The organism is Ruegeria sp. N4 (genome assembly GCF_056531425.1).
This window is the reverse complement of the sequence record NZ_JBQFLT010000008.1, coordinates 114298-197384: the sequence shown is the minus strand read 5'-3', so window position 1 is coordinate 197384 and position 83087 is coordinate 114298. Positions and strand designations below refer to the sequence as shown.

Genomic DNA, 83087 nt, shown 5'->3' with positions numbered 1-83087 from the left:
AAGGGCAGCGCAATGTCTGCCTGATCCCGACCTCGGCCCATGGCACCAACCCGGCCTCGGCCCAGATGGTGGGCTGGCAGGTTGTGCCGGTTCAGGCGGATGAGAACGGCAATATCGACCTGAATGACTTCCGCGCCAAGGCGGAAAAGCATTCCGATCATCTGGCCGCCTGCATGATCACCTATCCGTCCACCCATGGTGTGTTCGAGACCACCGTGCAGGAGGTCTGCCAGATCACCCATGACCATGGCGGTCAGGTCTATATCGACGGGGCCAACATGAACGCCATGGTCGGTCTGTCGCGTCCGGGAGACATTGGCGGTGACGTCAGCCACCTGAACCTGCACAAGACCTTCTGCATCCCCCATGGCGGCGGCGGCCCCGGCATGGGCCCGATCGGCGTCAAGGCGCATCTGACCGAACACCTGCCCGGCCACCCGGAATACGGCACCGCCGTGGGTCCGGTCTCGGCGGCCCCCTTTGGCTCGCCGTCCATTCTGCCGGTCTCATGGGCCTATGTGCTGCTGATGGGCGGCGCCGGTCTGACGCAGGCGACCAAAGTGGCGATCCTGAACGCCAACTACATCGCGGCGCGTCTGAAGGAGGCCTATCCGATCCTCTACACCTCGGAAACAGGCCGGGTGGCGCATGAATGCATCCTGGACACCCGTCCCCTGGACGAGGCGGCGCATGTCAGCGTCGACGACATCGCCAAACGTCTGGTCGATTCAGGCTTCCACGCCCCCACCATGAGCTGGCCGGTGGCCGGAACCCTGATGGTGGAACCGACGGAATCGGAACCCATGGCCGAGCTCGACCGCTTCTGCGACGCCATGCTCTCGATCCGAGCGGAAGCGCAGGACATCATCGACGGCAAGATCGACGCCGACAACAACCCGCTGAAAAACGCCCCCCACACGGTGCGCGATCTGGTCGGAGACTGGGACCGGCCCTACAGCCGCGAACAGGCCTGCTTCCCCCCGGGCTCCATGGGCGTCGACAAATACTGGTCCCCCGTCAACCGCGTCGACAACGCATACGGAGACAGAAACCTCGTCTGCACATGCCCCCCAATGGACGCATACAAAGACGCAGCTGAATAACAACACAAACACCCCCCGCCACAAAAAGGCGGGGGGTTTTCTTTAGGGTTCGAACCCTTTCGGAACGCCGAAAGGCGGCGCGTCCACACTCGTCCCGGTCAGTGCATTCAGAAATGCGACGAGGGCGTCGATTTCTGCATCGGTTAACGCGACCGAGGCGATATCGATTGTGTTGCGCACACGTTGCATTTCGAAACGATCCTGCCAGACAACGAAGTCTGCCTTCTGTAACCAGGGAACCTGAGGCAAAGCCGCCATGTCGGGTGTCCAGTTCGCCAGGCTGGTCTTTGGGTCCAAATGGTGGCGGATCATGCTTTCAAGGTCCGGGAAGGCGCCGTTATGGCCGTAAGGCGCGGTCAGGGCGACGTTTCGCAGCATTGGGGTGCGGAAGCGATAGGCGTCCTCGATCCGGTTGCTTTCGCCCATACGGCCGACGTCGCGGGCGTAAGGGTCCCATTGGCGGGTGCGGCCGGGGCCAAACGGGGGCAAACCCAAAGCGTGGAATTGCTGATCGGTCATCAGCGGTCCGGAATGGCAGGTCGAACAGTTTGCCTTGCCGTAAAACAACGTCATGCCGTCTTTCTGAACTTTGGTAAGGGCATTGGGGTCGCCAGCCAGATATTGGTCGAACGGGCTGTCGGTGCTGCGCCATTCGATGGCCATGAAAGCAGCCAGAGCGTTGGCAATCTGGGTGATCGTGATGTCTTGGGTGCTTTGGACCTCGTCGAATGCCTTTATCATCGCGGGACCGTATCGCGGATCGGTACGGACGCGTTTGGCCAGAATGGGCCAGCCCAGATCGATCCGGTCAGCGACGGCCCCGGTCACCTGATTTTCGCCGACATTCCCCGCCATTTCGAATTGCGATGTCAGGGGAAACAGCGCCTGCGCGGCGAGCAGAGAGTTCAGCCCCTCGGGCAGCCATTCCTGCGCGGGTGAGTTGAAGCCGTTGCCGTAGACATCAGAAATGCTCAGCCGACCATCGTGGAAGACAGTATCAAGCTCGCGCGCGCCAAGGTTCCACAGCCCCGGCGAATTGCGTGGGATGCGTTTGCGGATCTTGTCTGCTCCGATGCCGGGTGTGCGGTCCGGCCCCAGGCCCTGACCACCCTCGCCAATACCCAGCGACAACCCGTCTGATGTGCCGAAATCCGGGTGGTGGCAGTGGGCGCAGGATATGTTCCGGTTGCCCGACAGGATCGGATCATAAAACAATTGATGACCGATGGCGGCCTGTTCCATATCAAAGGGGATGAAGTCATCATCGGTCAGCGGGCGCGGTAAATCCTGTGCCGCAGCAGTCCCGGCCAAAAGGAACACAACCCCATGCGCCAGCTTGTATTTGCCCTTTGCCTGCTTGCGAACCCTGCGATAGCCGAATTGGAACAGGCGCGCGATCTGATGGAGGCGGGGGAGTTTGAGGCCGCGCGCGAGGAACTGCTGCCCGCCGCCCGGTCGGGCAATGCCGAGGCCGAGGAACTGATCGGTGTGATGTACGGGCTGGGTCTTGGGGTCGAGCAGGACTATGAACGCGCGTTTGAATGGTATCTTCGCGCGTCGATGAAGGGGCATCCGGGGGCGCAGTCGGGGGTCGGATGGTACTATGAGCTGGGATTGGGCATGCCCGCGCCCGATCTGGTGCGGGCTTACATGTGGTATACGCTCAGCGCGATTGGAGGCGATCCCGACGCGGCGATCAGCCTTGAGGAAGTGGTCAAGAAAATGTCGCAGGAGCAGATCGAAAGGGCGCATGTCCTGGTCAATGACTACAAAGGGTGGATGTACCCTTTCAGATGATGGATCAAACCCGCAACGGTTTCGCAAACCGTTTTGGGGCGCGGGTTTCAGGGTCGATGATCGGGCCTGAGGAGTATTGGCACACAAAAGCCCGTCGCGGGTTGGCTGTCGTATTCGCACCCGAACTGTGAAGCGTGAGGCTGGAAAAGGCCACGATGGTGCCTGCCTTGCAGGTCATCGGAGTGCCTGTGTCCTCGCCGAAATACCCGTTAAGCTCGTTGCTTTCATCCTGCCATTCATGTCGGTCCAAACCGGGCTCGGCGTCAAGGTCACGCGGCAGGATATAAACGCACCCGTTCTCTTCGGTTGCATCATCCACTGCGATCCAGACGGTCAGATAGGGCGTGTGATCAAAGCCGACATAGGCACCGTCTTGGTGCCAGGCGAAACTCGCGCCTTTGCCTGCGCCTTTGACCACAAACTGCTCGTTGAACAGCATCGGGTCTTCGATTCCGCAGGCGCTGATGATTTCGGCGATCTTGGGGCCGAGCAAGAAGTCCTCTAGCAACGGGAACTCGGCATGGCGATGGCGCAGAAAGCGGCGCGCATTGCCTAGCCCGATTTTGTGCACATTGCCGCCGCCATCATGGGCAGGCTCCTCCAGAAGCGTGTCGCAGGTGCCGCGCAGCATCTGCAGGTCTTCCGGGCTGAGCGCATTTTCGAAGACGAGGTAACCTTGGCGGCGAAATGCATCGGTTTGGTCGAGCATCAGAGTTTCTCCGGCGAGGGGCAGGTTTGCGCGCGACGGGGCCGCGCGCAAGGTTCTCTTGTCAGACCGCTTTACTGCGTTTCGGCTGCGCGGGTCGCTGCAATCTCGGCTTCAGCTTCGGCAACAGCAGCAGTCAAAGCGTCAAAGGCTGTTTCTCCGCCATCGACATTAGCCTTGAACCAATCATAGACAGGTGCAGCGGCTTCCTTGAATGCGGCCTTCTCTTCCGGTGTCGGCACATAAAGATCGCCACCTTCGGCCACGAATTCCTCATAAGCCTGGATTGACTTGCGCTTGGGCGAGGCGAATGTGGCCTGCTGCAGCTGATAGAACCCATCGACGATCACATTGCGCAGCTCAGGCGGCATCGACATGAACTTTTCGTTGTTCATGAACCACAACGCACCCATGTATGCGTGCCCGTCCAGCGTGATGTATTTCAGACCGGCATCGGGGAACTTCATGCTCATGATGTCGGTGATGCCGTTCTTGGACCCTTCAACTACGCCGGTCTGGAACGAGGTGAACAGTTCCGGCCACGGGATCGGCGTCGGGGCTGCGCCAAGTGCTTTGACCAGCTCCTGCGGCAAGTCAGCGACAACTGTCCGAATTTTCAACCCTTCCATATCGCCAGGGTTCTGGACGCGGCGTTGAGTATTGGCAAAGTTACGCCAGCCGCCGGTATTGCCGATGGTCATCAGGCGCAATGCGCCGCCCGAGTTTTCGGCGACCATCTCTTGCATTTTTGTCACGAAGGAAGAGCCGTTGGCCAGCGCCGCTTCGGCCACGCGGTCATCCGACATCAGATAGGGCAAGTCCAGCACCTGAACGAAGGGGAAGATACCTGACGTGCCACTCGAGGTCTGGATGACGATGTCGATCTGACCTTCGGCCACACCTTGTAAGCACTCGGCCCCGTTCGAACACAGCTGGGTGCCGATGAACAGCTCGACCTCGATTGCTCCATTCGAGGCGGCCTCGACATAGTTCTTGAAGACGATCAGGCCGTCATAATCCTCGTCATTTTCGTTCGAATTGGCAGTGGCGCGCAGCGTGTAGTCGGCGGCCGTGGCTGCCATGGCGGACGCGGCCACAAGCGATGTGGCCACCGCTGCGGTTTTGATGAAGTCTCTGAGCATGCGTTTCCTCCCTGTGATACTCAGTTGGCAAATCCCGTTATCCTCGGGATCGTCATGGATAGTGCGGGGATATAGGTGATCAGAAAGATCACGATGATTTCGACCGCCAGAAACGGCAGGATCGCCTTGGCGATGGTTTCGACCCGTTCGCGCGATACGGCGGCGGCCACGAACAGGACCAAGCCCATCGGCGGGGTGGCGAGGCCGACGGTCAGGTTGACGCTCATGATGATGGCGAAATGGATCGGGTCGACGCCGAGGCTGGTGAAGATGGGGCCAAGGATCGGGCCAAGGATGATGATTGCGGGGCCTGCGTCCAGAAACATGCCGACGATGAACAGCAGCAGGTTGATCAGGAACAGCAGGATCAGCGGGTTTTCCGACAGGCTGAGGATCAGCGAGGCCAGTTGTTCCGGCGCATGGCTGAGGCTGACCACGGTTTTGAACGCCATCGCCGCGCCGACCAGCAGCAGAACGACGGCTGAGGTCATGCCTGCGTTGCTGAGCACCTCAGGCACCTCTTTCCACGTCAGCGTGCGCAGGACAAAGAAACCGATGATAAAGGCGTATCCCACGGCGACGGCCGCAGCCTCGGTCGGGGTGAAGATGCCACCCAGAATGCCGCCCAGAATGATCACAGGGGTCATCAGCGGAAAGAAGGCTTTCAGGCTGGCCTGACGCCGTTCGGGCCAGGTGTATTTGCGGCTGGCGACTGGGAAATCATAGCGGTCGGCCATGAGTTTGATCATCAGCATCAGACCAACACCAACCATCACGCCGGGCACGATACCTGCAAGGAACAGGGCGGCCACGCTTTCGCCCATCACGTAGGCATAGATAATCATGATGCCTGAGGGCGGGATGATTGGCCCGATCACCGAACTCGCCGCTGTGATCGCGGCGGCGAATTTGCGGGTATAGCCCTGTTTCTCCATCGCCGGGATCAGCATTGACCCCAACGCCGACGTGTCGGCCACCGCCGAGCCCGAGAGGCCCGCGAAGAGGATAGAACTCAGCACGTTCACATGAGCCAACCCACCGCGCAGGTGGCCCATCAGGGCCTGCGAAAACTCGACAAGGCGGATGGTGATGCCGCCGCGGTTCATCAACTCTCCGGCCAGCATGAAGAAGGGGATCGCCATCAGTGGGAAGCTGTCCATGCCATTGTAGACATTGCGATAGAGCAGCGTGATGTCGTTGGTCTGACCGTTCAGCCATAGAAGGATGCCCGGCGCGGCCAGCAACGCGAAAAAGACCGGCAGGCCGATCAGCAGGAAAATCAGGAAGGTGGGCAGGAACCAGATCAGCATTTATTCGGCCCCCACTGCCGCGTCAGGAATTTCGGGCAACAGGTGACCTCCGCCCAGCAGAGTGATGAAGGATCGCAGGATCAGCTCGATATTCACCGAGATCAGCAGGATGACCCCAACAAGCAGCGAGGCCATCATCCAGCTGCGCGGGATGCGGTACCATTCGTCGAACCCGAATGAGGTAGGCAGATACAGCGCGGCGGTGGCGAATTTGCCGCCAAAGCCGGTGACTTCGGACCAGCCAATATTGACCGCGACCAGCAAGACCGCCAGCGAGATCAACAGCAGGAACAGGTTGAGCGATTGGCCGATGACGCGCGGCAGGAACCTTTGCAGCATATCGATGGCCACAAAACCGCCGCGCCGAAAGGCGGTGGGGGCCATCAGGCCGGTCATCCACAACATGCAAAACCGCGCGGCCTCATCCGGCCAGGGCAGCGCGTTGCCCAGAACGTATCGGAAGAACACCTGTATCAGGATCGCAATCACCATGAGTGCAATCGCAACGACACCAACCGCGCGGCCCAGACGCAGCGCGGTTTCGTTCACGAATGCAATCGGCGCTAACGCCGATGCCAGTCCGCCCATGCGGATCCTCCCTTGTTCAGCCGCGGGTTTGTCCCACGGTCGTCAGATCGCGTTTAGGTTTTCGCGAATTGGCCGAGTTTCCCGGCGTAAAAGGTCAGCGCGTCTCCATCCGCCATGCTGACCTTAAGAACTTTTCCCACGACAATAACGTGATCGCCCGCATCGTGATACGCATGTTGTTCGCATTCGAACCGCGCCAGGCAATCCGACAGCAGCGGCGTTCCGTTCGTGCAGCGCTCATGATCGATATCGCGCAGCGCAAAGGCGTCTTTCGAGCAGCCAAAGCACAGTTCGGCCTGTTCCGCCGACAGCACATGCACGCTGAAATGGCGGGCCTTGTGAAAATAGGGGAAGCGGCGCGAGTTACGGTCGCCAGCCCACATGATCAGCGGCGGGTCCAGTGACAGGGACGAAAAGCTGTTGGCGGTGATGCAGACCGGGCCATCCGCGCTGTCGCAGGTCACGATGGTGACGCCCGTGGCAAAGCGGCCAAAGGCGTCGCGCAGGGTGCGGGTGTCGTCCTTGTGGGGAACGAATGTGCGGGTCATGTCCTTTGAAATGGCGTTCATCATGGTACCTCATGCCCCAGTGCCGCCTCATAGAGGCGATACCAGCTTTCACGATCCAGATTGACTTTCAGAGCGTCCGAGATGGTTTTGATGCGGCTCAGGTTATTGGTGCCCAGAACCGGCAGGATATTTGCCGGATGGACCAACAGGAACGCCACGGCCACGGCAGCGCGATCCACGCCGAACGCGGCTGCGATCTCATCAGCGACGACGCCCACGGGCGGGTTTCCGGCCATCAGAAGACCGCCGCCCAGAGGCGACCATGCCATGATCGGTTGCCCATGCAGCTGGTGAAAGGCCAGATCGCCGTTGGTGAAGGGGCTGATTTCGCCCAGAGAGATCTCGATCTGGTTGGTGACCAGCTGCGTTTTCATCGCCGATTGCAGCAGCGACCAGTCCCAGGGGCGGAAGTTCGACACGCCAACCGCGCCGACCTTGCCGCTGGCCACAACCTCATCCAGTGCGGCACCGGTTTCGTGGTGGTCCATGAACGGGTCGGGACGGTGGATCAGCAGCAGGTCGATATGGTCAATCGCCATTTCCGACAGAGAGGTATCGACGGACTTCAGGATATGGTCGCGCGAGGTGTCGTAATACTTGACCTTGGCATCCGCATACCGGCCCATCGGCGCGATGATGTCACATTTGGTGACGATCTCCATCCGCTGGCGCAGGCTGGGGTTGGCGCGCAACGCGTTGCCCAGAACCGCCTCGGCCGCGTAACCACCATAGATATCGGCCTGATCGAATGTGGTAATGCCCTGATCCAGACAAGCCTGTATTTTGGCCTCGACATGGCCCACGGACGTGTCGCTGTCATCGCCCAGCCGCCACATGCCATAGACCAGACGGCTCATTTCCAGCGTGTCGGATAGTTTCACACGTTGCATCAGCGACGAACTCCGTTGCCCAGCGGGGTCGCCGGGGGTGTTGCAGGCACGCGCCCATAGGCTTCGGGCAGCGAGCAGGTTTTCAGGTTGGGCATCACGCGGGCACCAAAGTGCCTGGCTTCGTCCATGTGCGGATAGCCCGAGAAGATGAAGGCGCGGATGCCCATCTTCTGATATTCCTCAATCTTCGACATGATCTGATCAGTCGACCCGACCAGCGCAGCACCACAGCCCGACCGTGCGCGCCCGACACCGGTCCACAGGCCGGGTTCGACATAGCCAAACTCATCTGCCAGATCGCGGTTCTTGGATTGATGCGCCACACCCAGCGAGGTCGCGTCCAGCGCCCGTTCCCGGATCGCGCGGCCATAGTCGTCATCCAGTTTCGAGACGATGTAGTCGGCGTATTCCTGCGCCTCGGCCTCGGTATCGCGAACGATCATGTGCACGCGCAGGCCGTAATCCAGCGTGCGGTTGTAATTCTCGGCAACTGCGTGAACGGCCTTCATCCGTTCGGCCAATTGCTCCTTGGTTTCAGGCCACATCAGGTAGACGTCGCAATGTTCGCCACACAGGTCCAAGGCAGACGGCGAGTAGCCGCCGAAATACAGCAGCGGGCCGCCGGTCTGATAGGGCTTGGCGGGGTCGGTGGTCAGGCCCGAGAAATCATAGACCTGACCCGCGTGATTGATCTCATCCCGCGTCCAGGCCTGTTTCAGAATCTCGACCACCTCGCGCGAGCGTTGGTAGCGGTACGCGCTATCGGCTTTCTCGCCCGGGAAGTCTGATGAGATGATGTTGACCGTCAGCCGCCCCTTCAGCATGTGATCGAGCGTCGCGATGGTGCGGGCCAGCATGATCGGCTGCATCTCACCACAGCGTACGGCGGCCAGCAGGTTGATCCGGTCGGTGATCGGCGCGCAACCTGCGACAAAGCTCAGCGTGTCCTGACCGACCTGATAGGACGAGGGGCACAGGATATTGCGGAACCCCTGCGCCTCGGCCTCTTTCACGATGCCGGAACAGTGGTCCCAGCTAGAGCGTAGATCGCCATCGGGCACGCCCAGAAACTGGTAATCGTCCGAGCACAGCGCTGCAAACCACGAGACTTCGGCCGCATCCAGATCGGGGGATGTGATGGGGACGATGCTCATTTGATTCACGCTCCGTACATCTTTGACTTTCCTCTTGCGTAGCAAGCACATTGATGTAGATCAATAGTGTATCAATTTTTCCTGCGACTGAAAGAAGCGCCCGAACGTGCCCCCGAACAGCCGAAACCCCAACGCATTGCCGATCTATGTTCAGATCGCCGAACTTCTGATCCGCGAAATTGCCGCCGGACGGTTGATCGATGGGGAACGCCTGCCGCCGGAACGGGACATGGCGGCCGAGCTTCAGGTCTCGGTCGGGACGCTGCGAAAATCGCTCGCCGAGCTTGAGAAAAAAGGGATGCTGGAGCGGATACAGGGCTCGGGCAACTATGTGCGAGAAACCGGAACGCAAAACAGCGTCTATGCGATGTTCCGGCTGGAACTGCCCGAAGGCGGGGGCTTGCCGCGCGCGGATATTCTGTCGGTCGATCAGGTAGAAAAGCCCGCCGATCTTCCCCAATTCGGGGCATCAAGCCGAGGCTCGCGCGTGCGGCGGATGCGCTATCTGAATGACACAATCATCGCGGTCGAGGAGATCTGGCTGGACGAATCAGCCGGTCGGATCGATCGCAGCCTGCTGTCGGACTCGCTCTACCGTTATTATCAGCACCAGCTTGGGTTCTGGATCACGAGAGCCGAAGACAGGGTTTCGGTCGGGTCGCTGCCCGACTGGACGCCCGAGAGTTTCACTAAACCCGCCGGTGAAACGGTGGGGTATATCGAGCGGTTCAGCTGGTCGGAAAAGGCCGAACCCGTCGAGTTTTCAAAAACATGGTTCGATCCGGATCGGGCCACCTATGTCCAACGTCTGAAGTAAAAGGAAATGCGCATGACCCGGACCATCCATTACGGGCTGATCGGATGCGGCATGATGGGGCAGGAGCATCTGCACAATATCGCTTTGTTAGAAGGCACGCGGGTCGCGGCGATCTACGAACCTGATCCGGACATGGCCAAAGCGGCGCAAACCATCGCGCCGGATGCGGTCATGGTGACGTCTGTGCAAGAGTTGCTGGCAGTCGAGGATCTGGATTGCCTCGTCATCGCCAGCCCGAACCACCTGCATGTGGATCAGATTTGCGAAATCGCAGCCACGCGTCCCTTGCCGCTGTTGGTGGAAAAGCCGCTGTTCACCGATCCGCAGGATGCCGCCCGGCTTGAGCAGGTTCAGCGCGACTACCCCCATCCGATCTGGGTGGCGATGGAGTACCGCTATATGCCCCCCATCGCGGCGCTGATTGATCAGACGGATGTGACTGGCGGCGTTCAGATGCTGTCGATCCGCGAACATCGGTTTCCGTTTCTGGGCAAGGTCGGCAACTGGAACCGGTTCAATCGCAATACCGGCGGCACCTTTGTCGAAAAATGCTGTCACTTCTTCGACCTGATGCGCCTGATCCTGCGCGCGGATCCGGTGCGGATCACTGCAAGCGGCGGGCAGGCGGTGAACCATCTGAAAGAAAGATATGATGGTGAGACGCCGGATATTCTGGACCACGGCTATGTGCTGGTCGATTTCGCCAACGGGGCGCGGGCGATGCTGGAACTGTGCATGTTCGCCGAAGGCTCACGCTATCAGGAAGAGGTCTCGGCCATTGGCCCCAAGGCCAAGATCGAGGCGCTGGTTCCCGGACCGGGCCGGTTCTGGCCTGATCATCTGGGCGAACCGCCGATGCCGCAGGTGATCGTCAGCCCGCGCGATCCGAAGGGGCCGATTTCGACCGACATTCCGGTCGATCCGAAATTGCTGGCCGCAGGGGATCACAACGGATCGACCTTCTATCAGCATCAGGGGTTTCTGGAACTGTTGCGTGGCCAACGCGCCCAGCCGGATGTCTCACTTCAGGACGGGTTGTGGGCCGTGCGCATGGGGCTGGCGGCGCAGCAGGCGCTGAACACGGGCGAGGCCGTTCGCTTTGGCCCGTGATGCCGATAGGAAACCTGTGTTCCCGATATACGCGATTCCCGATGTCGTTTTTGGCATCGGAGAGGTCTTTTCCGCTTGCTGAGCGGTTGAGCAGGCAATAGCTCTGCCCGTGGGACACCCCTCCCCAACGAGGGGCGTGTATCTGGAAGGGTAATACAGATGACGAATGAACAACCGGTCACGCGGCCGGCGAATCCGCGTTTTTCCTCGGGCCCCTGCGCCAAACCCCCCACATTTGATCTGACCAAACTGGCCGATGCCGCGCTGGGACGCTCGCACCGGGCTGCTGTTGGCAAGGACAAGCTGAAGGCGGCCATCGAAGGCACGCGTGAGGTCCTGGGCATTCCGGCGGATTACAAGATTGGCATCGTTCCCGCCTCGGACACCGGCGCGGTCGAGATGGCGCTGTGGTCGCTGCTGGGTGAACGCAAGGTCGAGATGCTGGCGTGGGAAAGCTTTGGCTCGGGCTGGGTCACGGATGTGGTCAAGCAGCTGAAGATCGATGCCGAAGTGAAAACGGCTGACTACGGGCAGATCGTTGATCTGGCCACGGTCGATTTTGCCAATGACGTGGTATTCACGTGGAACGGCACGACCTCGGGCGTGCGGGTTCCCAATGGCGACTGGATTGCCGATGACCGTCAGGGTCTGACGATCTGCGATGCGACCTCGGCGGCCTTTGCGATGGACCTGCCGTGGGACAAGCTGGATGTGACCACTTTCAGCTGGCAGAAAGTGCTGGGCGGTGAGGCGGCCCATGGGATGCTGATCCTGTCGCCCCGCGCGGTGGAACGGCTGGAAAGCTATACGCCTGCATGGCCACTGCCCAAGATTTTCCGCCTGACCAAGGGCGGCAAGCTGATCGAGGGTATCTTCACTGGTGCGACGATCAACACGCCGTCGATGCTGGCGGTCGAGGATTACCTGTTTGCGCTGGACTGGGCGCGCTCGGTTGGTGGGTTGCAGGGGTTGATCGCCCGTGCGGATGCCAATGCCGGTGCGGTCCATGCGTTCTGCGCGCAGAATGACTGGATCGCCAATCTGGCTGAGGATGCGGCGACGCAGTCGAATACGTCTGTGTGTCTGAAATTCACCGATGCCCGTATTCAGGACGGGGCCACATTCGCCAAAGCAGTCGCCAAACGGCTGGAGGCCGAGAACATCGCGCTGGACATCGGTGCCTATCGCGACGCGCCTGCGGGTCTGCGCATCTGGTGCGGCGGCACGGTCGAGACCTCGGATGTCGAGGCGATGCTGCCGTGGCTGGCCTGGGCCTTTGAGGCCGAGATTGCGGCGCAGACAGCGGCTGCCTGACGTCCCCTTGCCGGGCTGAAGCCCGGCCTACGCAGAACTGAAATGTAGGGCGGGCTTCAGCCCGCCATCCCAAGACTTCTTCAAAGGACCAGAGATATGGCCCCCAAAGTACTCGTATCCGACAAGCTCAGCGAAACCGCCGTGCAGATTTTCCGCGACCGTGGCATCGATGTGGATTTCATGCCCGATCTGGGCAAGGACAAAGACAAGCTGGCCGAGGTGATCGGTCAGTATGACGGCCTCGCCATCCGCTCGGCGACTAAGGTCACGCCGACCATTCTGGAAAAGGCCGACAAGCTGAAAGTCATTGGCCGCGCCGGGATCGGCACCGACAATATCGACAAGGATGCCGCGTCCAAAAAGGGCGTGATCGTGATGAACACGCCCTTTGGCAACATGATCACCACCGCCGAACATGCGATTGCGATGATGTTCGCCGTGGCGCGGCAGATCCCCGAGGCCAGCACCTCGACCCATGCGGGCAAGTGGGAAAAGTCCAAGTTCATGGGGATCGAGCTGACCAACAAGACCCTTGGCGTCATCGGCGCGGGGAACATCGGCGGGATCGTCTGCGAACGCGCGCTGGGCTTGAAGATGAAGGTCGTCGCCTATGACCCCTATCTGGGTGAAGAGAAAGCCGCCAAGATGGGTGTCGAAAAGGTCGAGCTAGACGAGCTGCTGGCCCGCGCCGATTTCATCACCCTGCACGTGCCGCTGACCGATCAGACCCGCAACATCCTGAGCCGTGAGAACCTGGCCAAAACCAAGAAGGGCGTGCGCATCATCAACTGTGCCCGTGGTGGATTGGTTGACGAAGAGGCGCTGGCCGAGGCGCTGCAATCCGGTCAGGTCGCAGGCGCGGCCTTTGACGTGTTCAGCGAGGAACCGGCCAAGGAAAACGCCCTGTTCAACCTGCCCAATGTGGTCTGCACCCCGCATCTGGGCGCGGCCACGACCGAAGCGCAGGAAAACGTGGCGCTGCAGGTGGCCGAGCAGATCTCGAACTATTTGCTGACCGGTGCCGTGGAAAACGCCCTGAACATGCCTAGCGTGACGGCGGAAGAAGCCAAGGTGATGGGCCCGTGGATCAAGCTGGCAGGTCATCTGGGCAGCTTTATCGGCCAGATGACCGATGAGCCGATCAAGGCGATCAACATCCTGTATGACGGTGTCGCCGCCGGGATGAACCTTGCCGCACTGAACTGCTCGGTGGTCGCGGGGATCATGAAGAAGCTCAACCCCGAGGTGAACATGGTCTCGGCCCCGGTTGTGGCCCGTGAACGTGGTATTCAGATTTCGACCACCAATCAGGACAAATCGGGCGCGTTCGAAGGTTATATCAAGGTAACCGTCGTGACCGAAAAGCGCGAGCGTTCCATCGGGGGCACCGTGTTCAGCGATGGCAAGCCGCGTTTCATCCAGATCAAGGGCATCAATATCGATGCCGAAGTGGGCGCGCATATGCTGTATACCACCAACGAAGATGTTCCGGGCATCATCGGTGCGCTGGGTCAGACCATGGGTGAGAACGATGTCAACATCGCGAACTTTACCCTTGGCCGGTCCGAGGCGGGCGGCGAGGCCATTGCGCTGCTTTACGTCGACGAACCTGTGCCGGCTGAGGCCCGCGCCAAGCTGGCAGAGACGGGTCTGTTCACACAGATCAAGCCGCTGAAGTTCGATGTCGCCTAACCAGTGTTGAATTTCTGAGACAATTCCTGCCCGCGCCCCCCCCCAAGGCGCGGGTATTTTCTTTTCCCGCCCTAAGATTTGCGCAACAAGCCAGATATTCAATCTGTGCGAGGGCACCTGATGCCATCCCCTGTTTACGTAATTGGCGATATTCACGGCCAGCTTGAGATGCTGCAACAGGCGCTTGACCTGATCGAGCGTGATGGCGGGCCGGATGCCCGTGTGGTGTTTCTGGGTGATTATGTGGATCGCGGTCCGGATAGTTGCGCGGTTCTGGACCTTCTGGCCGCAGAACACCGCGCCGGGCGCAACTGGGTGTTTCTGCTGGGCAATCATGACCGGATGTTTGCCCGTTTCTTGCAGGATGGCTCCACAGCCGAGGCCAAGCTGCGCGTCGGGGAACATTGGCTGCATCACCGCCTGGGCGGGGCCGAGACTTTGGCGTCCTACGGTGTGGAGTTCACGGAAGAAGACCGCATTTACCGGCTGCTTGAGCGGGTGCACGATGTTGTACCGCAGGCTCATATCGACTTTCTGAACGGCCTTGTGACACATCATCAGGATGGCGAGGTGTTCTTTGCCCATGCAGGCATTCGGCCCGGCGTCGCCTTGGAGGATCAAACCGAAGAGGATCTGGTCTGGATACGGGGCGAGTTTCTGGACGATCCGCGCCCGCATCCCTGTCTGATCGTGCACGGGCACACACCCGCCCAGCGGGCCGAGCATCGTGGCAACCGGATCAATCTGGACGGCGGAGCCGGGATGGGCCGACCGCTGGTTCCAGCGGTTTTCGAGGGCCGCGACTGCTGGTTGCTGACCGAAAACGGCCGTGTCCCGCTGACCCCTAACCCTTGATGAACCGATCCCTGAATTGCTCGCGCAGCGTGTTTTTCTGCACCTTGCCCATCGTATTGCGCGGCAGGGCGTCCATCAGGATCAGCTCGCGCGGGTGTTTGAAGCGGGCGAGGTCGTTCTGAACCGAGGCCATGATTGCGGTCAGGTCCGGTGACTGGCCGGGCAAGGGCACGATGATGCCCAGAACCGTTTCTCCGAAATCGGGATGCGGCACGCCGATCACGGCGCTTTCCAACACGCCGGGCTGGTCGTCCAGCAGCAACTCGATTTCCTTGGGGTAGATGTTGAACCCGCCCGAGATGATCAGGTCTTTGCCGCGCCCGACGATATGGACATAGCCATCCTCATCCACGCGGCCCAGATCGCCGGTGATGAAGAACCCATCCTCGCGCAGTTCGGCGGCGGTTTTTTCGGGCATCTGCCAGTAACCGCTGAACACGTTCGGGCCGCGCACCTCGATCATGCCGATCTCGCCTTGTGGCAGGGTCTCGCCGCTGTCCGGATCGGTCACTTTCAACTCAACATCCGGCAGGGGAAACCCGACCGTCCCCGCCCGGCGTTCGCCGTCATAGGGGTTCGAGGTGCTCATGTTGGTCTCGGTCATGCCATAGCGTTCAAGGATGCGGTGGCCTGTGCGGGCCTCGAAGCTTTCATGAGTTTCGGCCAGCAGGGGGGCAGAGCCCGAGATGAACAGCCGCATATGTCGGGTCAGATCACCGGTAAATCGCGGGTCGCCCAGCAGGCGAGTATAGAAGGTGGGTACGCCCATCATCGATGTCGCCTGCGGCATCAGGCGCAGCATGTCGTCCAGATCAAACTTCGGCAGAAAGATCATCGACCCGCCCGAGGCGAGGATCACATTCGTTGCCACGAACAGCCCGTGGGTGTGAAAGATCGGCAGCGCGTGCAAGAGCACATCTTCGCGCGTGAACCGCCACTCCCGCACCAGCGTATCGGCGTTTGATATCAGGTTCGCCTGTGTCAGCATCGCCCCCTTTGAGCGTCCGGTGGTGCCGGATGTATACAAGAATGCGGCCAGATCATCCTCGGTCCGGTGAACCGGTTCGAAGGCCGGCAACATGCCCAAAGCCCGCCGCATCAGACTGCCCGAACCATCGGCGTTCAGCGTTTCCAGCCGGGCGTTCTGAGCCTGTGCAATTGGGATCAGTTCCGCCTCACTGGCCGCGTCGCAGACGACCAGAGCGGCCCCGCTGTTTTCGATGAAATAGGTCAGCTCGGCTGTTTTGTAGGCGGTGTTCAAAGGCAAAAAGATCAGCCCCGCCTGCGCGCAGGCCGCGTAAAGCGCCAGCATCTCGGGCGATTTTTCGACCTGAACGGCGACGCGATCGCCGGGCTCCAGCCCATACCCCGTCAGCGCATTGGCGATCCGCGCGGCCATATCCAGAAACGCGGCATGGGTGATCGTGCGCCCGTCGGGCAAATGCAGAAACGCCGTGTCTTTCCCCGCGTGAATGCCAAACAAGCGATCATAAAGCGGGTTGCCCATCCCGTATTCCTTTTCCAACTGCCTGCGCTGAATCTGTCGTGGAAATGTGGGGTGGTAAAGCCCCGTTTGCGATATATTTTACGGGCGTTTTCCAATCCCGCTCTGGTGCATATGCTGCACCTGCGATATGCGCATGGCAGCTTGCCGGAGATACGATATGTTTGTTGCCACATTGCTCACCAACCCAGCCGCACCGTCGCTGGACTCGGCCCTGCTCGAGTCGCTGCGAAACGCCTGGGGTGGGGAAGAGATCGTCTGGCTGAACCCCGACGAGGCGGCAGAATTTGCCGTGTCGAATATGCCGGACAATCGCTGGGATGTTTGGGCGGACTTGCAGCAGATGGGTGTCGATCTGGTTGTGCATCCGTCCGAGGGGCGACGCAAAAAGATGCTGCTGGCCGATATGGACAGCACCATGATCCAGCAGGAGTGCATCGACGAACTGGCCGATGAGGCTGGCATGGGCGAACGCGTCAAGGGCATCACCGCGCGCGCCATGAATGGCGAGTTGGATTTCGAAGGGGCCCTGATCGAACGGGTCGGTCTGCTGACAGGGCTGGACGAGGCGGTCATCGATCGGGTGCTCAACACCCGGATCACCCTGATGCCCGGCGGGCGCGAACTTGTTTCCACCATGCGGGCAAATGGCGGTTATGCGGCATTGGTGTCAGGCGGGTTCACCGCCTTCACCGCGCGTGTGGCCGAGTTGTTGGGGTTTGACGAAAACCGCGCCAACACGCTGCTGGCCGAAGACGGGCGTCTGACTGGTGACGTGCAGCGCCCGATCTTGGGGCGGCAAGCCAAGGTCGAGTCGCTGGAACGGATCACCAACAAACTCGGTCTAGCCGAGGCGGATGTGATCGCGGTGGGGGACGGGGCCAATGATCTGGGCATGTTGCACCGCGCCGGAACCGGAGTTGCGCTGCACGCGAAACCCTCGGTCGCGGCGGAATGTGACGTGCGGATCAACCACGGTGATCTGACCGCGCTGCTGTATCTGCAGGGCTACAGGAAGGCCGAGTTTCAGGGCTGATCACCCCTAGAACAGATCGAACCGAACCGGGTTTTTGGCCCAATACACTCTGGCCGCCAGCAGCAAGCGCGCTTTGGGGTCATTTGTCGACGCGTAAGACACGGGAACCCCGAACCGTGCGCTGGCGCTTTCCAGCGCGGCCAGCGTGGCGGGGCCGACCTGACCGTCAACGGCGACATTTTCTCCGACCTCGTTCAGGGCCATTTGCAGGGCCCGGTCCAGATCAGCCTTGGATATCCCGTCCAACTGACCCATCGCCTGCGCGGCGGGTTCTTCATTGGCCAGCAACGCGGCCTTGGCCGCCCGCAGCGCCGCATCGGCAGGGCCACGTCCCGGCACCTGACCATCCAGAATGATGAAGGCCCCGTTGGCCCCACCCCACGCATCACCGCGTTCCAGTGATGTATCGTACCACTGCAACGCCTCGGCGCGGGTTCGTCCCTGCAACTGATCGCGCAGGATCATGCGGGCGATGCTAGCCGGAGCGGTCGGATGCCCGCCGTCAGAGGCGGCACGAAAATAGGCCTCGGCCTTTGCGAAATCGACAGGGTTTCCACCAAGCCCTTCCAGCGAGACATAGGCAAGGTTATCGTAGCCGTAGATATCCTTGCGCAGTTCCGAGGCGCGCAGATAGCGCAACCCGCGTTCGGGGATATAGTGGTCCGAGTTCTGCCGCAGATAATAGATGCCCAGCTCGTTCATCGAGAAGGTATGGCCCAACTCGACAGAACGTTCCAACAACTCAAACCCGCGCTTTTTCTCTTCCTGTGTTGTCCCGTTGCGCAGTAGATCCTGACCTAGGCTGTGCATGGAATACGGGTCGCGCTGAGCTGCACCCTGTTCCAAAAGTTCGCGGGCACGTTCGGGGTCATAGGGGGTTTTGGTGACGGCGCGGTCAATCCGCTGGGTTTTCAACAAACTGGCCAACGCATATTTGGCGCGGATGTGCCCCCCGGCTTCGGCTGCCGAGATGCTTTCAAAAGCGGCGGGCACGTCACCCGATGCCTGTTGGATGCGCCCAAGCTGATACAGGAAGCGCGGATTGTCGGGATCGTCCTGAACGGCCTGTGTGCAGGCTGCCAGCCCCTTTGCGATGTCCAATTCGTTCGGCAGGCGGAACACGCCGACACCATTGATGTCCAGCGCATCTCCGGCCTCTAGGTCGCAGGCGTTCATTTCCAGATCCAGAGACACGTCGACTGTCTGCTGTTTTTGGTCTTGTGTCAGCACCTGAACCGAAAAGGTATCTTTGAAGTCAGCGTTGCCGACTTCGACAGCGCGCGCGTCAGAAATCTCGGGGGCGTATTGCACGTCACTGGCCGTGGATTGATCGCTGAAACTGACAGCGCCCCGGGTCGGGTTTTCAATCACCTGCAGATCGACAATTTCGGTTCCCAATGCCTGTTCCAGGCTTCGCAGCAATGGGATCGACTTGTCGAACTGATAGCTGAGAGCCACCGATTGTGGTGCGGCTTCTTCTGTCTCAGCCGGTGGGGATGCGGATTCAGTGGATTGTTGTGCCAGATAGAATGGGCGTACCAGCGTCGAGCTTTCCCAAGGAATCTGCTGACCCGCCGTTTTGGCGTGAACCTGTTCGCGAATGACAGGGAAAAGCTGCTGAATGTTCTCAAACGGCGAAGATGCAGCCGTAGCCAGAACGGCAGCAGTATAGGGGCTGTTCTGACCCTGCGCGCCATCACTCGCCACAGCACCGGGTGACGTGGAGTACGCTACCAGTGAGTTCAGGGGCGTCTTGAACACATCAAACCCTTCGCGGGTTTCGAACAGGTTTGCATCCAGATCCGCGGCCAGCCGGAGATCCTGAAATGGATTGTCGCGACACGAATCCAATATGGCGACATGGGCCGCGCTGCGCGCCGACAGGGTATCGATCACGCGGTCCAGCGTCATGGTCGCCAGCGGGACGTCGTAAATGGTTTCGAACTTGGCATCGACCGGCAGCAGGTAGTTTCTGCGGCCGATCTGAATGCCATGACCTGCGTAATAGAACAGCACATCGGCCGAAGGTGGGATGTTCAGCACCGCCGTTCGGATCAGCGCTTCAAATTCCTGCTTGCTCAGGTCATAGCCGTCGTACACCCGAAAGTCGAAATCCCGCAGCATGGCCGCAATATCTTCGGCATCCTTGCGGGCATTGGTCAGGTCGCCAACGCTTTCGTAATCCTGATTGCCAATCACAATTGCGATGCGATTGGCCGTTGACGATGCTTGGCCGGTCTGCGCGCTCAGAGCATGTGTGTTCAGTAACAGGAAAGCCGATGCAGCCAGCAAGCGACCAAGTCGTTGCTTCAACGCTTGCTGTGACATTGTTAAGACCCTTTCAGATCATGAGTTGCCCCAGCCACCGCCGCTGCCGCCGCCGGCACCCGAACTGCCACCTGACGAACCGCCGGAACCGCCACCCGATGAACCTCCCGAACTGCCGCCTGACGAACCGCCCGAGCCGCCACCGGAACCTCCGCCTGATCCTCCGCCGCTCGAACCGCCTTCGCCGCCGCGTTCTTCACCGGCCAGGGATGTTGAAGACGTGCCAGAGCTTCCCGACGACGTCGCCGAAGCCGGCGTTGCTGCGACGGCTGACTGCGTCGCCTCGCCTGAGGTATCAACCGGCTCTTCCTGAGACCAAACTGTCCCACATCCGGAAAGGGCGACTGTCAAAACAGCAAATGCTGAAACGGTCGTACGGCGCATTTCAAAACTCCTTAACAACTTACATAAAACACGAAACTCGCATATTTGATTATAGTTCGTAGACATTATGTCTGTCTATCAGTGAATTATGGCTGTTTTTGAAACACTTAAGGTGTCGAACGTGACCGAGTTCACACAGCCGCTTTGAGCTTTCCTTAATTTAACTTTTGTGTTAAATAGTGATCATGAACACGCTCCTCACCACCTTCGCCGCCCTGTCCGATGCGACCCGTTTCGCGATTGTTGAGCAATTGATGGAGGCCGGAGAGATGCCCGCAGGCGAGTTGACCAAGGGCAAGGGCATGTCCGGTGCCGCGATCTCGCGCCATTTGAAAGTGCTGCGCGCGGCAGGGCTGGTACAGCAGCGGGTGCAGGGCACACAGCGCATGTATTCGATCCGCCCCGAGGGGCTGCGCGCCATTGCCGACTGGACGATCTCGAAGCGCCAGTTCTGGGAAAGCAGTCTGGATCGCTTGGGCGACATACTGGAAAGGGAAAACTCATGGCCGACCTGAAGCTCGAGCGGGAGTTTCCCGTTGATCCTGAAACGCTGTTTGCATGGGTCACCAACGGCGCGAAGCTGTTGCAATGGTGGGGCCCCGAGGGGATGCATGTGCCCCGGCACAATCTGGATTTCTCGCGCACGGGTCCGTGGTTTTCAGTGATGGAGAACAGCGAGGGCCAGCAATACAAGGTCTCGGGCCATGTCACCCATGTCGACCCGCCCAAATCTGTTGGGTTCACCTGGGCCTGGCATGACGATCAGGATCAGCGCGGCGCGGAAAGTCATGTGACCTTTGCCGTCACGGCAACCGAAACCGGTTCGCGCCTTGTGGTGGATCACCGGGAACTGGTCGATGCGGAAGCTGCCGAGAACCACAACATGGGCTGGACATCTTCACTGCGCAAACTCGAAGCGCTGTGCACATAGGTTTTCATCAGGGAGGAGCGTTATGCCCCAATATTTGTTTGTCTATCACGGGGGCCACACCCCCACCGACCCCGCCGAGATCGAGGCGACCATGGCCGCCTGGGGCGCGTGGTTTCAGAACATGGGTGAGGCGTTGGAGATCCCCGGAAACCCGGTTGGCCAATCCTACACCGTCAGCAGCAGCGGGGTTGTCGACAATGGCGGCGCGAACCCGGCCTCGGGCTTTACGGTGATCAAAGCCGACAGCATGGACGCCGCGACCGAGATGGCCAAGGGCTGCCCGATGGTTGTCAACGGTTCCGGCTCGGTCGAAGTGGCCGAGGTGCACGAGATTGAGATGTAGCGGGCCTAGCCGGGAAAACCCGGTGCGGGTCGGATCACGCCGCATTCCAGCCCACGGCGGCTGTATTGCGTGGCATTCATGAATTTTCTGGTGGCCGGGTGGTCGGCCTCCAGCACGCCAAGGCTGACCAGAATGGCGGCAATGGCGCATTCGCTGGCGCGGGTTGTGCCGTCGGCGATTTTCAGCGCCACACCCATGCGTTTTTCCGGCAGGATGGCCACGAACACAGCCTCGGCCCCGGTTTTGATCGCCGCACGCCCCTCCATGGCGCGCATCAGTTCCGTGCAGGCGCGGGTTTCGCCCGCGACCAGTTCGGGATGTTTGATCATCGCCGCGGTCAACTGCTGCGCCGCGTCGCTGGATCGGTCGGATCGGTCAGCGGCCGACGCGAACCACGCCATTGACCGCGCCAGCCCCACCAATGAGGTCGCGAAGTTCGGGGCCGAGCATCCGTCGATCCCATAACCGGGGCTGGTTTCGCCGGTTGTCTCTTCGATGGCCGACAGGCAGGCTTGCTGCACCGGGTGGTCGATCTCAAGATATTCCGGCCCGGCCCCCATATGCTGACCAAGGGTCAGAAAGCCGCAATGCTTGCCTGAACAATTGTTGTGAATCTGGCAGGGCGTATCGTCGGCCAAAATCAGCCGGTCGCGCGCGGCCTTATCCGCCGGTTCTTGCGGGCCGCAGCGTAGATCGGGTTCTGCCAGACCCAGATGATCCAGCCACTCCGTCACACGTTCGGTGTGGATCGCAGCGCCATTATGCGAAGCACAAGCCAGCGCCAGATGCTCTGAGTTCAATCCGTATTTTGCTGCAGCGCCCGACGTAATCAAGGGAAGTGCCTGAATCATTTTGGCCGAGGATCGCGGATAGATCACCGCATTTGGATCACCCCAGCTTTGCACGATCTGCCCGGTATCGTCACAGACCACCGCATGACCCAGATGCAGGCTTTCCAGCAGGGGACCACGCCACAGTTCTGTCATCGGTATGGGCTGAGTCATCTTGACCTCCGGATTTATGCGCAAAATTCTGCCAATCGCCCTTTCGCCTGTGGCGAAACCTGCGTTAGTGTGTGTATGTCGGCAATCATCGGGATGCGCAACTTTTCCAAGACGAACCGGCAGGGTTCGCGACGCATTCTGATGGGTATGAGGTAGAAGGTCGAGCTAGGAGGCTGGACAAATGGGATCAATGCTCGTCCGCGTGATCGCGGGCCTGTGCGTGGCGGGGATGGCCACGACTGCAATCGCTCAACAGGCGACAAGCACAAATCGCGTAGCGGCAAAAACGGATTGGAGCGTTTTTGTCGAGGATGATCCCACCGAATGTTGGAGCGTGTCCGCCCCCAAAGAAACGGTGAATACCCGTGGCGGGCGTGTGGTTTCGGTCCGTCGCAGCGACATCCTGCTGTTCGTGTTCTATCGCCCCAATGCCGAGGTCAAAGGTCAGGTGACCTTTACCGGCGGCTATCCGTTTGCGGCAGGGTCGACCGTGAACCTGAACGTGGATGGCAGCGAGTTCGAATTGTTCACCGAAGGCGAATGGGCCTGGCCGGCAACGGCAGCGGATGATGCCAAGATCGTCACCGCCATGAAGCGCGGAACCGAGGCGGTTTTGACCGCACGGTCGGAGCGGGGAACGCAGACCAAGGACACATTTTCATTGCTGGGCTTTACCGCAGCGATCGAGGACGCCGAGACGCGCTGCACCAACTGACCCATTCTAAATTCAGATATAGGTAACCCCGTCTTTCGGCGGGGTTTCTTTTTAGCTCAAAATACGCCCGCTTTACGTAACGTACATATTCGAATTTGATCCGTATCAAAGCAGGTTACTCCGTTTTCTGAACTAATCGGTTCAGAGGAAGAAAAGGAGCTTTCGAATGCTGAACAAGTCCATTGTCGCCCTTATGATCGCCGCCGCTGCGGTGCTGAGCGCATGTGAGAAATCAAGCGACACCTATCCGGTGTCCGGCGAGCAATGTGGACCGGAAGATCCGGTAAAAACCCTGGATGCAGCGGATTGTAACATCTTGCCTGCAAGCTTCTGACCGGCTCATCCGGTATCGGAAAACGAAATCGGCCGCATCGCTCATCCCGGTGCGGTCCAACTGTGTCTGGGCGCGTCGAAAAAAGCAGGACGCCGGGATTGACGATTCCTTTTGATCTTTGTGCGCGATCCTATATAGAGGCGCATCCCAAGCCAGAATCCGTTGAGACAGCCACATGTCGCCCAAAGCGCCGATCACTCAAGACGTCACGACCATCCCCCGCAAACTGCCCGAGGGGAAGGTGAACCTTGTCGGTCTGACCCGCGACCAGCTGCGCGAGGTGCTGATCGAACATGGTACGCCCGAAAAGCAGGCCAAGATGCGCACCGGGCAGATCTGGCAGTGGATCTATCAATGGGGCGTGCGCGATTTTGGTGAAATGACCAATCTGGCCAAAGCCTATCGCGCGCAATTGGCCGAGCATTTCGTGATAGAAATCCCCGAGGTCGTGACCCGTCAGGTGTCCGAGGACGGCACCCGCAAATATCTGTGCCGCATCGCGGGCGGGCATGAGGTCGAGGTGGTCTATATCCCCGAGGACGATCGCGGCACGCTGTGCATCTCGTCTCAGGTCGGGTGCACGCTGACCTGTTCCTTTTGCCATACCGGCACGCAGAAACTGGTGCGCAACCTGACGGCGGCGGAAATCGTCGGTCAGGTGATGATGGCCCGCGACGATCTTGACGAATGGCCCACCCCCGGCGCGCCCAAGGACGAAACGCGCCTGCTGTCGAACATCGTTCTGATGGGTATGGGCGAGCCGCTGTATAACTTTGAAAACGTCCGCGACGCGATGAAGATCGCCATGGACCCCGAAGGCATTTCCCTGTCGCGCCGTCGCATTACCCTGTCGACAAGCGGAGTGGTGCCTGAAATCGCACGCACGGCCGAGGAAATCGGTTGCCTTCTGGCGATCTCGTTCCATGCGACTACGGACGAAACCCGCGATGTTCTGGTTCCGATCAACAAGCGCTGGAACATCGAGGAACTGCTGCAGGCGCTGGCCAGCTATCCGAATGCCTCAAACTCGGAACGGATTACGTTCGAATACGTGATGCTGGATGGCGTGAATGACAGTGACGAGGATGCACACCGTCTGATCGACCATATCAAGCGGCACAAGATTCCGGCCAAGATCAACCTGATCCCGTTCAACGAATGGCCCGGCGCGCCCTACAAGCGCAGCTCGAACAACCGTATCCGGGCCTTTGCAAATATCATCTATCAGGCCGGATATGCCTCACCGATCCGCAAGACTCGGGGTGAGGATATCATGGCGGCCTGCGGTCAGTTGAAATCGGCCACCGAACGCGTCCGCAAGTCGCGCAAACAGATCGAGGCCGAGGCTGGGTTGAACAGCTAAAGCATCTGCTCAGCCGGCAGTTGAAGATGAAATCTTAACATTTCGGCTTCTGTTTTTTGCATGCAAAATTTGTTATGTTTGTCCTGCCCGGGTTTCGGATTTGGGGCTCACCTTTGTGCACGAAACGGTGAGGTGGACGGACCGGTTCTGGCAGGATGATTGATGTTCGCTATGTGGATTAATGTAAGTCCCGATGCGCAAGCGAACTGTTTTTCAGGTAGGCCAACTTATGAATACAGTTTTCAGCAATAGATTTCAGACCGTTCTTATTATTTCGGCTTCGCTTCTGATATTTGTGGGCCAGACGCAGGCCGACGAACAGGATGCCCATATCGCAATCGAAAACCCCGCCGAGTTGAGCAAGGACGAGGCCAACGCTGTCTACAAGTCCTTGGCGAAGCGGATGGCGCGTGGCTATGCGGCGGCACAGCTGGATCTGCTGCGCAATTACCAAAGCTGGCCGCTGTTCAATGATGCGCCCTATATCTCGGCCACCCACGGACAGCGGTTCGTGAACAGCTATGCCAACAGGATGGCGCATAATTACGGGACCTTGCAGGAAGGCGAGGTTCTGCCGGTGGGGTCGGTGCTGGCCAAGGACAGCATGACCGTCACGGATGAGGGGAAAATCTTTCCCGGTGCGATGTTCGTGATGGAAAAACTGGCCCCTGGCACAGATCCCGACATGGCGGATTGGCGCTATATCATGGTTCTGCCGGATGGCTCTTTGTTTGGCGACACGATGGGATTCCGCGCCAATGCAGTGGCCTATTGCCATGACTGTCACGAGCAGGTCGCCGAGCGCGATTACACCTTTTATGTGCCCGAAGAGTATCAGACCGGCGAATAGCAATCGCATCGCCTGTTGACGGTGCGACGGCGGGTCCGCCCGTTAGCCGCGTCGGAACCGAGCCGTTCCGATAACCTCGATCAATTGCTGGCGGACGGGTTCGGGCTGCGTTTCGACCGCGTTCAGCACCTCGCGCAATTCCGCGCGCAAACCGTGCATCTGGTCGATCAGAGAGATCATCATCGACAGCGCGTCCGCTTCCATGTCGTATTGCTCGTGCAACTCGCAGGCCAGTTCCAGCCGGGCGACGTCGATGCTGTGATAGACCAGCCCCTGATCCGATTGCTCGGGGATCACGATTTCCGCCGCCAGATACTCGGTCAGACGATCCGACGTCAGGCGCGAGATGGTCTCGATCAGTTCCTTTTCGGTCAGGCTCATGACGGCATTCCTTTCCGCGGATCATAGCGGTGCGTGTCGCGCCAGGTCTCCATGAAGGTCTTCAATTCTTCATCAATCGTACCGGGCATTGCGATGGTCAGTTCAATCAACTGATCCCCGCGCTGGGACGAGCCGCGTTTCTTCACCCCTTTGCCGCGCAGCCGCAGGGTTTTTCCGCTACTGGTGCCAGCCGGAACAGTGACATTCACACCGCCGTCGATGGTGGGGGCCGGGACCTTGCCGCCCAGAATGGCCTCATCAATGGTGATGGGCAGCGTGATATGGATGTCGTCGCCCTGCCGGTCGAACACTGCATGTTTAGCGACCGAGACTGTCACCAAAGCATCCCCCGGAGGCCCTTCACCATAGCCCGGAGCGCCTTTGCCCCGCAGGCGGATCGTTTGGCCGTCGGTGATACCGGCAGGGATCTTGACCTCGATCCGGTCCCCATCCGGCAAGGTCAGCTTTTGGCTGGCACCAAAGACGGCATCCAGAAAGCTGATTTCGAGCGTGTAGTTCAGATTGTGGCCCGGCGCATGAAACTGCTGCGTGCGTTGACCGCCGAAACCGCCGCGTCCCCGCATGAATTCGGCGAAAATGTCGGACATGTCGTCCGGGTCCGCCTGACGCCCTCGATAGGGGTTGCCTGCCGCTTCGGCATAGTCCCGGTAATACTGCTGCTGCGGTCGTTCCTGACCCGAAGCGTCAATTTCGCCATTGTCATAGCGTGCGCGCGTTTCGGGGTCTTTCAGCAGGTCATAGGCTGCGGCGGCGGCTTTGAATTTGGCCTCGGCCTCGGCGTCGCCGGGTTTCAGGTCCGGGTGGCATTCCTTGGCGATACGCCGATAGGCTTTCTTGATCTCGGCGGCAGTTGCGTCCTTTGCTACACCAAGGACGGAATAGGGATCGTCGCTCATCTCACCTCTCTCACAGTTCGGTCAGAACAGGGTGGTTGCGTTTTATCATGCGATTTCAAGGGCCCAAAAGGAAGAGACGATTGAATTGCTTCTTCATTTCCTGCAAACCTGTTAACATCTGCATGTTTTAAATGTCGCTTGACGGAGGCCACCCCATGTCGCGCAGAATCAAATCCGCTCTGGCCCTGCTGGCCGGGAATGCTCTTGGGTTGTTGTTGGCTGTGCTGCTGCTGTCCGGGTTTTCGATCAAGCCGCTGTCGTTCATCGTTGTGGTGATCGTCTTCACCCTGGTTCAGGTGGTGGCCGAGCCGCTGATCCTGAAACTTGGGGAAAAGAAAGCGCCCGCGCTGAAAGGCGGGATCGCGCTGATCGTGACCTTCGTGGGCCTGCTGGTGACCGATTGGATCACGGCTGGGTTGACCATTGGCGGTATCTCGAACCTGCTGGCGGCGACGCTGCTGGTCTGGCTGGGCGCGCTGATCGGCAGTATCGTGCTGCCGATCTATGTGTTCAAAGAACTGCGCGAACCTAAAAAGTAATCACAGCGCGTTCAGGCTGGCCTCGATGGCTTGCCACAGCTCCTCGACTGGCTCGCAGCCAACAGAGAGGCGGATGAACGCTGGATCGACGTCATCGCCCCAGCGGGCGCGGCGCTCGGCCGAGCTGTGAACGCCTCCGAATGAGGTTGCGGGGCGCAGCAAGGGGCAGGTGTTGATGAAGGCTTCGGCCTGCGCTTCGCTGCCCAACGTCAGGGACAACAGGAACCCGAATCGCGCCGTTTGAGCCTGCGCCAAGGCGTGCGCGGGGTCGTCTGGCAGGCCCGGGTAGCGAACTTGTTTCACCTTCGGATGCCCCGCCAACCGCTCCGCCAGCAGCTGCGCCGAGTTGCACATCCGGTCAAAGCGCACATCCAGAGTTTCCAACCCGCGATGCAGCAGCCAAGCCTCATGCGGGCCGGGGATTGATCCGGAAACCTTCCGCCATTCCTCGACCCGTTCCATGATCTGAGTGTTGCGGCTGGCCACATGGCCCATCAGCATATCGGAATGCCCGCCCATCGCCTTGGTGTCGGATGACACAACCACGTCGATGCCCAGATCCAACGGGCGCTGGCCTAGCGGTGTCAGGGTTGTGTTGTCGGCGATGGTCACCCCACCGGCGGCGCGCACCTGTTCGGCAACCGCTTTCAGGTCGATCATGTCCAGACCGGGGTTCGAGGGGCTTTCGACAAACACCACATCGAACCCGGCAAAACCACCTTCGGCAAAAGCCGTCGTCGCGCGTTCTTCGACCTCAACACCGAGGCGTGAGAGGAACCGATCCGACAGCAGACGCGTGACGTAATAGCCGTCCGAAGGGATCAACAGCCGCGATCCGGCCTGAACGGTCGCAAACAGCGCCGCTGAGATCGCCGCCATGCCCGACGGAAAGCAGAGGCACGGCGCGTCTTCCAGATGCGACAGCATATGTTCCAATTGGACCCAAGTGGGGTTGTCGACGCGGCCATAGGTGGCCAGACCATCTGTCGGCCCCGGCAGGTGATACATGCTGCTTTGGGTCAGCGGCAGCGCCACCGGCTCGCCAGCGTTCAGGGCGTTGCCGCGCAGGTGCAGCATTTCTGAGATCTTCGGTGCCATGACTCAGCGCCCCGGAATTGCGTCGCGGGGTGGGGCGGGTTCCCAGTTCTCGATGATCTCGACCGCCTCTTGCGCGGTATCGACAAAGCGGAACAGATCCAGATCTTCGTCCGAGATGGTACCCGCATCCGCAAGCGCTTCCCAGTTGATCACCGTTTCCCAGAATTCGCGCCCGAATAGCAGGAAAGGCACGCGGTCCATCCGGCCGGTCTGGATCAGGGTCAGGGATTCGAACAACTCATCCATGGTGCCAAAGCCGCCGGGGAAGATGGTGATGGCGCGGGCGCGCATCAGGAAATGCATCTTGCGGATCGCGAAATAGTGGAAATTGAAGCTGAGCTCGGGCGTCACATACAGGTTCGGGGCCTGTTCATGCGGCAACACGATGTTCAGCCCGATGGAACAGCCGCCCGCATCCTGAGCGCCCCGGTTTCCGGCCTCCATCACGCCGGGGCCACCGCCGGTGACGATCACGTTCTCACGGCAGCCGGTCTCGTTCGATTTTTCGGTCATCAGTCGGGCAAATTCGCGCGCCTCGTCGTAATATTCGGACAGCCCGGCCAGCGTTTCCGTCCGTGCCGTGTGCTTCTGCGACGGTTCCGGAATACGCGCGCCGCCGAACATGACGATGGTCGAGGTGATCTGACGCTCGCTCATGATCATCTCGGGTTTCAGCAGCTCCAGCTGCAGGCGCACCGGGCGCAGTTCGTCCCGGCACAGGAATTCTTCGTCGGCGAAGGCAAGGCGATAGGCGGGTGAGCGCGTCTGCGGCGTATCCGGCACCTCGCTCGCGGTCGAGCGGTCGGTCTGCGCATCGCGGAACGGGCTGTGGCGGTCTTCTCTCATCGTTGATCGATCCCTGCTTGCGTGTTTGACAAACAGCTATAGGGTTCGCGGGCAGAGTGCCAGTCACGGAAAGACAAACATGGATTGGAAGAGCAAAATTCAGGCAGCAGCCGGTCGGATAGACGGGCACGCACAGGTGACCCCGGTGATACAGAGCCACATTCCCGGCTACCCGATTGAGATGAAGCTGGAGCATATGCAGCACACCGGCAGCTTCAAGGCGCGCGGGGCGTTCAACACGCTGCTCAGCACGGATGTGCCGCAGGCGGGCGTTGTGGCGGCTTCGGGCGGCAATCACGGGGCGGCGGCGGCGTATGCCGCGAGGGCGCTGGGCCATCCGGCCAAGATTTTCGTGCCGGAACTGGCCGGACCGTCCAAGATCGCCCTGATCGAACAGATCGGCGCGGATCTGAGCGTGGTGCCCGGTGAATACGCCAATGCCCTGACCATGGCGCAGGAGCATGAGGAACAGACCGGCGCGATGCAGATCCATGCCTATGACGCGCCGGCCACCGTGGCGGGGCAGGGGACGTGCTTTGCGGAATGGGACGCGCAAGGTTTGCAGGCTGATACCGTCCTGATCGCTGTTGGCGGCGGCGGCCTGATTGCCGGGGCGTTGGCGTGGTTTCAGGGTGCGCGCAAGGTCGTGGCGGTTGAGCCGGAAACCTCCTGCGCGTTGCATGTGGCGTTGAAAGCGGGTGAGCCGGTGGATGTTTCGGTTTCTGGGGTTGCAGCCAACGCGCTGGGTGCGCGGCGGATTGGATCGATCTGTTTTGATCTGGCGCAGGGGATGCCCTCGGTTCTGGTCTCGGATCAGGCGATTTCCGACGCACAACGCGCCTTGTGGCAGGCACATCGTATCCTTGTTGAACCCGCAGGGGCAGCGGCCTTGGCAGCCCTGATGTCGGGTGCGTATCAGCCGGAACCGGGGGAACGCGTGGCGGTTCTGGTTTGCGGTGGAAATATCGCCCCCGATCCGTTTGCGGCGTGAATTATCGGCTTGTGGGCAGGCGTTGACGATTTTATCGATAATCTATGAACGCCACGATTGCCGACACGATCTACGAAAACCTGCGCCAGCAGATCATCACCGGGGCCTTAAGCGCCGGTGAGAAATTGCGTCAGGACCATATCGCCAAATCCTTTGACACCAGCCACGTGCCGGTGCGCGAAGCGCTGCTGCGGCTTCAGGCGCACGGGCTGGCCCACAGCGAGCCCAGACGGGGGATGCGTGTCTCGGTTCTGGATCCCGCCGAGATACGCGAAGTGATCGAGATGCGCGTGGCGCTGGAACCGCTTGCCCTGCAGCAGGCGGCGCAGAACATGTCGCCCACGGATCTGGACCGGATTGAGGCGGCTCGTATTGCCTGCGACGACGCTGAAACCATGCCGGAATGGGAGGCGCGCAATCGCGCCTTTCACCGTGCAATCCTGACGCCCTGCGGTTTGCCGCGCCTGTTGCACACCATCGATGACCTGCACATCGCCAGCGCCCGGCACCTATTTGCCCATTGGCGCCCCAAATGGACGCGGCGTGTGGACAAGGACCACCTGTCCATCGTGCAGGCCCTGAAGCGCAAGGATACGGGCGCGGCAACGGCCATTCTGATCCGGCATATTCGCCGCGCAAGCTGAGGATAGCGCGGATTGGACGCAAAAAGACCCGCGTTCGTCGCATTGCGCCGTGGGTCCGGCTTGCGTATAGGCCACACCGACACGAACAGATTCTCTAGGGAGACGCCCAATGTCCAATGCGCAACTGGAAGCCGCCATCGAAGCCGCATGGGAGGCCCGCGATACCATCTCGCCCGCAACCACCGGCGAACAGCGCGAAGCCATCGAGGATACGCTGAACGCACTGGACAGCGGATCGCTGCGTGTGGCCGAAAAGCTGGAGAGCGGCGATTGGCATGTGAACCAATGGGCCAAGAAGGCGGTTCTGCTGGGCTTCCGCATCAAGGACATGGAAATCCAGTCGGGCGGCCCGCAGGCCGGTGGCTGGTGGGACAAGGTGGACAGCAAGTTCGCCGGTTGGGGTGAGGACCAGTGGAAGGCCGCTGGCTTCCGCGCCGTGCCGAACTGCGTGGTCCGCAAATCGGCCTATGTCGCGCCGGGCGTGGTGCTGATGCCGTCCTTCGTGAACCTGGGCGCTTACGTTGACGAGGGTACCATGGTTGACACCTGGGCCACCGTCGGGTCCTGCGCGCAGATCGGCAAGAACGTGCACCTGTCGGGCGGCGTTGGTATTGGCGGCGTGCTGGAACCGATGCAGGCCGGTCCGACCATCATCGAAGACAACTGCTTTATCGGCGCGCGGTCCGAGGTGGTCGAGGGCTGTATCGTCCGCGAAGGCTCGGTTCTGGGGATGGGTGTGTTCATCGGCAAATCCACCAAGATCGTGGACCGCGAAACCGGCGAGGTGACCTATGGCGAAGTGCCGCCCTACTCGGTTGTTGTGGCGGGTTCGATGCCGTCGAAGAACAACATCAGCCTGTATTGCGCAGTGATCGTGAAGCGGGTGGACGAAAAGACCCGCTCGAAAACCGGTATCAACGAGTTGCTGCGGGACTAAGGCATCTGCGGAAACGAACAAAGGGCTGTGGCGCGTGCCGCGGCCCTTTTTTGTTGCCTGCCTATCCCTTGATCGGATAGCGATCCGGTTCTTCAAACACATCAATGGCCCGCGTACCGGCCTTGATCTTGCCGCCATGTTCGACGCCCGAAGGGATCGAATAGCTGTCGCCGGGGCCGTATGTTCTGGTTTCGCCGCCGATGGTCAATTCAACCTCGCCCTCGATAATCGTGCCCCACTGCGCTTTGTGCGAATGTGCGGGCAGTTCAAAATCCTTAAGGAACGTGAAGAACGCCACCAGACCCGCATCAGACCGGATGACGGCGGTTTGCACCACGTCCTCGGGGAAGGGAATGTCGAGGCTTGGGAAGGCTGTAATAAAATCGGGATAGGGCATCAAAAGTCCTCTGCAATTGGCAACGGGCTGTGTTTTGGCACTATGGACGCTTGAAAGCCTGCACGCAATTCCCGGCTGCTTGACCGTAGGCGGGCGCGCGGCTATGGCCCGTTGCATGGAAAAGCAAAAGAAACCTTCGCGTCAGCAAGTCTATACCCTGTTGGTCCAAATCGGTCGCAAGGACGGCGACGGCTTGCCCGACGGGGCGACCGGGGCGGCCCTGATGTGCTTTGCCAGCGGCGTGGATGAAGCCGAGGCGGTGCGCGAAACCGTGGCGATCCTGAAACAGGCAGATACCGCGCCTCTGGATGTCACGGGCTATGGCACGCTGGCCGAGCGCGAGGCGCAGGGCCACGACATTGATCCGGACGAACGTGCCCTGATGCAGCGGGCGCTGGATGAGAATGCGGTGATCGTCGCGCAGATGACGCCGTTTTTCGAAGGTGACGCGCAGCCGTAAAGCGGACTTGCCCTAGTTCTGCATCCCGAACCAGTTGCGGTAAATCTCGTCATAGGTCCCGTCTTCGCGCAGGGCCAACAGCGCCTGGTTGACCTCTTCGACAAGGGGCGAACCGGTCGGGAAGGCAATGCCATAGTTCTCCCGCAGGAAGATGCCTCCGGTCATGCTGGCGATCCGACGACCTTCATGGGCGGCGAAGTAGGACAGGATGGGCGCGTCGAACACCACCGCGTCCAGATCTTCGGCCTTGAATGCTTCGAGCATTTGATCCAGCCCGGTGTAACCGGTGAATTCAATCTCGCGCCGGGTCAGGAAACTGGCGGCGGTCGAGCCCGTGATGGTGCCGACATTCTTGCCGTAGAGGTCATTGACCGAATTTACATTGCCGGTGATCGCGTCCACCGTCATGACGCTGGTGATCCGGGCGGTAAAGACCGACACGATGAACAGGGACGAGACGACCAGTACAACGCCCAGAATGCGGCCGAAGGGCGTGCGCGGCATCCGTTCCTCAAACCCGCCATTCACGACCAGATTCAGCGCCCACCAGAAGGATGGAAACCACGCCTCGTTCAGCTTTCGGTCGAAATAGGGCTGCGCGCGCCGCTCGAACCCCCACATCAGCATGCCGCCGCCCAGAAGGATGGCAAAGGCCAGGCCAATAGCAATGAACAGCTCGGTCGACAGCAGGGCCTGCAGCAGCGATGGCCTGCGCACCGCGTCCGAGGGCACCATGATCTGCAATCCGGCCTCAAAGATCGGCTGGCTGAAATCCATCTGGGTTTCGCGCATCGCGGTGATCGAGATATTGGCAATCGCCAGATCCGCAGACCCGTCCCGAACCGCGCCCAGCATGTCCGAAAAACCTTCGACCCGGGATACCGTGTAGTCCCAGTCCAGCGCCTCGGCCAGCGCCGCAAGCAGGTCCATCGAGAATCCGGTCTCGGCCTCGTCCTCCACATAGGAAAACGGCGGTCGGGTCACGGTTGTGACATTCAGCGTTTGTGCCAGGCTTTGCTGTGCGAGAACGGCGAAAGTCAGGCAGATCAGGGCGTAGAATGCGCGCTTCATGGTCAATTCACCTGTTTCGCGGCCCTGTAACGCGAATGTGTGCATGGCGGCAAGCACGTCCCGGGGTAAAGCACCATGATTTATTGGCGTCTCAGGTCGATACGTTGCGTGTTCGTCACTGTGAAAATTGCGGATTGGGGTTGGCAATCCGGCCAATTCGTTGAATCTGTGCACGAACCTGAGCGCACCACCACCAAAGAGGCCCTTAAATGACCGATCCAGTTCAATTGACGGCGGACCTGATCCGTTGCCCATCGGTCACACCTGCCGAAGGCGGTGCATTGGTCCTGTTACAGGGTCTTTTGTCGGATGCAGGGTTCGAATGCACCCGAGTGGATCGCGGTGGGATCAGCAACCTGTTCGCCCGTTGGGGGGCCAAAGGACATGCACGAACATTTGGATTCAACGGCCATACCGATGTGGTTCCCGTTGGCGACGACTCCGCCTGGACCAAACCACCTTTCGGGGCCGAGGTTCAGGGCGGGGTGATGTATGGGCGCGGCGCAACGGACATGAAATCTGGCGTTGCCGCCTTTGCTGCTGCCGCCGTGGATTTCGTACGCGACACGCCGCCGGATGGCGCGATCATCCTGACCATAACCGGCGATGAAGAGGCCGATGCGCTGGATGGCACCACCGCCCTGCTTGATCATATGGATCAGGTCGGCGAACGGATGAGCGTTTGTCTGGTCGGCGAACCCACCTGTCCGAACACAATGGGCGAGATGATGAAGATCGGGCGGCGCGGGTCGATGACCGCGTGGTTCACCGTGACGGGCGTACAGGGCCATTCCGCCTATCCGCACCGGGCGAAGAACCCTCTGCCCGCGATGGCGCGGCTGATGGACCGTCTGGCCAGTCATGAACTGGACCAAGGCAGTGACCATTTCGATGCCTCGACGCTGGCCGTGGTCACAATCGACACCGGCAACCCCGCAACAAATGTCATCCCGGCGCAATGCCGTGGCACCGTCAATATCCGCTTCAACGACCTGCATTCCGGCACGGGCCTGAGTGACTGGCTGAAAGCTGAGGCCGCGCGTGCGGCCGAAGAATATGGCGTTGAGGTTGAGACCAGAATCAAAATCTCGGGCGAAAGCTTTCTGACCCCGCCCGGTCCTTTGTCCGATCTGGTGGCGCAGGCGGTTGAGGCGGAGACGGGTGTGCAGCCTGAGATGTCGACGACCGGCGGCACCTCGGACGCGCGGTTCGTCAAGAACCACTGCCCGGTGGTCGAGTTCGGGCTGGTGGGCCGCACCATGCATCAGGTGGACGAATGCGTCGAGGTGGCCCAGATCGAACAGCTCAAGGCGATCTATACGCGCATTCTGACGGATTATTTTGCCTAAGCCATGCAGCGCACTCTGGTCATCATGGTCAAGGAGCCCCATCCGGGGCGCGTCAAGACGCGGCTGGGGCGCGATATCGGCATGGTCGGCGCGGCGTGGTGGTTCCGGCATCAGACACGGGCGCTGATCCGGCGGCTGCGGGACCCGCGCTGGCAGATCGTTCTGGCGGTGTCTCCGGATCGCGAGGGGCTGACCAGCCGCATCTGGCCCGCTGACCTGCCGCGTGCGGCGCAGGGGCGGGGTGATCTGGGTGACCGCATGGGGCGGATGCTGCGCGGGATGCCCAAAGGGCCGGTATGTCTGATAGGCGCGGATATTCCCGGTATCTCGCGTGGGCATATTGCGCGGGCGTTCGGGGCGCTGGGGCGCGCGCAGATGGTATTCGGTCCGGCCCCTGATGGCGGCTATTGGCTGGTCGGCGCGCAACGCTATGGGGCGCTGCCGCCGGGGCTGTTTCGCGACGTGCGCTGGTCCAGCGAGCACACATTGGCGGACACGCTGGCCTCGGTCCCCGGTTGCCGGGTGGCGCTGCTGGACCAGTTGCATGATGTGGATACGGTGGCCGATCTCGATCGCTGATGTTTTTGGTCATGACGCGGTCGCGTCCCCGTGCTAGGCCGGGATCATGACTCGCATCCCCACCAAGCAGGAGGTCCTGGACTGGATCTCGGCGAACCCCACCCTGACCTCGAAACGCGATATCGCAAAGGCCTTTGGCATCAAGGGCGCGGATCGGATCGACCTGAAACGCATCCTCAAGGAACTTGAGGCCGAGGGGCATCTGGAAAAGCGCAAGCGCAGCTATCGCGACCCGGATCGCCTGCCACCGGTCAGCGTGTTGCAGGTGAAGGCCCCCAATGCCGATGGCGACCTGTTTGCGCGCCCGCTGGAGTGGCATGGCGAGGGGGTCGAGCCCATCGTGCTACTGATCACCCGCGCCAGCGATCCGGCGCTGGGCGAAGGCGACCGCATTCTGGCCCGCCTGACCGTGGTGCATGAGGAAGACCACAATTACGAGGCCCGCCTGATCCGCCGCATCGGCACCAACCCGCGCAAGATCGTCGGCATCTTTCGGAAAGGGGCCGAGGGCGGGCGGATCGTGCCCATCGACAAGGCCGGTTCGACCGAATGGCTGGTGCCCGAAGGCGCGGTGCATGGGGCCAAGGATGGCGAATTGGTCGAGGCCGAACAGGCCGGACCCAAGAACCGCATGGGCCTGCCCCGTGCGCGGATCGTCGAGCGTCTGGGCGATCCTACCGCCCCCAAGGCAGTCTCGCTGATTGCGATCCATCAGCATGGTATCCCCGACGATTTCCCCGACAAGGTGATTGATGAGGCCGACAAGGCCAAACCCGCTGGCCTGAAGGGCCGCGAGGATCTGCGGGACATGCCGCTGCTGACCATCGACCCCTCGGACGCGCGGGATCATGACGACGCCTGCTATGCCCATGCCGATGACGACCCCAAGAACCCCGGCGGCCATGTGATCTGGGTCGCCATCGCGGATGTCGCCGCCTATGTGCAGCCCGGCACCGCGCTGGACCGCGAGGCGCGCAAGCGCGGCAATTCCAGCTATTTCCCCGACCGTGTGGTGCCGATGCTGCCGGATCGTCTGTCGGGCGATCTGTGTTCCTTGCACGAAGGCGTCCCGCGTGCCTGTATCGCCGTGCGGATGCAAATCGATGGCGAAGGCAACAAGATCGGCCACAGGTTCGTGCGCGGTCTGATGCGGTCGGCTGCGTCGCTGCATTACGCCGAGGTGCAGGAGGCCATTGACGGCACACCCAACGACCGCACCGGGCCGTTGCTGGAGACGGTACTGAAACCGCTCTATGCCGCCTATGCCGCGCTGAAAAAGGCGCGGGCGGTACGACAGCCGTTGGAGCTGGACCTGCCCGAACGCAAGATTGTCCTCTCCGACACCGGCGAGGTCACCAGCGTGGCGTTCCGCGACCGGCTGGATGCGCATAAGCTGATCGAGGAATTCATGATCCTCGCCAATGTCGCCGCCGCCGAAACCCTGATCGCCAAACGCCGCCCGCTGCTGTTCCGAGTGCATGAGGAACCTGCGCCCGAGAAGCTTGAAAGCCTGCGGGAAACGGCGCAGGCAGCCGGGTTGAATCTGGCGAAGGGTCAGGTGCTGCAAACCCGCCATCTGAACACGCTGCTGAATGCGGCTGCCGGGACCGAGGATGCGGAACTGATCAACCTCACCACCCTGCGATCCATGGCGCAGGCCTATTACAACCCCGAGAATTTCGGCCATTTCGGGCTGGCGCTGCGGAACTACGCGCATTTCACCTCACCCATTCGCCGCTATGCCGACCTGATCGTGCATCGCGCGCTGATCTCAGCCCATGGCTGGGGCACAGACGGGCTGACCGAGGATGAGATCGCTAGGCTCGACGAAACCGCCACCCATATCTCGGACACCGAGCGCCGCTCGATGATGGCGGAACGTGACACGACCGACCGTTATCTGGCCGCGTATCTCAGCGAACGTGTTGGCAATGAGTTCTCGGGCCGGATCAGCGGCATCGCCCGGTTCGGAGCCTTTGTGAAGATGGACGAAACCGGCGCGGATGGGCTGGTGCCCGTGCGTTCTCTGGGGCGTGAATTCTTCCATTTCGACCGCGAGGCCGGAACGCTGATGGGTTCAGACACAGGCTTGATCATCGCCATCGGCCAGCGTGTCACTGTGCGACTGACCGAGGCAACACCGGTGACCGGCGGGCTGGAACTGGAACTGCTGTCCATTGACGATCAGGCTCTGCCGCGCGGACGCGGGGCCAAGGGACGGCCCACGCGGCGCAAGGCGGTCAGCACCAAGCGCAAGAAGGACAAGATCAAGCGCAAGGTGGAACGCAAACGGCGTCAGAGGTGATAGGTTAAGGCCCGCGCGATCAGCCAGCCATGGCGGGTGGGATCGATCTGGCCCATATCGTCGAACAGCACGGCCCGGTTTCCGTCGATCCGATCTTCACCCGGAAAGGCGCTGGTGAAATTACCCATCAACCGGCTTTGGCAATGCACGAACAGGGCAAAGCACGCGGACTTATGCCCGCCCAGCCGAATGGTCGAGCCCTTGGGCGCCAGATACGCAGGCTGACCCCAGCGCAGCGCCTCTTGCAGCGGTTGCGCGCTGGGCAGGTCGCTGGCCGTCTCAAGGATCAGATTGCGCAAGGCAAACGCACCGGCGCGGGTCTCTGGTGGCAAGGCCGCGAAGGCTGCGGCGACGGCGGGGTCCTCGAACTGTGTCATGCCAGCGGTACTGCCTGTTCCATCCGATCCACATAGCTGTTGAGCAGGTTATCCTGTTTGATCCGACGGGTCAGGGGGGTATCGGCAGGGGTGGCACGCATCGCGGCCAGCATGGGCCCAACGCTCATGTCCGCCGCCGTCGGGTGTTCGCCCAACAGAAACGGCGATTGCCACAGATAGGCCGAGATCGCCTCAAGATCGCGCTCAACCCGGTCCAGACGTTCATTCTGGGAAAAGCGGCCGATGCCCTGGGTCCTGATCCCCTTCAGAACGGATTTGCGGATCGCGTTCGAGGCCGGTTTGCGGATCAGTGCCGGGATTCCGTCAAAGAACATCTCGCGCAGGATAGACCAGACCTGATCATTACCCCAGCGATCCAGAACGATGTGGAAATAAAGGTGCTCCTCAACCATTCGGATCAGCGCGCGGGACTGTGCCTTTTCCACATCCGTCAGGCCCTGATCGAAATCGGCGCCCTGATGTTCCAGCCATTCGCGGATCAGGTCGCTGTCGGGCACCAGCCGTTCAGGCGTGCGAAGGACGGGCAGTTTCTGGTGCGGCATCTTGCGGGGATCCAGCATGTCGGATCGCTGCCAGCTTTGGCCGGAGTGCTGCAGCATCAGCGCGGTTTTCACGCAGAACGGGCTGGCGCTGAACACGCCAAAGGCCGAGGGGAAGGTCAGTAGGGTCAGCATCAGGGGCTCCATCAGTGGGGATGATCGGACCCTAGTCTGTACTGATGACAGTTTCTGGCATTAGCGGTAGGGTAAGATACATCATGTCCCGTACCGCCCGCCTGTTCCAATTGATGCAAGCCCTGCGTTCTGGCCCGTCCCCGAAAACCTCGGTGCAATTGGCCGAAGATCTGGGCGTGTCGCCGCGCACAATCCACCGGGATATCGATGCGTTACGCGGCCTTGGGGCCGTGATCGACGGCGAGGCCGGGTTCGGATTCACCCTGATTGAAGACGCAACTCTACCGCCGCTTGGCTTCACCGATGACGAGCTTGAGGCCCTGGTTCTGGGCCTGCGCGAAGTGCAGGTGATCGGCGATCCGGCCTTGTCGGAGGCCGCCAGCGCCGCATTGCGCAAGTTGCAGGGCCGGTTGCCGCCCCGCCAGTCTCACAGGCTTAGCCACGCGGTGCTGGCTGCAACGCGCTTTGCCCGCCCGCCCGCGCCGACGATCGAGGTCGCCGAGCTGCGGCGTGCGACATGGGATGAGTGGACGATCGAGTTTGCCTATACCGATGCCAAGGGCGATGAAACCCGCAGGCGGGTCGATCCGCTGAGCATTGTCTATATGGACCGCTCGAATGTGTTGCTCAGCTGGTGCCACCTAAGGCAAGATTTCCGGGTCTTCCGGCTGGACCGTATCCGTGACATGTCCGTGACGGATCAAAGCTTTCGCCCCAATCGCGTGCCGATGCTGCGCGATGTGCTTGCGCACATCCGTGCCGAACGCCAAGCACAAGCGCGCGAGGACGAGCGCTGAGCGCTTTGAGAATACCTGATTTTGCGCTATCCTCGGGGTTGAGCAGTAATCAGGAAAAAACGGAATGCGTAAATGCGTAGGTGGCGTCATGACCGCCGCATTATGGGCATCCATCGTGCAGGCGTCAGCGACAGAACAGTCTCCAAGGCCCGAGTCTCGGCCATTGGAGGGCGAAATCCAATTGGCTTCGGCGGAGGTGACAACGTCAATTCGCCCGGTGCCCCGACCCTCGGCTGAGGTGGTGCGGGTGTCGGCGGCAGGGAACGCGCGGTTTCAGGCCTGGCTGGGGGCGTTTGAGGGCCGGGCGCGGGATCAGGGCATCTCGCAGACCACTCTGAACCGGGCCTTGGCGGGTTTGATATACGACAAGGACGTTATCCGACGCGACCGCAATCAGGCCGAGTTCAGCAAGCCGATCTGGGAGTATCTGGACAGCGCCGTTTCGGACACGCGTATTTCCAACGGACGCGCGGCGTTGGGGCGCCACGGCGCGGTGCTGGATCGGATCGAGGCGCAATATGGCGTCGAGAAAGAGGTCGTGACCGCGATCTGGGGGCTGGAGACGTCTTTCGGATCGTATCGCGGCAGCAATCAGACCATAAGGTCGCTTGCCACTCTGGCCTTTGATGCCCGCCGGGCGTCGTTCTTTGAGGCGCAGTTGATTGCCGCCTTGCAGATCGTTCAGGCCGGGGATGTCAGCGCCGGTCGGATGGTGGGCAGTTGGGCCGGGGCAATGGGGCATACGCAGTTCATGCCGACCTCGTATCTGGATCACGCCGTCGATTTCGATGGCGATGGGCGGCGTGATATCTGGTCGGACGATCCAACGGACGCGCTGGCCTCTGCCGCCGCCTATCTGGCACGACATGGCTGGACCAAAGGACAGCCCTGGGGGGTCGAGGTGCGACTGCCCGAAGGCTTCAACTATGCCACGGCCAAGCGGGACTATACCTTGATGCCGTCGGACTGGGCGGCCCGAGGTGTGGTTGGGCGCGATGGTAAACCCGTGCGCGACTACGGGCAGGCCGCAATCCTGCTGCCCGCCGGAGGGCAGGGCGTGGCGCTGATGATCTTCGACAATTTTCGCGTGATCGAGGCCTATAACGGCGCGGATGCCTATGTGATCGGGATCGGTCACCTGTCCGACCGTCTGGCCGGGTATGCTCCGTTTCGGGGTGACTGGCCCCGAGGGGATCGGATACTCAGTTTCACCGAAAAGAAAGAGCTGCAAACCCGCCTGACCAATGCGGGGTTCGACACGCAGGGCATCGACGGGCGCACCGGGCCGAACACGATCAATGCGGTTCGGGCCTATCAACTGGCGCAGGGGTTGCTGCCGGACGGGTATCCGACGTTGAAGTTGCTGGAACGGTTGAGGTGAATGCGCGCTGGCGTTTCAGGGAATTGGTGATAGCCTTCGCGAGATGCAGAAGGTGATCACATGACTATCGAAACCTGGACCATCTATGTCCTGACGGTGCTTGCATTGATGAGCACCCCGGGACCGAGCCAATTGCTGATGCTGTCAAATAGCGGCGCACATGGGTTCAAACGTGCGCTCTCAACGGCGGCAGGGGACCTGACCGCAAATGCGCTGCAGATGCTGGCCGCCGGTCTGGGCTTGGCCGCCATCGTTGCGGCCTCGGGCACTGCGCTGGCCGTCATCAAATGGGCGGGTGTTGCCTATCTTCTGTGGCTTGGGTTCATGATGATCCGTCGCGCCAAGCCGGACGATCCGCATCTGGATGAGGCCCGCCCCAAGGCATCCCTGAAAACCCTGTGGATGCAAGGCTTTCTGACCTCGGCGGCCAATCCGAAGGCGGTCGTGTTCTTTGCCGCTCTGTTTCCGCAATTCATCTCTGCCGACAGTGCCTTCTGGCCACAATTCCTGATCCTGAGCGCGACCTATATCGCGATGGATGGCGTGTTTCTGTCGGCCTACGGGTTCAGCGCAAGCTGGATTGCCAAGCGGTTCAAAGGAACCGCGCGTGTTTGGATCGAACGCACTGGCGGCGGCTTCATGATCGGCGCCGCCGTCCTGCTTGGCCTCAAATCCATCGCGCAGAAATAGCGGTTGCGCACGGCGATACCGGAGACGTTAGGTCGTCTCCGGCAAGTGTCAGAATGTCAGGACGCCGCCTTCATCAGCCCCTGCGCGATGATTTCTGCCTGAGCCTCATCCAGCGATTTGTAGATCCGCACAAACATCTCGTCGATATCCGCAGGGGTCAGGATCAGCGGCGGAGAGATGATCATTCGGTCGCCCACATGGCGCATGATCAAGTTATTGGCAAAGCAGCGGTCGCGGCAGATATAGCCCACGGTGCCCGGCGCCGACGCAAACTTGGCGCGGCTGGCCTTGTCCGGGGTCAGCGCGACCGAGGCCATCATGCCGACGATCTTGGCCTCACCCACCAGCGGGTGATCGGCCAGCGCCTCCCATTTCTGTTTCAGATAGGGCGCGGCCACGTCGCGGACATGCTCGACGATCTGTTCTTCTTCCAGAATACGCAGGTTTTCCAGCGCCACGGCAGCCGCGACCGGGTGGCCGGAATAGGTATAGCCGTGGTTGAATTCGGTCCCACCGATGACCTCGGCGATCTCGTCATTCACTATCGAGCCGCCGATGGGCGCGTAGCCCGAACTGAGACCCTTGGCGATGGTCATGATATGCGGCTTGATCCCAACGGTTTGCGAGCCGAACCAGTTGCCGGTGCGTCCAAAGCCGCAGATCACCTCATCCGCGATCAACAGGATATCGTATTTGTCACAAATCCGCTGAACCTCGGGCCAATAGCTGTCGGGTGCAACGATCACACCGCCCGCGCCTTGCACAGGTTCGGCGATGAAAGCGGCTACGCGATCTTCGCCCAGTTCCAGAATCGCCTCTTCCAGCTCGCGCGCACGGGCGAGGCCGAATTCTTCGGGTGACATGTCGCCACCTTCGGCCCACCAGTTCGGCTGGTTGATGTGATGGATGTTCGGGATCGGGATGCCGCCCTGCGCGTGCATCCCCGCCATGCCGCCCAGCGAGGCCGACCCCACGGACGAGCCATGATAGGCGTTGTGACGGCTGATGATGATGTTCTTGTCGGGCTGGCCTTTCTCGGCCCAGTAGGTGCGGACCAGACGGATATTGGTGTCATTGGCCTCGGACCCGCCGGCTGCGAAGAACACGTGGTTTAGATCGCCCGGAGCCAGTTCGGCAATTTTCGCCGCCAGCGCAATAGCGGGGACATGGGTCGTTTTGAAGAACGTGTTGTAATAGGGCAGTTCGTGCATCTGACGTGCGGCCACGTCTGCCAGTTCATCGCGGCCATAGCCGATGTTCACGCACCACAGACCGGCCATGGCATCCAGAATCTCTTCACCGTCGCTGTCGGTCAGATAAACACCTTTGGCGCGCGTGATCACCCGAGCCCCTTCCTGACCCAGCGCCCCATTGGCGGAAAACGGGTGGAGGTGGTGCGCCGCGTCCAGTGCCTGCAACTCGGCTGTGGGCATGTGATTGGTGATGGTGGACATCCTGAAACCTCCTGCAGCAGTTGGTACTCAGAATATGATCAAATTTTTTGCTGTCAATCGAATCGCTGTTGCCTAGGCGGTGGCCAGCGCGCCGATCATCAGCTCCATCCCTTGTTCGATGTCCTGCGCGGTGGCCAGGGCGGCTTTTTCTGCGTCTCCTTTGCGTAGGGCGGCAATGATGTCTTTATGCCTGTCCGGCAGGCTTTGCGTTCCGAAACGCCCACTGACAACCCGCAGCGATGGGCCGAAGCGAAGCCACAGCCGTTCGGCCAGTTCGCGCAGAATCGGGGCGTTGGCATGGGCATACAGCGCCTCGTGAAACGCGTAGTTCAATTGCAGGTATCCGCTGACATCGCCATCCGCGATCATACGATCAAGGCGCTGGTCCAACCGTTCCAGCGCGTCGATATCCGAAGGTTTCAGATTGGCTGTCGCCAGACGAGAAAGTTCTGATTCTATTGACTTTCTGGCAAAGATCATCTGCGCGATATCCGAGTCCGATACCAGCGGAACACTGACCCTGCGATTGCCCTGAAACACCAATGCCCCGTCCGAGATCAGACGACGGATCGCTTCGCGTACCGGCGTCATCCCGACCCCAAGCGAATCAGTCAGTCCCTGGATCGTTACGGGCTGACCCGGAACCAGATCGCCGAACAGGATCTGAGATTTGAGGGTCTGGTACACCTGCTCATGTACTGGGCTTTTTTTGCCGTCCATCTTTGTCGTAGATGCCTTATTTTTGATCAAATCCAAGTGGTTCATTCCAATTTGCAAGCCGACAGCTTGCCGGGTTTGAACCGTCATGAAAGCATACTGCGTGCGGCTGAAAAACGCAAAACTTGATCAAATCCAAAAAACCGGGAAAATATCGGGACACTTGCAGGGAGAAGAAAATGTCAATCAAAACGCTGACACTGACAGCGGTCATCGCGTTGGGGGTTTCGGCGGCCTTTGCCGACGAGGTGCGTGTCTACAACTGGTCCGACTATATCGATGAGGACCTTTTGAAGAAATTCGAGGAAGAAACAGGTCTGACGCTGATCTACGACGTGTTCGACAGCAACGAGGTTCTCGAAACCAAGATGCTGGCCGGTGGATCGGGCTATGATGTCGTGGTGCCGTCGGGCACGTTCCTTCAGCGCCAGATCCAAGCGGGCGCCTTTCAGGAACTGGACACAGCCAAGCTTTCGAATGCCGGAAACCTCTGGGATGTCATCCAGGACCGCACGTCGGGTTACGATCCGAACAACGCCCATTCCATCAACTACATGTGGGGGACGACTGGAATTGGCGTGAATGTCGGCAAGGTCAAAGAAGCCTTGGGTGACGATGTGGCGCTGAACAGCATGGATCTGGTTCTGAAACCAGAAAACATGGAAAAGCTTGCCTCATGCGGTGTGCATTTCCTGGATGCACCATCTGAAATGATACCGATGGCGTTGCAGTATCTGGGTGAAGACCCGGACAGCCACGATCCGGATGTGATCAAGAAGGTCGAAGGTGTTCTGACCGCGGTGCGCCCGCATATCCAGAAATTCCACAGCTCGGAATATATCAACGCGCTGGCAAACGGGGATATCTGCGTCGCCGTTGGTTGGTCGGGCGATATCCTTCAGGCGCGGGACCGCGCGGCCGAGGCGGATAACGGGGTCGAGATTGAATACCACCCGTTTGCCGAAGGCTCGTTGATGTGGTTCGACCAGATGGCCATTCCTGCGGATGCGCCGAACCCGGAAGGGGCGCATAAGTTCCTCGATTTCATCCTGGACGCCAATAACATGGCCGCCGCGTCGAACTATGTGTACTACGCCAACGGCAACAAGGCCTCGCAGGAATTTCTGGCCGAGGACGTGATCGGCGATCCGGCGATTTACCCGGATGAGGCCACGATGCAGAACCTCTACATCACGACGCCATACCCGTCGAAAACCCAGCGGGTCGTGACCCGTCTGTGGACCAAGATCAAGTCAGGCACCTGATCATTCAACACGGGGCGGGTGGACCGCCCCGTGTTCATTTTGTCCGTAGAGATCGACGGGGGCCGCTTTGAACACCGAAGTCTTTGCGCCGTGGGATGACCCACAGGCGAAACCACTTATCCAGTTCCAGAATGTGACCAAAAGGTTCGGCGGTTTTACCGCCATCGACAACCTGTCGCTGGACATTTTCGAACGGGAATTCTTTGCTCTGCTCGGCCCGTCCGGTTGCGGCAAGACCACGATGATGCGGATGCTGGCAGGGTTCGAGACCCCGACCGAAGGGCATATCATGCTGGGCGGTCAGGACATTGACCCGATCCCGCCGAACAAGCGGGCGGTGAACATGATGTTCCAGTCCTATGCCCTGTTCCCGCATCTCAGCATCTGGGACAACATCGCCTTTGGTCTGCGCCGGGACAACATGCCCAAGCATGATCTTGAAGACCGGGTCGAGGAAATGCTACGCCTGACCCGGCTGGAGCAATTTGCCCGCCGCAAGCCGCATCAGATCTCGGGTGGGCAACGGCAAAGGGTGGCGTTGGCGCGGTCACTGGCCAAGGCGCCAAGGTTGCTTTTGCTGGATGAACCGCTGGGCGCGCTGGACAAGAAACTGCGGCAGGACACGCAGTTCGAACTGATGGACATTCAGGAAAAAACCGGCACGACCTTTGTGATCGTCACCCACGATCAGGAAGAGGCGATGACCGTTGCCAGCCGCGTTGCCGTAATGGATCAGGGCAGGCTGATGCAGGTCGCCACGCCGGATCGCATCTATGAGACCCCGAATTCGGTCTACGTCGCAGACTTCATTGGCGATGTGAACATTATCGAAGGCCGCGCGACATCAAACGGTCAGGATACCTATCAGATCGACTGGGCCGAGGGGCAGGCCCCGCTGACCGCAACCTCGGACGCCGGGTTCTCGAATGGCCAATCCTGCCATCTGGCAATCCGGCCCGAGAAGGTGACAATTTCCGCCGACCGCCCAACAGACGCAATCAATGCCATTCAGGGCAAGGTGCATGACATCGCCTATCTGGGCAATCTGTCCACCTATCACGTCGAACTGGCAAACGGCACGATCATCAAGGCGCAATCCGCCAATACCCGTCGCATCTCGCGCCGGTCGTTCACGTGGGAAGACCCGGTCTGGCTGTCCTGGACAGCAACGGCTGCGGTTCTGCTGGCGAACTGATGCGCCGCGCCCTGCTGATTGCCGTTCCCTATGTCTGGCTGCTGGCGCTGTTCATGGTGCCGTTCTTCATCGTACTGAAGATCTCTCTGTCCGACACTGAACTGGCGATCCCGCCCTATACGCCGACGCTGGACCTTTCGCAGGGATGGGCCGGGATCAAGGACTTCTTCAGCCAGCTGGATTTCGAAAACTTCGTCTGGCTGACCGAGGATGACCTGTATTGGAAGGCTTACCTATCCAGCGTCAAAATCGCCCTAATCTCGACCTTTTTCACATTGCTGGTGGGCTATCCGATCGCCTATGGCATGGCGCGCGCGCCCGAGGAATGGCGGCCGACGCTGATGATGCTGGTGATCCTGCCGTTCTGGACCTCGTTCCTGATCCGCGTCTATGCGTGGATGGGCATTCTGTCGAACGAAGGATACCTGAACCAACTGCTGCTCTGGACGGGCATCATCTCGACCCCCTTGACGATCCTGAACACCAACACGGCGGTCTATATCGGCATCGTCTACACCTATCTGCCCTTCATGATCCTGCCGATTTATTCCGCACTGGAACGGATGGACGAATCCCTGATCGAAGCTGCCGAGGATTTGGGCTGTTCGCGGCTGCAAGCCTTCTGGCTGGTGACCATCCCGCTGTCGCGTCCCGGCATAATCGCGGGCTGCTTCCTTGTGATGATCCCTGTAATTGGTGAGTTCGTGATCCCGTCCCTGCTGGGCGGCTCGGGCACGCTGATGATCGGTAAGGTTCTGTGGGAAGAGTTCTTCTCGAACCGCGACTGGCCCGTCGCCAGTGCCGTTGCTGTTGTCCTGCTGTTGATCCTGGTGATCCCGATTGTGCTGTTCCAGCGTAACCAGCAAAAACAGACGGAGGCCGAACAATGAGCAGGTTAAGCTGGTTCAACACGGTCTCGCTGACGCTGGGGTTCGCCTTCTTGTATATCCCGATGCTGATCCTGATCATCTACAGCTTCAATGAAAGCAAGCTGGTCACAGTCTGGGCGGGTTTCTCGACCAAGTGGTATGGAGAGCTGTTCCAGAACGAACAGATCCTGGATGCCGCATGGGTGACGTTGCGCGTGGCCGTGCTCTCATCAACGATCGCCACCATTTTGGGCACTGCTGCCGCCTATGTGTTGGTACGCGGAGGGCGTTTCTTTGGCCGTACCCTGTTTTCGGGCATGATCTATGCGCCGCTGGTGATGCCCGAAGTCATCACCGGATTGTCGCTGCTGTTGCTGTTCATCGGCATCGGATTGGATCGGGGCATCCTGACCATTGTGTTGGCGCACACGACGTTCTCGATGTGCTTTGTGTCCGTTGTCGTCTCGTCGCGGCTTGTGACGTTCGATCAGTCGCTGGAAGAGGCCGCGCTAGATCTTGGTTGCTCTCCGGCGCAAGCGTTTCGTCTGGTGACCCTGCCGATTATTGCGCCTGCCGTGATCTCGGGCTGGTTGCTGGCCTTCACCCTGTCGCTGGACGATCTGGTGATCGCGTCCTTTACCTCGGGCCCGTCGGCCACGACCTTGCCGATGCGGATATTCTCGGCCGTGCGTCTGGGGGTCAGCCCTGAAATCAACGCGCTGTCGACTATCATGATCGCGGTTGTCACCCTTGGCGTGATCACCGCCTCGTTGGTGACAAAACGCGCGATGATGCGGCAGCGACAAGATGAAATGGCCGCTGCCCGAACGGAATGAGGCGCATTTTCCCCGACTATACCTACGGTCCCGGCCCGCGCGCGGGGTGTTGGTGGGATGAAACCTGCCCCAGCCCCGATTGGCCGGTGCAGAAAGGTGATCAGAGCGTCGATGTCGCCATAATTGGCGGAGGTTTCACCGGCGTCTCTGCCGCGCTGTATCTGGCAGACGGCGGGGCCTCGGTCGCGGTGTTCGAGGCGGAAACCCCCGGCTGGGGCGCCTCGGGTCGCAACGGCGGGTTTTGCTGTCTGGGCGGCTCAAAGCTGAACCACGGGACCATGGTGCGCCGGTTCGGCGAACACGAGGCGGACGCCTACGGGCAGGCAGAACAGGATGCGGTCCAGCTGGTTGCCGGGTTGCTGAACAAGCATGAGATCGATGCCGACACACATTCCGCAGGCGAAACCCAACTGGCGCATACCAAGCGCGCAATGACCCGTCTGCGTCGGCATGCAGACAAGAACGGCACCCTGCACGAGGCCAACGACCTGCCCGCGTTGGGGCTGAACGGCCCGTTTCACGGTGGCTACACGACTCCCGCCGGCTTTGGCCTGAACCCGCGCAAATATCTGTTTGGCCTCGCGCAGGCTGCGCAGGATCTGGGGGTGCAGCTTTATCAGAAAAGCCCGGTTCAGCGCGTCCAGAAATCCGGGCCGGGGTTTCGGCTGACCACCCCCAAAGGCTGTGTACAGGCCGACACGATCCTGATCTGCACCAATGGCTATTCAAGCGAGGATGTGCCGGACTGGTTGTCTGGCCGGTATCTACCGGCGCAATCCACCGTTCTGGTCACACGCCCCCTGACCGAGGCAGAGAAGATGGCGCAGGGCTGGACCTCGGATCAGATGTGCTATGACACGCGGCATTTGCTGCACTATTTCCGATTGATGCCCGACGGGCGATTCCTTTTCGGGATGCGCGGTGGCCTGCGATCCTCGGACCGGGCCGAGGCTGCAATTCGTCACAAGGTGCAAAGGGATTTCAGGCGAATGTTCCCTGCCTGGGCCGGGATCGAGATCACGCATATCTGGTCGGGCATGGTGTGCCTGTCCCACGGTTTGGTGCCTTATGCGGGCCCGGTGCCCCGGCAACCCGGCCTGTTCGCGGGTTTTGCGTTTCATGGCAACGGCGTTGCAATGGGCACCTATTGTGGTCGGGCCTTGGCGCGATTGGCTCTGGGACAAGATGCCGGGCTGCCCGGTCCGATGACACAGCCTCCGCAGCGATTTCCCCTTGGCAGGTGGCGACGCGCGGTTCTGCCGCCTGCTTATGCGGCCATGTCGATCGCGGATTGGTGAGTTCGGATCAGCGCAGTGCCTCGATCTCAAGTTCCAAACCGTGCCGGTAATCCGGTGCACCGTTTTCCATCCGCCACAGACAATACGCCGCCATGCGCCAGGCGAACCATGGGTGCAACTGTCTGTACCGGGCCGTAATCGCCTTATCCCGATAAGCTGTCAGGAACCGTTCTGTCTGATCGGTCGCCAAAGGCGCCCCCCGGTATAGTTTCTGCATCGCCGGGGACAGGAACATCGCCAAATCCTCACAAGGATCCCCCAACGCAGGACATTGCCAGTCGATCAGGGTCAAGCCGGTATCTGCCACCAGAATGTTGCCCGGCACAGGATCGCCATGGATCAGGCAAACATCAGAAATCGGTTCGACCGCGTGTGAGGGCCGCAAGTCCAGCAGCGTCTGACGGGTTTGGGACGAACACCGATCAAGGATTCTTAGCCCGTGCTGTTCCAGATCCGCGCTGCCATTGCACCCTTCTGGTGCCGGAACCGGAAATTGCTGCCGGTGCAAATCCCAAAGCAGCTCGGCCACCGGCTCGGGCTCCTTGTCCCAGGGTGATCCGCGCGCGTGGTCGTAGAACACCCAGCGGTCCTGCTGGTGCCGCCCTGCGGCGCGCAGCCGAGGCACAAATCCGGTGGGTTCCAGCGCTTTCAGGCAGCGGGCTTCCAGTTCGGCATCGTTGCCAAACAGAGGGTTGCGCAGGGATGAGCTATAGAGTTTCAAAACCCTGTCGCAATCGCCGCCAAGCACCTTCCAGACCTGATTGGTCCGCCCGCCATATAGGGTCTCGAAACGCGCACCTTCATGAACCAGCGCTTTGTCGATCAGCTGCTGGACAAGGTCGGGCGGAGGTTTGGGCAGGTCGGGCAGGGCGTTAACCAGTTCTTCAAGCGAGTCGCGAATGGCCTAGCTTTGGCCCGCCCGGCCCGTCAGTTCAAGCGCCCGCGCGCACGGCTGTGACCTGATCGGTGGGAACAACCTGCCCGCTTTCAAGGGTCAGCAGGATCGACGCGTCTCCGATCTGGGCTTCTACCACCCGGCTGTATGAGGCGGCGGGCGTGTCCGACAACCGGTCACCATCCTGAAAACTGCGGAGCGTGGCCGTGTAGGTTCCGGGGGGCAGCGGATTGCCGTCGGCGTCGGTACCAGCCCAGATAAACTCGGTCTGATCCAGCGGCACATCTGTCCGGCTGACAACCGCGCCTTGTTCGTCCCGGATGATCATCGTCGCTTTGTCCGCCGCATCATCGGGCTGGGCGAACAAGGTCACGGGCGCGTTTTCAAACCGGAATCCCGCGGTCGAGCGCACGTCCATTCCAACCCAATTCGCCAGTTCGCCAAGGTTCAGACCCCCCATGCTGGCTGTCAGCGAGGACAGCAGATCATTGGTCTGCACCTGCTGCTCAACCATCGAAAACTGCGCAAGCTGCGAGGCGTATTCGGTGGAATCCATCGGCTCCAACGGGTCCTGATTCTGGGCCTGTGTGGTCATCATCAGCAGAAAGGTTTCGAAATCGGATGCAATGGCCGAGCTTTGAGTGCTGGCTGCCGTCTGAGTCTGGCTTGTGCTTTGCGCAAGCTGGGTTGGGTTTATCATTGTCATAACCTCATATCGATGCCCCTGCCCGGGGCCGATTTCTGTGGAATTGCATTTGTATGGACCGCCGCTTCTTCGGATGGCATCTCGACAAAGCCAGAGGTGTTGGGATCGCGCGCGTCCTGCCGAAGGTCCGAAGACGTGCCCAGATCGACGGACAGATCGCCATAGCCAAGCTTCTGGAACTCGGCGTTCAACACGGCAATATGTCGGCGCATCAGGTCCAGCGTTTCAGGACGCTCGGCGGCAATCGTGACATAAAACCCGTCATCGCGGCCATTCAGTACGATTGAAACCCGCCCCAATTCTTCGGGGTTCAGTGCAATCTCGATCGCGCCTGACCCGGGCCGCGCCTGCACCGCCGCGGCCATTTGTCCGGTAATGGCCCGTGCGACCTCGGCACGCGCCGTCTGTGCGGGCGCGCTGAGTGACGGGGCCGATTCACGCGAAGATTGCAACACCGGCTCATCGGCCATAACAGGCAGAGCCTCTGGTTTCTCGACAGGTCCCGGTTTTTCAACCTCACGAGGGGTGGCCGTCGCCAGAATCTGCATCTGAGCGGTGCTGGGAGGTCGATCCATTGGCACCTGCGACTGCGGTGATTTTGGCAGGTCGCTCGCGATCTTTGGGGCATCCCGATGCATTGTCACCTGCCCTTTGGATGACAGCTCCGGCCCGTTTGTTGAACGTGCCGCGAAAGCCGATTCGACGGGCGTTCCAATGTTCACCTGCGTGGCTGCAGGCGACGCATTGGGCGGGGCGTTGTTTCGCGTGTCCGGCTGCGGCACGGCTGCTTGTACGTCTTTGGGCGGGGCGGGGTCATGCAGGATCGTTGCTTGTGCCGCCGGGCCAGCTTCCAAAGTTTGCGGCACCGTCTGTGTGCCAATCGTCACTTGTGTTTGCACTGTTTTCCCCGTGGGCGGCGCCTGTTCAATGGCACGTTCGCCAACCGGCACCGGCTTGACCTCGCCCACAGCGAGCGTGGGGGCAGGAGGCTCGGCTTCGATATCGGGCCCGTCGGCGGCAATCTTGGCTTCGGGTAAATCAACCCCTTCTTCTGTCACCTCGGGTATGGGATCTTGTTTCGGCGCAGAGTCCTGCTGATCCAGAATATCCTGAAACTGCGCCGTCTTTTTTGACGCATCCGATTCGTGCGTCGCAGCCTCGGGTTTGGCAGTCGATGTGGGCGCGTTTGTCGCCAGTGTCAGCGGGTTGGGCATTTTGCTCCGGCTCCGTCTTGTGTGACCTGAAATCTGCCCTCAGGAAGTTACATTTATTTTAACCGCTTTCCTCTTTGATCGAGAAAGTTCGATGCAATTTTCGGAGAAAGCAATGAAGGTTTCGGCCCTCCCCCCACCGGTTCCAACCACGGATAAGCTCAGGTCTGCAGCCGTTGAGCTTGAGGCCGCATTCCTGGCGGAGATGTTGAAATCCGCCGGTCTGGGGGAATCGCGCGACTCGTTCGGCGGCGGGGCCGGAGAGGATCAGTTCTCGTCCTTTCTGGTTCAGCATCAAGCACGACAACTGGCCCAGTCCGGCGGCGTCGGGCTGTCGGAACTTTTACTCAAATCAATGATGGAGCGCAGCAATGACAGCTGATTCCGATACGATTCTGATAAGGTCGCTGGAAGAGATTCTGGATCTTGAACGCGCAGCATTGGTTGACGGTGATCTGGATCGCCTGACCCTGATGGTGCCGGAAAAAGAAAAGCTGATCGGTGCGATCAACGATCTTCAGGTTCGCGACAGCGCCGAGTTGATTCGCGTTCAGCAAAAGGTCGAACGCAATCAGGCCCTGCTGAACAGCGCAGCAGACGGCATCCGCGCCGTGGCCGCCCGAATGGCCGAACTGCGCCGGGTACGCCAGGAATTCAGCACCTATGGCGCAGATGGCCAGCGCAACGGGTACAAGGTGCGAAGCCATGCAAAGCTGGAAAAACGGGCATAGCCGTCGGTTTGATTCAAATCCGAAATTTCCGGGTTGGGCGTTTTAGCACTCCGTTAGGGGATCACGGTCAAGAGTGTCCCTGCACTTGATGAACACAGGTGGCGCGAACGGCCTCAGGGTGCGTCGCACAGGTCAGAACGACAGCAAAGCCCGCAGGCATTGCGGGGTGAAACTGGGCGCAAAAGGCCCGAACGGAAAAGGATGAAAGCTATGTCCAGCATTCTGACAAACAATGGCGCAATGGTTGCGCTGCAGACCCTGAAGTCGGTCAACAAGAACCTTGAAATGACCCAGAACGCGATCTCGACCGGTAAGGATGTCGCGACCGCCAAGGACAATTCGGCCGTGTGGGCGATCTCCAAAGTCATGGAGTCGGACGTCAAAGGCTTCAACGCTATCAAGGACAGCCTGTCACTGGGCGAATCCACCGTTGCCGTTGCGCGGAATGCGTCGGAAACGGTGACCGACCTGCTGACCCAGATGAAAGGTAAAATCGTTGCCGCGCAGGAAGGCAATGTTGACCGCGCCAAGATCAATGACGACGTGACTGCCTTGCGCGATCAGATCGCATCGGTCGTCGGGGCCGCGCAGTTCAACGGTCTCAACCTGGTGGATGGGACTGCGGGCACCGTCTCGATCCTGTCCTCGCTTGACCGTGATGGCACCGGTGCCGTGAACTCTGCGTCGATTTCAGTGGCCAGCCAGGACCTGTCGATTGGTGGGTATACGGCCAAGGGCGTTCTTGCCGGTTCGGACGGTGCAACAACCGACAATGACGTGGCAGGCTTCACCATGGACCGCACCACGGGCACTGGCGACATTCTCATCGACAGTTCGACAGACAACTTCGAAGTCGGTGACAGCGTGTCGATCCGCGTTGGCGATCAGGAAGTGTCATATACGATCCAGGACAGCGATCTTGATCCGTCCGGAACCTATGACGAAAACTACACCGATGCTCTGGTCGCGGTCGGCCTGAAGAATGAGATCGATGCACTGGGTATCACGGGTCTTGCAGTTGATTATGACGCGTCCAGTGCGCCGAGCACCCTGTCCTTCGCGACGGGTACCGCCGCTGCGGGTGCTGATGCGGATCAGGATATTTCTGTCTCTGCTCAGTTCACCAACGCGGGTTCTGGCGGTCTGGGTGCGCTGAGCTCGATTGACGTGTCGACCGATGCAGGTGCAGCGGCAGCACTGGGCACGATCGAAACGCTGATCGATACCTCGATCGATGCGGCGGCGGCCTTTGGGTCCGTGCAGGGTCGGATCGAAACCCAGCAGGATTTCGTTTCGAAACTGACCGACTCGTTCAAGTCCGGTATCGGCTCGCTGGTTGATGCCGACATGGAAGAGACCTCGGCCCGGTTGCAGGCCCTGCAGGTACAGCAGCAGCTGGCAACCCAATCGCTGTCGATTGCCAACCAGGCGCCGCAGTCGATCCTGTCGCTGTTCCGTTAATTCCGGAACCTGGTCGGGGCGCGGGTTTCGCGCCCCGGCATTGACCGCATGAAGACGGCCTATTGGAAGGATTTCAAGTGACCCCGCAAATGCTTGCTCACAACGCCTACGCGCAAACCGCAGCCCCTATTCGAACGCCGCGCGATACTGAATTCGAGGCGATCTCGAAAATCACGCGCCGTCTCAAAGCGGCCGCAGCACGCAAGTCAACTGATTTTGCCGGATTTGTTCAGGCCGTGCATGAAAACCGACGTCTGTGGACGGTTCTTGCAACGGGGGTGTCTGACTCGGATAACGCCCTGCCCAATGATCTGCGGGCCCGCATTTTCTATCTGGCGGAGTTTACCGAACATCACAGCAGTCAGGTTCTGACCAACAACGCAACCATTGATCCCTTGTTGGAAATCAACACCGCAGTTCTGCGCGGGCTGCGTCAAGGTGGGGCCGCGTGATGGGGGGGCTGGTCCTGAAATTGGCCCCGAAAGAGAGGGTTCTGATCAACGGCGTTGTCATTGAAAACGGGGATCGACGCAGCCGGTTCTCGATCATGACGCCGCAGGCCAATGTGCTGAGGTTGCGGGATGCCATTCACCCGGATGAGGTGAATACACCCGTCCGTCGTGTCTGTTACGCCGCGCAGCTTGTTCTGTCCGGGGATATGGATCCTGTTTCGGCAAGACAACAACTGCTGCGCCGCGTTGAAGAACTGAGTCAGGTTTTCACCGATGCCGACAGCCGGCGCGTTCTGACGGAAGCAACCGATGCGCTGGTGGCCGAGCATTATTATAAATGTCTGAAATCGCTCCGCTCGCTATTGCCGAGGGAAGAGCGTTTGATGGCCTATCAGCAATGACTTTCCAACCCGTCATACCCACTGGCGGGCTGGTCGGCTGGCGTTTTCTGCAACGCACGTACGATTCGCAGTTTCAGGCCTTTTCGACCTCGAACATCAACGAGCGAGAGACACGGTATTTTCTGGAAAACATCGGTCAGGTCGAAACAGCCGAACAACTGGTGTCGGATCGGAGGCTATTGCAAGTCGCACTTGGGGCGTTCGGGCTTGAGGGTGATCTGGATAACCGCTTTTTCATCCGCAAGATCCTTGAGGATGGAACCAGCGCCGATGATGCCTTGTCCAACCGGCTGGCAGATAAACGGTATCGCGAGTTCTCGGACGCTTTCGGATTTGGCCCCGGTCAGGTGCGGCGGACCGGGTTTGCATCGCTTATGGAACAGGTCGCACAGGACAACATGACCGCCCGTTTCGAGATCTCGGTAGGTGACTCGGATGAGTCCATGCGTATCGCCCTTTATGCGCAACACGCACTGACCGAGCTGGCTGAGGCGGATACAAGCACGGACACGAAGTGGTTCGATCTGATGGGGTTACCGCCGCTGCGCAGCATGATGGAAACGGCATTGGGATTATCTGCGTCCTTCGGGCAGTTGGACATTGATACGCAATTGGTCGAGTTCAAAGAGCGTTTGTTCAGTCTGACGGGCTCTGAAGATCTGTCGCAATTCACGGATGAGGGCGCTGTGTCCCGCCTGACCGATACCTACCTTGCGCGCAGCCAGATTGCGCAGTTGCAGAACACGATCTCTCCTGCGCAGACCGCGCTGATCCTGCTGGGGGCCGGGTAATCCTATGATGGCCGAACAAGTCACGGGATGAACCGTCTTTGGCGAAACCGGGTTCGCCGAAGACTATGATTGCACCGCTGGTCGAAAGACCCGGATCGAGGCACAGGCAAGCTAAGAATTCAGGATGTCATCTGCAGATGTGCGCAATGCATAGGATCTGACCGGTTTGGACACATTATGCAACGCGACCTCGCCCAAGGGCTGCGCATTTGCGCAGGCCGGCGCGATGTCTTCCGAAACTACGATGCGGTGCCCAACGGTTTTGCCGAACTCCCCCAACCGGGCGGCGACATTGGCAGCCTGACCGATCACGGTGAAATCCAACCTTTCGCGCGAGCCGACATTGCCATAGGTCACACGCCCATAGGCCAGACCGATCGAGCAATCGCAATGGGTGTCGGTGCCGGCTTGCCGCAACTCGCCCAGTCGTTCGACAATTCCAATTGCCGTACGTTGCGCGCTTTCTCGCGCGACCGCGGGGTCGTCGATGGCCGGAAAGACAGCAAGCACAGCGTCGCCGATGAATTTCAGAACTTCTCCCCCATTGTCGTGAACGATGCCGGATACGGTTTCGAAAAACTCATTCAGAAGGTTGATATAAGCCGCACGTCCCAATTTCTCTTCAAGGCTGGTCGAATTGCGCAGATCGCAGAACATGATCGCCGCATCAATCTCATCCCCGTCGCCGCGACGGATTTCACCACCCAGAACCCGCGCCCCGGATCGTTTGCCGACATAGGTTTCCAGCAGAACCTGCGCGTTCTCGCGCTGCATGAACACTTCGTAATACCGAGCGATCACGGCCGAGCATTCAAAAACCAGCCCAAGATTTTCGGTCGTGAAGCCGTTGGGGTGATCGCAGGTCAGGGTCAGAACATTGGTGCGCCCGTCCGAAAACGGCAGCGGCATGGCGACATAGTCCGTTGCGCCCTTGGCCCTCAAATCCTCCATGATCGGGAAACTGTTATGGGGGTTCTCGTCGTTCAGCCGTTGCCGCACGCCACCCAGCCCGTTGGAAACATGACGCAGCGGGCTGTTGATAAACGCCGGATGGTCATGGATCTCGTAGGTTGGTGCGTGGGTCAGAATCTCGGCCTGATCCTTTTCCCAGATATAATGCTTGCCCACGATCAGGGGATGAAGCGACCAGGCCAGAATGCTGAGGCGTTGAATCGCGATCCCGTGTTCCAGCATTTTCTCGGCCAGCGCTTCTGTAAACGCCTCGGGCGTATTGGCGGTTGAGGCACCGCGCATCAGCCAATCAATCAAGGGGCCGCTGATGTTCCCGTCATCAGGTTCGCGCAGTTGGTTCTGGCCCAGATCGATCTCGGTATAGGCGCCGGGCATGAACCCGATATGGCCCTGAATCGCGATGCTTTCCGGCAGCGCGTCTTCATAGGCCCAGACGGAATTGGTCAGATGCTCACCCGGCAGGTTGATGTCATGATAGGTCGCGGTGCCCTTGAACGGGCAAAAGGTCTGCAGTTCGGTTTCCGAACTCAGGTCCACGCACAAATCCGCGCGCGGGATGTAGAGGGTGGGCGGCAGCCGTGTCTCATACATCACCTTGGCATTGTGGCTCTCGGCCAGAAGAATGTCGTTCCGGTAAATGGCAATTCTGCCTTTCAACGGCTCGACAGAGATTCCGTAACCTTTGGGTCTTGGTGTGGCGTGGACGTTCATGATCGACCTCCCTTGCCATGGGGTCCCAAAATAATGGGGTTTTCCGGTCTTTATTCCAAGGGGCACGGCCCAGTTTTTCCGCTGCGCCGGGTCACACCATCTGGATGACGTCCTTTTCGATGGACAGCATATAGCCCTTTTTGGCGATATTCTTGACCAACAATTCGCTGACCATCTGGGTGCCCAACGCGTCGCGAAGGCGTTTGATACGGGTGGCCCCGGCTGCCTCGTCACAATCGGCTGCATCACGGCCCGAGATCATCGCCTCGATCTGGGCACCTGACAGGACCTCGTCGTCAAGGCGGGATTCGGCCAGAATGGACAGGGTTTCCATCGCGGCAGGGGTCAGTTTGAAGTCCATGTTGTTGAGGTAAACCGTGTTTTCCTCGCGGCTGATCAAAAGCGAGGTCACCTGAATCCCGGTGCGTTCGATCTGTGCCATGCGCCGGTTCAGCAGCACCAGCATCACCAGAAACACAAAGGCCGAAATCAGCATCGCGCAGGAAAAGACAAGCAGCACATAGATGACCATCCGATAGCTGGCCAGCGTATCGGCAAAGGCGGTGCCGGATTGGGCCAGAATCTCCAACAGCCGGATTTCGGCCTGCGTGGTCAGGTCGCTTTCGACAAACAGCCTTTCGACCCGTGCGTTGAAGGCGTTGGCGTCGGGCAGGGTCCAGAACAGAAATGCGGCTGCGGTCACGAGAATGGCCAGGATGGCAGCAATGCCCAGCCCGACCAGTCGAACCCCGGAGCGTCTTGCGTCAGAAACGGAGATAGAATTTTCCGGCATTGGCCTTCCTTTGATCCAACCCTTCCGGCCCAAATACCGACATGACGTTCAGCAAGGTCCAGCCGGACCCGCGCAGGCGCTGCGCGACCTCCTGCTTTGCCTGCCCTTTTTTGCACGAAGACACCTGCATCACGCCGTAGTGCAGGCGCAACGGATTGTCCTGTTTGGCCTTGTAGTCGGCATAGCAATCCGCCGCCAAAGCAGAGGAGCCCACTGATAACAGGGTCGCAATGACCAGAGAAGAGAGGATCTGTTTCATAGGCCGCATCCTGCGCATGGGTGGCCGGGATATTCAATAACATAAGGGGTTAGACGCGGCTGATATTCGATAACAACCGCGCGTTATTGCTTGTCTGAAGGGGGCGGGCCCAGTGTCGGGGCATCACATTCGCGGTCCTTAGCGGGTCCGCCCCAAGTTGCGAAAGGACATGCATCATGCACCGCAAATTCATCGCCCTGATCGTCGCCACCGCCATTGCCGTTACCGGCGTTTCCGCCTCGCAAGCGCGGGCTGCGGATACCGGGGACATTCTTGGCGGGCTGGCCGCAATTGCCATCATCGGCGCGGTGGTCAATCACTATAACAAGGAAAAGCGCAGGGATCGGCCGAGCCGCCAGTATCATCACGTGTACAAGGAACCGAAGATCGTGCATCCACATGTTCGTCCGGTTCCGAAACGTGTGGCGCGATATGACCTGCCGCACCGGTGCCTGCGGACAATCAAAGGCTACGGACCCAACCGGCAGTTGCTTGGGCCAAAATGCCTGAAGAAACACTACAGACATGCCAATAGCCTGCCCAACCAATGCAAGGTCGGTTTCTGGAACGGCAAAAAGGTCAAGCGGGGGTATGAACCCGCGTGCCTGCGCCAGCAAGGATACCGCGTGGTTTACCAGTAATCGGTCACGAGCAGGAGCGGTGCCGCAAGAAGCACCGCGCAAGAGAGGGGGCGGCACAAGCTGCCCTCTCTTTTTTCTTGCGGTCGGTCGTGAAACGCGGTTTGCCAAAGGGATGATGGTACCGAATTTTGAACTAGAGCAGGCCCTGCTGGACCGGGGGCATCTGCGTGTCGCAGGTGTTGATGAGGTCGGGCGCGGCCCGCTGGCCGGGCCGGTTGTGGCGGCTGCGGTGATTCTGAACCCCGTCGATATTCCGGGCGGGTTGAACGATTCTAAGAAACTGACCGCCAAGCGCCGCGCCGCTTTGGATACGATCTTGCGGGACAGCGCCGAATTTGCGGTTGCCGAGGCGTCGGTGGAAGAAATCGACGAGATCAACATCCTGCGCGCCTCACATCTGGCCATGGCGCGGGCGGTGGCGGCCCTGGACCCTGCGCCCGATTTTCTGCTGATCGATGGCAATATGATACCGCGCGGCCTGAAAATCCCTTCGCAGGCGGTGGTCAAAGGGGATGCGCGATCGGTGTCGATCGCGGCGGCCTCGATCCTTGCCAAAAACTGGCGTGATCAGGTGATGGTGGATTTGGCGCAACAGCATCCGGGCTATGGGTGGGAGACAAACGCCGGTTATCCGTCAAAACAACACAAGGAGGCGCTGCAAAATCTTGGTGTGACCCCACACCATAGACGTTCGTTCAAGCCTGTCCACAATATCTTGTATCAAGAGTAAATCGTAAGTCGCTGATTCAAAAAAGAAATTGACGGCGAATCGTCTTTGACTCATCCTTGTCTCAACCAAATGAGCGCAAAAGCGCCGTGGATACTTGAGGCAGTAAAATGACAACAACCACCAAAAAGGGCGCAAAAGCGCTCCCTTTAAACACGATCCTATCCGGGGACTGCATTGATGTGATGAACAGTCTGCCCGAGGCGTCGGTTGACCTGATCTTTGCGGATCCTCCGTATAATTTGCAGCTCAAGGGGCAATTGCATCGCCCGGATAACTCTCAGGTGGATGCGGTTGACGACCATTGGGATCAGTTTTCCAGCTTTGGCGCCTATGACCAATTCACTCGGGACTGGTTAAAAGCGGCGCATCGTCTGCTGAAACCCAATGGCGCGATCTGGGTGATCGGGTCTTATCACAACATCTTCCGCGTGGGTTCGGCCCTGCAGGACGCCGGGTATTGGATCCTGAATGACGTGGTCTGGCGCAAGTCGAACCCGATGCCGAATTTCCGCGGCAAACGGTTCACCAACGCGCATGAGACGATGATCTGGGCGTCCAAACGCGAAGGTGCGAAATACACGTTCAATTATGAGGCGCTGAAAGCCCTGAACGAAGGCGTACAGATGCGCAGCGACTGGGTGCTGCCGATCTGCACCGGGCATGAACGGCTCAAGGATGAAAACGGCGACAAGGCACATCCGACGCAGAAACCGGAATCGCTGTTGCACCGGGTTCTGATCGGCTCGACCAATCCGGGGGATGTGATTCTGGACCCGTTCTTTGGCACCGGCACGACCGGCGCGGTTGCGAAGATGCTGGGACGCGAGTTCATCGGTATCGAGCGTGAGGAAAGCTATCGCAAAGTGGCCGAGAAACGTATTTCCAAGGTCCGCAAATTCGACCGTGAGGCGCTGGAAGTCAGCGCCAGCAAACGCGCCGAACCGCGCGTGCCCTTCGGCCAGCTGGTCGAGCGCGGCATGCTGCGCCCGGGCGAAGAGCTGTATTCCATGAACCAGCGCCACAAGGCCAAGGTGCGTGCCGACGGGACGCTGGTGGGCGACAACGTCAAGGGCTCGATCCATCAGGTCGGCGCACATCTGGAAAACGCGCCATCCTGTAATGGCTGGACGTACTGGTGTTTCAAACGCGACGGCAAGACTGTGCCGATTGACGTGCTGCGCCAGCAGATTCGCGCGGAAATGAACTGATTTCACGAAAACCGCCGGTGCCTGTGGCCTGACACATGGCACTACGCCTTGCCCCGCCGATCATCCGGCGGGGTCTTTTGTTTTGGCCGCAGGAATGGTTGCATGGGATCACTCTGATACCTGATACGAGAGTGATCCCTCATGACAGACACCAGCGCCAGCCCCTCGCGTTTTGAAAGGTTCTTTGTCACCCGGCCCGACAATTTCGATCTGGACAACAAATATACCGAAGCCGCGCTTGAACAGCACAAGCGCGAGGGGCTGGAACTGGCCGTTCGCGCCCGCTGGATCGCGATGGGGCTGACCGGGGTGCTGCTGATCTATCTGAACCCGCAGTGGGAGGTGTTGTGGTATCACTTCATCCTGCTGCTGATCTGCGCCAATGGCTGGCTGATCCGCCGCGCGGGCCGGGTGGGGCAATCGCGGGCTGAGCTGTTGCTGATCTTTGTCGATCTGCTGATCATGACCTTGGGCATGATCGTACCGAACCCGTTCAGCGATGATGTCCGACCGCTGGCGATGCAGTACCGGTTCGACAATTTCCAGTATTTCTTCATCATTCTGGCGGCGGGCACGCTGGCTTATTCCTGGCGCACGGTGATTGCCATCGGGTCTTGGACCGCAGGGGTATGGACTGCGGGGTGGATCATTGCCTGGTGGATCGCCACCCCGTTCCCCGGGATCAGCGAGCGGGTGGCGGATGCTTTACAGGGCTATCCGGATGTGGCCGAAATGTTGGATCCAAACAGTTTCCGGGCCGAATTGCGCATCCAGGAGGTGATCGTGTTTGTGATGGTCGCGGTGACGCTGGGCGTGTCCATGCGGCGGCTGAACCGGCTGTTGATGACCAATGCCGGGCTGGAGCGCGAGCGGGCGAACCTGTCGCGCTATTTCTCGCCCAATGTGGTCGATGAACTCAGCCAGAATGACGAGCCGTTGAAACAGGTGCGCAAGGAAAACATCGCGGTTCTGTTCATCGATATCGTGGGCTTCACCAAGTTTGCGGCGGGTCGCGATCCGTATGAGGTGATCGAGGTTCTGCGCGGGTTCCATGCCCGGATGGAGACCGAGGTGTTTCGTCATCATGGGACGCTGGACAAATATCTGGGCGACGGGTTGATGGCCACGTTTGGCACGCCGGTCCCGACGCCGCTGGATGCCACCAACGCGCTGGGCTGTGCGCGGGCGATGGTGGACATGATCGACCGCTGGAATCTGGAACGCCGCCGCGCGGGTGAGGTTGAGATTCATGTTGGGATCGGGGTCCACTATGGCTCGGTCGTGTTGGGCGATATCGGGGCCAACCGTTTGGAATTTGCGGTGATCGGCGATGCAGTGAATGTCGCCGCCAAGCTTGAGGCGATGACGCGCGACTATAAAGCGCGCGTTGTGGTCAGTGACGCGCTGCGGGCTCAGGCGTTGCAGGAAAGCCCCGCACACGCGATGGAAGGGTTTACTAGGCGCAGCGCTCAGGCCGTGCGCGGTGTGGCCGACCCCATGGATATCTGGGTGTACTGAGAGGCTCCCGCCCGTCGTTGCTGCATCACTGATGCAGCGCCTTCGGTTGGGCCGGGCAGCGCGCAGGGTGCGCTGCGGTCACGCATTTGGCTGGGGGTTCTGCGCCTTGTTGTAGGGATGCCAATCGGTGATCTCGGGGTAGTATTGCCGCCGCCAGGCCCGCACACGGGGGTTCATGACGCGCCGCCACAAGGGCGGGATCATCGCGGCCACCGTCATGACCGGGTAGCCATGGGGCAATTGCGGCGCGTCCTCTTTTGCGTGGTTTTGCAGCAACGGAAAGCGCCGGTTGGGTTTGTAGTGGTGATCCGAATGGCGTTGCAGGTTGATCAGCAACCAGTTTGACGCCTTTTGCGAGGCGTTCCAGGAATGGCGCGGCAGAACATGTTCGTATTTCCCGTCGCCGATATGTTTCCGGGTCAGCCCGTAATGTTCGACGTAGTTCACCAGTTCCAACTGCCAGATCGCCACGCCCGCTTGCAGCAGGAACAGCCCCAACCCGGACCATCCGCCGATCAGGGCCGCAAGCGCCAGCATTCCGCCCTGCAGCGCCCAATACCGCCAGAACGGGTTCGACGGGTCGGTCCAGGGGCGATCCTTGCGGGCCAGCTTGTCCCGCTCGGCTTTGAAGGCGGACATCAGGCATTGCAGCAGGACGCGCGGGTAGAACCGGTGGAAGCCTTCATTATACCGCGCGGTCACCGGGTCGCGCGGGGTGCCGACATAGCGGTGATGGACCAACAGATGCTCGGACCGGAAATGGGAATAGAGGACCATGGCAAGCAGGATATCGCCCAGCCAGCGTTCCAGCCGGGATTTCTGGTGCATCAGCTCGTGGCTGTAGTTGATGCCAACCGTACCCGAGAGGATGCCCATACCGAAAAACAGTCCGACCTTGGACCAACCTGACAGGTGATCGGTATGTGTCACGTACCAGATCAGCCCAAACAGGGTGGCAAACTGAACCGGCACCCAAAGCTTGGTCAGCAGGATGTACCAGCGCAGCACATTGTCGGGCGTTTCGGGATCGGCATTGTCGAGGTTAAGGCCGGTCAGGCGGTCCAGCGCGGCAAAGGCCCACCAGGTCGTCAGCGGGATCAGCAGAACCCACCAGCCGCCTGCGATAGCTGTGATCCAGATCAGGGGAACCAGCAGAAAGGACACCCAGAAGGGCAGTGCCGTTTGCCAGCGGGTCAGCGTCTCAGTTGTGATCATCATTCGTGCTCCGAACCGGTATGGGCAGCCTAGCCGGGCGACCCAATGGGGTACAACGGGCTAATTGCCCGCGCCACAGATCGTGGGCCTTGCGCATCACGGTTGGCAGGTCACTGGGTTTGAAATCGTGTTTGGGCAGTATCGTCATGCCGTTTGGTGTTTCGTGGTCCGGCAGGTCCGCTGTCCAGATACGCAGAACCAGATGGAAATGAGTGAACGTGTGACGCACTTCGCCGGGCAACAGGTTCCAGTCGGCACGGAACGGAGGTGCCTCGGCTGGTGCATCCGACCAGTCCGAGCCCGGCCAGCCCAGCATTCCGCCCAACAGCCCCTTGTCGGGACGACGTTCCAGCAGCAACGCTCCGTCCCGGCGCTGGGCGATGTAGATATGCCCGAAGCGGGTGGGTTTGGGCTTTTTCCGGGTTTTCTTGGGCAATTCCGCTTGGGTTCCTTCGGCGCGGGCCAGACATGGGTCACGCAGGGGGCAGATGCCGCAGGCGGGGGATTTCGGGGTGCAGATCGTTGCACCCAGATCCATCACTGCCTGCGCATGGTCGCCGGGGCGCTGATCCGGCGTCAGCGCGGCGGCCTTGGCCTTCAGAACGGGTTTGGATCCGGGCAGTGGATCATGAATGTCATAAAGCCGCGCCATGACACGCTCGACATTGCCGTCCAGCACGGTCTCGGGCCGGTCAAAGGCAATGGATGCGATGGCAGCGGCGGTGTAGGGGCCGATTCCCGGTAGGTTCAGCAGGGCGTCATAGGTGTCGGGAAACCGCCCGTCATGCTGATCGGCCACGACCCGGGCGCATTTCAGCAGGTTGCGGGCGCGGGCGTAATAGCCAAGCCCTGCCCATTCGCCCATCACCTGATCATCCGGCGCGGCGGCGAGGGCCTGAACGGTTGGCCAGCGCGAGGTGAAACGCATGAAGTAATCACGCACGGCAGCAACGGTTGTTTGTTGCAGCATTACTTCGGACAACCAGACGCGATAGGGGTCTGGCTGCACGCCTGCGGCACGATCCGCAGGCCCCACGCGCCATGGCATGTCCCGCGCGTGGCGGTCATACCATTCGAGCAACGCGGCGCTCAGGTCGAATTCAGGGCTGTCACGCAAGATTTATCTAACTCTCTGTCGGGTTTCGCTGGCACCTGCCGTTTCGCCCATTACAATAGCGGCGCAAGAGTTGGAAACCAGATGCAGCGCAGACGTTCTTCGACCCGCGGGTTCAAACGGACCGCGACATTGCTGAACGACCAGATCAGGCGCGCCGGGGAAAGCCGGGGCTTTGCCGTGTCGCGTCTGTTGACCCACTGGGCCGAGATTGTGGGGCAGGACACCGCCTCGATCGCGCGTCCGGTGAATGTGGGCTATGGCAAGGGCGGGATCGGCGCGACGCTGACCCTTTTGACCACAGGCCCGCAAGCGCCGATGCTGGAGATGCAGAAGGAACAGCTGCGCGGCAAAGTGAACGCCGTATACGGCTATAACGCGATCAGCCGCATTCGCATCACCCAGACCGCTCCGACAGGATTTGCCGAGGGGCAGGCCAGTTTCGATCACAAGCCGAAACAAGCGAAACCGGAAATAAAACCAGAAATTGCAGCCGAGGCAGACAAAGTGTCGCGCGATGTTCACGATGGTGATTTGCGCGCTGCCCTTGAACGTCTGGGCCGCAACGTTTTATCCAAACAGAAACGCTGAGAAAGGGCTGAGAATGAGCCGTATTGCAACCGTAATCTGTGCGGCTGTCGCCGTCGCCGCTGGCGGCTATTGGCTGACAACCTCGAATTCCACCCCCGCCAACCCGCTGGTTGGCAGTGCTATCGCGCAAGAGGCTGATCTGGACACCTCGACCATCGTCGAAATGGTGCAAGGGGCCGAGGACGCGCCGGTCGAGATCATCGAATACGCATCCTATACCTGCCCGCATTGTGCGAATTTCCATCAGGGCGCGTATAAGCAGCTCAAGAAGGATTTCATCGACACCGGCAAGGTCAAGTTCATCTACCGCGAGGTGTATTTTGACCGCTATGGTCTGTGGGCCTCGATGGTGGCGCGCTGCGCGGGTCCCGAGAAGTTCTTTGGCATCACCGACCTGATCTATGAGGGTCAGTCCGAATGGACCCGCGCGGGCGGCCCGCCGGAAATCGTGGATGAACTGCGCAAGATCGGGCGTCTGGCCGGGATCGATGGGGATCAGCTAGAGGCCTGTCTGCAGGACGGTACCCGCGCTCAGACACTGGTTGCGTGGTATCAGGAAAACGCCGAGCGTGACGATATTCAGGCCACCCCGTCCTTTATCGTCAACGGCGAGAAGGTGTCGAACCAGTCCTACGAGGATTTCAAGCGGCTGATCGAAGCCGAGCTTGGCAGCTAAACCCATTCCCGGTCAGCCCGTTCAGGGCTGGCCGGATCCATCAGGGCGAAGGTGCCGCCTTTAACAGCATCTCGCACACAGGATCGGCATCTGCCACTTGCAGGCGCACCGGCAGGGTCACGATCTTGCGACGAAAGGCATCGGGCAACCGGACCGCATCTTTCTCCGTTGTCACCATCTGGGCACCCAAAGACCGGGCTTCGTTTTCAAGCCGGGTCATAAGGGCTGCCGTCAGCGGTTGGTGATCGTCCAAAGCCTCGGCCCGCAGCAGCTCGGCCCCTTGCTGGCGCAGGGTCTGGAAGAACTTCTCGGGATGTCCGATGCCTGCAAAGGCCAGCACGCGCGACCCGGCCCAGTCCATTCCTGTTTGCAAAGGTTCGACGACACCGGTCGCGTGCGGCACTGAAATCTGATCGCCCCACTGATCGGCAAATACCTGTTGCGCGGGGGCGTCGCCAAGGGACAGAACCAGATCGGCGCGTTTCAGGCCCACATCGACGGGTTCGCGCAAAGGCCCAGCAGGCAGGCACAACCCGTTCCCGAACCCGCGTTGCGCGTCCACCACGATGATCGAGAAATCCTTGGCGACCGAGGGGTTCTGGAACCCGTCATCCAGCACGATCACACTTGCGCCTTCTTGCGCGGCAGCACGCGCACCGGTGGCGCGATCCTTGGCCACCCAGACCTCGGCAAACATGGCCAGCAGCAGCGGTTCGTCGCCGACCTGCGCGGCTGAATGTTTGCTTGGATCGACCCGCACCGGTCCTTCCAGCGACCCGCCATGTCCGCGTGTCACGATATGGGGTTCGTGCCAGGCGTTGCGCAACTGTTCGACAACCCAGATCGCCGTGGGGGTCTTGCCGGTTCCGCCTGCATTCAGATTGCCGATGCAGATCACCGGAACGCCCGGATTGACCCCGGCATCGGCTGCAACGCGGCGCGCGGTTGCCGAGGCGTAGATACGACCCAGAGGGGCCAGCAGCCGGGCCCGCAGGTCCAGCTTGTCGGGGCCGGTATTCCAGAACTCAGGTGCTCGCATCATCTGCACTCCGCTGGTCCAGCGCTTCCTGCACCATCTCGATCAACTGGTCGGCCTGCGGCGCGCCTTCGGTGATCATTTGCCATCCTGCAAGGGCCATGCCCGCCGCCTGATCGGGGGCCAGAAGCTCGACAATCGCATCGCCCAATTCGGTGGCGGATTTCACCATGCGTGCCGCCTTGACCTGTTTCAACTGATCGTAAAGCTCTTGCTGGCTGTGCACAAAGGGGCCGTGCACAATGGCCGATCCCAATGCAATCGTCTCAAGCGGGTCCTTGCCACCTGCGCCACGTTCAAGCGAACTGGCCATGAATGTGACGGACGAGACACGTTGCCAGAGGCCCAGATCTTCGGGCTCGGATGTCAGAATGACCTGAGTCGTGTCTTCGATCTTGTCGCCCTGATCCCAGTAGGCACAGCGCAGATCCATCGATTCAAGCCGCCTGTGCAGCGGTCCGGCTTCGCGCATGTCGGCCACATGCAGCACCAGCGCCAGACGCGGCAGCATCCGCATCGCCTGACGATGGGCACTGAGAACCGAGATGAATTCCTTGTCCTGCACCCATGCCGCCAGCCAGACGGGCCGACCCGAAAAGATGTGATTGATCTCAATAAGCTCGTCTTCGGGCCAGGGTTCCGGGTTGGGGCTGATCTGCAGGGGCGGAGACACGGCGACCTTGGCCGACGCAACACCCATGCGCCGAATCTGGCGCGACGTGTCTTCGGATTTGGTCAGGATTCTATCAAAGCAATCAAATGTATACCGGGAAATGTCCGGCAGCCACCGCGCGGTTCTTGGGATCTCGATCTCCAGCGTCGCCTCGATCAGGATCAGCGGTATGCCCCGTTCCTGAGCGCGGGTAATGATGTTGGGCATCAGGCCGCCGCCAACCCACAGCCCCATATTCGGACGCCAGTGGTTCAGAAATCCGCGTGCCGCACCGGTGTGCTCGACCGGCAGGGTGATCAGCGGATAGGGCGTTTCGGCCCATCGTTTCAGGTCGGCCTTTGGCGGTGCGGTCAGCAGGATCGACAGGCCGGGCCGGGCCTGTTGCAGACGGTGGCAGAAGTGATTGATCACCCGCAGCCGGTCCTGATCGGCGATGTGGATCCACAACAACTCCCCTTCAGGACGTGGCAGGTCGGGCTGGCCATTGCCGTTGGGAACCCCCCACGACAAAACCCGATAGGCCGCAAGGCTGAGAGAGCGGGGCTTGCTCATCCGCTGATCCCGGGGCCGTTCGGGTCCAGTTGCTCGGATAGCTGGTCGTGCAGGGGTTTCCCGGCGGCGATCACCCCGTTCAGGCGGGGATGGGCATTGTTGAAGCGCAGCGGTTGGCCTGCGCGGTCGGAACAGATACCGCCCGCCTCGCGCACGATCAGGTCGCCTGCCGCGATGTCCCATTCCCAACTGGGGCGCAGGGTCAGCATCCCGTCGAACCGGCCCTGCGCAACCAGAGCCATGCGATAGGCCAGCGACGGGCGATAGGCCCGCGTAAACGCCGGGGGCTGGCCCAGACGCCAATGATGGGGCGCTAGGTTTGGTTTGGCCGCCAAAAGCTCGGAATCGTCCAGCGTGGCGGTTGTTGCGATGCGGATGGGGGCGCCGTTCAGCGTGGCCCCCTGACCCTTGGCTGCGGCGTACAGCAGGTCGCGCAGGGGCAGATAGATCACCGCTGCCGTGACCTCACCCTTCTCAGCGATGGCCAGCGAATGCGCCCATGTGCGGGCACCCTCGGCAAAGCTGCGGGTGCCGTCGATCGGGTCGATGACAAAGACGCGGTCGCGGTTCAGCCGATCCGGCGTATCCTCGGTTTCTTCGCTCAGCCAGCCGTAATCGGGGCGGGCTGCGGGCAGGTGCTGCTCCAGCATGGCGTTTACCGCCAGGTCGGCCTCGGTCACCGGCCCGGCCCCGTCGGGCTTGTCCCAGCGTTGCGCCTGCGCCCCGGAATAGCGGGTGGCGATCTTTCCGGCCTCAAGGGCTGCGTCGATCAGAAGTGGCAGATCAGTTGCCGGCAAGCGTCATTCCTTCGATCAGCACCGAGGGGACGACCCGCGACAGATAAGCCCGCGCGTCATTGGCCGGGATCATCCGTTTCAGCATGTCGTGCAGATTGCCTGCGATGGTGCATTCGTTGACCGGGTGCGTGATCTCACCGTTTTCGACCCAGAATCCGGAGGCCCCACGCGAGTAATCGCCGGTATTCGGGTTGATCGTCGAACCGATCATCGACGTCACCAACAGGCCGGTGCCCATGTCGCGGATCAGGTCCGCGCGGCTTTGGTCACCCTGGGTCAGGCTCAGGTTCCAGTTGCTGGGCGAGGGCGGCCCCGACACGCCGCGTGTGGCGTTGCCGGTCGAGGCCATGTCCAGCTTGCGCGCGCTGGACAGATCCAGCGTCCAGCCCGTCAGAATGCCGTTTTCGACAATCGCGCGGCGGCGGGTCGGCAGCCCTTCGGCATCAAAGGGGCGCGAGCCCGAGATGCGCGGGCGGCTGGGGTCTTCGATCAGAGACAAATGTTCGGGCAGAACCTGCTTCCCAAGGCTGTCTTTCAGCCACGAGGCCCCGCGCGCGATGGCGGCCCCGTTGCTGGCGGCCAGCAAATGCCCGATCAAAGAGGATGAGATACGTTCATCAAACAGAACCGGAAAGCTGCCGGTCTCGGGCTTGCGCGCACCCACAAGGGCTACGGCGCGTTCGCCCGCCTTGCGACCGATCTCCTGCGGGTCGCGCAGGTCGGACTGGAACGTGCGGCTGTCGCCGTCATAGTCCCGCTCCATCCCCGTACTTTCGCCCGAGATGGCAACGCAGGAAGTCGAGCGATAGCTGCGCGCATACCCGCCCGAAAACCCGTTCGTGGCAGCCAGAAAGACGCGGTGGGTGCCATAGCTTGCACCGGCGTCGGACACTTGCGACACGCCCGACACGGCCAAAGCGGCGGCTTCGGCAGTAAGCGCATCCTGCATCAACGCATCCGCCGCAGGTTCAGGGGTGGGGTCGAACAGCTCCAGCGCGTCGATGTCCCAGCCATTGGCCAGTTGCGCGGCATCGGCCAACCCGGTAAAGGGATCCTCGGGGGCCTCTTTCGCCATGGCAACGGCGCGTTCGGCCATCGCGTTCAGGGTTTCGGGACGATTGTCAGAGCTTGAGACGATGGCCTGCCGTTTGCCGACAAACACCCGCAGCCCAAGATCGGTCCCTTCCGAACGTTCCGCATGTTCCAGGGCCCCGCCGCGCACTTCGACCGAGACCGACGAGCCGTCGATAACAATCGCATCGGCCGCTTCAGCCCCGGCTTTGCGGGCCGCATCCAGCAGGGATTGGCTGATTTCTTCTGGTGTGCGCGTCATGGGGCCTCCGGTTTGACTGCAATGGACCTAGCCTTGCACAGCCCGTCTCGCAAGACCCGTGACCGAATGGTTTTGTGACGTCTGCACCGTAGGTCAAGGGCAAGGGCGCGCGGTCACGCCCTTGCCCGATCACATTTACTTAATACGCTGACCATTCGCCAGAATCTGGCCGTCTTCGGTGAATTCGATGGTTGAATTCAGCGTGTCGGGCTCATCCCCCGGCACCGCCATCATGCCCATCATCATCCGGGCGCCTAAGGCGTCGCTGTCGGACATCAGGCCCATACCGATCAGCTTGTCGATAAGTGCATTTGCCCCCACCAGTTGAAGGTTCGCGACACCAGCCGGGGCGGGCATGCCGAATTCCTCGGTGTTTTCGTTGTCGAAGGTGAAATCGCCGTCACCGGTCAGTCTTGCCCCAACCAGCGAGACCAGAAACTCGTTGATTTTCAGCGAGTGCAGCTCGGCCGGAATCTCGCCTGTTGCTTCGAACTCGGCGGCTTCTTCGGGATCGAAGATGTTCATCAGAACTTTGGCGGTGCCGCTGGTGTCCAGCGCGATGGTCGCCGGATCGCGGGGCAGAGTGCCTGCGGGGTCAAACATGCTCCACAAGATATCCGACATGGTGAAATCGGTCAGGTTCATCGAGAAGCCAAACGGCTTGACCTCATCCGAAGGTTGAACCGGAATCTCAAGTTGCAGACCGGCTTTCTCCATCGCGGCTTCCAATGGGAAGGGCAGGTCCGCCGTTGTCACCGCCAGCTTGGTATTGTTCTGCTCGATATCATAGGCAATCCGCTCGGCATCCATGCTGGCCGCAAAGCGCCCGCCTTCGGATGAGCTGGCCATGTTGAACTGCTCACCCTCGCTGACGCCGCTGATATCGGTCTTGCCCGAGGCATAGGTGAAATCGCCCGCAAAGGCGAAACCGGCAGCGTACAGCGCCTCAGGATCGCTGAGGTCAAATTCCAGCGGCAGGATGTTTTCACCCGCAAACGTCAACTGGTCCATTTTGCCGACAAACAGGCCGGAATCGCCGTTCTCAGGGTCTTCGAACTGGATGTCGTAGGACAGTTCGGCGGCTTCGAACGTCTGATCGATTGTGCGCTCATCACCGATCAACATGCGAGAGCTTCCGGACAGGTCGGTCATGTCAAAGCTGACATTCAGAGCATCATCGGGCAGGGCTTCGTCGCCAGCCTGCAACTCGCCCAGAACGATGCTGAGGGTGGATGCGGAATAGTCATAGGTCATGTCTTCGGGCGAGCCGGAAACAACCATGTCCAGATCGGTCTGCGAATAGATCAGGTCGACCGAGAATGCCTCATCTTCGGCCGTGCCCGAGATTGTCATCGGGAAGCTGTCGGGAAAGCCGATGCTGACGGTGCCATCGCCGTTTTCGGTCAGTGTCATTTCCGGCATGACCATCTGGAACTGACCGTCATCTTCGGGGAAGGTCATCGACAGGGTCATGTCCGCGATTGTGGTCACGTCCCCGGCGTTGCTTTGATCGCCGGTAATTGTATAGCCCATCGACTGGAAATAGTTCTGCCAATCGGCCCAGACATCATTTGCAGTCAGGTCGGCCCAGGCGCCTTGGGTGGCAACGGCGTAAGCCAGGGCTGCGCCGCAGCTGCGGCGAAGGAAAACAGACATAAGGTAACCCTTCTTGATCAATTTGTGGCGCATGGTCGGGGTTGCGGCGGGTATCGTCAAGGGGCAAGGGCTGGACGCCTTCCCCGTTTCCGCGCTACGGCTTTGGACAAGGACCAGCCCACGGATTGAGGAGGGGGAAATGCAGGGAAAAACAGTACTCATAACAGGGGCCAGCCGGGGAATCGGGGCCGAGGCGGGGCGCGTTTTTGCCGCAGCCGGGGCCAATGTCGCGCTGATTGCACGCAGTCGTGATCAGATTGATGCGCTGGCGGCTGCGCTGGGGGATAACGCGATTGCGCTGGCTTGCGACGTCAGTGATTTCGCGCAGGTCGAACAGGCGGTGGCCGATTGCGTTGCCCGGTTTGGCGGTCTGGACGTACTGATCGGCAATGCAGGTGTGATCGAGCCGATCTTTCACCTGTCCAACGCCGATGTCGCATCCTGGAGCCAGGCCATCGATATTAACCTCAAAGGCGTATTCTACGGCATGCGCGCCGCCCTGCCGGTGATGCGCGCCGCCGGGGGTGGTACGGTCCTGACCGTCTCGTCCGGTGCGGCATCGAACCCGGTTGAGGCGTGGAGCCACTATTGTTCCTCGAAAGCGGGTGCGAAGATGCTGACCGAATGCCTGCATCTGGAAGAGGCGCATAACGGTATCCGCGCCATGGGCCTGTCGCCGGGCACTGTGGCCACGGATATGCAACGTGTCATCAAGGCCAGCGGCATCAACCCGGTTAGCCAGTTGGATTGGGATGTTCACATCCCGGCGGACTGGCCCGCGCGGGCGCTGATGTGGATGTGTTCGTCAGACTCGGATGAGTTCTTGGGCTCCGAGATTTCCCTACGCCAAGATGACATCCGCCAAAGGATCGGCTTGACGTGATTGAATTGACGAAGGACGACGGTCTATGGACCGTCACGATCAATAACCCGGGCAAGGCAAACGCCCTGACCGGTGCGATGCTGACCGAACTGGCCGAGATTGCCGAGGCCGCGACCGAGGCCAGCGCGCTGATCCTGACAGGTACCGGCAAAGTGTTCAGCGCCGGGGCCGATCTGGACGAGGCGCGCGCCGGGCTGGCCACCTCGGACGTGTGGGAGCGCCTGTCGGGCGCGATTGCCGCCTTGCCCTGTCTGACGGTGGCCGCATTGAACGGTACGCTGGCCGGTGGGGCCAACGGGATGGTGCTGGCCTGTGATCTGCGCATCGCGGTGCCCTCGGCCAAGTTCTTCTATCCGGTGATGAAGCTGGGCTTTCTGCCGCAACCGTCCGATCCCAAACGCATGGCGGCCCTGATTGGCCCGGCGCGGACCAAACTGATCCTGATGGCAGGGCAGAAGATCACGGCAGAGGAAGCCTATGCCTTCGGTCTTGTGGACCGCATCGTCGCGCCCGAAGACCTGATGCCCACAGCGCGCGAGCTGGTGGCGGACAGTGTCGCTGCAAAGCCCGACATCGCCGCTGGCATCGCCGAGCTGTGCCGATGAGGTTGTCCGCGCTGCGATTGCGCGTCGCCGATCCGGATCGCCTGGCCGGATTTTACCGGAACGCGCTTGGCATGTCGGTGCGGGCCGAAGGGCAAAACCGCCGCGTCGGCTATGACGGGCAGGATGCGGATCTGTTGCTGATGCCAGGTGGCGGCGGGTACGCCCATGATCAGGGGCAACGATACTGGAAGATCGGGATTACTCTGCCCGATGTGGACGCGGCGGTTGAGGCGTTGAGCAAACAGGGCCATGCTGTCAGTGTCCCGCGCCAGTTTCTGGATATCGGCTACATGGCCCATCTCAGCGACCCCGAAGGCTTTGTGATCGAACTTCTGCAACATGATTTCGAAGGCAACCGGCCCGAAAATGCAGCCGATCCCGCGAACCCGTTCGCGCAGGCGCGGGTCGGTCAGATCACCCTGCGTACCGGCGATATAGCCGCCGAGGACGCGTTCTGCCGCGCCCGGGGCATGAAACTGCTGTCAATGCAGGACGTCGCTCCATACGGGTTCGATCTGCATTTCTACGCCTTCACGCAGGACGCCCCGCCTGATCCCGACCCGTGGGCGGTCGGAAACCGCGAATGGTTGTGGAAGCGCCCCTACACAACGCTGGAATTTCAGCACATTCAGGGCGCGCAATTCGCACCGGTGCCGGATTTCAAGGGGTTGGAGTTCGAGGGCCTGGCCCAGCCGATTTTGGATGCCTTCGGTGATCCCGTCCTGCCCGGCTGATCACCGAGCGCGCCGTTTTCCCGGCACTTTCGAACGAAAACCGGGCGGGCGTTTGCGGACCCAGTTCAGGAATTTCTCAAGCCTGGGATGCGCGCGCAGGGCCTCGACCGTGTTGAAACTGCGCGCCAATTCGGCCTCACTCAGCGTGGCGTGGATTTCCTTGTGGCAGATCTGGTGCAGCAGAACGGTGGGTCCGCCCTTGCCTCCTTTGAGTTTTGGGATCAGATGATGCAGGCTGCCGCCGCCCTCGGGGATCGGGCGGTCGCAAAGCGGGCAGATCGGATCGCTGTTCGTCATGATCGGGAATGATGCGCCTGTGGGCGATGAAGGCAAGAGGGTGAGAATGGCGCAGGCAGTGGTGATCGGGGCAGGACCCGCCGGGTTGATGGCGGCGGAACAGCTTGCCCAGGCCGGTCACGCGGTTCTGGTGGCCGAGGCCAAACCCTCGGTCGCGCGCAAGTTCCTGATGGCGGGAAAATCGGGGCTGAACCTGACCAAGGATGAGCCTTTCGAGACCTTGATCCAGTCTTATGACGAAGCCGCCGACTGGCTGCGCCCGACGCTGGCCGAGTTCGACGCGCAGGCGGTTCAGGACTGGGCGCGCGGTTTGGGGCAGGAGCTGTTCACCGGCTCAACGGGCCGGGTATTTCCGACTGTCATGAAAGCCTCACCCCTGTTGCGCGCGTGGCTGGCCCGCCTGTCAGACGCGGGCGTTGAGATCAGGACGCGCTGGCGCTGGACCGGGTGGCAGGGCGATGTGCTGACATTCGACACCCCGGACGGCGAACACAGCCTGACGGCGGACGCAACAATCCTTGCGATTGGCGGGGCCAGTTGGGCGCGATTGGGATCGGACGGCAATTGGGCGATCACCCTTGCCGACAAAGGTGTTCAGATCACCCCGTTTGCCCCCGCCAATGCCGGTCTTCTGGTCGACTGGTCCGACCACATGGCATCGCATTTCGGCGCGCCAATCAAAGGTGTTGCCCTGCAAGCCGGGTCCCTGCACACGCGCGGCGAGGCGGTGATCTCGGCCCGCGGGCTGGAGGGCGGCGGCATCTACACCATCTGCAAAGCGGTGCGGGACGGGGCGCCATTGACACTCGACCTGATGCCTGATGTGTCGCAGGAAGACGTGGCGCGCCGCCTCAGCAAACTGCGCGGCAAGGCCAGCCTGTCCAATCACATCCGCAAAGTTCTGAAACTGGGGCCGACCCGAACGGCGTTGCTCATGGAGTTCGGGCGACCTGTCCCATCCGCACCCAATGCCTTGGCTCAACTCATCAAATCGCTGCCGGTTCATCATGCGGGCCTGCGGCCAATGGACGAAGCCATCTCAACCGCAGGCGGCGTTTCGCGCGCGGCCCTGACCGATGGCCTGATGCTGACGGCCCTGCCAGGCGTTTTTTGCGCCGGAGAGATGCTGGACTGGGAAGCGCCAACAGGTGGTTACCTGTTGACCGCCTGTCTGGCCACAGGGCGCTGGGCCGGTCGATCCGCAGTGGAGCGGCTGAGGCAGAACCGCCCTGATTAATTGAGTTCGGCCAGTTTCTTATGGGCAGGCCGGTTCCGCATCTCTTTGCCGTAGGCTTTCAACACGTCCGAATCCAACGAAAAGCCCGCGCCCTTTGCCCAGCTCATGCAATGTACCAGCAGGATATCGGCGATGGTCATTTGATCACCCATCAGGAACGGACCCTGGAACCGTTTCTCTAACCGCTTGAAATTCTGATCGAACTCCCATTTGGCGGCCTCGCCAATCTGCGGGACGCGCTTGTCCTCGGGCAGGATGAACCCGTGCCGTGCCGCAACCCACAGGACCGCGTCCAGTTCGTCCAGAATCGCGTGGAACACCGAATCCTGAACGGCGCGTTCAGGGCTGCCCGCCGGGAAGGTGAAGGCCCCGTGTTTGTCGGCCAGATAGGTCATGATCGCGGAACTGTCCGAGATCACATGATCGCCGTCCACCAGAACCGGAATCTTGCCGCTGTGGTTCAACGCGGCAACCTGCGGATCACGTGGTCCGACATTGACCACCTCGTACGGCTGTCCGAGCTCTTCCAGCAGCCAGATGACGCGCGAGGCGCGGCTTTGGACGCGTCCATAGATCTTGTACATGCTGACCTCCTGCCATTTGCTGGACTGAGTGTGGCCCGGAACGGGCAAGGGTCAAGACAAACGCAGGGTCAGCGCGACCGGGCAAGCATCGCCAGCCGGATCATGGCGCGTTCGACCAGCGCCATTGCGGGGGCTGTCTGGCCGGCAGAGCGTGAGGACAGGTCGGTATCGGTCAAAACGGTCAGCGCCGTCTGCAGCTTGGGTGCACCCCACCCCTGCGCTTGCCGCAGAATGCGGTCGCGGCGCTTGCCATAGACCGGCGGGCGCAGCTTGCCGATCCCCTGCGCCGCACCGCCGGGGTCCGAGGCGCAGGCGTAAAGCGTACGAAAATGCCGGGTCGCGCCGATGCACAGCGTCACCCCGTTGGTACCCTGCGCCTGTAGACGCCGGATCAGCGGCCCGATCTCACCAGCGCGGCCCTCGGCGACCACGTTCAGGACATCGTCCAGCGCCGCCTCGGTCGAGCGGGGCGCGCAGGCTTCGATGTCCTCCAGGCTCAGTTCGCTGTCATCGCCGCGCTTATAAAGCGACAGTTTTTCAACCGTCTGGGCGAAATCGCCGGGGCTGAGGCTGACGGCCAGTTCATTCAGCGCCGACATCGTGTCGCGCGGCACATTCCGCAATCCGGCCTGTGCCAGCACACGCTCGACCTCGGCCCGTGAGGGTGGGTCGTCATAGATACCAACCGCATAAGCCGCCGGGTGCGATTCGAAAGCCTTGCGGATTTTGGAGCTGGGTTTCAGTTGCCCGGCGGTCACGATGATCTGCGCGTCTCCGGGTGCCCAATCCTCTAGTGCGGCCAGGATCGAAGGGGCGGCGACATCCGTGGCTTCTTCGACGAACACGGCGCGGGGACCGGGGAAGAAACCGACCGCTTTGACCGCATCCAGCAGCAGGGCCGGATCGCCGCGCAGATCGCTGCCGGGCATCCGGGTCAGGCGCATTTCCTCTTCGGCATTTGCGCCCAGCAAGGCCGCCAGCACCTGTTGACGCTTCAGCGCCACCCGCATGGCATCCGCGCCGTAGATCAGCAGGCCGGTCTTGTCTGCATCCGGTTTGGCGAAATAGCCGTCAGCCTCACGCGGGCTCAGCTTCATGCGGTCAGGCCCGGCGTGGCGTAAAGGCGATTGACGATCTGATCCGACAGAATCGTCATCAGGCGCCGTGTCGCGTCGCGTTCATCGGCGAGTGTGGAAACCGTTGAACCAGACGCCGAATAGCCCACAAAATCGGTGACGGTGCCCGAGGCCACGATCTGCCCCGAGGCGTTGGAGCGCAGCGAATACTGCGCCCGTCCGTTGATCGTGTAGCGGTTGGTTTCGTTGGTTGTGGTGATGGCCGCGCTTTGAACCTGGGTGGTGACCTGTACGTTCAGCTTGTAATCCTTACCCGAGGTCGCGCTGCGCCCCAGCTGTTGTTCCAGATTCTGAACCAGAAGGAACGTGTTTTCGTTATTTGGCGCAGACAGTTCGACCTTGCCGAACAGCGCCGATCCTGCCCCTCCCGGAGCGTAAACCGGTTGAAAGCCGCAGGCAGCAAGCGCCAGCGGCATCAACAGAAAGGTTCTTCGGTCAAACGACGACATTCACGATCCGACCCGGGACAACGATCACTTTCTTCGGGGCCGATCCATCCAGCGCCCTTTGCACAGCTTCGGTGCCAAGCGCGATTTTTTCAACCTCGTTCTTGTCCATGTCCTTCGGAACGCTGATTTCGGCGCGGCGCTTGCCGTTGATCTGGATCGGCAGGGTGACGGTGTCATCGACCAGCATCGCCTCATCGGCCACCGGCCATGGCGCAGTTGCCACCAGCCCTTCGCCGCCCAGCAACTCCCAGAGTTCCTCTGAAAGGTGCGGGGTCATCGGCGACATCAGTTGCGCCAGTGTCTTGGCGGCCTGACGCTTGGCGTCGGTGCCCGCTTTGGATTTGGCCAGCGTATTGGTAAAGGCGTAAAGCTTGGCAATCGAGGCGTTGAAGCCAAAGGATTCAACCCCGCCGGTCACATCATGGATGGCTTTGTGCATCTCGCGCAGCAGGGCCTCGTCCTCGGCATTGGCCGGGTTGTTCGACTCGGCGATTTCCGAAGCGATGCGATGCACACGGGCCAGATGTTTGAACGCGGCCTCGGCCCCGGCGGCGGTCCATTCAACGTCCCGCTCGGGCGGCGAATCGGACAGCACAAACCAGCGTGCGGTATCTGCGCCAAAGGCCGATATGATGCTGACCGGGTCCACCACGTTCTTCTTGGATTTCGACATTTTGGCCGAGGGGATGATCTCGACCTCGGTGCCGTCGGCCAGTCTACCGTCGGTCACGTCCTCGGGCAGGTGATAAACCGGGCGCCCCTTGGCGTCGCGGGTCTGGTAAATCTCATGCGTCACCATGCCTTGCGTGAACAGCGCGTTGAACGGTTCGATGGCCTTTTTCGGCAAATGACCGGTGATCTGCATCGCCCGTGCGAAGAAACGGGAATAAAGCAGGTGCAGAATCGCATGTTCGATGCCGCCGATATATTGATCGACATTCATCCAGTATTCGGCCTCGGCCAGATCGGTGGGCGTTTCCGCGCGCGGGGCGGTGAAACGGGCGAAATACCAAGACGAATCGACGAATGTGTCCATCGTGTCGGTTTCACGCTTGGCCGGGGCACCACAGGACGGGCAGGCGCAGTCGCGCCAGGTCGGGTGGCGGTCCAGCGGGTTGCCCGGTTTGTCGAATGTGACATCGTCGGGCAGGCGGACCGGCAGATTCTCTTTCTTCTCGGGCACCACGCCGCAGGCATCGCAATGCACAACGGGAATCGGGCAACCCCAATAGCGCTGACGGCTGAGACCCCAGTCGCGCAGGCGGTATTTGGTGACACCTTCACCCCAGCCCGCCTTTTCGGCGAAATCGACGGTGGTGTTGATGGCCTCTTCGCCCGTGGCCTCGGTCAGGCCCCCGAAATGGTTCACCCAGCGCACCTTTTCGGTCTTCGGCGGCACAAAGGCGATCTTGTCGACCGGCGTGTCATCGTCCAGCGCAAAGAAGGTATCGATCACGGGCAGGCCGTATTTGCGGCAGAAATCGAGGTCGCGCTGGTCATGCGCCGGGCAGGCAAAGATTGCCCCGGTGCCGTAATCCATCAGGATGAAATTGGCGATCCACACCGGCAGCTCCCAATTCGGATCCAGCGGGTGGCGCACGCGGATGCCGGTGTCATAGCCCAGCTTTTCTGCCGTTTCGATGGCCTCTTCGGTGGTGCCGCCCTTGCGGCATTCGGCAACAAATTCAGCAACTTCAGGGTTCTCAGACTCCAGCGCCTTGGCAATCGGGTGATCCGGCGAGATGCCCACAAAGGATGCACCCAGCAGCGTGTCGGGCCGAGTCGTATAGACCGTGATCGGCTCACCTCCATCGGTGCGTTCAAAGCCGAATTGCAGGCCGCGTGACTTGCCGATCCAGTTTTCCTGCATCAGACGCACTTTGGCGGGCCAGTTGTCCAGCGTGTCCAGAGCGTCCAGCAGTTCTTCGGAGTAGTCCGAGATCTTGAAGAACCACTGCGTCAACTCGCGCCGTTCCACCAGCGCGCCCGAACGCCAGCCGCGCCCGTTTTCCACCTGCTCATTGGCCAGAACGGTCATATCGACCGGGTCCCAGTTCACCACGGCGTTCTTGCGATACACCAGCCCGGCCTCGAGCATGTCCAGAAACAAAGCCTGCTGCTGGCCGTAATATTCCGGGTCACAGGTGGCGAATTCGCGCGACCAGTCGATCGACAGGCCCAGAGGTTTCATCTGTCCGCGCATGTCGGCGATATTGCCATAGGTCCAGTCTTTGGGGTGGCCGCCGATTGCCATCGCGGCGTTTTCGGCGGGCATTCCAAATGCGTCCCAGCCCATCGGATGCAGCACGTTATGCCCGGTCGCCAGCTTGTGCCGCGCGATCACGTCTCCCATCGTGTAGTTGCGCACATGCCCCATATGGATGCGCCCCGACGGGTAAGGGAACATCTCAAGCACATAGTATTTCGGCTTGTCCGCCTTGTGGTTGGCGGTGAAGATCCCGGCCTTGTCCCAGGCCTCTTGCCATTTTGCTTCGATTTCGTTGGCCGAGTAGCGCGACATCATGCGGTCCTTCGTGAATGAAAACGCCGGGTCAGAGCCCGGCGTGGTCTTAGTGCGAATTTCGACGGGTTGCTAGAACTTACTGTCTGCGATGCGTAGCTGACGCGCGCGGGACAGGATCGCATCCTCAACCGCGCGCGAGGTTGCCGCGCTGACGGGTGCACCGCCGCTGGACTGCAACGCAACCGACAAGGACCGCGCCGCAAGCGCCGGGTCGCTGATATGCACGGTTGCCCGGTACGAACGCCCTCCGCCCGGAGGCGTGCCGTAACCCGTTACAATTACGCCGGTAAACGGATCCACCTCTTGCACAGGCAGGAAACTGAGAACGTCCAGCGATGCCGCCCACAGGTAACGGTTCACATTCGCTGTCTGTTCAGCACCGCTGCGGTCGAACACATCCCAGATGGTCGAGCGGTTGGGGTCGTTCAGCTCCCGTTCAGCGGATCGGGTGCTGTCCGTATCGTTGTAAACCGGGTTCGGCGCAGCGCCGCGATTCGGGCCGCAGGCGGAAACGGCGGCGGCAATTGCAATCAGACCCAAAATCGTCGGCAGGCGCATCGTCAGCAGATCCTGTTTTCACTTGCTATATATCGTCGGGGGATACTCCTAACTAAGGTCCCTGTGTGCAACAAGCCTATTCTTTATGAATTGTCGGTGTGATTGCCGCCTGACAGGCACCAAAACCGACTGTGGCATCCTTGCACCAATCTGATCCCAATGAACCGCCCCCTTTTATGCCAAGCTTGCGCAATGGGGGCAAAAAGAGCGAAACGGTGTCCGTGCTGAGACATATGCCTTGGTATGTGTCGAGTAGATAAAACTTTTGAAACCGAGGGAAACAAGATGAAAAAAGTTCTCTTCGCAACGACGGCGCTGATCGCGACCGCAGGCGTTGCAGCAGCTGAAGTGAAATTCAGCGGTTATGGCCGTTTCGGTCTGGGCTATCTGGAAGATCGCACAGGCACCGTGGACACCGCTGCCGTTCTTACCGGCACTGGCACTGGCAATGTGGAAGGTGTTGACACTGACGAAACCATCCTGGTCTCGCGTTTCCGTCTGAACATCGACGGCATCGTCGAAACCGACGGTGGTGTACGCTTTGAAGGTCGTGTTCGTCTGCAAGCTGACGAAGACGCAGGCAATGGCGAAGCAAACGCGGCCAGCCTGAACGGCGCACGCTTCTCGGTCATCTTCGGCGGTCTGCGTGTTGACGCGGGCAACGTTGCTGGCTCGTTCGACAACCTGGCAAACTACTACGGTAACGAGCCTGGTCTGGAAAACTTCATCGGCCAGTACTCGGGCGTTGACTACAGCTTCCTGGCTTACGACTCGACCGGCGATGGTTCGAACGCTGTGTTCTTCCAGTACGCAGTTGGCGACTTCGCCTTTGGCGCATCGTATGACCAGCGCACCTTTGGTAACGTAGCTGGCGATCCGACTGCGGGCACCACCGACGCCGACCGTTGGGACATCAGCGCGACCTACACGTTCAACAACATCACTGCCGCTCTGGCCTATGGTCAGACCAGCGACATTGGTGCGCTTGACAAGCAGAGCCTGACCGTTCTGACCCTGGGTGCAGAATTCG

General features: G+C 60.5%; 89 protein-coding genes (1 of these 89 running past the window's edge). 49 read left to right on the top strand and 40 right to left on the bottom strand.

Annotated elements, in window-relative coordinates; genetic code table 11:
* A partial coding sequence (locus ACR0LW_RS14245) for an aminomethyl-transferring glycine dehydrogenase (protein ID WP_480883018.1) occupies positions 1 to 1103 on the top strand: 1103 nt, incomplete at its 5' end.
* Between the two features lie 42 nt (positions 1104 to 1145).
* Here the strand turns inward: ACR0LW_RS14245 and ACR0LW_RS14240 are convergent.
* A complete protein-coding gene (locus tag ACR0LW_RS14240) occupies positions 1146 to 2414 on the bottom strand; it encodes a cytochrome-c peroxidase (RefSeq protein ID WP_480883023.1) in 1269 nt (422 codons plus the stop codon).
* 15 nt (positions 2415 to 2429) lie between these two features.
* Between ACR0LW_RS14240 and ACR0LW_RS14235 the strand changes: the two genes are divergently transcribed.
* Positions 2430 to 2900, top strand: a complete 471-nt coding sequence (locus tag ACR0LW_RS14235) for a tetratricopeptide repeat protein (protein WP_480883017.1) — start codon at positions 2430 to 2432, stop codon at positions 2898 to 2900.
* Positions 2901 to 2904: 4 nt separating this feature from the next.
* On the opposite strand, the gene ACR0LW_RS14230 is transcribed toward ACR0LW_RS14235, so the two are convergent.
* The 7 genes from ACR0LW_RS14230 to ACR0LW_RS14200 all read right to left on the bottom strand — a co-directional run bounded on the left by ACR0LW_RS14230 (position 2905) and on the right by ACR0LW_RS14200 (position 9259).
* Entirely contained in the window at positions 2905 to 3609 is a 705-nt protein-coding gene (locus tag ACR0LW_RS14230; RefSeq protein WP_480883016.1) for a phytanoyl-CoA dioxygenase family protein, read from the bottom strand.
* Between the two features lie 71 nt (positions 3610 to 3680).
* Positions 3681 to 4748 (bottom strand): TRAP transporter substrate-binding protein DctP, encoded by a 1068-nt coding sequence (gene dctP, locus ACR0LW_RS14225; RefSeq protein ID WP_480708680.1) that lies wholly within the window; start codon positions 4746 to 4748, stop codon positions 3681 to 3683.
* A gap of 20 nt (positions 4749 to 4768) precedes the next feature.
* Positions 4769 to 6058: a TRAP transporter large permease gene (locus tag ACR0LW_RS14220; RefSeq protein ID WP_170378746.1), complete on the bottom strand. Its 1290-nt coding sequence runs from the start codon at positions 6056 to 6058 to the stop codon at positions 4769 to 4771.
* Positions 6059 to 6646, bottom strand: a complete 588-nt coding sequence (locus ACR0LW_RS14215; protein WP_170523682.1) for a TRAP transporter small permease subunit — start codon at positions 6644 to 6646, stop codon at positions 6059 to 6061. It lies immediately after the preceding gene.
* A 53-nt stretch (positions 6647 to 6699) separates the two neighbouring features.
* Positions 6700 to 7215, bottom strand: a complete 516-nt coding sequence (locus ACR0LW_RS14210; RefSeq protein WP_480627087.1) for a flavin reductase family protein — start codon at positions 7213 to 7215, stop codon at positions 6700 to 6702.
* Positions 7215 to 8105, bottom strand: coding sequence for an aldo/keto reductase (locus ACR0LW_RS14205; protein ID WP_480883015.1), 891 nt, complete (start codon positions 8103 to 8105; stop codon positions 7215 to 7217). The genes ACR0LW_RS14210 and ACR0LW_RS14205 overlap by 1 nt, the downstream gene beginning before the upstream one ends.
* Positions 8105 to 9259, bottom strand: coding sequence for an LLM class flavin-dependent oxidoreductase (locus tag ACR0LW_RS14200; RefSeq protein WP_480883014.1), 1155 nt, complete (start codon positions 9257 to 9259; stop codon positions 8105 to 8107). Before ACR0LW_RS14200 ends, ACR0LW_RS14205 begins: the two co-directional genes overlap by 1 nt.
* Before the next feature lie 106 nt (positions 9260 to 9365).
* On the opposite strand from ACR0LW_RS14200, the gene ACR0LW_RS14195 reads away from it, so the two are divergent.
* From ACR0LW_RS14195 to ACR0LW_RS14175, 5 genes are all read left to right on the top strand, one after another.
* Positions 9366 to 10076, top strand: coding sequence for a GntR family transcriptional regulator (locus tag ACR0LW_RS14195; protein ID WP_170523695.1), 711 nt, complete (start codon positions 9366 to 9368; stop codon positions 10074 to 10076).
* Positions 10077 to 10088: 12 nt separating this feature from the next.
* Complete coding sequence (locus tag ACR0LW_RS14190; protein WP_480586143.1) at positions 10089 to 11186, top strand: Gfo/Idh/MocA family protein; 1098 nt, start codon at positions 10089 to 10091, stop codon at positions 11184 to 11186.
* Positions 11187 to 11345: 159 nt separating this feature from the next.
* On the top strand, positions 11346 to 12500 hold the full coding sequence (locus ACR0LW_RS14185) for a phosphoserine transaminase (protein ID WP_480883013.1): 1155 nt from the start codon (positions 11346 to 11348) through the stop codon (positions 12498 to 12500).
* Positions 12501 to 12596: 96 nt separating this feature from the next.
* Positions 12597 to 14192: a phosphoglycerate dehydrogenase gene (gene serA / locus ACR0LW_RS14180; RefSeq protein WP_480883012.1), complete on the top strand. Its 1596-nt coding sequence runs from the start codon at positions 12597 to 12599 to the stop codon at positions 14190 to 14192.
* 120 nt (positions 14193 to 14312) lie between these two features.
* A complete protein-coding gene (locus ACR0LW_RS14175) occupies positions 14313 to 15047 on the top strand; it encodes a metallophosphoesterase family protein (protein ID WP_480883011.1) in 735 nt (244 codons plus the stop codon).
* Here the strand turns inward: ACR0LW_RS14175 and ACR0LW_RS14170 are convergent.
* Positions 15037 to 16554: a malonate--CoA ligase gene (locus ACR0LW_RS14170; RefSeq protein WP_480883010.1), complete on the bottom strand. Its 1518-nt coding sequence runs from the start codon at positions 16552 to 16554 to the stop codon at positions 15037 to 15039. The two genes, ACR0LW_RS14175 and ACR0LW_RS14170, sit on opposite strands and share 11 nt — an antisense overlap.
* Before the next feature lie 157 nt (positions 16555 to 16711).
* On the opposite strand from ACR0LW_RS14170, the gene serB reads away from it, so the two are divergent.
* A complete protein-coding gene (gene serB / locus ACR0LW_RS14165; protein WP_480883009.1) occupies positions 16712 to 17587 on the top strand; it encodes a phosphoserine phosphatase SerB in 876 nt (291 codons plus the stop codon).
* 6 nt (positions 17588 to 17593) lie between these two features.
* On the opposite strand, the gene ACR0LW_RS14160 is transcribed toward serB, so the two are convergent.
* Positions 17594 to 19900, bottom strand: coding sequence for a caspase family protein (locus ACR0LW_RS14160; RefSeq protein ID WP_480883008.1), 2307 nt, complete (start codon positions 19898 to 19900; stop codon positions 17594 to 17596).
* Between the two features lie 584 nt (positions 19901 to 20484).
* Between ACR0LW_RS14160 and ACR0LW_RS14155 the strand changes: the two genes are divergently transcribed.
* Genes ACR0LW_RS14155 through ACR0LW_RS14145 form a run of 3 tightly spaced genes read left to right on the top strand, consistent with a single transcriptional unit; the run spans position 20485 to position 21573 of the window.
* On the top strand, positions 20485 to 20814 hold the full coding sequence (locus ACR0LW_RS14155) for an ArsR/SmtB family transcription factor (RefSeq protein WP_480586164.1): 330 nt from the start codon (positions 20485 to 20487) through the stop codon (positions 20812 to 20814).
* Complete coding sequence (locus ACR0LW_RS14150) at positions 20802 to 21230, top strand: SRPBCC family protein (RefSeq protein WP_480586166.1); 429 nt, start codon at positions 20802 to 20804, stop codon at positions 21228 to 21230. Before ACR0LW_RS14155 ends, ACR0LW_RS14150 begins: the two co-directional genes overlap by 13 nt.
* 22 nt (positions 21231 to 21252) lie before the next feature.
* Complete coding sequence (locus ACR0LW_RS14145; protein WP_170455355.1) at positions 21253 to 21573, top strand: YciI family protein; 321 nt, start codon at positions 21253 to 21255, stop codon at positions 21571 to 21573.
* Positions 21574 to 21578: 5 nt separating this feature from the next.
* Here the strand turns inward: ACR0LW_RS14145 and ACR0LW_RS14140 are convergent, their stop codons facing one another.
* Entirely contained in the window at positions 21579 to 22577 is a 999-nt protein-coding gene (locus ACR0LW_RS14140) for an asparaginase (RefSeq protein ID WP_480883007.1), read from the bottom strand.
* Positions 22578 to 22758: 181 nt separating this feature from the next.
* Here ACR0LW_RS14140 and ACR0LW_RS14135 point away from each other — a divergent pair, with 181 nt between their 5' ends.
* The 4 genes from ACR0LW_RS14135 (at position 22759) to ACR0LW_RS14120 (ending at position 25839) form a co-directional block, all read left to right on the top strand.
* A complete protein-coding gene (locus ACR0LW_RS14135; RefSeq protein ID WP_480883006.1) occupies positions 22759 to 23292 on the top strand; it encodes an invasion associated locus B family protein in 534 nt (177 codons plus the stop codon).
* Positions 23293 to 23458: 166 nt separating this feature from the next.
* A complete protein-coding gene (locus ACR0LW_RS14130) occupies positions 23459 to 23626 on the top strand; it encodes a hypothetical protein (protein ID WP_170455349.1) in 168 nt (55 codons plus the stop codon).
* 175 nt (positions 23627 to 23801) lie between these two features.
* Entirely contained in the window at positions 23802 to 24989 is a 1188-nt protein-coding gene (gene rlmN, locus ACR0LW_RS14125) for a dual-specificity RNA methyltransferase RlmN (protein WP_480883005.1), read from the top strand.
* 295 nt (positions 24990 to 25284) lie between these two features.
* Positions 25285 to 25839 carry a cytochrome P460 family protein gene (locus ACR0LW_RS14120; RefSeq protein ID WP_480883004.1) on the top strand — a complete coding sequence of 185 codons (555 nt, stop codon included), beginning with the start codon at positions 25285 to 25287 and terminating at the stop codon, positions 25837 to 25839.
* A gap of 42 nt (positions 25840 to 25881) precedes the next feature.
* Here ACR0LW_RS14120 and ACR0LW_RS14115 read toward each other — a convergent pair whose 3' ends face one another.
* Both ACR0LW_RS14115 and ACR0LW_RS14110 read right to left on the bottom strand, forming a co-directional pair.
* Positions 25882 to 26220, bottom strand: a complete 339-nt coding sequence (locus tag ACR0LW_RS14115; protein ID WP_480883003.1) for a hypothetical protein — start codon at positions 26218 to 26220, stop codon at positions 25882 to 25884.
* Positions 26217 to 27137: a DnaJ C-terminal domain-containing protein gene (locus tag ACR0LW_RS14110; protein ID WP_480586181.1), complete on the bottom strand. Its 921-nt coding sequence runs from the start codon at positions 27135 to 27137 to the stop codon at positions 26217 to 26219. The genes ACR0LW_RS14115 and ACR0LW_RS14110 overlap by 4 nt, the downstream gene beginning before the upstream one ends.
* Before the next feature lie 155 nt (positions 27138 to 27292).
* On the opposite strand from ACR0LW_RS14110, the gene ACR0LW_RS14105 reads away from it, so the two are divergent.
* Positions 27293 to 27676, top strand: a complete 384-nt coding sequence (locus tag ACR0LW_RS14105) for a phage holin family protein (protein ID WP_170624665.1) — start codon at positions 27293 to 27295, stop codon at positions 27674 to 27676.
* On the opposite strand, the gene ACR0LW_RS14100 is transcribed toward ACR0LW_RS14105, so the two are convergent.
* Positions 27677 to 28774 (bottom strand): cystathionine gamma-lyase, encoded by a 1098-nt coding sequence (locus tag ACR0LW_RS14100; protein WP_480883002.1) that lies wholly within the window; start codon positions 28772 to 28774, stop codon positions 27677 to 27679.
* Positions 28775 to 28777: 3 nt separating this feature from the next.
* Positions 28778 to 29620, bottom strand: coding sequence for an LOG family protein (locus tag ACR0LW_RS14095; protein ID WP_480883001.1), 843 nt, complete (start codon positions 29618 to 29620; stop codon positions 28778 to 28780).
* Between the two features lie 79 nt (positions 29621 to 29699).
* Here ACR0LW_RS14095 and ACR0LW_RS14090 point away from each other — a divergent pair, with 79 nt between their 5' ends.
* The 3 genes from ACR0LW_RS14090 (at position 29700) to dapD (ending at position 32192) form a co-directional block, all read left to right on the top strand.
* Complete coding sequence (locus ACR0LW_RS14090) at positions 29700 to 30611, top strand: threonine/serine dehydratase (RefSeq protein WP_480883000.1); 912 nt, start codon at positions 29700 to 29702, stop codon at positions 30609 to 30611.
* Positions 30612 to 30655: 44 nt separating this feature from the next.
* Complete coding sequence (locus ACR0LW_RS14085; RefSeq protein ID WP_170634167.1) at positions 30656 to 31255, top strand: GntR family transcriptional regulator; 600 nt, start codon at positions 30656 to 30658, stop codon at positions 31253 to 31255.
* Positions 31256 to 31364: 109 nt separating this feature from the next.
* On the top strand, positions 31365 to 32192 hold the full coding sequence (gene dapD / locus ACR0LW_RS14080) for a 2,3,4,5-tetrahydropyridine-2,6-dicarboxylate N-succinyltransferase (RefSeq protein ID WP_170523757.1): 828 nt from the start codon (positions 31365 to 31367) through the stop codon (positions 32190 to 32192).
* 61 nt (positions 32193 to 32253) lie between these two features.
* On the opposite strand, the gene ACR0LW_RS14075 is transcribed toward dapD, so the two are convergent.
* Positions 32254 to 32589, bottom strand: a complete 336-nt coding sequence (locus tag ACR0LW_RS14075) for a cupin domain-containing protein (protein ID WP_170455327.1) — start codon at positions 32587 to 32589, stop codon at positions 32254 to 32256.
* A gap of 115 nt (positions 32590 to 32704) precedes the next feature.
* On the opposite strand from ACR0LW_RS14075, the gene ACR0LW_RS14070 reads away from it, so the two are divergent.
* A complete protein-coding gene (locus tag ACR0LW_RS14070) occupies positions 32705 to 33049 on the top strand; it encodes a hypothetical protein (protein ID WP_170455325.1) in 345 nt (114 codons plus the stop codon).
* Between the two features lie 12 nt (positions 33050 to 33061).
* Here the strand turns inward: ACR0LW_RS14070 and ACR0LW_RS14065 are convergent, their stop codons facing one another.
* Complete coding sequence (locus ACR0LW_RS14065) at positions 33062 to 34120, bottom strand: transporter substrate-binding domain-containing protein (protein WP_170455322.1); 1059 nt, start codon at positions 34118 to 34120, stop codon at positions 33062 to 33064.
* 209 nt (positions 34121 to 34329) lie between these two features.
* Between ACR0LW_RS14065 and dapE the strand changes: the two genes are divergently transcribed.
* The 3 genes from dapE to rnr are packed head-to-tail and all read left to right on the top strand — an operon-like array spanning position 34330 to position 38353.
* On the top strand, positions 34330 to 35469 hold the full coding sequence (dapE, locus tag ACR0LW_RS14060; RefSeq protein WP_170455321.1) for a succinyl-diaminopimelate desuccinylase: 1140 nt from the start codon (positions 34330 to 34332) through the stop codon (positions 35467 to 35469).
* Positions 35470 to 35472: 3 nt separating this feature from the next.
* Entirely contained in the window at positions 35473 to 36048 is a 576-nt protein-coding gene (locus ACR0LW_RS14055; RefSeq protein ID WP_170455319.1) for a TIGR04282 family arsenosugar biosynthesis glycosyltransferase, read from the top strand.
* A 46-nt stretch (positions 36049 to 36094) separates the two neighbouring features.
* On the top strand, positions 36095 to 38353 hold the full coding sequence (gene rnr, locus ACR0LW_RS14050; RefSeq protein WP_480882999.1) for a ribonuclease R: 2259 nt from the start codon (positions 36095 to 36097) through the stop codon (positions 38351 to 38353).
* Here rnr and ACR0LW_RS14045 read toward each other — a convergent pair.
* Positions 38344 to 38730, bottom strand: a complete 387-nt coding sequence (locus ACR0LW_RS14045) for a DUF1801 domain-containing protein (RefSeq protein WP_480882998.1) — start codon at positions 38728 to 38730, stop codon at positions 38344 to 38346. The two genes, rnr and ACR0LW_RS14045, sit on opposite strands and share 10 nt — an antisense overlap.
* Positions 38727 to 39425 carry a glutathione S-transferase family protein gene (locus tag ACR0LW_RS14040; protein ID WP_480882997.1) on the bottom strand — a complete coding sequence of 233 codons (699 nt, stop codon included), beginning with the start codon at positions 39423 to 39425 and terminating at the stop codon, positions 38727 to 38729. Before ACR0LW_RS14040 ends, ACR0LW_RS14045 begins: the two co-directional genes overlap by 4 nt.
* A gap of 83 nt (positions 39426 to 39508) precedes the next feature.
* Here ACR0LW_RS14040 and ACR0LW_RS14035 point away from each other — a divergent pair, with 83 nt between their 5' ends.
* From ACR0LW_RS14035 to ACR0LW_RS14025, 3 genes are all read left to right on the top strand, one after another.
* Positions 39509 to 40222 (top strand): helix-turn-helix transcriptional regulator, encoded by a 714-nt coding sequence (locus ACR0LW_RS14035; RefSeq protein WP_480882996.1) that lies wholly within the window; start codon positions 39509 to 39511, stop codon positions 40220 to 40222.
* 64 nt (positions 40223 to 40286) lie between these two features.
* Positions 40287 to 41603, top strand: coding sequence for a lytic murein transglycosylase (locus ACR0LW_RS14030; protein WP_480882995.1), 1317 nt, complete (start codon positions 40287 to 40289; stop codon positions 41601 to 41603).
* Between the two features lie 60 nt (positions 41604 to 41663).
* Positions 41664 to 42293, top strand: coding sequence for a LysE family translocator (locus ACR0LW_RS14025; protein WP_480882994.1), 630 nt, complete (start codon positions 41664 to 41666; stop codon positions 42291 to 42293).
* A gap of 56 nt (positions 42294 to 42349) precedes the next feature.
* Here the strand turns inward: ACR0LW_RS14025 and ACR0LW_RS14020 are convergent, their stop codons facing one another.
* The gene (locus tag ACR0LW_RS14020; protein ID WP_480882993.1) at positions 42350 to 43747 is read right to left on the bottom strand and encodes an aspartate aminotransferase family protein; all 1398 of its coding nucleotides are present in this window, start codon (positions 43745 to 43747) and stop codon (positions 42350 to 42352) included.
* Between the two features lie 72 nt (positions 43748 to 43819).
* A complete protein-coding gene (locus ACR0LW_RS14015) occupies positions 43820 to 44503 on the bottom strand; it encodes a GntR family transcriptional regulator (protein ID WP_480882992.1) in 684 nt (227 codons plus the stop codon).
* A 140-nt stretch (positions 44504 to 44643) separates the two neighbouring features.
* On the opposite strand from ACR0LW_RS14015, the gene ACR0LW_RS14010 reads away from it, so the two are divergent.
* The 5 genes from ACR0LW_RS14010 (at position 44644) to ACR0LW_RS13990 (ending at position 49927) form a co-directional block, all read left to right on the top strand.
* Complete coding sequence (locus tag ACR0LW_RS14010) at positions 44644 to 45729, top strand: polyamine ABC transporter substrate-binding protein (RefSeq protein ID WP_170455303.1); 1086 nt, start codon at positions 44644 to 44646, stop codon at positions 45727 to 45729.
* 67 nt (positions 45730 to 45796) lie between these two features.
* Positions 45797 to 46924 (top strand): ABC transporter ATP-binding protein, encoded by a 1128-nt coding sequence (locus ACR0LW_RS14005; RefSeq protein ID WP_170634195.1) that lies wholly within the window; start codon positions 45797 to 45799, stop codon positions 46922 to 46924.
* A complete protein-coding gene (locus tag ACR0LW_RS14000) occupies positions 46924 to 47814 on the top strand; it encodes an ABC transporter permease subunit (RefSeq protein ID WP_170624715.1) in 891 nt (296 codons plus the stop codon). Before ACR0LW_RS14005 ends, ACR0LW_RS14000 begins: the two co-directional genes overlap by 1 nt.
* A complete protein-coding gene (locus ACR0LW_RS13995; RefSeq protein WP_170737775.1) occupies positions 47811 to 48629 on the top strand; it encodes an ABC transporter permease in 819 nt (272 codons plus the stop codon). The genes ACR0LW_RS14000 and ACR0LW_RS13995 overlap by 4 nt, the downstream gene beginning before the upstream one ends.
* Positions 48626 to 49927, top strand: coding sequence for an NAD(P)/FAD-dependent oxidoreductase (locus ACR0LW_RS13990; RefSeq protein WP_170455295.1), 1302 nt, complete (start codon positions 48626 to 48628; stop codon positions 49925 to 49927). The genes ACR0LW_RS13995 and ACR0LW_RS13990 overlap by 4 nt, the downstream gene beginning before the upstream one ends.
* A gap of 7 nt (positions 49928 to 49934) precedes the next feature.
* On the opposite strand, the gene ACR0LW_RS13985 is transcribed toward ACR0LW_RS13990, so the two are convergent.
* Positions 49935 to 50738 carry a phosphotransferase family protein gene (locus tag ACR0LW_RS13985; protein WP_480883022.1) on the bottom strand — a complete coding sequence of 268 codons (804 nt, stop codon included), beginning with the start codon at positions 50736 to 50738 and terminating at the stop codon, positions 49935 to 49937.
* Here ACR0LW_RS13985 and ACR0LW_RS13980 point away from each other — a divergent pair.
* Entirely contained in the window at positions 50730 to 50885 is a 156-nt protein-coding gene (locus tag ACR0LW_RS13980) for a hypothetical protein (protein WP_170455293.1), read from the top strand. The genes ACR0LW_RS13985 and ACR0LW_RS13980 overlap by 9 nt on opposite strands.
* On the opposite strand, the gene ACR0LW_RS13975 is transcribed toward ACR0LW_RS13980, so the two are convergent.
* Together ACR0LW_RS13975 and ACR0LW_RS13970 are read right to left on the bottom strand one after the other, a co-directional pair.
* On the bottom strand, positions 50860 to 51522 hold the full coding sequence (locus ACR0LW_RS13975; protein WP_480586231.1) for a flagellar hook capping FlgD N-terminal domain-containing protein: 663 nt from the start codon (positions 51520 to 51522) through the stop codon (positions 50860 to 50862). The two genes, ACR0LW_RS13980 and ACR0LW_RS13975, sit on opposite strands and share 26 nt — an antisense overlap.
* 2 nt (positions 51523 to 51524) lie before the next feature.
* Positions 51525 to 52742, bottom strand: coding sequence for a flagellar hook-length control protein FliK (locus ACR0LW_RS13970; protein WP_480882991.1), 1218 nt, complete (start codon positions 52740 to 52742; stop codon positions 51525 to 51527).
* Between the two features lie 112 nt (positions 52743 to 52854).
* On the opposite strand from ACR0LW_RS13970, the gene ACR0LW_RS13965 reads away from it, so the two are divergent.
* The 6 genes from ACR0LW_RS13965 (at position 52855) to ACR0LW_RS13940 (ending at position 56575) form a co-directional block, all read left to right on the top strand.
* Entirely contained in the window at positions 52855 to 53121 is a 267-nt protein-coding gene (locus ACR0LW_RS13965) for a rod-binding protein (RefSeq protein WP_170523802.1), read from the top strand.
* Entirely contained in the window at positions 53111 to 53470 is a 360-nt protein-coding gene (locus tag ACR0LW_RS13960) for a flagellar biosynthesis protein FlgN (RefSeq protein WP_170455284.1), read from the top strand. Before ACR0LW_RS13965 ends, ACR0LW_RS13960 begins: the two co-directional genes overlap by 11 nt.
* A 210-nt stretch (positions 53471 to 53680) precedes the next feature.
* Positions 53681 to 54931 (top strand): flagellin N-terminal helical domain-containing protein, encoded by a 1251-nt coding sequence (locus ACR0LW_RS13955; protein ID WP_480882990.1) that lies wholly within the window; start codon positions 53681 to 53683, stop codon positions 54929 to 54931.
* Positions 54932 to 55008: 77 nt separating this feature from the next.
* Positions 55009 to 55383 (top strand): flagellar biosynthesis regulator FlaF, encoded by a 375-nt coding sequence (flaF, locus tag ACR0LW_RS13950; protein ID WP_170455280.1) that lies wholly within the window; start codon positions 55009 to 55011, stop codon positions 55381 to 55383.
* On the top strand, positions 55383 to 55784 hold the full coding sequence (gene flbT, locus ACR0LW_RS13945; protein WP_170455278.1) for a flagellar biosynthesis repressor FlbT: 402 nt from the start codon (positions 55383 to 55385) through the stop codon (positions 55782 to 55784). Before flaF ends, flbT begins: the two co-directional genes overlap by 1 nt.
* Positions 55781 to 56575: a DUF1217 domain-containing protein gene (locus ACR0LW_RS13940; protein WP_480882989.1), complete on the top strand. Its 795-nt coding sequence runs from the start codon at positions 55781 to 55783 to the stop codon at positions 56573 to 56575. Before flbT ends, ACR0LW_RS13940 begins: the two co-directional genes overlap by 4 nt.
* A gap of 111 nt (positions 56576 to 56686) precedes the next feature.
* Here the strand turns inward: ACR0LW_RS13940 and ACR0LW_RS13935 are convergent, their stop codons facing one another.
* The 3 genes from ACR0LW_RS13935 to ACR0LW_RS13925 all read right to left on the bottom strand — a co-directional run bounded on the left by ACR0LW_RS13935 (position 56687) and on the right by ACR0LW_RS13925 (position 59310).
* The gene (locus ACR0LW_RS13935; protein ID WP_170523811.1) at positions 56687 to 58258 is read right to left on the bottom strand and encodes a DUF427 domain-containing protein; all 1572 of its coding nucleotides are present in this window, start codon (positions 58256 to 58258) and stop codon (positions 56687 to 56689) included.
* 91 nt (positions 58259 to 58349) lie between these two features.
* The gene (locus ACR0LW_RS13930) at positions 58350 to 59051 is read right to left on the bottom strand and encodes a winged helix-turn-helix domain-containing protein (protein ID WP_480882988.1); all 702 of its coding nucleotides are present in this window, start codon (positions 59049 to 59051) and stop codon (positions 58350 to 58352) included.
* A complete protein-coding gene (locus ACR0LW_RS13925) occupies positions 59023 to 59310 on the bottom strand; it encodes a hypothetical protein (protein WP_170455270.1) in 288 nt (95 codons plus the stop codon). Before ACR0LW_RS13925 ends, ACR0LW_RS13930 begins: the two co-directional genes overlap by 29 nt.
* A gap of 176 nt (positions 59311 to 59486) precedes the next feature.
* On the opposite strand from ACR0LW_RS13925, the gene ACR0LW_RS13920 reads away from it, so the two are divergent.
* The 4 genes from ACR0LW_RS13920 (at position 59487) to ACR0LW_RS13905 (ending at position 63407) form a co-directional block, all read left to right on the top strand.
* Positions 59487 to 59951, top strand: a complete 465-nt coding sequence (locus ACR0LW_RS13920; protein WP_480882987.1) for a hypothetical protein — start codon at positions 59487 to 59489, stop codon at positions 59949 to 59951.
* 112 nt (positions 59952 to 60063) lie between these two features.
* Positions 60064 to 60681 carry a ribonuclease HII gene (locus tag ACR0LW_RS13915; protein ID WP_480882986.1) on the top strand — a complete coding sequence of 206 codons (618 nt, stop codon included), beginning with the start codon at positions 60064 to 60066 and terminating at the stop codon, positions 60679 to 60681.
* Between the two features lie 107 nt (positions 60682 to 60788).
* Positions 60789 to 61889: a site-specific DNA-methyltransferase gene (locus tag ACR0LW_RS13910; RefSeq protein ID WP_170737798.1), complete on the top strand. Its 1101-nt coding sequence runs from the start codon at positions 60789 to 60791 to the stop codon at positions 61887 to 61889.
* A gap of 141 nt (positions 61890 to 62030) precedes the next feature.
* Positions 62031 to 63407 carry an adenylate/guanylate cyclase domain-containing protein gene (locus ACR0LW_RS13905; protein ID WP_480882985.1) on the top strand — a complete coding sequence of 459 codons (1377 nt, stop codon included), beginning with the start codon at positions 62031 to 62033 and terminating at the stop codon, positions 63405 to 63407.
* A gap of 78 nt (positions 63408 to 63485) precedes the next feature.
* Here ACR0LW_RS13905 and ACR0LW_RS13900 read toward each other — a convergent pair whose 3' ends face one another.
* Together ACR0LW_RS13900 and mutY are read right to left on the bottom strand one after the other, a co-directional pair.
* A complete protein-coding gene (locus tag ACR0LW_RS13900; protein WP_480883021.1) occupies positions 63486 to 64622 on the bottom strand; it encodes an alkane 1-monooxygenase in 1137 nt (378 codons plus the stop codon).
* The gene (gene mutY, locus ACR0LW_RS13895; protein ID WP_480882984.1) at positions 64609 to 65739 is read right to left on the bottom strand and encodes an A/G-specific adenine glycosylase; all 1131 of its coding nucleotides are present in this window, start codon (positions 65737 to 65739) and stop codon (positions 64609 to 64611) included. The genes ACR0LW_RS13900 and mutY overlap by 14 nt, the downstream gene beginning before the upstream one ends.
* 81 nt (positions 65740 to 65820) lie before the next feature.
* On the opposite strand from mutY, the gene ACR0LW_RS13890 reads away from it, so the two are divergent.
* Both ACR0LW_RS13890 and ACR0LW_RS13885 read left to right on the top strand, forming a co-directional pair.
* Positions 65821 to 66327, top strand: coding sequence for a DciA family protein (locus tag ACR0LW_RS13890; protein ID WP_170737802.1), 507 nt, complete (start codon positions 65821 to 65823; stop codon positions 66325 to 66327).
* A gap of 13 nt (positions 66328 to 66340) precedes the next feature.
* Complete coding sequence (locus ACR0LW_RS13885; RefSeq protein ID WP_170455256.1) at positions 66341 to 67003, top strand: DsbA family protein; 663 nt, start codon at positions 66341 to 66343, stop codon at positions 67001 to 67003.
* Positions 67004 to 67043: 40 nt separating this feature from the next.
* Here ACR0LW_RS13885 and lpxK read toward each other — a convergent pair whose 3' ends face one another.
* The 5 genes from lpxK to ACR0LW_RS13860 form a co-directional block, all read right to left on the bottom strand.
* A complete protein-coding gene (gene lpxK / locus ACR0LW_RS13880) occupies positions 67044 to 68042 on the bottom strand; it encodes a tetraacyldisaccharide 4'-kinase (RefSeq protein ID WP_480883020.1) in 999 nt (332 codons plus the stop codon).
* Positions 68029 to 69264 (bottom strand): 3-deoxy-D-manno-octulosonic acid transferase, encoded by a 1236-nt coding sequence (locus ACR0LW_RS13875; protein ID WP_480882983.1) that lies wholly within the window; start codon positions 69262 to 69264, stop codon positions 68029 to 68031. The genes lpxK and ACR0LW_RS13875 overlap by 14 nt, the downstream gene beginning before the upstream one ends.
* Positions 69261 to 70061, bottom strand: coding sequence for an inositol monophosphatase family protein (locus ACR0LW_RS13870; RefSeq protein ID WP_480882982.1), 801 nt, complete (start codon positions 70059 to 70061; stop codon positions 69261 to 69263). Before ACR0LW_RS13870 ends, ACR0LW_RS13875 begins: the two co-directional genes overlap by 4 nt.
* Positions 70048 to 71394 carry a TldD/PmbA family protein gene (locus ACR0LW_RS13865; protein WP_480882981.1) on the bottom strand — a complete coding sequence of 449 codons (1347 nt, stop codon included), beginning with the start codon at positions 71392 to 71394 and terminating at the stop codon, positions 70048 to 70050. The genes ACR0LW_RS13870 and ACR0LW_RS13865 overlap by 14 nt, the downstream gene beginning before the upstream one ends.
* A 135-nt stretch (positions 71395 to 71529) precedes the next feature.
* Positions 71530 to 73050 (bottom strand): DUF2125 domain-containing protein, encoded by a 1521-nt coding sequence (locus ACR0LW_RS13860; RefSeq protein WP_480882980.1) that lies wholly within the window; start codon positions 73048 to 73050, stop codon positions 71530 to 71532.
* Positions 73051 to 73189: 139 nt separating this feature from the next.
* Here ACR0LW_RS13860 and ACR0LW_RS13855 point away from each other — a divergent pair, with 139 nt between their 5' ends.
* Genes ACR0LW_RS13855 through ACR0LW_RS13845 form a run of 3 tightly spaced genes read left to right on the top strand, consistent with a single transcriptional unit; the run spans position 73190 to position 75272 of the window.
* On the top strand, positions 73190 to 73933 hold the full coding sequence (locus ACR0LW_RS13855) for an SDR family oxidoreductase (RefSeq protein ID WP_480627112.1): 744 nt from the start codon (positions 73190 to 73192) through the stop codon (positions 73931 to 73933).
* Positions 73930 to 74538 carry an enoyl-CoA hydratase/isomerase family protein gene (locus tag ACR0LW_RS13850; RefSeq protein ID WP_170455246.1) on the top strand — a complete coding sequence of 203 codons (609 nt, stop codon included), beginning with the start codon at positions 73930 to 73932 and terminating at the stop codon, positions 74536 to 74538. Before ACR0LW_RS13855 ends, ACR0LW_RS13850 begins: the two co-directional genes overlap by 4 nt.
* On the top strand, positions 74535 to 75272 hold the full coding sequence (locus ACR0LW_RS13845) for a VOC family protein (RefSeq protein ID WP_480882979.1): 738 nt from the start codon (positions 74535 to 74537) through the stop codon (positions 75270 to 75272). Before ACR0LW_RS13850 ends, ACR0LW_RS13845 begins: the two co-directional genes overlap by 4 nt.
* Here ACR0LW_RS13845 and ACR0LW_RS13840 read toward each other — a convergent pair whose 3' ends face one another.
* Positions 75273 to 75569 carry an HNH endonuclease gene (locus ACR0LW_RS13840; RefSeq protein ID WP_480882978.1) on the bottom strand — a complete coding sequence of 99 codons (297 nt, stop codon included), beginning with the start codon at positions 75567 to 75569 and terminating at the stop codon, positions 75273 to 75275. It lies immediately after the preceding gene.
* Between the two features lie 46 nt (positions 75570 to 75615).
* Here ACR0LW_RS13840 and ACR0LW_RS13835 point away from each other — a divergent pair, with 46 nt between their 5' ends.
* The gene (locus ACR0LW_RS13835) at positions 75616 to 76806 is read left to right on the top strand and encodes a TIGR03862 family flavoprotein (RefSeq protein WP_480882977.1); all 1191 of its coding nucleotides are present in this window, start codon (positions 75616 to 75618) and stop codon (positions 76804 to 76806) included.
* On the opposite strand, the gene ACR0LW_RS13830 is transcribed toward ACR0LW_RS13835, so the two are convergent.
* The 5 genes from ACR0LW_RS13830 to ACR0LW_RS13810 form a co-directional block, all read right to left on the bottom strand.
* Entirely contained in the window at positions 76803 to 77390 is a 588-nt protein-coding gene (locus ACR0LW_RS13830; RefSeq protein ID WP_480882976.1) for a glutathione S-transferase family protein, read from the bottom strand. The two genes, ACR0LW_RS13835 and ACR0LW_RS13830, sit on opposite strands and share 4 nt — an antisense overlap.
* A 68-nt stretch (positions 77391 to 77458) precedes the next feature.
* Positions 77459 to 78487 (bottom strand): DNA polymerase III subunit delta, encoded by a 1029-nt coding sequence (gene holA / locus ACR0LW_RS13825; RefSeq protein WP_480882975.1) that lies wholly within the window; start codon positions 78485 to 78487, stop codon positions 77459 to 77461.
* A complete protein-coding gene (gene lptE / locus ACR0LW_RS13820; protein ID WP_170634237.1) occupies positions 78484 to 78975 on the bottom strand; it encodes an LPS assembly lipoprotein LptE in 492 nt (163 codons plus the stop codon). The genes holA and lptE overlap by 4 nt, the downstream gene beginning before the upstream one ends.
* A complete protein-coding gene (leuS, locus tag ACR0LW_RS13815; protein ID WP_480882974.1) occupies positions 78962 to 81496 on the bottom strand; it encodes a leucine--tRNA ligase in 2535 nt (844 codons plus the stop codon). The genes lptE and leuS overlap by 14 nt, the downstream gene beginning before the upstream one ends.
* A gap of 72 nt (positions 81497 to 81568) precedes the next feature.
* Positions 81569 to 82057 carry a DUF3576 domain-containing protein gene (locus ACR0LW_RS13810; RefSeq protein ID WP_480882973.1) on the bottom strand — a complete coding sequence of 163 codons (489 nt, stop codon included), beginning with the start codon at positions 82055 to 82057 and terminating at the stop codon, positions 81569 to 81571.
* Between the two features lie 285 nt (positions 82058 to 82342).
* Here ACR0LW_RS13810 and ACR0LW_RS13805 point away from each other — a divergent pair, with 285 nt between their 5' ends.
* A protein-coding gene (locus ACR0LW_RS13805; protein WP_480882972.1) for a porin crosses the window boundary here: on the top strand, positions 82343 to 83087 show its 5' portion. Its footprint extends 284 nt past the window's final position; the window shows 745 of its 1029 coding nt (coding positions 1-745); it begins with the start codon at positions 82343 to 82345; its stop codon lies beyond the right edge, outside the window.

Coding starts and splice junctions, on each gene's coding strand:
- holA (WP_480882975.1), bottom strand. CDS start 78,487: ATGAAGCTGAGCCCGCGTGAGGCTGACGGCTATTTCGCCAAACCGGAT.
- ACR0LW_RS14130 (WP_170455349.1), top strand. CDS start 23,459: ATGCTGAACAAGTCCATTGTCGCCCTTATGATCGCCGCCGCTGCGGTG.
- ACR0LW_RS13865 (WP_480882981.1), bottom strand. CDS start 71,394: ATGACGCGCACACCAGAAGAAATCAGCCAATCCCTGCTGGATGCGGCC.
- ACR0LW_RS13960 (WP_170455284.1), top strand. CDS start 53,111: ATGACAGCTGATTCCGATACGATTCTGATAAGGTCGCTGGAAGAGATT.
- ACR0LW_RS14205 (WP_480883015.1), bottom strand. CDS start 8,105: ATGCAACGTGTGAAACTATCCGACACGCTGGAAATGAGCCGTCTGGTC.
- ACR0LW_RS14040 (WP_480882997.1), bottom strand. CDS start 39,425: ATGCTGACCCTACTGACCTTCCCCTCGGCCTTTGGCGTGTTCAGCGCC.
- ACR0LW_RS14045 (WP_480882998.1), bottom strand. CDS start 38,730: ATGACACAGTTCGAGGACCCCGCCGTCGCCGCAGCCTTCGCGGCCTTG.
- ACR0LW_RS13925 (WP_170455270.1), bottom strand. CDS start 59,310: ATGAAACAGATCCTCTCTTCTCTGGTCATTGCGACCCTGTTATCAGTG.
- ACR0LW_RS13910 (WP_170737798.1), top strand. CDS start 60,789: ATGACAACAACCACCAAAAAGGGCGCAAAAGCGCTCCCTTTAAACACG.
- ACR0LW_RS14010 (WP_170455303.1), top strand. CDS start 44,644: ATGTCAATCAAAACGCTGACACTGACAGCGGTCATCGCGTTGGGGGTT.
- ACR0LW_RS14140 (WP_480883007.1), bottom strand. CDS start 22,577: ATGACTCAGCCCATACCGATGACAGAACTGTGGCGTGGTCCCCTGCTG.
- ACR0LW_RS14210 (WP_480627087.1), bottom strand. CDS start 7,215: ATGAACGCCATTTCAAAGGACATGACCCGCACATTCGTTCCCCACAAG.
- ACR0LW_RS14000 (WP_170624715.1), top strand. CDS start 46,924: ATGCGCCGCGCCCTGCTGATTGCCGTTCCCTATGTCTGGCTGCTGGCG.
- ACR0LW_RS13990 (WP_170455295.1), top strand. CDS start 48,626: ATGAGGCGCATTTTCCCCGACTATACCTACGGTCCCGGCCCGCGCGCG.
- serB (WP_480883009.1), top strand. CDS start 16,712: ATGTTTGTTGCCACATTGCTCACCAACCCAGCCGCACCGTCGCTGGAC.
- ACR0LW_RS14170 (WP_480883010.1), bottom strand. CDS start 16,554: ATGGGCAACCCGCTTTATGATCGCTTGTTTGGCATTCACGCGGGGAAA.
- ACR0LW_RS14090 (WP_480883000.1), top strand. CDS start 29,700: ATGGATTGGAAGAGCAAAATTCAGGCAGCAGCCGGTCGGATAGACGGG.
- ACR0LW_RS13955 (WP_480882990.1), top strand. CDS start 53,681: ATGTCCAGCATTCTGACAAACAATGGCGCAATGGTTGCGCTGCAGACC.
- ACR0LW_RS14065 (WP_170455322.1), bottom strand. CDS start 34,120: ATGAAGCGCGCATTCTACGCCCTGATCTGCCTGACTTTCGCCGTTCTC.
- ACR0LW_RS13810 (WP_480882973.1), bottom strand. CDS start 82,057: ATGCGCCTGCCGACGATTTTGGGTCTGATTGCAATTGCCGCCGCCGTT.
- ACR0LW_RS14020 (WP_480882993.1), bottom strand. CDS start 43,747: ATGTCCACCATCACCAATCACATGCCCACAGCCGAGTTGCAGGCACTG.
- dapD (WP_170523757.1), top strand. CDS start 31,365: ATGTCCAATGCGCAACTGGAAGCCGCCATCGAAGCCGCATGGGAGGCC.
- ACR0LW_RS13935 (WP_170523811.1), bottom strand. CDS start 58,258: ATGAACGTCCACGCCACACCAAGACCCAAAGGTTACGGAATCTCTGTC.
- ACR0LW_RS14200 (WP_480883014.1), bottom strand. CDS start 9,259: ATGAGCATCGTCCCCATCACATCCCCCGATCTGGATGCGGCCGAAGTC.
- dapE (WP_170455321.1), top strand. CDS start 34,330: ATGACCGATCCAGTTCAATTGACGGCGGACCTGATCCGTTGCCCATCG.
- ACR0LW_RS14095 (WP_480883001.1), bottom strand. CDS start 29,620: ATGAGAGAAGACCGCCACAGCCCGTTCCGCGATGCGCAGACCGACCGC.
- ACR0LW_RS14055 (WP_170455319.1), top strand. CDS start 35,473: ATGCAGCGCACTCTGGTCATCATGGTCAAGGAGCCCCATCCGGGGCGC.
- serA (WP_480883012.1), top strand. CDS start 12,597: ATGGCCCCCAAAGTACTCGTATCCGACAAGCTCAGCGAAACCGCCGTG.
- ACR0LW_RS13875 (WP_480882983.1), bottom strand. CDS start 69,264: ATGAGCAAGCCCCGCTCTCTCAGCCTTGCGGCCTATCGGGTTTTGTCG.
- lptE (WP_170634237.1), bottom strand. CDS start 78,975: ATGTCGTCGTTTGACCGAAGAACCTTTCTGTTGATGCCGCTGGCGCTT.
- ACR0LW_RS13830 (WP_480882976.1), bottom strand. CDS start 77,390: ATGTACAAGATCTATGGACGCGTCCAAAGCCGCGCCTCGCGCGTCATC.
- ACR0LW_RS13975 (WP_480586231.1), bottom strand. CDS start 51,522: ATGATAAACCCAACCCAGCTTGCGCAAAGCACAAGCCAGACTCAGACG.
- ACR0LW_RS13930 (WP_480882988.1), bottom strand. CDS start 59,051: ATGCCGGAAAATTCTATCTCCGTTTCTGACGCAAGACGCTCCGGGGTT.
- ACR0LW_RS14075 (WP_170455327.1), bottom strand. CDS start 32,589: ATGCCCTATCCCGATTTTATTACAGCCTTCCCAAGCCTCGACATTCCC.
- ACR0LW_RS14185 (WP_480883013.1), top strand. CDS start 11,346: ATGACGAATGAACAACCGGTCACGCGGCCGGCGAATCCGCGTTTTTCC.
- ACR0LW_RS13885 (WP_170455256.1), top strand. CDS start 66,341: ATGAGCCGTATTGCAACCGTAATCTGTGCGGCTGTCGCCGTCGCCGCT.
- ACR0LW_RS14175 (WP_480883011.1), top strand. CDS start 14,313: ATGCCATCCCCTGTTTACGTAATTGGCGATATTCACGGCCAGCTTGAG.
- ACR0LW_RS13840 (WP_480882978.1), bottom strand. CDS start 75,569: ATGACGAACAGCGATCCGATCTGCCCGCTTTGCGACCGCCCGATCCCC.
- leuS (WP_480882974.1), bottom strand. CDS start 81,496: ATGTCGCGCTACTCGGCCAACGAAATCGAAGCAAAATGGCAAGAGGCC.
- rnr (WP_480882999.1), top strand. CDS start 36,095: ATGACTCGCATCCCCACCAAGCAGGAGGTCCTGGACTGGATCTCGGCG.
- ACR0LW_RS14025 (WP_480882994.1), top strand. CDS start 41,664: ATGACTATCGAAACCTGGACCATCTATGTCCTGACGGTGCTTGCATTG.
- rlmN (WP_480883005.1), top strand. CDS start 23,802: ATGTCGCCCAAAGCGCCGATCACTCAAGACGTCACGACCATCCCCCGC.
- ACR0LW_RS13965 (WP_170523802.1), top strand. CDS start 52,855: ATGAAGGTTTCGGCCCTCCCCCCACCGGTTCCAACCACGGATAAGCTC.
- ACR0LW_RS14035 (WP_480882996.1), top strand. CDS start 39,509: ATGTCCCGTACCGCCCGCCTGTTCCAATTGATGCAAGCCCTGCGTTCT.
- ACR0LW_RS14230 (WP_480883016.1), bottom strand. CDS start 3,609: ATGCTCGACCAAACCGATGCATTTCGCCGCCAAGGTTACCTCGTCTTC.
- flbT (WP_170455278.1), top strand. CDS start 55,383: ATGGGGGGGCTGGTCCTGAAATTGGCCCCGAAAGAGAGGGTTCTGATC.
- ACR0LW_RS13980 (WP_170455293.1), top strand. CDS start 50,730: ATGAACCAGCGCTTTGTCGATCAGCTGCTGGACAAGGTCGGGCGGAGG.
- ACR0LW_RS13940 (WP_480882989.1), top strand. CDS start 55,781: ATGACTTTCCAACCCGTCATACCCACTGGCGGGCTGGTCGGCTGGCGT.
- ACR0LW_RS14150 (WP_480586166.1), top strand. CDS start 20,802: ATGGCCGACCTGAAGCTCGAGCGGGAGTTTCCCGTTGATCCTGAAACG.
- ACR0LW_RS13890 (WP_170737802.1), top strand. CDS start 65,821: ATGCAGCGCAGACGTTCTTCGACCCGCGGGTTCAAACGGACCGCGACA.
- ACR0LW_RS14155 (WP_480586164.1), top strand. CDS start 20,485: ATGAACACGCTCCTCACCACCTTCGCCGCCCTGTCCGATGCGACCCGT.
- ACR0LW_RS14030 (WP_480882995.1), top strand. CDS start 40,287: ATGCGTAAATGCGTAGGTGGCGTCATGACCGCCGCATTATGGGCATCC.
- lpxK (WP_480883020.1), bottom strand. CDS start 68,042: ATGCGAGCACCTGAGTTCTGGAATACCGGCCCCGACAAGCTGGACCTG.
- dctP (WP_480708680.1), bottom strand. CDS start 4,748: ATGCTCAGAGACTTCATCAAAACCGCAGCGGTGGCCACATCGCTTGTG.
- ACR0LW_RS14105 (WP_170624665.1), top strand. CDS start 27,293: ATGTCGCGCAGAATCAAATCCGCTCTGGCCCTGCTGGCCGGGAATGCT.
- ACR0LW_RS14110 (WP_480586181.1), bottom strand. CDS start 27,137: ATGAGCGACGATCCCTATTCCGTCCTTGGTGTAGCAAAGGACGCAACT.
- ACR0LW_RS13855 (WP_480627112.1), top strand. CDS start 73,190: ATGCAGGGAAAAACAGTACTCATAACAGGGGCCAGCCGGGGAATCGGG.
- ACR0LW_RS13995 (WP_170737775.1), top strand. CDS start 47,811: ATGAGCAGGTTAAGCTGGTTCAACACGGTCTCGCTGACGCTGGGGTTC.
- ACR0LW_RS13920 (WP_480882987.1), top strand. CDS start 59,487: ATGCACCGCAAATTCATCGCCCTGATCGTCGCCACCGCCATTGCCGTT.
- ACR0LW_RS14115 (WP_480883003.1), bottom strand. CDS start 26,220: ATGAGCCTGACCGAAAAGGAACTGATCGAGACCATCTCGCGCCTGACG.
- ACR0LW_RS13905 (WP_480882985.1), top strand. CDS start 62,031: ATGACAGACACCAGCGCCAGCCCCTCGCGTTTTGAAAGGTTCTTTGTC.
- ACR0LW_RS14070 (WP_170455325.1), top strand. CDS start 32,705: ATGGAAAAGCAAAAGAAACCTTCGCGTCAGCAAGTCTATACCCTGTTG.
- ACR0LW_RS14220 (WP_170378746.1), bottom strand. CDS start 6,058: ATGCTGATCTGGTTCCTGCCCACCTTCCTGATTTTCCTGCTGATCGGC.
- ACR0LW_RS13970 (WP_480882991.1), bottom strand. CDS start 52,742: ATGCCCAACCCGCTGACACTGGCGACAAACGCGCCCACATCGACTGCC.
- ACR0LW_RS13835 (WP_480882977.1), top strand. CDS start 75,616: ATGGCGCAGGCAGTGGTGATCGGGGCAGGACCCGCCGGGTTGATGGCG.
- ACR0LW_RS14145 (WP_170455355.1), top strand. CDS start 21,253: ATGCCCCAATATTTGTTTGTCTATCACGGGGGCCACACCCCCACCGAC.
- ACR0LW_RS14235 (WP_480883017.1), top strand. CDS start 2,430: ATGCGCCAGCTTGTATTTGCCCTTTGCCTGCTTGCGAACCCTGCGATA.
- ACR0LW_RS14190 (WP_480586143.1), top strand. CDS start 10,089: ATGACCCGGACCATCCATTACGGGCTGATCGGATGCGGCATGATGGGG.
- ACR0LW_RS14100 (WP_480883002.1), bottom strand. CDS start 28,774: ATGGCACCGAAGATCTCAGAAATGCTGCACCTGCGCGGCAACGCCCTG.
- ACR0LW_RS13845 (WP_480882979.1), top strand. CDS start 74,535: ATGAGGTTGTCCGCGCTGCGATTGCGCGTCGCCGATCCGGATCGCCTG.
- ACR0LW_RS13860 (WP_480882980.1), bottom strand. CDS start 73,050: ATGTCTGTTTTCCTTCGCCGCAGCTGCGGCGCAGCCCTGGCTTACGCC.
- ACR0LW_RS13900 (WP_480883021.1), bottom strand. CDS start 64,622: ATGATCACAACTGAGACGCTGACCCGCTGGCAAACGGCACTGCCCTTC.
- ACR0LW_RS14085 (WP_170634167.1), top strand. CDS start 30,656: ATGAACGCCACGATTGCCGACACGATCTACGAAAACCTGCGCCAGCAG.
- ACR0LW_RS14135 (WP_480883006.1), top strand. CDS start 22,759: ATGGGATCAATGCTCGTCCGCGTGATCGCGGGCCTGTGCGTGGCGGGG.
- ACR0LW_RS14215 (WP_170523682.1), bottom strand. CDS start 6,646: ATGGGCGGACTGGCATCGGCGTTAGCGCCGATTGCATTCGTGAACGAA.
- ACR0LW_RS13915 (WP_480882986.1), top strand. CDS start 60,064: ATGATGGTACCGAATTTTGAACTAGAGCAGGCCCTGCTGGACCGGGGG.